The 110289-nt window shown below is 61.4% G+C and carries 118 protein-coding genes and 2 pseudogenes (2 of these 120 running past the window's edge); 51 read left to right on the plus strand and 69 right to left on the minus strand.

Annotated elements, in window-relative coordinates; genetic code table 11:
* Positions 1 to 677, minus strand: partial view of a winged helix-turn-helix domain-containing protein gene (locus tag IOD17_RS17350; protein WP_233686282.1) — the 5' portion only. Its footprint begins 49 nt before the window's first position; the window shows 677 of its 726 coding nt (coding positions 1-677); it begins with the start codon at positions 675 to 677; the stop codon falls past the left edge of the window.
* A gap of 717 nt (positions 678 to 1394) precedes the next feature.
* On the opposite strand from IOD17_RS17350, the gene IOD17_RS17355 reads away from it, so the two are divergent.
* The 3 genes from IOD17_RS17355 (at position 1395) to IOD17_RS17365 (ending at position 7701) form a co-directional block, all read left to right on the plus strand.
* Positions 1395 to 4301, plus strand: a complete 2907-nt coding sequence (locus IOD17_RS17355) for a ribonucleoside-diphosphate reductase subunit alpha (RefSeq protein WP_233686283.1) — start codon at positions 1395 to 1397, stop codon at positions 4299 to 4301.
* A 476-nt stretch (positions 4302 to 4777) separates the two neighbouring features.
* Positions 4778 to 6028 carry a ribonucleotide-diphosphate reductase subunit beta gene (locus tag IOD17_RS17360; protein WP_233686284.1) on the plus strand — a complete coding sequence of 417 codons (1251 nt, stop codon included), beginning with the start codon at positions 4778 to 4780 and terminating at the stop codon, positions 6026 to 6028.
* Between the two features lie 68 nt (positions 6029 to 6096).
* Positions 6097 to 7701, plus strand: a complete 1605-nt coding sequence (locus IOD17_RS17365; RefSeq protein WP_233686285.1) for an ankyrin repeat domain-containing protein — start codon at positions 6097 to 6099, stop codon at positions 7699 to 7701.
* 835 nt (positions 7702 to 8536) lie between these two features.
* Here the strand turns inward: IOD17_RS17365 and IOD17_RS17370 are convergent.
* The 5 genes from IOD17_RS17370 to IOD17_RS17390 all read right to left on the minus strand — a co-directional run bounded on the left by IOD17_RS17370 (position 8537) and on the right by IOD17_RS17390 (position 11183).
* A complete protein-coding gene (locus tag IOD17_RS17370; protein ID WP_233686286.1) occupies positions 8537 to 8734 on the minus strand; it encodes a hypothetical protein in 198 nt (65 codons plus the stop codon).
* A 92-nt stretch (positions 8735 to 8826) separates the two neighbouring features.
* Positions 8827 to 9051: an addiction module protein gene (locus IOD17_RS17375; RefSeq protein WP_233686287.1), complete on the minus strand. Its 225-nt coding sequence runs from the start codon at positions 9049 to 9051 to the stop codon at positions 8827 to 8829.
* 118 nt (positions 9052 to 9169) lie between these two features.
* Entirely contained in the window at positions 9170 to 9598 is a 429-nt protein-coding gene (locus IOD17_RS17380) for a HEPN domain-containing protein (protein WP_233686288.1), read from the minus strand.
* Positions 9595 to 10191, minus strand: coding sequence for a nucleotidyltransferase domain-containing protein (locus tag IOD17_RS17385; protein WP_233686289.1), 597 nt, complete (start codon positions 10189 to 10191; stop codon positions 9595 to 9597). The genes IOD17_RS17380 and IOD17_RS17385 overlap by 4 nt, the downstream gene beginning before the upstream one ends.
* A gap of 92 nt (positions 10192 to 10283) precedes the next feature.
* The gene (locus tag IOD17_RS17390) at positions 10284 to 11183 is read right to left on the minus strand and encodes a LysR substrate-binding domain-containing protein (RefSeq protein WP_233686290.1); all 900 of its coding nucleotides are present in this window, start codon (positions 11181 to 11183) and stop codon (positions 10284 to 10286) included.
* 118 nt (positions 11184 to 11301) lie between these two features.
* Between IOD17_RS17390 and IOD17_RS17395 the strand changes: the two genes are divergently transcribed.
* The 4 genes from IOD17_RS17395 (at position 11302) to eco (ending at position 14892) form a co-directional block, all read left to right on the plus strand.
* A complete protein-coding gene (locus IOD17_RS17395; RefSeq protein ID WP_233686291.1) occupies positions 11302 to 12003 on the plus strand; it encodes an FMN-dependent NADH-azoreductase in 702 nt (233 codons plus the stop codon).
* A 117-nt stretch (positions 12004 to 12120) separates the two neighbouring features.
* Positions 12121 to 12807, plus strand: a complete 687-nt coding sequence (locus IOD17_RS17400; protein WP_233686292.1) for a GNAT family N-acetyltransferase — start codon at positions 12121 to 12123, stop codon at positions 12805 to 12807.
* A gap of 93 nt (positions 12808 to 12900) precedes the next feature.
* Positions 12901 to 14262, plus strand: coding sequence for a bifunctional diguanylate cyclase/phosphodiesterase (locus tag IOD17_RS17405; RefSeq protein ID WP_233686293.1), 1362 nt, complete (start codon positions 12901 to 12903; stop codon positions 14260 to 14262).
* A gap of 153 nt (positions 14263 to 14415) precedes the next feature.
* On the plus strand, positions 14416 to 14892 hold the full coding sequence (gene eco / locus IOD17_RS17410) for a serine protease inhibitor ecotin (protein WP_233686294.1): 477 nt from the start codon (positions 14416 to 14418) through the stop codon (positions 14890 to 14892).
* Positions 14893 to 14939: 47 nt separating this feature from the next.
* Here eco and IOD17_RS17415 read toward each other — a convergent pair whose 3' ends face one another.
* A complete protein-coding gene (locus IOD17_RS17415; RefSeq protein ID WP_233686295.1) occupies positions 14940 to 15245 on the minus strand; it encodes a putative quinol monooxygenase in 306 nt (101 codons plus the stop codon).
* Positions 15246 to 15581: 336 nt separating this feature from the next.
* Here IOD17_RS17415 and IOD17_RS17420 point away from each other — a divergent pair, with 336 nt between their 5' ends.
* Positions 15582 to 16163, plus strand: coding sequence for an NAD(P)H-dependent oxidoreductase (locus IOD17_RS17420; protein ID WP_233686296.1), 582 nt, complete (start codon positions 15582 to 15584; stop codon positions 16161 to 16163).
* A gap of 180 nt (positions 16164 to 16343) precedes the next feature.
* Here IOD17_RS17420 and IOD17_RS17425 read toward each other — a convergent pair whose 3' ends face one another.
* The 8 genes from IOD17_RS17425 to IOD17_RS17460 form a co-directional block, all read right to left on the minus strand.
* Positions 16344 to 17195, minus strand: coding sequence for a CAP domain-containing protein (locus IOD17_RS17425; protein ID WP_233686297.1), 852 nt, complete (start codon positions 17193 to 17195; stop codon positions 16344 to 16346).
* Positions 17196 to 17324: 129 nt separating this feature from the next.
* Positions 17325 to 17798 (minus strand): hypothetical protein, encoded by a 474-nt coding sequence (locus tag IOD17_RS17430; protein ID WP_233686298.1) that lies wholly within the window; start codon positions 17796 to 17798, stop codon positions 17325 to 17327.
* A 251-nt stretch (positions 17799 to 18049) separates the two neighbouring features.
* Positions 18050 to 18460, minus strand: a complete 411-nt coding sequence (locus IOD17_RS17435; protein WP_233686299.1) for an HPF/RaiA family ribosome-associated protein — start codon at positions 18458 to 18460, stop codon at positions 18050 to 18052.
* A gap of 173 nt (positions 18461 to 18633) precedes the next feature.
* Positions 18634 to 19062 (minus strand): YybH family protein, encoded by a 429-nt coding sequence (locus tag IOD17_RS17440; RefSeq protein ID WP_233686300.1) that lies wholly within the window; start codon positions 19060 to 19062, stop codon positions 18634 to 18636.
* Between the two features lie 28 nt (positions 19063 to 19090).
* Positions 19091 to 19435, minus strand: a complete 345-nt coding sequence (locus IOD17_RS17445; RefSeq protein ID WP_233686301.1) for a YciI family protein — start codon at positions 19433 to 19435, stop codon at positions 19091 to 19093.
* Between the two features lie 134 nt (positions 19436 to 19569).
* Positions 19570 to 20805 carry an RNA polymerase sigma factor gene (locus IOD17_RS17450; protein ID WP_233686302.1) on the minus strand — a complete coding sequence of 412 codons (1236 nt, stop codon included), beginning with the start codon at positions 20803 to 20805 and terminating at the stop codon, positions 19570 to 19572.
* Between the two features lie 85 nt (positions 20806 to 20890).
* Positions 20891 to 21652: an ABC transporter permease gene (locus IOD17_RS17455; protein ID WP_233686303.1), complete on the minus strand. Its 762-nt coding sequence runs from the start codon at positions 21650 to 21652 to the stop codon at positions 20891 to 20893.
* Complete coding sequence (locus tag IOD17_RS17460; protein ID WP_233686304.1) at positions 21649 to 22578, minus strand: ABC transporter ATP-binding protein; 930 nt, start codon at positions 22576 to 22578, stop codon at positions 21649 to 21651. The genes IOD17_RS17455 and IOD17_RS17460 overlap by 4 nt, the downstream gene beginning before the upstream one ends.
* Before the next feature lie 160 nt (positions 22579 to 22738).
* On the opposite strand from IOD17_RS17460, the gene IOD17_RS17465 reads away from it, so the two are divergent.
* Together IOD17_RS17465 and IOD17_RS17470 are read left to right on the plus strand one after the other, a co-directional pair.
* Positions 22739 to 23038: an I78 family peptidase inhibitor gene (locus IOD17_RS17465; protein ID WP_233686305.1), complete on the plus strand. Its 300-nt coding sequence runs from the start codon at positions 22739 to 22741 to the stop codon at positions 23036 to 23038.
* A gap of 73 nt (positions 23039 to 23111) precedes the next feature.
* Positions 23112 to 24650 carry a sigma-54-dependent transcriptional regulator gene (locus tag IOD17_RS17470; RefSeq protein ID WP_233686306.1) on the plus strand — a complete coding sequence of 513 codons (1539 nt, stop codon included), beginning with the start codon at positions 23112 to 23114 and terminating at the stop codon, positions 24648 to 24650.
* 9 nt (positions 24651 to 24659) lie between these two features.
* Here the strand turns inward: IOD17_RS17470 and IOD17_RS17475 are convergent, their stop codons facing one another.
* From IOD17_RS17475 to IOD17_RS17505, 7 genes are all read right to left on the minus strand, one after another.
* Complete coding sequence (locus IOD17_RS17475; protein WP_233686307.1) at positions 24660 to 25427, minus strand: crotonase/enoyl-CoA hydratase family protein; 768 nt, start codon at positions 25425 to 25427, stop codon at positions 24660 to 24662.
* Positions 25428 to 25535: 108 nt separating this feature from the next.
* Positions 25536 to 26447 carry an SDR family oxidoreductase gene (locus IOD17_RS17480; protein WP_233686308.1) on the minus strand — a complete coding sequence of 304 codons (912 nt, stop codon included), beginning with the start codon at positions 26445 to 26447 and terminating at the stop codon, positions 25536 to 25538.
* A 107-nt stretch (positions 26448 to 26554) separates the two neighbouring features.
* Positions 26555 to 27085, minus strand: coding sequence for a DUF1569 domain-containing protein (locus tag IOD17_RS17485; protein WP_233686309.1), 531 nt, complete (start codon positions 27083 to 27085; stop codon positions 26555 to 26557).
* Positions 27085 to 27969: an alpha/beta fold hydrolase gene (locus IOD17_RS17490; protein WP_233686310.1), complete on the minus strand. Its 885-nt coding sequence runs from the start codon at positions 27967 to 27969 to the stop codon at positions 27085 to 27087. The genes IOD17_RS17485 and IOD17_RS17490 overlap by 1 nt, the downstream gene beginning before the upstream one ends.
* Positions 27966 to 28748: a class II aldolase/adducin family protein gene (locus IOD17_RS17495; protein WP_233686311.1), complete on the minus strand. Its 783-nt coding sequence runs from the start codon at positions 28746 to 28748 to the stop codon at positions 27966 to 27968. The genes IOD17_RS17490 and IOD17_RS17495 overlap by 4 nt, the downstream gene beginning before the upstream one ends.
* Before the next feature lie 99 nt (positions 28749 to 28847).
* Positions 28848 to 29315, minus strand: a complete 468-nt coding sequence (locus tag IOD17_RS17500; RefSeq protein WP_233686312.1) for a cupin domain-containing protein — start codon at positions 29313 to 29315, stop codon at positions 28848 to 28850.
* Positions 29315 to 29767: a flavodoxin gene (locus tag IOD17_RS17505; protein WP_233686313.1), complete on the minus strand. Its 453-nt coding sequence runs from the start codon at positions 29765 to 29767 to the stop codon at positions 29315 to 29317. Before IOD17_RS17505 ends, IOD17_RS17500 begins: the two co-directional genes overlap by 1 nt.
* Before the next feature lie 112 nt (positions 29768 to 29879).
* Here IOD17_RS17505 and IOD17_RS17510 point away from each other — a divergent pair, with 112 nt between their 5' ends.
* Both IOD17_RS17510 and IOD17_RS17515 read left to right on the plus strand, forming a co-directional pair.
* Positions 29880 to 30341: a PAS domain-containing protein gene (locus IOD17_RS17510; RefSeq protein ID WP_233686314.1), complete on the plus strand. Its 462-nt coding sequence runs from the start codon at positions 29880 to 29882 to the stop codon at positions 30339 to 30341.
* Between the two features lie 51 nt (positions 30342 to 30392).
* Positions 30393 to 31004 carry a hypothetical protein gene (locus IOD17_RS17515; protein ID WP_233686315.1) on the plus strand — a complete coding sequence of 204 codons (612 nt, stop codon included), beginning with the start codon at positions 30393 to 30395 and terminating at the stop codon, positions 31002 to 31004.
* Positions 31005 to 31144: 140 nt separating this feature from the next.
* Here IOD17_RS17515 and IOD17_RS17520 read toward each other — a convergent pair whose 3' ends face one another.
* Complete coding sequence (locus IOD17_RS17520) at positions 31145 to 32923, minus strand: acyl-CoA dehydrogenase C-terminal domain-containing protein (RefSeq protein ID WP_233686316.1); 1779 nt, start codon at positions 32921 to 32923, stop codon at positions 31145 to 31147.
* A gap of 205 nt (positions 32924 to 33128) precedes the next feature.
* Entirely contained in the window at positions 33129 to 34082 is a 954-nt protein-coding gene (locus IOD17_RS17525; RefSeq protein ID WP_233686317.1) for a MerR family transcriptional regulator, read from the minus strand.
* Between the two features lie 97 nt (positions 34083 to 34179).
* Here IOD17_RS17525 and IOD17_RS17530 point away from each other — a divergent pair, with 97 nt between their 5' ends.
* A complete protein-coding gene (locus IOD17_RS17530; RefSeq protein ID WP_418904291.1) occupies positions 34180 to 34596 on the plus strand; it encodes a thiol-disulfide oxidoreductase DCC family protein in 417 nt (138 codons plus the stop codon).
* 4 nt (positions 34597 to 34600) lie between these two features.
* On the opposite strand, the gene IOD17_RS17535 is transcribed toward IOD17_RS17530, so the two are convergent.
* A complete protein-coding gene (locus tag IOD17_RS17535; RefSeq protein WP_233686319.1) occupies positions 34601 to 34897 on the minus strand; it encodes a DUF6482 family protein in 297 nt (98 codons plus the stop codon).
* Between the two features lie 263 nt (positions 34898 to 35160).
* Here IOD17_RS17535 and folM point away from each other — a divergent pair, with 263 nt between their 5' ends.
* The 6 genes from folM to IOD17_RS17565 all read left to right on the plus strand — a co-directional run bounded on the left by folM (position 35161) and on the right by IOD17_RS17565 (position 38330).
* Positions 35161 to 35871 (plus strand): dihydromonapterin reductase, encoded by a 711-nt coding sequence (gene folM, locus IOD17_RS17540; protein ID WP_233686320.1) that lies wholly within the window; start codon positions 35161 to 35163, stop codon positions 35869 to 35871.
* 22 nt (positions 35872 to 35893) lie between these two features.
* The gene (gene folE, locus IOD17_RS17545) at positions 35894 to 36454 is read left to right on the plus strand and encodes a GTP cyclohydrolase I FolE (protein ID WP_233686321.1); all 561 of its coding nucleotides are present in this window, start codon (positions 35894 to 35896) and stop codon (positions 36452 to 36454) included.
* Positions 36454 to 36825: a dihydroneopterin triphosphate 2'-epimerase gene (folX, locus tag IOD17_RS17550; protein ID WP_233686322.1), complete on the plus strand. Its 372-nt coding sequence runs from the start codon at positions 36454 to 36456 to the stop codon at positions 36823 to 36825. The genes folE and folX overlap by 1 nt, the downstream gene beginning before the upstream one ends.
* Before the next feature lie 101 nt (positions 36826 to 36926).
* Complete coding sequence (locus IOD17_RS17555; RefSeq protein ID WP_233686323.1) at positions 36927 to 37220, plus strand: DUF1244 domain-containing protein; 294 nt, start codon at positions 36927 to 36929, stop codon at positions 37218 to 37220.
* Positions 37217 to 37561, plus strand: a complete 345-nt coding sequence (locus IOD17_RS17560) for a HopJ type III effector protein (protein ID WP_233686324.1) — start codon at positions 37217 to 37219, stop codon at positions 37559 to 37561. The genes IOD17_RS17555 and IOD17_RS17560 overlap by 4 nt, the downstream gene beginning before the upstream one ends.
* A gap of 181 nt (positions 37562 to 37742) precedes the next feature.
* Positions 37743 to 38330: a putative glycolipid-binding domain-containing protein gene (locus IOD17_RS17565; RefSeq protein WP_233686325.1), complete on the plus strand. Its 588-nt coding sequence runs from the start codon at positions 37743 to 37745 to the stop codon at positions 38328 to 38330.
* 57 nt (positions 38331 to 38387) lie between these two features.
* Here IOD17_RS17565 and trxB read toward each other — a convergent pair whose 3' ends face one another.
* Positions 38388 to 39338 (minus strand): thioredoxin-disulfide reductase, encoded by a 951-nt coding sequence (gene trxB / locus IOD17_RS17570; RefSeq protein ID WP_233686404.1) that lies wholly within the window; start codon positions 39336 to 39338, stop codon positions 38388 to 38390.
* A gap of 415 nt (positions 39339 to 39753) precedes the next feature.
* Between trxB and cysZ the strand changes: the two genes are divergently transcribed.
* Complete coding sequence (gene cysZ / locus IOD17_RS17575; protein WP_233686326.1) at positions 39754 to 40506, plus strand: sulfate transporter CysZ; 753 nt, start codon at positions 39754 to 39756, stop codon at positions 40504 to 40506.
* A gap of 15 nt (positions 40507 to 40521) precedes the next feature.
* Here cysZ and IOD17_RS17580 read toward each other — a convergent pair whose 3' ends face one another.
* Positions 40522 to 41631, minus strand: coding sequence for an SRPBCC family protein (locus tag IOD17_RS17580; RefSeq protein WP_233686327.1), 1110 nt, complete (start codon positions 41629 to 41631; stop codon positions 40522 to 40524).
* Positions 41632 to 41713: 82 nt separating this feature from the next.
* Between IOD17_RS17580 and IOD17_RS17585 the strand changes: the two genes are divergently transcribed.
* Positions 41714 to 42616, plus strand: coding sequence for a LysR family transcriptional regulator (locus IOD17_RS17585; RefSeq protein ID WP_233686328.1), 903 nt, complete (start codon positions 41714 to 41716; stop codon positions 42614 to 42616).
* A gap of 58 nt (positions 42617 to 42674) precedes the next feature.
* Positions 42675 to 43853, plus strand: a complete 1179-nt coding sequence (locus tag IOD17_RS17590) for a glycosyltransferase family 4 protein (RefSeq protein WP_233686329.1) — start codon at positions 42675 to 42677, stop codon at positions 43851 to 43853.
* A 72-nt stretch (positions 43854 to 43925) separates the two neighbouring features.
* On the opposite strand, the gene sfsA is transcribed toward IOD17_RS17590, so the two are convergent.
* Together sfsA and IOD17_RS17600 are read right to left on the minus strand one after the other, a co-directional pair.
* The gene (gene sfsA, locus IOD17_RS17595) at positions 43926 to 44633 is read right to left on the minus strand and encodes a DNA/RNA nuclease SfsA (RefSeq protein ID WP_233686330.1); all 708 of its coding nucleotides are present in this window, start codon (positions 44631 to 44633) and stop codon (positions 43926 to 43928) included.
* The gene (locus IOD17_RS17600; RefSeq protein ID WP_233686331.1) at positions 44623 to 45804 is read right to left on the minus strand and encodes a pyridoxal phosphate-dependent aminotransferase; all 1182 of its coding nucleotides are present in this window, start codon (positions 45802 to 45804) and stop codon (positions 44623 to 44625) included. Before IOD17_RS17600 ends, sfsA begins: the two co-directional genes overlap by 11 nt.
* A gap of 196 nt (positions 45805 to 46000) precedes the next feature.
* On the opposite strand from IOD17_RS17600, the gene dksA reads away from it, so the two are divergent.
* Positions 46001 to 46444, plus strand: a complete 444-nt coding sequence (gene dksA / locus IOD17_RS17605; protein WP_090251641.1) for an RNA polymerase-binding protein DksA — start codon at positions 46001 to 46003, stop codon at positions 46442 to 46444.
* A 50-nt stretch (positions 46445 to 46494) separates the two neighbouring features.
* Entirely contained in the window at positions 46495 to 47382 is an 888-nt protein-coding gene (gene gluQRS / locus IOD17_RS17610; RefSeq protein WP_233686332.1) for a tRNA glutamyl-Q(34) synthetase GluQRS, read from the plus strand.
* Position 47383: 1 nt separating this feature from the next.
* Here the strand turns inward: gluQRS and IOD17_RS17615 are convergent, their stop codons facing one another.
* Positions 47384 to 47752 (minus strand): winged helix-turn-helix domain-containing protein, encoded by a 369-nt coding sequence (locus IOD17_RS17615; protein WP_233686333.1) that lies wholly within the window; start codon positions 47750 to 47752, stop codon positions 47384 to 47386.
* A 16-nt stretch (positions 47753 to 47768) separates the two neighbouring features.
* Positions 47769 to 49421: a phosphoglucomutase (alpha-D-glucose-1,6-bisphosphate-dependent) gene (pgm, locus tag IOD17_RS17620; protein WP_233686334.1), complete on the minus strand. Its 1653-nt coding sequence runs from the start codon at positions 49419 to 49421 to the stop codon at positions 47769 to 47771.
* Positions 49422 to 49549: 128 nt separating this feature from the next.
* Here pgm and IOD17_RS17625 point away from each other — a divergent pair, with 128 nt between their 5' ends.
* The gene (locus IOD17_RS17625; RefSeq protein ID WP_233686335.1) at positions 49550 to 50083 is read left to right on the plus strand and encodes a hypothetical protein; all 534 of its coding nucleotides are present in this window, start codon (positions 49550 to 49552) and stop codon (positions 50081 to 50083) included.
* A gap of 18 nt (positions 50084 to 50101) precedes the next feature.
* Here the strand turns inward: IOD17_RS17625 and IOD17_RS17630 are convergent, their stop codons facing one another.
* Genes IOD17_RS17630 through IOD17_RS17640 form a run of 3 tightly spaced genes read right to left on the minus strand, consistent with a single transcriptional unit; the run spans position 50102 to position 52061 of the window.
* Complete coding sequence (locus IOD17_RS17630; protein ID WP_233686336.1) at positions 50102 to 50335, minus strand: anti-sigma factor family protein; 234 nt, start codon at positions 50333 to 50335, stop codon at positions 50102 to 50104.
* A complete protein-coding gene (locus tag IOD17_RS17635) occupies positions 50329 to 50940 on the minus strand; it encodes an RNA polymerase sigma factor (RefSeq protein ID WP_233686337.1) in 612 nt (203 codons plus the stop codon). The genes IOD17_RS17630 and IOD17_RS17635 overlap by 7 nt, the downstream gene beginning before the upstream one ends.
* Positions 50940 to 52061 carry a beta-ketoacyl-ACP synthase III gene (locus tag IOD17_RS17640; RefSeq protein ID WP_233686405.1) on the minus strand — a complete coding sequence of 374 codons (1122 nt, stop codon included), beginning with the start codon at positions 52059 to 52061 and terminating at the stop codon, positions 50940 to 50942. The genes IOD17_RS17635 and IOD17_RS17640 overlap by 1 nt, the downstream gene beginning before the upstream one ends.
* 350 nt (positions 52062 to 52411) lie before the next feature.
* Here IOD17_RS17640 and IOD17_RS17645 point away from each other — a divergent pair, with 350 nt between their 5' ends.
* The 3 genes from IOD17_RS17645 to IOD17_RS17655 all read left to right on the plus strand — a co-directional run bounded on the left by IOD17_RS17645 (position 52412) and on the right by IOD17_RS17655 (position 54992).
* Positions 52412 to 53485 (plus strand): hypothetical protein, encoded by a 1074-nt coding sequence (locus tag IOD17_RS17645; protein WP_233686338.1) that lies wholly within the window; start codon positions 52412 to 52414, stop codon positions 53483 to 53485.
* 137 nt (positions 53486 to 53622) lie between these two features.
* Entirely contained in the window at positions 53623 to 54234 is a 612-nt protein-coding gene (locus IOD17_RS17650; protein WP_233686339.1) for a LysE family translocator, read from the plus strand.
* Positions 54235 to 54263: 29 nt separating this feature from the next.
* On the plus strand, positions 54264 to 54992 hold the full coding sequence (locus IOD17_RS17655; protein ID WP_233686340.1) for a substrate-binding periplasmic protein: 729 nt from the start codon (positions 54264 to 54266) through the stop codon (positions 54990 to 54992).
* A gap of 27 nt (positions 54993 to 55019) precedes the next feature.
* Here the strand turns inward: IOD17_RS17655 and IOD17_RS17660 are convergent, their stop codons facing one another.
* Both IOD17_RS17660 and IOD17_RS17665 read right to left on the minus strand, forming a co-directional pair.
* Positions 55020 to 56354, minus strand: a complete 1335-nt coding sequence (locus tag IOD17_RS17660; protein ID WP_233686341.1) for an FAD-dependent oxidoreductase — start codon at positions 56352 to 56354, stop codon at positions 55020 to 55022.
* An 82-nt stretch (positions 56355 to 56436) separates the two neighbouring features.
* Positions 56437 to 57195 (minus strand): SDR family NAD(P)-dependent oxidoreductase, encoded by a 759-nt coding sequence (locus IOD17_RS17665; RefSeq protein WP_233686342.1) that lies wholly within the window; start codon positions 57193 to 57195, stop codon positions 56437 to 56439.
* A gap of 140 nt (positions 57196 to 57335) precedes the next feature.
* On the opposite strand from IOD17_RS17665, the gene IOD17_RS17670 reads away from it, so the two are divergent.
* On the plus strand, positions 57336 to 58238 hold the full coding sequence (locus IOD17_RS17670) for a LysR family transcriptional regulator (RefSeq protein ID WP_233686343.1): 903 nt from the start codon (positions 57336 to 57338) through the stop codon (positions 58236 to 58238).
* 25 nt (positions 58239 to 58263) lie between these two features.
* Here the strand turns inward: IOD17_RS17670 and IOD17_RS17675 are convergent, their stop codons facing one another.
* Complete coding sequence (locus IOD17_RS17675; protein WP_233686344.1) at positions 58264 to 58689, minus strand: 3-isopropylmalate dehydratase; 426 nt, start codon at positions 58687 to 58689, stop codon at positions 58264 to 58266.
* 93 nt (positions 58690 to 58782) lie between these two features.
* Positions 58783 to 59220 (minus strand): HIT family protein, encoded by a 438-nt coding sequence (locus tag IOD17_RS17680; RefSeq protein ID WP_233686345.1) that lies wholly within the window; start codon positions 59218 to 59220, stop codon positions 58783 to 58785.
* A 178-nt stretch (positions 59221 to 59398) separates the two neighbouring features.
* Here IOD17_RS17680 and IOD17_RS17685 point away from each other — a divergent pair, with 178 nt between their 5' ends.
* Positions 59399 to 60103 carry a glutathione binding-like protein gene (locus tag IOD17_RS17685; protein WP_233686346.1) on the plus strand — a complete coding sequence of 235 codons (705 nt, stop codon included), beginning with the start codon at positions 59399 to 59401 and terminating at the stop codon, positions 60101 to 60103.
* Between the two features lie 171 nt (positions 60104 to 60274).
* Positions 60275 to 60601: a hypothetical protein gene (locus IOD17_RS17690; RefSeq protein WP_233686347.1), complete on the plus strand. Its 327-nt coding sequence runs from the start codon at positions 60275 to 60277 to the stop codon at positions 60599 to 60601.
* A gap of 143 nt (positions 60602 to 60744) precedes the next feature.
* On the opposite strand, the pseudogene IOD17_RS17695 reads toward IOD17_RS17690, so the two are convergent.
* A pseudogene (locus IOD17_RS17695) lies at positions 60745 to 60813 on the minus strand (DUF1348 domain-containing protein); the annotation flags it as partial.
* Positions 60814 to 60907: 94 nt separating this feature from the next.
* On the minus strand, positions 60908 to 61825 hold the full coding sequence (locus IOD17_RS17700; protein ID WP_233686348.1) for a LysR family transcriptional regulator: 918 nt from the start codon (positions 61823 to 61825) through the stop codon (positions 60908 to 60910).
* Between the two features lie 118 nt (positions 61826 to 61943).
* On the opposite strand from IOD17_RS17700, the gene IOD17_RS17705 reads away from it, so the two are divergent.
* Complete coding sequence (locus IOD17_RS17705; protein WP_233686349.1) at positions 61944 to 62273, plus strand: nuclear transport factor 2 family protein; 330 nt, start codon at positions 61944 to 61946, stop codon at positions 62271 to 62273.
* Positions 62270 to 63042: pseudogene (locus IOD17_RS17710) on the plus strand (SDR family oxidoreductase). Before IOD17_RS17705 ends, IOD17_RS17710 begins: the two are co-directional and overlap by 4 nt.
* Here IOD17_RS17710 and IOD17_RS17715 read toward each other — a convergent pair.
* The 3 genes from IOD17_RS17715 to IOD17_RS17725 form a co-directional block, all read right to left on the minus strand.
* The gene (locus tag IOD17_RS17715) at positions 63039 to 63542 is read right to left on the minus strand and encodes a hypothetical protein (RefSeq protein WP_233686350.1); all 504 of its coding nucleotides are present in this window, start codon (positions 63540 to 63542) and stop codon (positions 63039 to 63041) included. The pseudogene IOD17_RS17710 and the gene IOD17_RS17715 sit on opposite strands and share 4 nt — an antisense overlap.
* A 135-nt stretch (positions 63543 to 63677) precedes the next feature.
* Positions 63678 to 64373, minus strand: coding sequence for a tRNA (adenine(22)-N(1))-methyltransferase (locus IOD17_RS17720; RefSeq protein WP_325175673.1), 696 nt, complete (start codon positions 64371 to 64373; stop codon positions 63678 to 63680).
* 265 nt (positions 64374 to 64638) lie between these two features.
* Complete coding sequence (locus IOD17_RS17725) at positions 64639 to 66138, minus strand: PLP-dependent aminotransferase family protein (RefSeq protein ID WP_233686351.1); 1500 nt, start codon at positions 66136 to 66138, stop codon at positions 64639 to 64641.
* Positions 66139 to 66262: 124 nt separating this feature from the next.
* Here IOD17_RS17725 and IOD17_RS17730 point away from each other — a divergent pair, with 124 nt between their 5' ends.
* Positions 66263 to 67468 carry an NAD(P)/FAD-dependent oxidoreductase gene (locus IOD17_RS17730; protein ID WP_233686352.1) on the plus strand — a complete coding sequence of 402 codons (1206 nt, stop codon included), beginning with the start codon at positions 66263 to 66265 and terminating at the stop codon, positions 67466 to 67468.
* Positions 67469 to 67564: 96 nt separating this feature from the next.
* Here the strand turns inward: IOD17_RS17730 and IOD17_RS17735 are convergent, their stop codons facing one another.
* The 4 genes from IOD17_RS17735 to IOD17_RS17750 form a co-directional block, all read right to left on the minus strand.
* On the minus strand, positions 67565 to 68260 hold the full coding sequence (locus IOD17_RS17735) for a DNA alkylation repair protein (protein ID WP_233686353.1): 696 nt from the start codon (positions 68258 to 68260) through the stop codon (positions 67565 to 67567).
* Between the two features lie 4 nt (positions 68261 to 68264).
* On the minus strand, positions 68265 to 68660 hold the full coding sequence (locus IOD17_RS17740; RefSeq protein ID WP_233686354.1) for a DUF1398 family protein: 396 nt from the start codon (positions 68658 to 68660) through the stop codon (positions 68265 to 68267).
* A gap of 21 nt (positions 68661 to 68681) precedes the next feature.
* Positions 68682 to 69149, minus strand: coding sequence for a MarR family winged helix-turn-helix transcriptional regulator (locus IOD17_RS17745; protein WP_233686355.1), 468 nt, complete (start codon positions 69147 to 69149; stop codon positions 68682 to 68684).
* A gap of 140 nt (positions 69150 to 69289) precedes the next feature.
* On the minus strand, positions 69290 to 70096 hold the full coding sequence (locus IOD17_RS17750; protein WP_233686356.1) for a substrate-binding periplasmic protein: 807 nt from the start codon (positions 70094 to 70096) through the stop codon (positions 69290 to 69292).
* Positions 70097 to 70318: 222 nt separating this feature from the next.
* Between IOD17_RS17750 and IOD17_RS17755 the strand changes: the two genes are divergently transcribed.
* Positions 70319 to 70663 (plus strand): hypothetical protein, encoded by a 345-nt coding sequence (locus tag IOD17_RS17755; protein WP_233686357.1) that lies wholly within the window; start codon positions 70319 to 70321, stop codon positions 70661 to 70663.
* Between the two features lie 10 nt (positions 70664 to 70673).
* On the opposite strand, the gene hrpA is transcribed toward IOD17_RS17755, so the two are convergent.
* The 9 genes from hrpA to IOD17_RS17800 all read right to left on the minus strand — a co-directional run bounded on the left by hrpA (position 70674) and on the right by IOD17_RS17800 (position 83347).
* On the minus strand, positions 70674 to 74741 hold the full coding sequence (gene hrpA / locus IOD17_RS17760; RefSeq protein ID WP_233686358.1) for an ATP-dependent RNA helicase HrpA: 4068 nt from the start codon (positions 74739 to 74741) through the stop codon (positions 70674 to 70676).
* A 135-nt stretch (positions 74742 to 74876) separates the two neighbouring features.
* Entirely contained in the window at positions 74877 to 75086 is a 210-nt protein-coding gene (locus tag IOD17_RS17765) for a cold-shock protein (protein WP_090251540.1), read from the minus strand.
* A gap of 238 nt (positions 75087 to 75324) precedes the next feature.
* A complete protein-coding gene (locus tag IOD17_RS17770; RefSeq protein ID WP_090251538.1) occupies positions 75325 to 75513 on the minus strand; it encodes a 4-oxalocrotonate tautomerase in 189 nt (62 codons plus the stop codon).
* Positions 75514 to 75660: 147 nt separating this feature from the next.
* A complete protein-coding gene (locus tag IOD17_RS17775) occupies positions 75661 to 77496 on the minus strand; it encodes a GldG family protein (RefSeq protein ID WP_233686359.1) in 1836 nt (611 codons plus the stop codon).
* A gap of 8 nt (positions 77497 to 77504) precedes the next feature.
* The gene (locus tag IOD17_RS17780) at positions 77505 to 78239 is read right to left on the minus strand and encodes an ABC transporter permease subunit (protein WP_233686360.1); all 735 of its coding nucleotides are present in this window, start codon (positions 78237 to 78239) and stop codon (positions 77505 to 77507) included.
* On the minus strand, positions 78236 to 79159 hold the full coding sequence (locus IOD17_RS17785; protein ID WP_233686361.1) for an ABC transporter ATP-binding protein: 924 nt from the start codon (positions 79157 to 79159) through the stop codon (positions 78236 to 78238). The genes IOD17_RS17780 and IOD17_RS17785 overlap by 4 nt, the downstream gene beginning before the upstream one ends.
* 183 nt (positions 79160 to 79342) lie before the next feature.
* On the minus strand, positions 79343 to 80512 hold the full coding sequence (locus IOD17_RS17790) for an iron-containing alcohol dehydrogenase (protein WP_233686362.1): 1170 nt from the start codon (positions 80510 to 80512) through the stop codon (positions 79343 to 79345).
* 8 nt (positions 80513 to 80520) lie between these two features.
* Positions 80521 to 81909 (minus strand): aldehyde dehydrogenase family protein, encoded by a 1389-nt coding sequence (locus IOD17_RS17795; protein WP_233686363.1) that lies wholly within the window; start codon positions 81907 to 81909, stop codon positions 80521 to 80523.
* 64 nt (positions 81910 to 81973) lie between these two features.
* Entirely contained in the window at positions 81974 to 83347 is a 1374-nt protein-coding gene (locus IOD17_RS17800) for a glutamine synthetase family protein (RefSeq protein ID WP_233686364.1), read from the minus strand.
* Positions 83348 to 83665: 318 nt separating this feature from the next.
* Between IOD17_RS17800 and IOD17_RS17805 the strand changes: the two genes are divergently transcribed.
* Positions 83666 to 84472: a substrate-binding periplasmic protein gene (locus IOD17_RS17805; protein WP_418904290.1), complete on the plus strand. Its 807-nt coding sequence runs from the start codon at positions 83666 to 83668 to the stop codon at positions 84470 to 84472.
* 78 nt (positions 84473 to 84550) lie between these two features.
* Here the strand turns inward: IOD17_RS17805 and IOD17_RS17810 are convergent, their stop codons facing one another.
* From IOD17_RS17810 to IOD17_RS17840, 7 genes are all read right to left on the minus strand, one after another.
* A complete protein-coding gene (locus tag IOD17_RS17810; protein WP_233686365.1) occupies positions 84551 to 85603 on the minus strand; it encodes a TRAP transporter substrate-binding protein in 1053 nt (350 codons plus the stop codon).
* A 170-nt stretch (positions 85604 to 85773) separates the two neighbouring features.
* A complete protein-coding gene (locus IOD17_RS17815) occupies positions 85774 to 87099 on the minus strand; it encodes a TRAP transporter large permease (protein WP_233686366.1) in 1326 nt (441 codons plus the stop codon).
* Entirely contained in the window at positions 87099 to 87605 is a 507-nt protein-coding gene (locus IOD17_RS17820) for a TRAP transporter small permease subunit (protein ID WP_233686367.1), read from the minus strand. Before IOD17_RS17820 ends, IOD17_RS17815 begins: the two co-directional genes overlap by 1 nt.
* Positions 87606 to 87773: 168 nt before the next feature.
* Complete coding sequence (locus tag IOD17_RS17825; RefSeq protein ID WP_233686368.1) at positions 87774 to 88721, minus strand: alpha/beta fold hydrolase; 948 nt, start codon at positions 88719 to 88721, stop codon at positions 87774 to 87776.
* A gap of 314 nt (positions 88722 to 89035) precedes the next feature.
* Positions 89036 to 90145 (minus strand): NADH:flavin oxidoreductase, encoded by a 1110-nt coding sequence (locus tag IOD17_RS17830; protein ID WP_233686369.1) that lies wholly within the window; start codon positions 90143 to 90145, stop codon positions 89036 to 89038.
* A gap of 36 nt (positions 90146 to 90181) precedes the next feature.
* Positions 90182 to 90784 (minus strand): TetR/AcrR family transcriptional regulator, encoded by a 603-nt coding sequence (locus IOD17_RS17835; protein ID WP_233686370.1) that lies wholly within the window; start codon positions 90782 to 90784, stop codon positions 90182 to 90184.
* Positions 90785 to 90948: 164 nt separating this feature from the next.
* On the minus strand, positions 90949 to 91236 hold the full coding sequence (locus tag IOD17_RS17840) for a PA4642 family protein (protein ID WP_233686371.1): 288 nt from the start codon (positions 91234 to 91236) through the stop codon (positions 90949 to 90951).
* A 183-nt stretch (positions 91237 to 91419) separates the two neighbouring features.
* On the opposite strand from IOD17_RS17840, the gene dauA reads away from it, so the two are divergent.
* Positions 91420 to 93150, plus strand: a complete 1731-nt coding sequence (gene dauA / locus IOD17_RS17845; RefSeq protein ID WP_233686372.1) for a C4-dicarboxylic acid transporter DauA — start codon at positions 91420 to 91422, stop codon at positions 93148 to 93150.
* A gap of 5 nt (positions 93151 to 93155) precedes the next feature.
* Here dauA and IOD17_RS17850 read toward each other — a convergent pair whose 3' ends face one another.
* Positions 93156 to 93629, minus strand: coding sequence for a WbuC family cupin fold metalloprotein (locus IOD17_RS17850; RefSeq protein ID WP_233686373.1), 474 nt, complete (start codon positions 93627 to 93629; stop codon positions 93156 to 93158).
* A gap of 5 nt (positions 93630 to 93634) precedes the next feature.
* Positions 93635 to 94192: a hypoxanthine-guanine phosphoribosyltransferase gene (locus tag IOD17_RS17855; protein ID WP_233686374.1), complete on the minus strand. Its 558-nt coding sequence runs from the start codon at positions 94190 to 94192 to the stop codon at positions 93635 to 93637.
* Positions 94193 to 94443: 251 nt separating this feature from the next.
* On the opposite strand from IOD17_RS17855, the gene upp reads away from it, so the two are divergent.
* Both upp and IOD17_RS17865 read left to right on the plus strand, forming a co-directional pair.
* On the plus strand, positions 94444 to 95082 hold the full coding sequence (gene upp, locus IOD17_RS17860) for a uracil phosphoribosyltransferase (protein ID WP_233686375.1): 639 nt from the start codon (positions 94444 to 94446) through the stop codon (positions 95080 to 95082).
* A gap of 3 nt (positions 95083 to 95085) precedes the next feature.
* Positions 95086 to 96354, plus strand: a complete 1269-nt coding sequence (locus IOD17_RS17865; RefSeq protein WP_233686376.1) for a uracil-xanthine permease family protein — start codon at positions 95086 to 95088, stop codon at positions 96352 to 96354.
* 55 nt (positions 96355 to 96409) lie between these two features.
* On the opposite strand, the gene IOD17_RS17870 is transcribed toward IOD17_RS17865, so the two are convergent.
* The 3 genes from IOD17_RS17870 to IOD17_RS17880 all read right to left on the minus strand — a co-directional run bounded on the left by IOD17_RS17870 (position 96410) and on the right by IOD17_RS17880 (position 99835).
* Positions 96410 to 97741: a spinster family MFS transporter gene (locus IOD17_RS17870; protein ID WP_233686377.1), complete on the minus strand. Its 1332-nt coding sequence runs from the start codon at positions 97739 to 97741 to the stop codon at positions 96410 to 96412.
* Positions 97742 to 97897: 156 nt separating this feature from the next.
* Complete coding sequence (hemH, locus tag IOD17_RS17875; RefSeq protein WP_233686378.1) at positions 97898 to 98920, minus strand: ferrochelatase; 1023 nt, start codon at positions 98918 to 98920, stop codon at positions 97898 to 97900.
* A 12-nt stretch (positions 98921 to 98932) separates the two neighbouring features.
* Positions 98933 to 99835, minus strand: a complete 903-nt coding sequence (locus IOD17_RS17880) for a TIGR01777 family oxidoreductase (RefSeq protein WP_233686379.1) — start codon at positions 99833 to 99835, stop codon at positions 98933 to 98935.
* Positions 99836 to 100025: 190 nt separating this feature from the next.
* Here IOD17_RS17880 and IOD17_RS17885 point away from each other — a divergent pair, with 190 nt between their 5' ends.
* The 12 genes from IOD17_RS17885 to IOD17_RS17940 all read left to right on the plus strand — a co-directional run bounded on the left by IOD17_RS17885 (position 100026) and on the right by IOD17_RS17940 (position 110190).
* Positions 100026 to 101018 (plus strand): NAD(P)/FAD-dependent oxidoreductase, encoded by a 993-nt coding sequence (locus IOD17_RS17885; protein ID WP_233686380.1) that lies wholly within the window; start codon positions 100026 to 100028, stop codon positions 101016 to 101018.
* Positions 101015 to 101260: a TIGR02450 family Trp-rich protein gene (locus IOD17_RS17890; protein ID WP_233686381.1), complete on the plus strand. Its 246-nt coding sequence runs from the start codon at positions 101015 to 101017 to the stop codon at positions 101258 to 101260. Before IOD17_RS17885 ends, IOD17_RS17890 begins: the two co-directional genes overlap by 4 nt.
* 125 nt (positions 101261 to 101385) lie before the next feature.
* The gene (locus IOD17_RS17895; RefSeq protein WP_233686382.1) at positions 101386 to 102351 is read left to right on the plus strand and encodes a YbgA family protein; all 966 of its coding nucleotides are present in this window, start codon (positions 101386 to 101388) and stop codon (positions 102349 to 102351) included.
* Positions 102348 to 103289: a MerR family transcriptional regulator gene (locus IOD17_RS17900; RefSeq protein WP_233686383.1), complete on the plus strand. Its 942-nt coding sequence runs from the start codon at positions 102348 to 102350 to the stop codon at positions 103287 to 103289. Before IOD17_RS17895 ends, IOD17_RS17900 begins: the two co-directional genes overlap by 4 nt.
* Positions 103290 to 103303: 14 nt before the next feature.
* On the plus strand, positions 103304 to 104743 hold the full coding sequence (gene phrB / locus IOD17_RS17905) for a deoxyribodipyrimidine photo-lyase (RefSeq protein ID WP_233686408.1): 1440 nt from the start codon (positions 103304 to 103306) through the stop codon (positions 104741 to 104743).
* A complete protein-coding gene (locus IOD17_RS17910) occupies positions 104740 to 105162 on the plus strand; it encodes a nuclear transport factor 2 family protein (RefSeq protein WP_233686384.1) in 423 nt (140 codons plus the stop codon). Before phrB ends, IOD17_RS17910 begins: the two co-directional genes overlap by 4 nt.
* Positions 105159 to 105926: an SDR family NAD(P)-dependent oxidoreductase gene (locus IOD17_RS17915; protein ID WP_233686385.1), complete on the plus strand. Its 768-nt coding sequence runs from the start codon at positions 105159 to 105161 to the stop codon at positions 105924 to 105926. Before IOD17_RS17910 ends, IOD17_RS17915 begins: the two co-directional genes overlap by 4 nt.
* A gap of 9 nt (positions 105927 to 105935) precedes the next feature.
* Complete coding sequence (locus IOD17_RS17920; RefSeq protein WP_233686386.1) at positions 105936 to 107183, plus strand: NAD(P)/FAD-dependent oxidoreductase; 1248 nt, start codon at positions 105936 to 105938, stop codon at positions 107181 to 107183.
* Between the two features lie 17 nt (positions 107184 to 107200).
* Positions 107201 to 108001, plus strand: coding sequence for a DUF1365 domain-containing protein (locus tag IOD17_RS17925; protein WP_233686409.1), 801 nt, complete (start codon positions 107201 to 107203; stop codon positions 107999 to 108001).
* Positions 107988 to 109262 carry an SAM-dependent methyltransferase gene (locus IOD17_RS17930; protein ID WP_233686387.1) on the plus strand — a complete coding sequence of 425 codons (1275 nt, stop codon included), beginning with the start codon at positions 107988 to 107990 and terminating at the stop codon, positions 109260 to 109262. Before IOD17_RS17925 ends, IOD17_RS17930 begins: the two co-directional genes overlap by 14 nt.
* Entirely contained in the window at positions 109255 to 109782 is a 528-nt protein-coding gene (locus IOD17_RS17935) for a DUF2878 domain-containing protein (RefSeq protein WP_233686388.1), read from the plus strand. The genes IOD17_RS17930 and IOD17_RS17935 overlap by 8 nt, the downstream gene beginning before the upstream one ends.
* A 96-nt stretch (positions 109783 to 109878) precedes the next feature.
* Positions 109879 to 110190: a YkgJ family cysteine cluster protein gene (locus IOD17_RS17940; RefSeq protein WP_233686389.1), complete on the plus strand. Its 312-nt coding sequence runs from the start codon at positions 109879 to 109881 to the stop codon at positions 110188 to 110190.
* Positions 110191 to 110283: 93 nt separating this feature from the next.
* Here the strand turns inward: IOD17_RS17940 and IOD17_RS17945 are convergent, their stop codons facing one another.
* Positions 110284 to 110289, minus strand: partial view of an acyloxyacyl hydrolase gene (locus IOD17_RS17945; RefSeq protein WP_233686390.1) — the 3' end only. It continues 510 nt past the right edge of the window; the window shows 6 of its 516 coding nt (coding positions 511-516); its start codon lies beyond the right edge, outside the window; its stop codon occupies positions 110284 to 110286.

Here is a 110289-nt window from a genome sequence, read left to right on the forward strand (position 1 = left end):
CGCACAGTCTTGATCAGCCGTGGGTGCATCGGGTCGTCGCCGATCTTCGGGCGGATGCGCGAAATGCGTACGTCGATTGAGCGATCCTGGCCGTCGTACTCGATACCACGCAGGGCGTTGAAGATTTCTTCGCGCGAGAGAATCCGCCCGGCGTTGGAGGTCAGCAGCCACAGCAGGTCGAATTCGGCACTGGTCAGCTCAATGCTCTGCTCGCCCAGCCAGGCCTCACGCATGGAGCTGTCGATCACCAGCTGGCCGAATTGCAGACGGCGACGCTCGCTGGGGGCCTGCGCCTCGCTGCTGCCTTCATGGCGCCGCAGCAGCGCACGGATACGCGCCAGCAGCACGCGCGGGCGCACCGGTTTGCACACGTAGTCATCGGCGCCCATCTCCAGGCCCAGCACCTGGTCCATGTCATCCGTGCGCGCGGTGAGCATCAGAATCGGCCCGTCGTACTGCCCGCGCACTTTGCGGCAGATCGACAGACCGTCTTCGCCGGGCAGCATCAGATCGAGAATCACCAGGTCGGGCTGCTCCTGCAGAATCCGTGCAGCCGCCAGTGCGCCGTCCATCTCGATGGACACATTCAGGCCATTGCCCTGCAGGTACTCACGGGTCAGCTCAGCCAGACGCTGGTCGTCCTCGACAATAAGAATGTGCCACGACTGCTGCTCCACAACGGACTCCCAGACAAGACCAAAACGGTCGGCATTGTAGCAATGCACCGGGCAGTGCATAGCGCATGCCAAAAACTTGCAAAAACACTAGATGTAGTATCCGTCTGTGAGCCAGGCCACGCTTGTGCAACAGGCAGAAAAACCCCGCTCAACACCGACGAACGGTACACCCCAGCCAACACGCGGGCTTGCCGTCATTTGCTCGGTTTAACCCACAAACCACCCACAACTTATCCACAGGTTGTTAGCGCTCGATTGCCTTGCAATACCCCACACAGCGCATTATCTTGTATGCCAATCACGCGACACCCACCACATGTTGGGTTTAGCTTGGCAACCGGACAGAAGAAGAATGACTCGCACACGGCCTGGTCCCAGACCGTCACCGGTGGCCTGAAACGCTTTATGCAGTACGCCTGCGCTACTTCGGCAGGTTTGGCTCCAGCGTCGCGCAGTGCGCACCTGAGCACGAATAACCGGTCAACCGCACACGCGGTTGCACCACTAGATGTAGTAGTTGAGGCGAAAAAACGCCTTGACGTGTGACTTTTGAGCCAGGAAGGCGCTTTAGTCGTTCCTTCCCTGCCCAATTTGCAAGCCCCCGTGTACCCGGCCTCTGGCTGTGCCCACGGTATTGTTGAAATGGAATGAAGGCAGTAGCCGGCAGTGATCGACGGCAAAGCGTCTAACTAATAAATACAGAACATGGAGACTTTCATGCACACCGACACCTCTCGCGAGAACCCGCAGGCCAATGCGCCGCAGGCTACCGATGACAACCAGAGCCTGAGCGCCACCGCGCCAGGTCAACTGCGGGTGATCAAGCGTAACGGCACCGTGGTGCCGTACACCGATGACAAGATCACCGTTGCCATCACCAAAGCCTTTCTCGCGGTAGAAGGCGGCACCGCTGCCGCTTCGTCGCGCATCCATGACACCGTCGCGCGCCTGACCGAGCAGGTCACCGCCACCTTCAAACGCCGCATGCCGTCCGGCGGCACCATCCATATCGAAGAAATCCAGGACCAGGTTGAACTGGCCCTGATGCGCGCCGGCGAGCAGAAAGTCGCCCGCGACTACGTGATCTACCGCGAAGCCCAGGCCAACAAGCGCAAGGCCAGTGCCGGCAGCGAAATTGCTCAGCCGCACCCGAGCATCCGCGTCACCCACACCGACGGCAGCGTTGCGCCGCTGGACATGGGCCGCCTGGACACCATCATCCGCGAAGCCTGCGAAGGCCTGGCCGAAGTCGATGGCGAACTGATCCAGAAAGAAACCCTGAAAAACCTCTACGACGGCGTGGCGCAAAGCGACGTCAGCACCGCCCTGGTGATGACCGCACGCACCCTGGTTGAGCGTGAGCCGAACTACAGCTACGTCACCGCGCGCCTGCTGATGGACAACATCCGCGCCGAAGGCCTGGGTTTCCTCGGTGTCGCCAGCAGCGCCACCCACCACGAGATGAGCGAGCTGTACGCCAAGGCCCTGCCGGCTTACATCGCCAAGGGTATCGAGTTCGAACTGCTGAACCCGGTGCTGGCCAGCTTCGACCTGGAGAAACTCGGCAAGGCGATCAACCACGAGCGCGATCAGCAGTTCACCTACCTGGGCCTGCAGACCCTCTACGACCGCTACTTCATCCACAAGGACGGCACCCGTTTCGAACTGCCGCAAGTGTTCTTCATGCGCGTGGCCATGGGCCTGGCGATTGAAGAGAAACAGAAAGAAGACCGCGCCATCGAGTTCTACAACCTGCTCTCCAGCTTCGACTACATGGCCTCGACGCCGACCCTGTTCAACGCCGGCACCCTGCGTCCACAGCTGTCCAGCTGCTACCTGACCACCGTGCCGGACGACCTGTCGGGCATCTACAACGCCATCCACGACAACGCCATGCTGTCCAAGTTTGCTGGCGGCCTGGGTAACGACTGGACCCCTGTACGTGCGCTGGGCGCCTACATCAAAGGCACCAACGGCAAGTCGCAAGGCGTTGTGCCGTTCCTCAAAGTGGTCAACGACACCGCAGTAGCAGTTAACCAGGGCGGCAAGCGCAAGGGCGCGGTCTGCGCCTACCTGGAAACCTGGCACATGGACATCGAAGAGTTCATCGAGCTGCGCAAGAACACCGGTGACGACCGTCGCCGCACCCACGACATGAACACCGCCAACTGGATCCCGGACCTGTTCATGAAGCGCGTGTTCGACGACGGCAAGTGGACCCTGTTCAGCCCGAGCGAAGTGCCAGACCTGCACGACCTGACCGGTAAAGCCTTCGAAGAGCGCTACGAGTACTACGAAGCCCTCACCGAGTACGGCAAGATCAAGCTGTTCAAAACCATCCAGGCCAAAGACCTGTGGCGCAAAATGCTCTCGATGCTGTTCGAGACCGGCCACCCATGGCTGACCTTCAAGGACCCATGCAACCTGCGCAGCCCGCAGCAGCACGTGGGCGTGGTGCACAGCTCCAACCTCTGCACCGAGATCACCCTGAACACCAACGCCGACGAAATCGCCGTGTGCAACCTGGGTTCCGTGAACCTGCCGAACCACATCGTCGACGGCAAGCTGGACACCGCCAAGCTGGAAAAGACCATCAAGGTCGCCGTGCGCATGCTCGATAACGTTATCGACATCAACTACTACTCGGTGCCGCAGGCGCGTAACTCCAACTTCAAACACCGCCCGGTCGGCCTCGGCATCATGGGCTTCCAGGACGCTCTGTACCTGCAGCACATCCCGTACGGCTCTGACGCCGCCGTGGAATTTGCCGACAAGTCGATGGAAGCCGTCAGCTACTACGCCATCCAGGCCTCCTGTGACCTGGCCGACGAGCGCGGCAGCTACGAAACCTTCCAGGGTTCGCTGTGGAGCAAAGGCATTCTGCCGCTCGACTCCCAGCAGATCCTCATCGAAGCCCGTGGCCAGAAGTACATCGACGTTGACCTCAACGAAACCCTGGACTGGGCACCGATCCGTGCCCGCGTGCAGAAAGGCATCCGCAACTCGAACATCATGGCCATCGCACCGACCGCCACCATCGCCAACATCACCGGCGTATCGCAGTCGATCGAACCGACCTACCAGAACCTCTATGTGAAATCGAACCTGTCCGGCGAATTCACCGTGATCAACCCCTACCTGGTACGCGACCTCAAAGCTCGCGGCCTGTGGGACTCGGTAATGATCAACGACCTGAAGTACTACGACGGTTCCGTGCAGCAGATCGAGCGCATCCCGCAAGAGCTGAAAGACCTCTACGCCACCGCGTTTGAAGTCGACACCAAGTGGATCGTTGACGCCGCCAGCCGTCGCCAGAAGTGGATCGACCAGGCGCAGTCGCTGAACCTCTACATCGCCGGCGCTTCGGGCAAGAAACTCGACGTGACCTACCGCATGGCTTGGTACCGTGGCCTGAAAACCACCTACTACCTCCGTGCCCTGGCCGCGACCAGCACCGAGAAGTCCACCATCAACACAGGCAAGCTGAATGCCGTGTCCAGTGGTGGCAACGATGGCCTGAGCGCAGCACCGGCCAAGGCCCCGGAAGTGGAGATGAGCGCAGTCCCGGCTCCAGTACCAAAGGCCTGTGCCATCGACGAACCCGACTGCGAGGCTTGCCAGTAAGGCTTTCGCGTGGATCTGAGCGGCATTCGCGGCGTTACCTGCTAGAGCGGCCCCCATCACGTACATGCGTACGCTCAGGGGCTCCACTCCAGCAGGTGCCTAGCGACTACTCGCTCAGCTACACGCTTGAACGTCGGGCGAAGAGCAAAGCAACACCTGTAGGAGCCAGCTTGCTGGCGATGCTTCAGCTGAACCAGCAGCCCTACAAAACGTGCGGCACGAAACACGGTCAGTCCCCTCTCCTGCTTGCGGGAGAGGGTTAGGGAGAGGGGCAAAAGCAACACCGCCCTTCCCACTTATTACCAACCCCCGCCCTTACCGGCGTGGGTTTCGGGGCAACGGCCAGCCACTAGAGCCACCCCGACCAGCGGTACCCGTTTCACCCTTGCGCGCGATACGCAACGGAACATAATCAGAACTATCTGTATATCCATACAGGCCGGCACTTTCACCGGCCCGCAAGCAGGAGCCAAGCCATGCTGAGCTGGGATGAATTAGACAAGGAAGACGGCGCCGACGCCGTAGTAGCCAACAAAGCCACTGCCCAACTGGCAGACATGAACATCGACAAGCTCGACCAGGCCGGCGGTGCCGCCGCCGTCGAAGCCCGCGCCGTTGCCGCTGACGACAGCGCCGCCGTGGCCCGCGCCAAAGCCGCCCTCGACCAGCTCGACATCCAGGAAGGCCTGGACGAACTGGAAGGCTCCGCTGCCCGCGTACAGGTCGGCGACAAGCAGATGATCAACGCCCGTGCCGACCTCAACCAGCTCGTACCCTTCAAGTACGACTGGGCCTGGCAGAAGTATCTGGATGGTTGCGCCAACCACTGGATGCCGCAGGAAGTGAACATGAACGCGGACATCGCGTTGTGGAAAAGCGCCGACGGCCTGACCGACGACGAACGCCGCATCGTCATGCGCAACCTCGGCTTCTTCTCCACCGCCGACAGCCTGGTCGCCAACAACCTGGCCCTGGCCGTGTACCGCCTGATCACCAACCCCGAGTGCCGCCAGTACATCCTGCGCCAGGCCTTCGAAGAGGCGATCCACACCCACGCCTACCAGTACTGCATCGAATCGCTGGGCATGGATGAAGGCGAAATCTTCAACATGTACCACGAGATCCCGAGCGTCGCGAAAAAGGCCTCCTGGGGCCTGAAATACACCCGCGCCATCTCCGATCCGCAGTTCAACACCGGCACCGTCGAAACCGACAAAGAACTGCTGCGCAACCTGATCGCCTACTACTGCGTACTGGAAGGCATCTTCTTCTATTGCGGCTTCACCCAGATCCTCTCCATGGGTCGCCGCAACAAGATGACCGGCGTCGCCGAGCAGTTCCAGTACATCCTGCGTGACGAGTCCATGCACCTGAACTTCGGCATCGATGTGATCAACCAGATCAAGATCGAAAACCCGCACCTGTGGGATGCCCAGCTCAAAGACGAAGCCACCCAGATGATCCTGCAGGGCACTCAGCTGGAAATCGAATACGCACGCGACACCATGCCGCGCGGCGTACTGGGCATGAACGCGGCGATGATGGAGGACTACCTGAAATTTATCGCCAACCGTCGTTTGACCCAGATTGGTTTGAAGGAAGAGTACCCAGGTACCACTAACCCGTTCCCATGGATGTCGGAAATCATGGACCTGAAGAAAGAGAAGAACTTCTTCGAGACGCGGGTTATTGAGTATCAGACTGGTGGGGCGTTGAGCTGGGATTGATCAAACCCTAAAGTTAAACTGATAGAAAGCCTTGGTCTCCAAGGCTTTCTTTTTTAGGTGAAGGACAATTGAACACAGACAAAGATCTTTCCGACAGATACTACACTGCAGAAAAGTTTTTGTGGTTCATCAGCTTAATAACAATCTTGTCTACATTCTATGGAGACCAAGAAACCCCCATAAAGCTTATCGAATTTGAGTTTAAAAACTATCAAGACTCCACCCGCGCAGCAATAATCTTACTAATCGCAGCAGCCGTATATCAACTCATAGAATTTAACTTATCACATATCAAAAATAAGACCGCAAGCCAACACATAAGAATATCCCTATCGGCAGCACTCTTCTGTATCGCACTCACTACTGCCTACCCAATAGCAACGCAGAATACTGCATACGCAGAAATCTCATTGCTTTGGTATCTGGCATTCTTAGTAACAAGCCTGTTAACAGGAATTTCAGTTTCAATGCTGGCATTCTCAGCAATCATGATTCGAACCAAAGAAGAAGCCAAACAGCTTAAACTTCCACGCATACCTTTTGCTGTTAAATCACAACTACTTCTACAAGCATCAGTACTGCCATTACTTATTACAGCCAACATCACAATATTTCACTACACACCAGAGCCAGCAAGACCAATTGGGCTTTTCATACTTTTAATATCCGTAATTTATTTTACCCTATCGACTACATACCAATTTTTACTAAAGGACAAAGACTCAAACAAGCTGCAAAAGCTTCGCGAGGCTTTCAACTCCCATGATCACGGATATCTATTAGCAGACCAAGACTCCGAGCACCCTGAACATTTAAACGAACTACCACCACATGAATTACAGAAAAAAATAAGTGCTCATTATTCACTACCAGAAACCCCAAAAAACATTGAATTCCAAGTTAAAACTTTAGAGCCAATAGGCATTAATTTTACACCAAAGAAAAACACTCCCCAAGCCGACCCCACATTCAAACTAAAAAAATCTACAGAAAAACAATCACACCTAAAAGTTAAAATAATATCAAATTCAAAAATAATTTCTAATAGAGTTCTAGAACTACCAATATCCGCCTTAGAGAGGAACGCCACAGAATTCCTTAAAAACCATAAGAAAGGACAAGATCAATCACATCAAAAAGCTTTCAATTACGCGCTAAAGCAGGCAGCAAAAATCGCACTAATGCAACCAGTATCAGAAAGCCAATCAATCGATTTTATAACAACTGGAAATAGATCATTAATATCGAATTACATTGATAAAAAAACAGATCTAAACGAGAGAGCAGCATACGGATGGACCCCTCTAATGATGGCAATTGCCCAAGGAGATCTAGAAACGGCCAAAACTCTTTTAGATCTAGGCGCTGACCCAGACATTACAAATTTACAAAAAAGAAGTGCTCTTCATTTTGCAGCAAGGTACGCAAACCTAGAAAGCTGCCTCCTACTAATAGAATACGGTGCTAATCTCAACATCCAGGATACCCGAGGAAACACACCACTTATTATAGCCACTAGCTACGGAAGCCTTGAAATTGTTGAAGCCCTAGTAAGTGCTGGAGCCGATACTGGAATCCAAAACGCCTTGAAAGAATCCGCATTAAACCTGTCTCAAAAACTAAGACACGGAAAAATCGCCAAAATACTTAGAAAGAAAACCAATAAATCTTGATCACCCCCATGATAAAGGGGACTAATTTATTTTCTGTGTTGCCTTTGTCTACTGGTTTCGGCTTTACGCCGAGTTACTTTCTCTTTGCGCGCGCAAAGAGAAAGTAACCAAAGAGAAAGCGCGCCCGGCATCCGGGTTTCGCTGCGCTCAACTTCCCTCGCTCCGGTGCTGTTCCGAGGGTCGTCACGGTGGGCCATCCCTGGCCCATCGTTCCTCGTTTGGCATCCATGCCAAACGCCCCTCTCCACAGCACCTACGCTCGGCCTACTGACGGGATTCAGGGACCGCGTTGTTTGGGCGATTTGTGGAAGGCAGAGCGAAATGCAAAAGCAGAGCGTAAAAGCCGAAGCAAAAGCATCGCGGGCAAGCCCGCTCCTATAGGTACGGTTGGCATTCGTAGGATGGGTTGAGCAGAGCGATACCCATCCTACAAATCAAAAGCCAACTCGCTGCCCCGCCGAACCAATCCGCTCGGGCCAGGACAAACGCCCCATCAGAAGGCCGAGTGGAATCGTTGCGTAAGGGGTTGAGCGGCATGGATGCCGCGAGAGCCGCGATGGGCCAGGGATGGCCCTTCGCGGCGGGCCCCTGGAGCAATGATGGAATGAGGGAAGTCGAGCGCAGCGAGACCCGGATGCAAGGGGCAAGACCTTTTGCTTACTTTTGGGGCGTTTGCCAAAAGTGAGCCGCCGTAAGGGCGGAACCGGTAGTCCAGACTACACAAAAGCGGCGCATACAAAGACCAATCCCAGAAGCAACAAAGCTCGCGGCTAAAGCCCCTCCCACGCGTTCGATAAAAATTCACGGGATGTGGCAAGCAGTGCTAATCGATGCGTTAAAACCTGCCAAGCCAGTACTGCGGGCGGCGGCGGTGATGGGCAACAGCCAGCACCTGAAAACCGTCAGACGTTTCCCGGTAAACGATGGATAACGGAAAGCGCTGCAAGGGAACGCTGCGAATATCTGGCTCAAGTTCAACACGCCAGGCTTTCGGTGACTCGCCAATCAATGCGGCCAGAGTTTCGAACTCCATGATGAAAGCCCCACCCAATCCAGAAACCTTCGATTCGTACTAACCGACTGATTCCAGAAGCTCGGCTTCCGCTGCCGGGTGAAAAGAGTAATTCATCGAATCAGGGCTCTGGCCTTCTTCATCACCTCATCACCGGACACAGCCTGAACCGCGCCACTATCCAGCTCTTCTGCTCGCCGCCGCGCCTCAAGCAACCAGTCTGCTCGCAGCTCTTCTTCTGAGGGCGCATCCAAACTCAGGATCAACCGCTGAATCAGCTGTGCCCGCTCCTTCTTGGGAAGGTGCAGGGCTTCATCCTCAATTTTCTGCAGATCCATGACAAAACCTCTCGCTTATCTACCGACAAAACTTGGCACGGATGGCTAGCAGGTGCCACGACCAGGTGCCTGCACGCTAATAGAGAAGCGGTAGATAACAACCAACCCGGCACTCTAATTAGTTCTTATGCTCGCGCAGCCATTGCTCCACCTGTTCGAGCAATTCGCTCGCCCGAGTCACAGCCTCTTGCGCCATGGCGGCGCTGACCGGCTCGCCAGAATAGTCCGCGACATTGCGCTGCTTACGCAGGCCGTCGAGTACCACCATGGTCTTGCTATCCAAACCGATGGTACGCGGCAAGCTCTGGATCATGGTCTGGTGGTGGCCCGGCGTACTGGTCAGCGTCCGGAAGCCATTGGCCTGGAGCGCCGCATTCGCCGCTTGCATGATGCATTTATAGGCCATGTCGAAACGGCCTTCGCTACTCATATCGGTCAGTTGGGCGTCCGCCAAACTACGCCTGGCCGCCTCAAGCAGGCGCGCAACATTTGCGTCATCCGGCTCGATGCGCTCCAGCAAACGACCCAGCAAATTTTCCAGTGTCATTCCCGCTCCTTGGGTTCGATCAAGTCATGCTCCGTGCCAATCACAAATAGTTTGGGCCTTTCCAGTACCTGCCGAGCAAACGCCCCGCCCTCGGCCACCAGTCGCAGCCACTCGGATTTGGGGTACACCTTGGGGTTGATCTCACGGCCCAGGGTTTCCTGCAGCGGGTAAAGCTCGGTCACCAGTTCGCTAAAGCCGACGTCACCGATGACCAGCAAATCAACATCGCTCGCGGCGTTCGCCTTGCCACTGGCCATCGAACCGAATACGAAAGCGACTTCGATCCGCTCCGCGAGAGGTTCTAAACCATCCGCCAATACATCTGCCAAACCACTGGTTTTGCGCAGGATGCTAGCGAGCTCCTCAAAAATGGGGCAATCACGATTGGCGCGGTAATGCATTTGGTTGCCGACCGGCACTTTCAACAACAGGCCTGTTTCGACCATCTTGGCCAGCTCGCGACTCAGCGTGCCGGAGAGCGTACCAGTAAGCCGGGCGATTTCCCTCTGGTGGTATTGCCGGTCCGCATGCAAGAGCAGAAGCGTCAGCACCTTTCGCCGATATTCGCTGAAGAGCAGTGTGGCTAACGACATAAGAACACCAATACGCTGCTTTAAAGGCAGCAATTGAAGCCTAAAAAGCAGCAATACGCCAGTCCCGTCGAGTGGCAGTTAGCCGCCCAACGCTACAACGTACACAGCCCGCCCGGCACGGCCATCACCCAATCGCGCACGGCCTGAATGGTCGGATCACTCTTGCGGTTTTCCGGGTACACCAGAAAGAACGGTTTGCCTTCCAGTTCCGGGCCGAAGGGTTGTACCAGGCGTCCTTCACGCAGTTCATCCTCGATCAGCTGACGGCTCATCAGCGCCACGCCCTGCCCGCCGATGGCGGCCGAAACGGCATGGGTCTCGTCGGAGAACACCAGCCCGGCGCTGACGTCCAGCCCCGGCACCTGCGCGTGCTTCTGCCACAGCGCCCAATCCAGCGGTGAAGACACTGCAGCCTGATTGCGGAAGTGAATCAGCGAATGCTTGGGCAGCTCGGCGGCATCGTGCAGACCGAGGTGCGGGCTGCAGGCTGGGATAAAGCTGTTGTCGAACAGCTTCTCCGCCACCAGCCCCGGCCAGCGGCCGTCGCCATAACGGATGGCGATATCTGCGGTCACGCCATCCAGCGCCACCGGCTCATGGGAGGCGTGGATGCGCAGGTCAATATTCGGATGGGCGTCGCGCAACATGCACACCCAGGACAGCAACCAGCGCACCGCCACCGCAGGTGTGGTGCTGAGCGTTATGGCCTGGCGACAGGGCACCGCGCTGAGGCGTACCGCCGTGGCGCTGATGCTGTCGAAGGCGCTTTCCAGCACCTGCTGCAACTCGCGCCCCTGGGCGGTCAGTTCCAGCTGGCGCGGCTTGCGCAGAAATAAGGCGACCCCGAGCGACTCTTCCAGGGCGCGAATCTGGTGGCTGATCGCCGTGGCGGTCACCGAGAGTTCTTCGGCAGCCTGCTTGGCGCTCTGGTGGCGCGCAGCCGCTTCAAAGGCGCGCAAGGCAGAAAGCGAAGGTAACCAGCGCTGCGCCATAGATGAATCTCCCTCATCCATACCTGAAAACAATCGTCGTTTGTCGCCCGCTTTAGCTGGGCTTAGCCTGAGTCTGCTGCGAATAACAGATGAATTCAAATTCGAAAGGAGACTCGACATGCCACATATCCTGCACCTGGACGCCAGCGCCCGCCCCGGCCTCGCCGGCAAGGATCAACACGGCTCGCACAGCCGCAACCTTACTCAGCGCTTTGTCAGCCAGTGGCTGGCCAGGCGTGGGCAGGACAGCCTCACTTACCGCGACATCGGCCAGACGCCGCCGTCGATCATCAACCACGACTGGATCGCCTCCTCTTTTACCCCCAAGGCGCATCGCGAACCATGGATGCACGCCACACTGATCGAGAGCGACCAGCTGGTGGATGAGTTGATTGCCGCAGATGTGCTGGTGATCGGCGCGCCGCTCTACAACTTCGGCATGCCGGCGGCGCTCAAGGCGTGGATCGACCAGATCGTGCGCCCTGGCAGAACCATGGGTATCAATGAGAGCAACCCGCTCGACCCTTACGTGCCGCTGCTGGCCGATCGGCCAAGGCATGCGGTTATCCTCAGCGCCCGTGGCGGTGTCGGCTTTGGCCTCGGTGGCGAGCTGGCGCATATGAACCATCTGGAACCGAGCCTGATCACCAGCCTCGGCTTTATCGGCATTACCCAGGTGCACCAGATTGCCATCGAGGGTCAGGAAGTCGGCGGGGAACTGCTGGCCGAGTCGGTGGCTCAAGCCCTGAGCCAGGTCGATGCCTTGGTGCTGCAGCTGCAACGAGCGTTGCAGGTAAACCGCACCCCAGAGTCAGCCTGAAAACCTGCCGCGCAGCGGCTGCGATACCAGGTGAACCGCTCATGGTTTGTCCACCCAGCACGTCAGCCGAGGGCGGTACACTAGCGCCCTCGCGCACGCCCCGGAGCCAGACTGACGATGTTCACCCTTGTACACTTGGATAGCCCGCCACCCGAATCGCTTAACAGCCAGGTGCTGCAGATGGTGGTGGACTACCTCAGCGACATCAGCCCGGTGTCGCTGACGCCGAGCAACCCGCTGTATCAGCTGTACCAGTACGTGATCGGCTACGAGATGCACCTGTACCTGCGCGCCATGGACAGTGCGCAGCCAAGCAGCGCACGGCTGATCCTCGCCCTGAGCGATCAGGACCCATCACAGGTGCTGGGCTTTGCCCTGTACCTGCCAGCCCAGGACGCACCCGACGCCTGCACCCTGGCCTATATGGCCGTGCAGGCCAGCCAGCGCCGTCACGGAATTGCCCGCGCCATGCTGCAGCAGATGGTCGATCGCCACCCGCACGCCGAACTGGCCTGCGTGGCGGGCAAGGTCGCCACCTTCGAAACCATGGGCTTTCAGGTGCTGGCCGCGCGTGGGCCGCAGGTGTTGATGAGCACCCGCGACCACAGCGCCAACGGCATGCTGGCGGTGCAGGACCTGGCGCCGATCTTCCAGTCCACGGAAGTCCGGCAGATTCACGCCTACCTGCTCAAGCAGCACGGCAAGCGGGCCATGAGCGATGCGGAGAAGCAGCGCGACCGCCTGCTCGACCAGATGGCCCAGCAGGCACAGGCACTGGTGCGCGAGCGGCTGACCGTGCATTGACCTGGCCATACCAGGGCGAGCACAGAGAAAACGCGGGCAGAAAGCCACCATAGCGCTGGCGAACCGCGCAGACAGGGCAGTATATTCACTGCCATGACGTCAAACCCGCACCTGCCTCACGACAAACTACTGGATCTGCTGCTGGACGTTGTCTGCGTAGTGGATATAGAGGGCCGCTTTCTGTCCGTCAGCGCGGCCAGCGAACGGGTTTTCGGCTACCGCCCCGAAGAGATGATCGGTCGCACCGCCTTTGAACTGATGCACCCCGACGACCGCGCCGCCACCCGCACGCTGGTCAAGCAGATCAACTCAGGCAAGCCCTCGCACGATCACGAGAACCGCTACATCCACAAAGACGGCCATATCGTGCACATCATGTGGTCCGCCCAGTGGCTGGAGGCCGAGCAGGTGCGCGTTGGTGTGGCGCGCGATATCACCCGACGCAAGCGGGCCGAGGCAGTTCAGGCGGCGTTGTATGCCGTCTCCGAAGCAGCCCACGCGGCGGGTGATCTGCACATGCTCTATGGCCGCGTGCATGAGGTGATGGCGCAGCTGCTGCCCGCCCGGCATTTCTGCGTGGCGCTGTATGACGCGGCGAGTGATCAGCTGAGCCTGACCTATCAGGTCGAACAATGCGCCACGCCCACCGCCACCAGCCGCTTCTGTGCCGAGGTGATCCGCACCGGCAACGCCCTGCTGCTGACGCCGGACACCGCCAGCCAATGGCTGGCCCAGCATGAACCCGAGGCCGCAGCACCTGCTCTGGACTGGCTTGGCGTGCCGCTGATCTCGGGCACCCAGACCATCGGCGCACTGGTGCTGCAGAACCACAGCGCCAAGGTGCGCTACAGCGAACAAGACCAGGAGCTGCTGCAATTTGTCTCCAACCAGGTGGCCACGGCAATTGAGCGCAAGCGCACGCAGTCGCGCCTGGAGTTTCTTGCCCAGTACGATCAACTGACTGAACTGTCCAACCGCACGCTGTTTCTCGACCGTTTGCGCAGCGCCCTGCAACGGGCCAAACGCGACGCCCTGCAGCTGGCGGTGCTGTACCTCGACATGGATAACTTCAAGCAGATCAACGACAGCTTCGGCCACGGCACCGGCGATCTGCTGTTGCAGGAAGTGGCGCGGCGTTTGCGCCAGTGCGTGCGTGAGTCGGACACGGTGGGCCGCCTGGGTGGCGACGAGTTTGCGGTGATTCTGGACAACATCGGCCGCCAGGAGGATGCCACCCTGGTGGCCGAGAAGATCATCACCGCCCTCAGCGCGCCCTACCTGCTCGATGGCCATCATTTGCTCAGCGCGCCAAGCCTGGGCATTGCGCTGTACCCCCAGCACTGCCAGAACGAGTTGCAGTTGGTGCAGTACGCGGATGAGGCCATGTACGTAGCCAAACGCAGTGGCGGCAAACGCTACGTGCTCGCACAGCAGCCGCTGACGGACGCCGGCTGACTGCGGCTGGCGATACCCGAATGGCCTCCCTGGCCAGCTGCGGTTTGCCAAGCCGAGGAACTTCACCTATGCACAAGAGTCAGTTGACTGCGCTGCCAACCCGGCACGTTTGTTCCACGGACGGCCCACAAGGCCCCTTACTCAGGACTGCTTATGACCTCGCCAAAACTGCCCCTGTTCGTTCTCGCCTGCGCCCTGCCGCTGGCCGCTTGCGCCGCCACACCGGAGGCGCTCAAGCCTTACCCGGCAGCCGCCGCAGGCTATCAACGCCATGTGATCGAGCTGCCGGCCCAGGCCAATGAGGCCGAGCACAAGGTTGAACTGATTGCCGGCAAAACCCTAGAAGTGGACTGCAACTCCCAGCGTTTGGGTGGCCAGTGGCAGGAGAAGACCGTCGAAGGCTGGGGCTACAACTACTACGAGATGGGTCAGGTCGGCCCGGCGATGAGCACCCTGATGGCCTGCCCCGACAACAGCCGCAAGCAGGCATTTGTCCCGGTGGGCGGCGAACCCTTGCTGGTGCGCTACAACAGCAAACTGCCACTGGTGATCTACGCCCCGGCGGATGTGCAGGTGCGCTACCGCATCTGGTCCGCTGCCGCCGACAGCGCAGCAGCACCACAGCAGTAAGCGCCCCCGGATCAACAGGCCGCACAACGCCGGCCTGTTAACCACAATCAGCCCGCCGGGCTGAGCATCTCGATCTCGCGAATCTCGAAATCACGGCGCAAGTACTCCATGCGCCGCTCATAAAACTCGCGCATATGCGGCAAGGCGCTGTGAATGGCCAGGTGCTCCCGTGACTGCCAGACCTCATAGAAGATAAACAGCGTCGGGTCCTGACGATCACGCAGCATGTGGTAGGCCATGCAGCCGGCCTCGGCACGGCTGGGTTCGACATAGGTGCGGAACAACGCCTCAAACGCGGCGGCCTGCTCCGGGCGGGTGTGGGCGTGCAGGATAAATCCGTAGTGATCAGCCATCTGGGCTCCTGGGACAACGTATGTTTGCTTAGGCCACGTACCCAATTACGCGTTGCATGCAATCGGTAGGTTGGTTGGTGTTGAGCGCAGCGAAGCCCAACAGTCATTGGTATCGCTTGTTGAAATGGCTCGTTGGGCTTCGTCGCTACGCGCCTCAACGCCAACCTACGGTTTATCGCCTCGCAACACCTGCCTGGGGCCTAGCCTTTACCTACCCTACAACAGCTAAACCCAGCGTATTCATGCCTTTTAGTCACAGGTCATTTGCCCGCCAGCGGCTGTTTCGAGCCGCCTGCACGCCCTAGCATGCGGCCATCATTTACCGAGGCCCCTGCCATGAAGAAGATCCTGCTGCTCAACGGCGGTAAACAGTTCGCCCATTCCGACGGCCGCTACAACACCACCCTGCACGACACCGCGCTGGCCTTTCTCGACCGCGCCGGTTTCGACCTCAAGCACACCCATATCGACAGCGGCTACGACATTGCCGAAGAAGTGCAGAAGTTTCTCTGGGCCGATGTGATCATCTATCAGATGCCCGGCTGGTGGATGGGCGCGCCCTGGACGGTGAAGAAGTACATCGATGAGGTGTTTACCGCCGGCCACGGCAGCCTCTACGCCAGCGACGGCCGCACCCGCTCGGACGCCTCGCAAAAGTACGGCAGCGGCGGCCTGATCCAGGGCAAGCAGTACATGCTGTCACTGACCTGGAACGCGCCGCAGCAAGCCTTCGACGACCCAACGGACTTCTTCGAAGGTAAAGGTGTGGACGCCGTCTACCTGCCCTTCCACAAGGCCAATCAGTTTCTCGGCATGCGCGCCCTGCCGACCTTCCTCTGCGTCGACGTGATGAAGCGCCCCGCCATCGAGGCCGATATCGCCCGCTACGAACAGCACCTGGCGCAGGTGTTGGGCTAACCACGCTGTTGTTGTGGTGGTAGGCAACGCAGGGCGGGAGCTTGAACAGCAAACACACGAAGCTCGCCAACCCACGCGGTCGTCAGTCTGTCTCGCCTAACGGGTCACACAAAAGGCTCTGTAGGCACGCTCCTGCGCAGCCAAGGCCGCGCCTACAGACAGGCCAGGGCAACAGCCTGCTTACGGCGCGCCAAACAGCGCCGTCCAATAAATCCCCGCGTCGCTCTTGGGATCGTTGGCGTAGGCGGCGCCCAGTTCACTGAAGTGCGGGTTCATCAGATTGGCACAGTGGCCAGGGCTGGCCAGCCAGCCGGCGAGCACCTTGCTGCTGCCATCCAGCCCGGCAGCAATGTTTTCACCGACACGCTGGCCACTGTAACCGGCCAGCTCTGCGCGATCGCCGGGGGTGCGCCCGTCAGGGTCTTGGTGATCGAAGAAGTTGCCGTTGGCCATGGCCCGGCTGTGGGCTTCGGCAGTGCTGCCCAGGGTGGCATTCCATACCAGCGGCGCGGCGGCGGCAAAGGCTTGGCTGCCGCACTGACGCGCTGTGCCGCGGGCAAGGTTGAGTTGTTCGAGCAACTTCTGCCCTTCCGTCTGCCAGTCGCCCAGGCGCGCCGCCAACAGCGGTCGGGCCAGCAGAATGCGCCACTCACGATCCTGCTGCTTGACGCCGATATCGACAAACTGCGGGTCCAGCACGATCTTGCAGAAGCTCTCCTGCAGCACCTTCAGCGCCGCCGCCGCATCACGCGGGCCGGACAGGCTGATGGCCTGCACATTGACCATCGGGTAGCCCGCCGCACTCATCGCCTGCTGCAAATCCCCCGAGCGCCCCACCGGTTGCACCAAGCGCGGATCAGCGGTCAACGGCGGCAACTCGGCGGAAGCCTGATCGCCACAGCGCTGCACTTCGCTGCGGTAGCTGTTGATCAAGCCGACCAGTTGCGCATCCTCGGCAGCCTGCGCACCTGCGGTGCACGCCAGCGCCAACCCCAGGGCAGCGAACGCCCGAACAAACCCCTTGCTAGCCATAAATCCCCCGACCTGAGCATGCCGATGCGGCGTACCCACAACTGTGATCGGCTGATCTTGGCGCACCTCGCGCGCTGAAACCAGCCCAATGCGCAGGCAGCCCGGCTGGAGAAATCGACGGCAGAACGCTTAAACGTAAATGCTGACGCCGCCCCTGGCCTGCAGCCAGTCGCGGTAAGTCACCAGCGAGTCGGTCTGCTTGTCGCCGTTGTAACCGACAAAGGTGCCGGTTTTATCCATACCGGACTCAACCAGTTTGTTGATCTGTGCCAGCAGCTTGGCTGCATCATCGCGATCCATCGTCGCAACATCAGGCAGGGTAATCATCGAGTTGCCGCTGTCCTGCTCGGCGGCCGGGCGGAAGCGGTCACTGGCAATCGCGCTGCTGGCACCGCTGCTCTCGGCATGCATCGCGCGCAGCAGGCCGCCGCGGCTGTGAGCCACTATGCCGCTGGCAAAGCGGCGGATTTCCGCAAGCGGGTCCGCGGCGCTGGCGCTCGGTTTATCCGTACTGCTGCCACTGCCCGCTGCACCAGTCGTGCTGGGTTTGGCGGTGTTGCTGAAGTAGCTCGCCAGCGGCGAGTTGTTGGAAATACTGGTCATGGCGAATCCCTGCAACTGTCAGTTGGCCAGGGCAGTGCAGGATATGGGCCAGCGCTCTACAGCCCAGTAAAACCGGGATTCTGGCCCGCTTAACCGGCAGCAAGCGGAATCATCTTGCCGCCTCGGGCAGGCGATTGCCGCCGCTGGCTACAGCATTCCAGCGCCCTGAAACGACAGCGCCCCCGCAGAAACCTGCGGGGGCGCGAGCAAGGGGTGGATGGGCCGCCGGTCAACCGCCGGCCCGTAAATTGTCAGACCGCGCGCAGGCGTTCCTCGGCGAGGAAGTCCTCTTCCAGCAGTGCATCCTGGCCCAGATCAGCGGCCTGATTGGTATGCAGCGGCGTGGCGCGTTTGCTGCGCAGTTTGCCGAACTGATGGTCAAGGGCGTGGTGCAGTTTTTCGATGGAGCCGTCGATGGCCTGCTCCAGTGACTCGGCCTTGTGGGTGACGGAAATAGGTTGCAGGCCTTTTGGCCGTGCTTCGATCTGGCAGCGTTTGTCGTGCGCACCGGCTTTGGCGCCGTTGTCGTCATGCAGGTGGACGACGATACGGGTCAGTTCGTCGTCGAAGCGTTCCAGCTTGCTGGCAACACTGGCACTCACCCACTCCACCAGCCGTGCGCTGCCTTCGATGTGGTTATCGCTGTGAACTTGGATTTGCATAAAGCTTTCCTTCTTCAACTGTTCGCGAATAGCGTCGCCAGGTAAGGCGACGGCTCCAGCCTACGCCACTAAGCCCCCCTTTAGGCAAGCCCTAAGACGTTGGTCGTAGCCACAAATCTACAGCGCGGCAGCCGCTAATCGGCTGCAGCCCTTGTGCCCCGTGCGTTGGCGAACTACGGCTGCAAATCAAACAAAATCTTTCCACTTTCCATGTCACCGGGCATGGAAAAATGCTCGTGAGCGATCAGCCACTGCCCGCCTTGCTGGCGAAAACACTGGGTTACACGCATCCAGCTGCTGTGCATTTCGCCCTTGTCATCGGTGCCGCCGCAATGGAACAGGTAGTGCACCACGGCCAGCTCACCACCGAGCAGAAAGCTCGGCTGATGCACCTCGAACAGGGCATGCCCAGGGCACATGTCCATGCAGGCCTGCCAGTGCGCCTGATAGGCCGCACGGCCAACAAAACGCAGCGGGCCAATGGCATCGTAAGCCACCACATCCTCGGCGTAGTGACGCATGATCTGGCTGACATCCTTGCTGCGGCAGGCGGCAGCCCAGGAGTCCAGTTGCTGTTGAATCTGTGCTTGTGTGCTGCTCATTTCGACACTCCTTGCTCTCGTGGTGGGGTCAAACCTGTAGCTCGCGCACCGGGCGCACTTCCACGCAGCCAACCCGCGCCGCTGGAATATGCCCAGCCAGCTGGATGGCCTCGTTGAGGTCGCGGGCTTCCACCAGATAGAAGCCCGCCAGCTGCTCCTTGGTTTCGGCAAACGGGCCGTCGGTGATCGACAGCTTGCCGCCGCGCATGCGCACGGTGGTGGCGGTCTGCACCGATTCCAGCGCCTCGGCAACCAGCATGCGGCCGCTCTGCGCCACCGACTCGGCGTAGGCAAAACATTCCTCGTCACGTGGGCTGTCGGGCGAGTGATGCAGCGCATGCTCGTTGCTGTAGACCAGGCACAGGTATTTCATGGCGTTCTCCGGTGGTGTGACGCGGTTACTGACTAATCGAATGGCGCGGCGCGGAATCGACAGCGCTGGTAAAAAATATTTCAGGCCCGACCAACGGTAGCCAAGCAGCGGGGATCTGCCAGGCGGATAACGGCTCAGTCAGCCGGCAGTTCATCCAGGCGCATCTGCAGAAACTGCCTATCCGCGCCCTGCTGGACCAGGTTGAGCGCCCGCTGATAAGCCTCGCGTGCAGGCTGCACACGACCCAGGCGGCGATTGAGATCGGCGCGGGCGGCATGGGCCAGGTGGTAGTCGGCCAGTTCACCGCTGGCCAGCAGCGCGTCGATCAGCGCTAGACCGGCCTCGGGGCCTTGCTGCATGGCCACCGCCACGGCACGGTTGAGTTCGATTACCGGCGAGGGATTCATGCGCAGCAAGGCATCGTAGAGCCCGACAATCTGTGCCCAGTCGGTCTGCTCGGCACTGGCAGCTTCGGCATGCACGGCGGCGATCGCCGCTTGCAAGGTGTAGGCACCGAAGCGCCGCGAATGCAGTGCCTGCAGCACCAAAGCGTCGCCTTCGGCGATCAGCGCACGGTCCCACTGGCGGCGATCCTGCTGCTCCAGTAGCACCACTGTGCCGCTGGCCGAACTGCGCGCACTGCGCCGCGACTCGTGCAGCAACATCAGCGCCAGCAGGCCCTGCACTTCCGGTTCAGGCAGCAGTTCCAGCAGCAGACGCGCCAGGCGAATGGCCTCATCGGACAGGTGCGCGCGAGTCAGCGAGTCGCCAGAACTGGCGAAATAGCCTTCGTTGAACACCAGGTAAATCACCCGCAACACATCATCCAGCCGCTCGGGCAGCTCGCTGCGGCCAGGCACTTCATAGGGGATGCGTGCATCGCGAATCTTCGCCTTGGCGCGCACGATGCGCTGCGCCAGGGTGGCGGGCGTGGTGAGAAAGGCGCGGGCGATGTCCTCGGTGCCCAGATCACAGACTTCACGCAGGGTCAGGGCCACCTGGGCATCGCTGGCCAGCGCCGGATGGCAACAGGTGAAGATCAGGCGTAGGCGGTCGTCTTCAAGCAACTCGCCCTCATCCAGCGACGCGTCATCAGCCAGGTCGACGTGTTCATCCAGCGGCTGGAAACGCCGCTGCCGGCGCAAGGTATCGATAGCCTTGAAGCGCCCCGCCGACACCAACCAGGCCCGTGGATTAGCCGGCACGCCGCTCTGCGGCCATTGCTCCAGGGCCGCGCGAAAGGCTTCGTGCAGCGCCTCCTCGGCCAGGTCAAAATCGCCCAGCAGGCGAATCAGGGTGGCCAGTACGCGGCGCGATTCGTCGCGGTAGAGCTGCGCGAGCTGGGCCGGCAAAGCGGCAGAATGGTCCATGGCATTGCACTCCATAACGGCAGTGGCTGCGCGCTACCCCTGCCGCGCAACCAGAACCGTTTCACCCTAACGCATTAGTTGCACTTCAGCTCTTCAGCCGATAACCGGTTTTGAAGACAAAGCCCACCGTCAGGATGCACAGCAGCAGAAAGCCGAGAATCATTGCCAGGCTCAGGCCGACATTGACGTCGGACACGCCGTAGAAGCTCCAGCGGAACGCGCTGATCAGGTACACCACCGGGTTGAACAGGGTCACCGTCTGCCAGGCTGGCGGCAGCATGCTGATCGAGTAAAAGGCCCCGCCGAGGAAGGTCAGCGGCGTGACGATCAAGGCCGGCACCACCTGCAACTTCTCCCAGCCATCGGCCCACACGCCGATGATGAAACCGAACAGGCTGAAGGTCAGCGCGGTAAGCACCAGAAACGCCAGCATCCACAGCGGATGGAGAATCTCGAAGTCCACGAACAGCCGCGCGGTAATCAGGATCACCAGGCCGAGAATGATCGACTTGGTGGCTGCTGCGCCGACATAGCCGATAAGGATTTCCAGATAGGACACCGGTGCCGACAGCAGCTCGTAGATGCTCCCCGAATACTTGGGCATGTAGATGCCGAACGAGGCGTTGGAAATACTCTCGGTGAGCAGCGCCAGCATGATCAGCCCCGGCACGATAAACGCACCATAACTGACGCCCTGCACCTGGGTCATGCTCGAACCGATGGCCGAACCAAACACCACGAAATACAGCGAAGTGCTGATCACCGGGGTGGCGATGCTCTGCAACAGAGTGCGCCAGGTGCGCGCCAGTTCGAACAGGTAGATGGCCTTGATGGCATACAGATTCATGCACGTGTCCCTTTTACCAATTCGACAAAAATCTCTTCCAACGAACTCTGGCTGGACTGCAAATCCTTGAAGTCGATGCCGTGCTGGGCCAGGTCCTTGAGCAGCTCGGCGATGCCGGTGTGCTCGCTCTGGGTGTCGAAGGTAAACACCAGCGCGCGGCCCTCGTCGTTCAGCTCCAGCGGGTAACGCGCCAGCTCGGCGGGGATGCTCGCCAGGGGCTGTTGCAGCTGCAAAGTCAGCTGTTTCTTGCCGAGCTTGTGCATCAGCGCCTGCTTGTCTTCCACCAGAATGATCCGGCCCTTGCTGATCACCCCGATGCGGTCGGCCATTTCCTCGGCCTCTTCGATGTAGTGGGTGGTGAGGATGATGGTCACGCCGCGCTCACGCAGACGGCGCACCATGTTCCACATATCGCGACGCAGCTCGACGTCAACGCCGGCAGTGGGCTCGTCGAGGAACAGAATCTGTGGCTCGTGGCTCAGCGCCTTGGCGATCATCACCCGGCGCTTCATGCCGCCGGACAGCTCGAAAATCTTCGCGTCGCGCTTTTCCCACAGCGACAGGTCTTTGAGCAGTTGCTCCAGATAGACCGGATCGGGCTTCTTGCCGAACAGGCCACGGCTGAATTTCACCGTCGCCCAGACGGTTTCGAACACATCGCTGACCAGCTCCTGGGGCACCAGGCCGATCTGCGAGCGCGAGGCGCGGTAGTCCTTGATGATGTCCTTGCCGCCCACCAGCACCCGCCCGCCGCCTGGATTGACGATGCCGCAGATAATGCTGATCAGCGTGGTCTTGCCCGCGCCGTTGGGGCCGAGCAAGGCAAAGATTTCGCCGGGGCGAATATCCAGGTTGATGTCCTGCAGGGCCGGGTGGCCACTGGCGTAGGTCTTGCTCAGCTGTTGAATCGAGATCACCGCTTGCACAGAACCTCCTGCTCTGGGGAAAAGCGCAATTGTAGGGAAGTTGGCCGGACTTGCGGAAATGCTGATGCAGTAACCTGACTGATTGACCAGCCCGACGTTGAGCTACAACGGATGCGGCTGCTAGGCTGACCCGAGTTTTATGCAGACAAGGAAATCGATCATGGCTCTTCGTCACGCCCTCACCAGCCTCAGCCTGCTGGCCCTGCTGGCCGGTTGCAGCTCACCGCCGCCCGCCCATCAAGCAGCCGAAATCAGCGGCGACTGCAATGTCGAGCAGGTTCACGGTGTACTTGGCCAGACCGCCAGCAGCGAGCTGATCGAGCAGGTGCAACAGCAGGCCAACGCCAAAACCCTGCGCGTACTCGCCCCCGGCGACGCCGCGACCATGGACTACAACCCGCAGCGCCTGAATATCGATATCGATGAAAGCGAAGTGATCATCCGCCTGACCTGCGGTTGAATGCCCCTCGGTTAACTAAGCCCCACAGACCGGGCATACTGGCGCACCTGTAAATCAGTCGGCCACCCGTTCCATGCGTATTCACGTCAGCTTTATCGACCGCGTTGGCATCACCCAGGAAGTGCTGGCGCTGCTCGGTGGACGCAATCTCAACCTGGATGCGGTGGAGATGGTGCCGCCGAACGTCTATATCGACGCACCGACCCTGAGCCCCGAGGTGCTCGACGAGCTGCGCGAGGCGCTGTTCAAGGTGCGTGGCGTGCAGGCGGTGACCATCGTCGACATCCTCCCCGGCCAGCGCCGCCATCTGCAACTCGATGCCCTGCTCGCCGCCATGACCGACCCGGTGTTGGCGCTCGACAGCCAGGGCCGCGTATTGCTGGCCAACCCGGCGCTGATCGAGCTGTGCGGTCAACAGCCGGATGGCCTGAGCATTGGCGAGCTGTTCGCCGACCCGCAATTACAAGTCGAGCTGTTGCAGCAGGGTTTCCGCCTGCCAATGCGCGAGGTCACGCTCAAGGGCCAGGCCCTGCTGCTGGACGCCCAGCCGATCACCGAAGGCGTCGACGGCGGTGCGCGGCAGCTGGCCGGCGGCCTGCTCAGCCTGTATGCACCGAACCGCATCGGCGAGCGCCTCGCGGCGCTGCACCACGATCACGCCGAAGGCTTTGATTCGCTGCTGGGTGATTCCGCGCCGATCCGCAACCTGAAAAGCCGCGCCCAGCGCGTGGCCACTCTGGATGCGCCGCTGCTGATCCAGGGCGAAACCGGCACCGGCAAGGAGCTGGTGGCGCGCGCCTGTCATGCCATCAGCACGCGACGCACCGCGCCGTTTCTCGCACTGAACTGCGCGGCATTGCCGGAGAACCTCGCCGAAAGCGAGCTGTTCGGCTACGCCCCCGGCGCCTTTACCGGCGCCCAGCGTGGCGGCAAGCCGGGACTGCTGGAGCTGGCCAACCAGGGCACGGTGTTTCTCGATGAAATCGGCGAGATGTCGCCGTATCTCCAAGCCAAGCTGCTGCGCTTTCTGAGCGACGGCAGCTTCCGCCGGGTTGGCGGGCAGAGCGAGGTACGGGTCAATGTGCGCATCCTCAGCGCCACCCACCGTGACCTGGAGCAGATGGTGGCCGAGGGTGCATTCCGCGAGGACCTGTTCTACCGCCTGAATGTGCTCAACCTGGAAGTACCGCCGCTGCGCGAGCGCGGCCAGGACATCCTGCTGCTGGCGCGGCACTTTATGCAGCAGGCCTGTGCACAGATCCAGCGCCTGCCCTGCCGCCTGACGCCGGACACCTACCCGGCGCTGCTTGGCAACCGCTGGCCGGGCAATGTGCGCCAGTTGCAGAACGTGATCTTTCGCGCCGCCGCCATCTGCGAAAGCAATCAGGTGCAGATCGGTGATCTGGACATTGCCGGCACTGCCGTAGCCGCGCAGCAGGCTGAGGGCGAAGTCAACAGCCTGGAAGCCGCCGTGGCCGAGTTCGAAAAGAATCTGCTGGAAAAGCTCTACCCCAGCCACCCTTCAACCCGGCAACTGGCAACTCGCCTGAGCACCTCGCACAGCGCAATTGCCATGCGCCTGCGCAAATACGGGATTCCGGGCAAGCCGTAAACACGCGGCTCAGAATGTGCCGTGCCGCCCCGTACCCGCCTTGAAGCGCTGCGCGCCGGCCAGGGTTTCGCCACTGGCGATCACCGCCATACCGCCGGCAAACTCATTGGCCATGGCCTGGGCAAACGGCAGGTTCCACTGCGCGTAGGCACTGGCGCGATCGGCGAGCATGCAGCGCTGCGGAAAGCCGGCAATCTCCAGCGCCAGTTGCTGGGCGGCGGCCAACGCGCTGCCGGCAGCGACGACCCGATTGACCAGGCCCATGCTCAACGCCTCTTCAGCCAACACCGGACGACCGGTGAGAATCAGATCCAGCGCGCGACCCTGGCCGATAATTCGTGGCAAACGCACGGTGCCGCCATCAATCAGCGGCACGCCAAAGCGTCGGCAGAACACCCCAAGCACGGCGTTATCGGCCATCACCCGCAGGTCAGCAAGCAGCGCCAGCTCCAGCCCGCCGGCTACCGCGTGACCTTCAATAGCGGCGATCAGTGGTTTGCTCAGCTGCATGCGGCTCGGGCCCATCGGCCCGTCACCTTCGGTTTCCAGGCGATTGGTGCGCTCAACACCTTCGGCAAACGCGCCCAGATCAGCACCGGCGCAGAAGGTATCGCCCGCCCCCGCCAGGATTGCCACCCGCGCCTGCTCATCCGCTTCAAAGGCCCGTAAGGCGCTGGCCAGCGCCTCAGCCGTCGGCCGATCAACCGCGTTGCGCACCTCGGCGCGGTTGATGATCAGGGTGGTGACCGGGCCGTTCTTTTCGATGATGACGTGCATGACCTGCTCCCTAAAAAGCCGAAGGCCGGCATTTAGCCGGCCTTCACCTTAAAGCTCTGGGCGGTGGAAATCAGCCTGCTGACCGATCTCCCCGCCAGAGTGGCGCAATCAGAGGGCGAACTTCTGCAGGTTGGCCATCATCTCTTTCATTGCTTCGATATTGTCCTTCGGATGAGCCGCGCCCTCAAAGTCGCAGATCTGCGCAAAGTTGGCTGCCACATCTTCCGGGCTGAAGCCTTCGCGCGGGTCGAAGCCGGCACCCAGGCTGCGTTCCCAACGCACTTTGCCCATCCAGCCGCCGCCCACTTCGAACAGGCCGGAGGTTTCTTCGCAGGCATTGCTCGCCAGGTACACCACCAGCGGGCTGACCAGCTCAGGCTTGAGCTGCTCGAACACCTGCGGCGGAATCAGGCCTTCGGTCATGCGCGTGCCGCCAGTCGGCGCGATGGCGTTGACCAGGATGTTGCTCTTGCGCCCTTCGAGGGCCAGGGTGCGGGTCAGGCCGTACAAGCCGAGCTTGGCCATGCCGTAGTTGGACTGGCCGAAGTTGCCGTAGATGCCCGAGGTGGATGCGGTGAAGATCACCCGACCATAACCCTGCTCACGCATATGCGGCCAGGCGGCGCGGGTAACCTTGTAAGCGCCTTCAACGTGGACTTTGTAAACCAGGTCCCAGTCGGCGTCTTCCATCTTGTGGAAGGTCTTGTCGCGCAGGATGCCGGCGTTGTTCACCACCACATCGATACGGCCAAAGTTATCGAGGGCGCACTGCACGATCTTTTCGCCGTCGGTCACCGAGTCATGGTTGGCCACGGCGGTGCCGCCTGCGGCGCGGATTTCCTCGACTACCTTGTCTGCCGCCGAGGCGTTGGCGCCCTCACCGTGAGTGCTGCCGCCCAGATCGTTGACCACCACCTTGGCGCCGTGTTTGGCAAACAGCAGTGCATGGGCGCGGCCCAGGCCGCCGCCAGCCCCGGTGACGATTACAACCTGATCTTGAAAACGGATGGCGTCGCTCATGCAGCATTCCTCGGCAGATTAACAATACGCCGAGTGTCCAGCAGGTGCGCTCCGGTCACAATAGATACAAGTTGCGCTGAATGGTGCGCAATAAAGCAGCGGGATAGTTAGGCCGGACGGATCAGGCTCAAGTGGTTATACAGATGCAACACATGGGCCTGGGCGTAATCGGCATGGCTTAACGCGCCGTAGGCAAAATGCGGCTGTAACTCCCCCTGATACGCGGCGAAGTCGGCAAACGCCTGCTGCAAACGCTGCAGCGCCTGAGCCTGGGTGGCTGGCACATTCAGCGCAGCGGCACCGGGAATGGCCTCATCCAGCGGATGGCGCATGGCCCCACGCGCGGCAAAGACGCTGAACGCCAAGGGGCCGACGCTGCTGCGAAACCAACCTGGCTTGAGTTCGGGGTAACCGCTGATGGAATACTCGATGCTCTGCGCGCAGTGGTTAAACACTTCTGCCGGGCTCCAACCCTTGAGGCTACGCAACGGCTGATCAACCAGCCCAGCCAACACCTGCTGCGCGCCCTCCAGGCTCAGGGCAGCGGGTGCCTTGCCGCTGGGCAACGCCCAGAACCCGGCACCGAGAACGGCCACACCGCCGAGGGCGGCACCTTTCAGGACTGTACGTCGTTGCATCATTTGGCCTCCAGCCGTTGACGAAATTGCAGGTAATGCGCCAGCACCTGATCCGGCGCTTCGGTCTGCGGATAATGACCAATGCCCTCCAACAGCACAGTGTCCGGTTTGGCAATCAGCTCACGGTAACGCGCCACCATATGCGCCCCGGAGATCGGATCGACAGCGCCGTCGATCACCCGCAGCGGCACCGCGGTGGCCTGCATCGCCGTCACCCAACGCTCGCGATTGACCCGACGCTCGGGCATATAGCGGATCAAACGGTGCATCACCGCCGGGCCATTATTGGCAGCAATCAGGCTCCAGAAGTCATCCAGCTCACGGGCACTCGGCTGGGTGTGCGGGCCGAACACCTTGGCAAAACTCTGCGCCAGCTTCTGCCGGCTGAACAGCCGGCCAACCAGCGGGCCGATGGGGCTGAGCAGCAGCTTCTGTACCAGCACCGGATGGTGCGTTTCCGGAAACAACCCACCATTGAGAAACACGCAACTGGCGAGCTGCACACGTCCGTCCTGATGCCGCGCCAGCAGCTCCTGCGCCACGCTGTCGCCGTAGTCATGGGCCAGCACATGCAGCGGTTTGTCCACGCCCAGGTGCGCCACCAGCGCCTGTTGCAGATCAGCCTGCTCCAGCAGGCTGTAGGCATGCCCACGGGGCTTGGCCGAGTCGCCAAAGCCGAGCATGTCGCAGGCAATCACCTGGTAGCGCTCCGCCAGCGCGGACCACAGGTAATGCCAGTCCCAGCTGGCAGTGGGAAAGCCGTGAATCAGCAACAACGGTTCGCCCTGCCCGGCCGTCCAGTAGCGGATGCCATGACCGTTAAAGCTGAAGTCCTGGCCCGCGCTGCGCCAATCCGCCAGGGCAATCCCTGGCAACGCCGTCATGCTGCGTAACCCGGCATCTGTTGATCCAGCTTGCGCAGCAGCGCCGGCCACGGCAGTGCGCCGCCCATGCCCTGCGGGCTTTTCATCACGCCGGCAATCATCGCCCGTGCGCCATCGAGAATCTGTTGTGGGATATGGATCAGCTCGGTGCCGCCGCTCTGCGCCATCACCTGAATCTCGCAGGCACGCTGCAGGGTGAACATGCCGAGGAAGGCATCGGCGATGCTGCCGAAAGCGGTGAGCAGGCCATGGTTGGGCAGGATCATGAAATTCTTGTCACCGAGATCCGCCTGCAGGCGCGCCTTCTCGTCATGGTTCAGCGCTACGCCTTCATAGCCGTGGTAGGCCAGGCTGGCGAGGACGAACAGCGACTGCTGCGACAACGGCAACAGACCCTGCTTTTGCGCCGACACGGCGATACCGGCGGCGGTATGGATGTGCAGCACACAGGCCACGTCGTGGCGCACCTCGTGCACGGCACTGTGGATGGTGTAGCCGGCAGGGTTGATGTCGAACGGGCTGTCCATCAGCTTTTTGCCAGTCAGGTCGATCTTCACCAGGCTGGAGGCAGTGATCTCATGGAACATCAGGCCGTAGGGGTTGATCAGAAATTCTTCGGTGCCGGGAATCTTCGCCGAGATGTGGGTGAAGATCAGATCATCCCAGCCATACAGGGCGATCAATCGGTAGCAGGCGGCCAGGTCCACCCGGGTCTGCCATTCGGCAGCGGACACCTGATCCTTGAGGCTGACAACAGGCAGTGCGTGGGCAACGGTCATGATGAGTTCCTCGGCTTTTGTTATTGAAGTGCCCAGGAGTCTAGCGAGGGATGCCGCAAAGGTGAGTCGCTCTGGCGGCCAGCGTGGTGGCCTTGCAGGTCAAACCAGCTCGGGATGCAGCTGCGCGAGCATGGGCCAGTCGCGCTGAGCCTCAAGGTCATCACTGAGTAGCTGGAAGCCGGCAAAGTCGAAACCCGGCGTCACCGTGCAGCCCACCAGGGTAAACGCCCCGGTGCTGCGCGCCGCCTGCCAGGCATGTGCCGGTACCAAGCGCTGCGGCAGTTGACCAATGGCCACCGGGCCTAGGCGCGCGCAGCGCACCGCATCAGGCTGCTCGGCCAGCAGCAGCTCCAGCGGCGCACCTTCATAGAAGTGCCAGAGCTCATCGGCATCCACCCGGTGCCAGCGGCTTACCGCGCCGGCGGGAAGCAGAAAGATGATCGCCGTACCGCACAGACGGCCACCGTCCAGCTGCGCAGACGACTCATACAGACGGCGGTAATAACCGCCTTCCGGGTGCGCCTGCAGTTGCAGCGTGCTGATCAGCTCTTGGGCGCGCGGGTGCATCAGCCGTGCAACGCCGCAATAAAGTCCGTCAGCCAGGGCTCGGCGTCGGTTTCCGGGGTCACGCTTTCGCTGCTGTCCAGGCGCAGCATCGGCTGCACTTCGCGGATGCCCAACTCGGCATACAGCTCGCGCACCAGCTCGCCGCCGCCGCAGAAGGTATCGCCATAGCTGGAGTCGCCGAGGGCAATCACCCCGCCCGGCAAGCCACTCCAGGCCGGCAGATGATCACGGATGGCGTAGTACAGCGGCTGCAGGTTATCCGGCAATTCACCCATGCCGGTGGTCGAGGTCACCGCCAGAAAGGCTTCAGGAGCAAATGCCTGAATATCCGCCAGGCTGGCGCGCGGGTTGTGCCAGGCCTCATGGCCGGCGGCCTTGAGCAGACGCTCGGCGTGGCGGGCAACTTCCTCGGCGGTGCCATACACCGAGCCGGAAAGAATGGCGATTTTCATGCAGAACTCCGAAACAGTCAGAACCAAATCGATAAGCCCGGCATTATGCCGCAAGTAGACAGCCCGCCCGGATGTTTTAGAATGCAGCCGACATAGACTGGGAAATCGCCTCATGATCAACGCCAAACTGCTGCAACTGGTGATCAACGCCTCCAATGACGGCATCGTGGTGGCCGAACAGGAAGGTGATGACAACATCCTGATCTATGCCAACCCCGCCTTCGAAAAGCTCACCGGCTATACCAGCGAAGACATCCTCTATCAGGATTGCCGTTTCCTGCAGGCCGGTGACCGTGATCAGGCCGGGTTAGCCGCAATCCGTGAAGCGGTGAAAGCGCAGCGCCCTTGCCGGCAGATCATCCGCAACTACCGCAAGGACGGCAGCCCATTCTGGAATGAGCTGTCGATCACCCCGGTGGTCAACGACGCCGACCAGTTGACCTATTACATCGGTATCCAGAAGAACGTCACCGAACAGGTCGAAGCACAGGAGCGGGTCAAGCAACTGGAGGCCGAGCTGGCTGCCCTCAAGGCTGAACTCGCACGTTTGCAGGCGACGACCGGCAGTAACTAATCCCCCACGCAGCGGTCACAACAGCTCCAGAGCTTGATACAGACCGCGCCCATGCAAGAACAGGCACTCCTGACCCAGGCAGAATTGGCGTTTATCCGCCAACTGCATCAGCCCGCCCCCACCGAGCAGCGCAACCAACCGCGCCTGCCGGTGGATCTCGGCAAACAACTCAGCGAACTGCTGTCGCACTGCGCGGCCAATGAACAGCTGAGCCTGCATGCGCACATCGCCAACCAGCACCTGACCTTTGACCTGCACCTCAGCCAGGACGAGCAAAACGCACCCTGTCTGCAACTCAGCGCCCCGCAGATTTTCGACGAAGGTGAAATCAACCGTGCCTGGCGCTCGCCTCTGGCTGAGCCGCTACCGCTGCACAACCGACGGGCACAGCCTGGCGACTTGTGGATTCACCAACTGTCGATGAATGGCGCACTGGTTGAATACCGAGGCAGCGGCCAGCCGCCCAGACGTTTTCAGCGCCTCCTGCCGGTAGGCGAAGAGCGACCGATTGCCGTGAGTGGCACCTTGGTGCGCACCACCGCAGATGGCCTTTTGGCCTACCAGCTGCACACCCTTGACCGGTATAGAGACGAGCAATTGCGCCAGTTCATCTACCAGCAACACCTGCAGCAGGAAAAACGCCGGCAGGCCCGGCGCGGCTGAGTGAGCGCAGCAGAATGGCAGGCAAAAAAAGACCCGCACTCAGTGCGGGCCTAAGATGCAGGAGAGACTCCTGCAGCAGGGATAAAAAAATCCGATAACCGAAAAGGGCGGAAAAATGGCTATCGGATTGCGCAGTCGTTTCAGGCAGCAAACTCCTCATCACTGAAGGCCATCAAGGTGGCTTTGCCGGCTTTGACCTCAGCCAGCAGGCTGTCGGTTTCAGTGAGGATGCGCGCCATAAAGAAGTCGGCAGATTTGAGCTTGGCGCCGTAGAACAGAGTTTCCGTGCTACCGGCAGCCAGCTTGGCCTTAGCCACCGCCGCCATGCGCGCCCACATCCAGGCCAGGCTGGTCAGGGCAAACAGACGCAAGTACGGAGTTGCTGCTGCACCGGCCTGCTCAGGGTCTTTCATGCCTTCGCTGGCAATCCACAATGTGGCTTGCTGCAATTGTTTAAGCGCAGCACCGACTGCAGACACATGCTCTGCCTCGGCATTGGCCTTCAGCCAGCCTTCAATCAGGGCGAAGTAATTACGCACGGCACGGCCGCCACCCAAGCCCAGCTTGCGACCAACCAGGTCAAGCGCCTGAATGCCGTTGGTGCCTTCATAGATGCGGGTAATCCGCGAATCACGCACCAGCTGCTCAATGCCCCAGTCTTCGGTGAAGCCGGAACCGCCGAGCACCTGCAAACCGTCGTTGGCACAGCTAAACCCTTCATCGGTGAGGAAGGCCTTGACCACCGGGGTCAGCAGCTGCACCAGATCATCCGCTTGCTCACGAACCGCAGGGTCTTCATGGTCGTGGGCAACGTCTTCATGCAGGCCGGTGAAATACGCCAGGGCACGGCAGCCTTCGATCATCACCTTCTGCCGTAGCAACATGCGTCGTACATCCGGGTGAACAATGATCGGATCAGCCGGCTTGTCCGCCGCTTTCGGACCGGACAACGAGCGGCTTTGCAGGCGTTCCTTGGCGAAGCCGAGGCTGACCTGATAAGCACTTTCGGCAATACCAAGGCCCTGCATGCCGACCATCAGGCGCGCCGAGTTCATCATGGTGAACATGCACTTGAGGCCTTTGTTTGGCTCACCAATCAGCCAGCCCTGGGCGCCTTCGAAATTCATCACACAGGTGGCCGATCCCTTGATGCCCATCTTGTGTTCCAGGCCACCACAGAACGCCGGGTTACGACTGCCGTCTGCGAGGAATTTGGGCACCAGGAACAGTGAAATACCTTTCACGCTGTCCGGTGCATCCGGCAGCTTGGCCAGTACCAGATGCAGGATATTGTCAGCCAGATCGTGCTCACCACCGGTGATCCAGATCTTGGTGCCACTGATGGCATAGCTGCCGTCTGCCTGCGGTACAGCACGGGTGCGAATCAAGCCCAGGTCGGTGCCGCACTGCGGTTCGGTCAGGCACATGGTACCGGTCCACTCGCCGCTGATCAGTTTCGGCAGGTAGCGCTCCTGCAAGTCACGCGTGCCGTGGGCAGTCAGCGCGTTGATCGCGCCGTGGGTCAGGCCCGGATACATGCCCAACGACAGGTTGGCCGAGCAGACCATCTCTTCGACCATCATGTTCAGCACATGAGGCAAACCTTGGCCGCCGAATTCCGGGGTACAGGCCAGCGCCGTCCAGCCGCCTTCGGCGAATTGCTGGTAGGCCGCCCGGAAACCGTCCGGAGTTTTAACCGTCTTGCTCTGCGGATCGTAGTGACAGCCCTGCTTGTCGCCTGAGCTGTTCAACGGAGCGAGCACGTTTTCCGCCAGCTTGGCGGCTTCTTCCAAAATGGCGCCACCGAGGTCGTCTCCGAACTCGCGCTGCGTAGGCAGCGACTGCAAGGTGGCATAAGCGTCGAGCACCTCGTCAAAAACGAAACGCATGTCACGAAGGGGTGCGCGGTATTGGGTCATGTTGCTGAGTCCTCAAGCTGTACAAGTGGAGACAAGCTATACACAAACAAACAATGTATAGCTTTTGTACAGTAAAAAATCACAGACAGCAAGCATTTCTTGTACAACACGTACAAGTAATCGAAATCGGCGACAAAATTCGGGCGCAGACAAGCAGCGCCATGCAGGCAACAAACGAGGGTGTCAGATCAATTCAGCGGCGGACTCAGGTGTCCAGGTGACCGGCAAGAAACTGCTGCAGACGGCGCTGCATCAGGCGACCTTCATTGCCCAGGCAGGCAATCGGCGAGCCACTGAGGCTTTCCTCGGCGAGATCGGCGCCATCACCCGCCATCACCAGCGGGCAATCCAGCGCCAGCGCCAGGCGCGACAATACCTTGGGCAGGTCATCGCTGGGCGGCTGGTTGGAGAACAGCACCAGGGCCTGGGGCTGCATTTTTTCGCAGATCAGCGTCAGCTCTTCCAACGGCTGGCCCAACCCGAGCACGCTGACAGCGGTGTCGGCGCTGCTCAGCAGCAAACCGGCCACCAACAACTCCAGCTCACGGCAATGGCCTGGCAACGCCGCCAGCAGCACCCGCTCCTCAACCTGGGCTCGCAGCACCTGCAGGCGTTGTAGAGTTCGGGCTCGCAGGAAGGTATCGAAGAACAGCCACTCGCTGGCCTGGCCGTATTCGTCCTGGCGCAGCAGCAGTTCCTGCCACAGCGGCATAAGGATGTCCTGAAACACCACGGGCAGCGGGTAGCTGGAGAAAATCTGGCCGTACAGACGATCCAGGCGCAGCTCATCGAAAGCACTGATGGCGCGGCGCAGCTGGGCTTGCCACTCGCCCCACTCGCTGGCACTGACCTCTTCATAGACTGGCGAACTGGCGGACTTGATCGAACCGCTCTTGGCCAGAATCTTGCCGACCTTGCTCACTGCCACGCCGCGCTCGATCCACGCCAGAATGCTGCGCACTGCCTCAATGTCCGCCTGGGAATACAGACGATGACCGCTATCAGTGCGCGTCGGCTGGATCAAACCATAGCGCCGCTCCCAAGCCCGAAGGGTCACCGGATTGACGCCCGTCAGGCGCGCCACTTCGCGGATGGGAAACAGCTCCTCCTGCTTGAGGGCACTCGAAACGAGGGACGACGCACCAACGAGATCGGACATGGGCGGAGGTTTCACAGAAAAAATGTTGCACGCATTGTAACTCAGCTATTTTGCGCATACTTTGTACAAAACCTATACAAAGACTTAGACCATGAACATGCAACCTGTCTGGCCCCTGACGCTCTACTACGACGGTGACTGCCCGCTCTGCGCGCGCGAGATACATACGCTGCGTCGGCATGCCAGCATGCAGCGCCTGTGCCTGGCCGATATCAGCCTGAGCGACTTCCACCCCGAATCCATCGGGCATACCCGGCAGACCCTGCAGAACCGTCTGCATGCTCGCTTTGCGGACGGCCAGTGGGTTACCGGCCTGGATGCCACCCTGTGGAGCTGGCGCGCTGCCGGCCTGGGTCACTGGGTAGCGCCGCTGACCTGGCCGGCATTGCGCCCTCTACTGGAACTGGCCTACCGCGTATTTTGCCGCTTGCGCCCACATCTCGACTGGCTGCCGCACCCCGATGGCAGCCAACGCTGCCGCAAACAGCAGTGCGACAGCACATCTGCCCACTGAGCGGCTAGCGCAGACGCAACCAGAGCCCAGGTTCGCTCTCGAGCAAGGCCGGACGCCCGATGATTTCATCGTGGCTTTCCGACTGCAGCAACAGCACCTGACGCACGCCACAGCAGCGCAAACGCATCTTCAGTAGCGCCAGGTTCGGCCAAAGTGCCCGACCTGCTGTGTAGTCCAGCGTGCGCACCCGCCCGGCCTGACTGACTACCCGCACCTGATAGCCACAGCAGCGCAGCGTCAGCACCTCAACCTGCCGCACTCGCCCACATGCCAGCGCCACACTCAACTGCCAAGGCTTCATGATCGCCATACCTGTACAAGAAAACCATTTCTGTACACGATAAAAACAATTTTATTGAGCCGCAATCCGTAAATAAAATTGATTAAACTCAATGAAATAGGGCCTGAAGCGTTAAATACAGCAGTAGCTGCACACCGAGCATGGTTGTACAAACAACATTGCTGGTATAACTTTAATTCCGGTTCAGTCGAGGCCGCGCCTTACTGGTCAGGTAACCCGGCACAGCGTCGCTGAACCCACCCTTTTCTTTCTGCGAGTCGAGCATGAGCGCCAGTGCCGCCCCCATCCTGATTACCGGAGCCAGCCAGCGCATTGGTCTGTACTGCGCCGAACGTCTGCTGGATGACGGTCACTCAGTGATCGTTACCTACCGCCGCGAACGCGACGGCATTGCCACACTCCGGCAACGCGGGGCCCTGGCCTTGCAAGCCGATTTTGCCAACGAAGCCGGCACCCTGGCTTTTATCGAACAACTCAAGAGCCACACCGATAGCCTGCGCGCCATCGTGCACAACGCCTCCGACTGGTTGGTGGAAACACCGGGCGAAGAAGCGGCGGCCTTCCAGCAGCTGTTCAGTGTGCACATGCTCGCGCCCTACCTGATCAATCTGCACTGCCAACCTTTGCTGGCACGTTCCACGCCGGCCGATATCGTGCATATCAGTGATGATGTCGCGCGCAAGGGCAGCGCCAACCGACCCGCCTACTGCGCCAGCAAGGCCGGGCTGGATAGCCTGACCCTGTCGTTCGCCGCGCGCTTCGCGCCACAGATCAAGGTCAACGGCATCGCTCCGGCATTGATCATGTTCAACCCGGACGACGATGCCGACTACCGCAGCAAAACTCTGAACAAATCGGCACTGGGCATCGAACCCGGGCCTCATGTGATCTACCAAAGCCTGCGCTACCTGCTGGATAACCCCTACGTCACCGGTACCACACTGACTGTCAACGGCGGTCGCCATCTCAAATGAGGCTGGCCGCGAGGACCCTGCAATGACCCCAGAACTGCCTAACCACTACCGCGAGATTCTCCTTGGCGTTGGTGAAAACCCTGAACGTGAAGGCCTGCTGGATACGCCCAAACGCGCCGCCAAGGCCATGCAGTACCTGTGCAACGGCTACCACAAGAGCCTGGAAGAAGTGGTCAACGGTGCACTGTTCGAGTCGGATAACGACGAGATGGTGATCGTCCGGGATATCGAGCTGTACTCGCTGTGCGAGCACCATATGCTGCCCTTTATCGGCAAGGCTCACGTCGCCTACATCCCCACCGGCAAGGTGCTCGGCCTGTCGAAGGTGGCACGCATCGTCGATATGTATGCACGGCGCCTGCAGATTCAGGAAAACCTCACCAAGCAGATCGCTGATGCGGTCCAACAGGTGACCAACGCCGCTGGCGTGGCCGTGGTGATCGAAGCCAAGCACATGTGCATGATGATGCGCGGCGTGGAGAAGCAGAACTCGGTGATGACCTCCTCGGTGATGCTTGGAGCCTTCCGTGAATCCTGCAACACTCGCCACGAATTCCTGCAATTGATCGGACGGAGCAAGTAATGCCGCGACTGGAACCCGGGATGGCGCGCATCCGCGTCAAGGACCTGCGCCTGCGCACCTACATCGGTATCAAGGAAGAGGAGATCAACAACAAGCAAGACGTGTTGATCAACCTGACTATCCTCTACCCCGCTGCCGACGCCGTGCGTGACAACGATATCGATCACGCCCTGAACTACCGCACCATCACCAAGGCGGTCATCAGGCATGTCGAGGAAAACCGTTTCGCCCTGCTCGAGCGCATGACCCAGGAAATTCTCGACCTGGTCATGACCAACCCCGACGTACGCTACGCCGAGGTGGAAGTCGACAAGCTGCACGCCCTGCGCTTCGCCGAGTCGGTGTCGATCACCCTCGCCGCTCACCGCTAACTGCTGCCCGGCGCGTCCTGCGCCGGGGCCGTTGCCGCCAGGCGGGCATGCTTCTATCATCGCCGCCAACGTCTCCTCGCCTGCCATCAGAGAGCATCGCCATGACCGAGCAAGAACGTCTCGAACTTGAAGCCGCCGCCTTTCGCAGCCTGGTGCAACACCTGCGTTCGCGCCCCGATGTACAGAACATCGACATGATGAACCTCGCCGGTTTCTGCCGGAACTGCTTGTCCAAGTGGTTCAAGGCGGCGGCCGACGACATCGGCGTGGCCATCACCCCGGACGAAGCCCGCGAAGAGGTCTACGGCATGCCGTATGCCGAGTGGAAAGCCAAATACCAGAAGGAAGCCAGTGCCGAACAGCAGGCCGCCTTCAATAAAGGAAAAGATGCATGAGTGTCCTGAACGAATTTCGCGCCAAGCTGCACAGTGACCATTTCACCTTCGCCGAAACCCTGGCGTTTATCGCCGAGCACTACCAGTACCAGCCCAGCGCCTTCAGCAATGGCGATGTGGCCAACGCGGCCGGGCAGAACGAAGGTTCGTGCAAGACCCTTGGCCTGGCCCTGCTCGAAGGCTTGAGCCTGGAAGAAACCCTGCGCTGCTTCGGCGAGCATTACCGCAGCGTGCTGGCCACCCCGAGCGGCAGCGACCACGGCAATATCCGCGCCCTGATGAATAGCGGTCTGGCGGGCGTGCGTTTCGAGCAACCATCGCTGCAGCGTATCAGTCACTAGTCACTCGCCACGCCCACTGCGCAGATTTCTGCGCAACTGTAGGCAAAGGCTGACAGACATCAGTGTGCGGCCGCTCTAAACTGCGCGCCATCAGTCGAACGAGAACACCAGGGACGGTGCTCCGTGCAGCGTCGTTGCAGCTCTTCCCGGTTTACCCCTTACCCGGCTTGGAGTCGCTTCAATGCAGCAGACCCTGGTATGGAAACCATGGCACAACCCCGGCGTGGAAAACCTGCGCCTGAACATCGATGAGCATGGCATCAACGCCACCAGCCATCTGATGCAAAGCCTGCGGGGCAACAGCATCGCCGCCACCTATGTACTCAACTGCGACCCGCGCTGGCGCTTTCGCCGCCTGTGGCTGAAGGTCGACAACCACGGCCAGCGCAGCCTCAACCTGAAACGCGATATTCGTGGCAACTGGTTTCACAACGGCGAACCGCGCCCGGACCTCAGTGAATGCCAACAGGTGATGCTCTCTGACTCGCCCTTCACCCACACCCCAGCCCTGCAACGCTGCGCCCTGGAAACCGGGCAGAGCGAGTCGCTGCAAGTGGCCTATGTCGACCTGCTGACCCTCAAGGTAGAAGCCCGCAGCCAACGTTACCAGCGTCTGCGCGAAGAAGGCGGGAAAACTCTGTACCGCAGCGAATCACAAGGCAGCAAAAGCCGCGAGCTGACCGTTGACCAACATGCCCTACTGGTCAAAGCCAGCGACCAGTTTTTGCGCATGAGTTCGCGGGACTTGAAGCTCAATACCTGGGTCTAGGCAGGCCGCAGACAACAAAAAGCCTCGATAAAATCGAGGCTTTTTGCATTCTCAGGCTCACTGCCCGTCGAGATAACGTTCCACATCCAGGGCCGCCATGCAGCCGGCACCGGCCGAGGTGATCGCCTGGCGATAGACATGGTCAGCTACATCGCCCGCCGCAAACACGCCGGGCACGCTGGTGGCAGTCGCATTACCCTCACGGCCGCCGTTGACCACCAGATAACCATCCTTGAGCGCCAGCTGGCCTTCGAACAACGAGGTATTCGGCGTATGGCCGATGGCGACGAACAGGCCATCGACACTCAGCTCATCGAAGCTGCCATCGTTGTTCTTCACCCGCACAGCGGTCACGCCCATGTTGTCGCCGAGCACTTCATCCACCTCGGCATTCAGCTTGAGCACGATCTTGCCCTCGGCGACCCGCGCCTGCAGCTTGTCCTGCAGAATCTTCTCAGCGCGGAAGGTTTCCCGGCGGTGCACCAAGGCCACCTTGCTGGCGATATTGGCCAGGTACAGCGCCTCCTCTACTGCGGTGTTGCCGCCACCGACCACCGCCACCTCACGGTTGCGGTAGAAGAAGCCATCGCAGGTGGCACAGGCGGAAACACCCTTGCCCATAAAGCTTTCCTCGCTGGGCAAGCCCAGATAACGGGCACTGGCACCGGTGGCGATGATCAACGCATCGCAACTGTAGGTGCCGCTGTCACCGACCAGGGTGAACGGCTTGCCGGCCAGGTCCACGGCATTGATATGGTCGTAGACAATTTCCGTTTCGAAGCGCTCGGCATGCTCCTGCATGCGCTGCATCAGCGCCGGCCCGGTCAGGCCATGTACATCGCCCGGCCAGTTATCCACCTCGGTGGTGGTGGTCAGTTGGCCACCGGCCTGCAGGCCGGTAATCAGCAGGGGCTTGAGGTTGGCCCGCGCGGCGTAAACCGCGGCGCTATAACCGGCGGGGCCGGAGCCCAGAATGATCACGCGGGCATGACGATTGGTAGACATCAGCAACTCCACCCGGCTAAGCCGGCAGCAATAAAAAGGGACTTCCACAATCACCAGGGGAAGGCAACAGAACCTGCTTATGACCTGCTGCGCGTCGGTCCTGCTGCGTTAAAAACAGCCTCGGAATGCTCATGTACAAAAGTACACTCCGCTTCCTTGCCTGTTTTTGCCTTGCAGGCTCCTAGCTCGCGAAGTCGTAAGCAGGTTCTTTAGTCGGAAGCCCCGCAAAGGGATAAACCATCAGTGCCGCGCAGCCTATGCTCGCTAGCCGCACGGCGGAAATATGCTTTGCCAATGCCCCATATAGGCAGGCCCTATAACGCGCCCCAGGCAATCGTTAGCGTCCGTTACCGAGGCTTTCACCTGCCTCGCAAAGCCGGTAAGGTCGGCGCGACTTCCACCTCATGGAGACTTCCCCATGCCCGCTCCCGTGCTGACCGGCCCGCAATACCTTAGCGAAGGCCTGAAACTGGTCTTGAGCCCCGGCTTGCGGCTGTTCGTACTGTTACCGCTGACGATCAACCTGATCCTGTTTACCGCGCTGATCGTGGTTTCCATGCAGCAGTTTGCCGGCTGGGTCGACACCTTTATGCCCAGCCTGCCAAGTTGGCTGAGCTTTCTCGAATACGTGCTGTGGCCGCTGTTTGTGGTGCTGGTGCTGCTGATGGTGTTTTTCACCTTCACCTTGCTGGCCAATATCATTGCTGCACCGTTTAACGGCTTTCTCGCAGAAAAGGTCGAGGTGGTGGTGCGCGGCCAGGACGACTTTCCACCGTTCAGCTGGGCCGAGCTGATGGCCATGGTGCCACGCACATTGGGCCGTGAAATGCGCAAGCTCGGCTACTTTCTGCCACGCGCCATTGGCCTGCTGATCCTCAGCTTTATCCCGGTGGTCAACCTGATCGCCGCGCCGCTGTGGCTGCTGTTTGGTGTGTGGATGATGGCCGTGCAGTACATCGACTACCCGGCGGACAACAACAAGCTGAGCTGGCAGGACATGCTCGCCTGGCTGCGCGAGAAGCGCTGGCAGAGCCTGGGTTTTGGTGGCATCACCTACGCCGCGCTACTGGTGCCGGGGCTGAATATCCTGATGATGCCGGCGGCGGTGGCCGGCGCCACGGTGTTCTGGGTACGTGAACGCCAGGAGCAGGCGCTGACGACCACTCCCTGAGCTTTACTCCGCAGGCTAGCTGCGCTCAAGCACCGCGCGCAGCGCCTGCATCGAGGCCTGGGATTCGCGCTCGATACGCCGCCCCAGCAGCAGGCGGTTGGCCAGGCGCATCAGCAGATTGTCAAAACCGTACTCCAGGGTGCGAACAAACTCGCAACCGCCTTCCACGTCCTGGCACTCGTAGGTCAGCAGCAGCGCCAGACCGTGATCGCCACGGGCGCTGGCTTGCCAGCGGCGTGCCGGTTGATAGTCGAGCACATCCCAGCACAGATGGCCGGCGCGGCCGCCCGCGTGAATGTCTTCCTCGAAGCGCTCGCCTGCGAGAAACGCCCCTTCGCGGCCGTAGATGCGCAACGAAGACGGATGCCATTCGGGCCAATGCGCCGGAGCGGCGGCATAACTCAGCACCTCATCCGCCGGACGGGTGAGACGGATACGATGCTGCTGACGGTTCTGCTGATAGGTCTGCTCCGGCTCCCAGTGCAGGGTGCCGTACAGCCAGTCCATGAGTGGATGAACGATGCCGAAGTTGCGCGCATGCATCAGCTCACGACGGTGATGCAGGGTGTGCAAGCGGCGCATCTGACGAATCCACGGTAGGCGCGAAACCGGGTGTTCGTCTGGCAGATGCTCGCAGGCGTGCACCACCTCATAACTCATATACCCCAGCAGCATGCTGCCGGCGAACAGCGCGGCAAGGTTGCTGTCGAGGTGCGCCAACAGCCACCAGATGCCCAGCAGCGGCAGGCTATAGAGCACGATCAGCCAGGCGGGAAAGAGGATCACCCGCCAGTCACGCGAAGTTTCATAGCGCATCTGGCCTTCGATGAAAAAGCTGTGGTGATCACCCGTGTGGCGCTTGTAGAACAGCTGACCGAAGCGCGTCTTGTGGTGCCCCAGGCGCTTGTGCACCTGGTACTCGCCCCAACTGAAGAACACCAGAGTCAACGGCACCAGCAGCCACTGCCAGGACGCTACCGCATCCAGCGTGCGCCACAACAGGGTCAGGCAGGTCAGGCCGTAGGCCAGCACAAAGCCGGCATGCAGCCAGGGGTTGTACAGCGGGTGGATGGCATCCCGATAACGCGTGCGGAAAGCCTGGGCATTGTCATTGTTGTAGGCCACGGCATAACTCCTGTGCAGATTGACAGCAGTCTAGGCGCGGCCAGATCATTCCGATAATGGATATTCAGAAAGAGCATTATTCTTGATAACGAATTTGCGCCAGCTCGATCTCAACCTGCTGCTGGTCTTCGATGCACTGATGCAGGAAGGCAACCTGACCCGCGCCGCCGAACGCCTGCACCTGAGCCAGTCAACCGTGAGCAACGCCCTGGCCCGCCTGCGCCAGCAACTCGGTGAAGAGCTGTTTCTGCGCACCGCCCGGGGCCTGACGCCCACCGCCCGCGCCCAGGCGTTGTATCTGCCGGTACGTCAGGCTTTGCGCCTGCTGCAGACCGGCCTGGGCCCGGCCGAGCCGTTTGATCCACAAACGCCACACGCCTTCAGCCTATCCCTGAATGACTACGCACAAGCTGCGCTGCTGCCCATGCTGCAAGCACACCTGGCGCGCAACGCTGCGCAGGTCGAGTTACTGGTGCAAGCCGATGATGCCGATAGCCTGGTGCAACGCCTGGAAAGCGGCGCGCTAGACCTGGCCATCGACTACCTGCATTTCGATTCGCCTGACCTGCACTACAGGCCGCTGCGCGAAGAGCCGCTGGTGGCCATCGGCCGCGCCGGCCACCCGGCCTTTAGCGGCGGGCTGAGCCTGGAGGATTACCAGCAGGCGCGGCATATCACGGTCACCCCGCGCGCCGGGCGCGGCTCGCCACTGGAGATCGTCCTCGGCTCGGCCAGAGTGCGCCGGCAGGCAGCGCTGCATCTGCCCAACTACCTGCCAATTCCGGCCATCGTCGCCCAGACCGATCTGCTCGGCACCGTGCCTGCCCGCCTGGCCGAAGCGTTCGCCCCGGTGCATGCGCTGGAAATCGCGCCACTGCCCTTCGATATGCCGCCGGTGCAGGTCAGCCTGATCTGGCACCAGCAACTGCACCACGACCCGGCACACGCCTGGCTGCGCCAACAGCTGATCGAACTGCTCGACTGACATACAAACGCAAGCAAAACGTCACAGTCATTACACAGCGGCAGCGGACACTGCTGCCATGAGCACAGCTTCCCTGCATATCGCGCTGATCAGCGAAACCTTCGCGCCGGAAATCAATGGCGTGGCCAACACCCTCGGGCGCCTGGTCGAGGGCCTGCGTGGCCGTGGCCATCGCGTGCAACTGGTGCGTCCGCGACAGAACGTCGACCCACGCGGCGCAGCCGATGAGGATTTACTGCTGACCCGTGGCTGGCCCTTGCCTGGCTACCCCGGCTTGCAGTGGGGGCAGTCGTCGCTGCACAAGCTGCTGCGTAGCTGGCAACGCCAGCGTCCGGATGTGCTGTATATCGCCACCGAAGGGCCGCTGGGTTTGTCCGCCCTGCGCGCCGCGCGGCGTTTGCAGATCCCCGTGGTCAGCGGTTTTCACACCAATTTCCAGCAGTACACCGGGCATTACGGCTTTGGCCTGTTAACCCGCCTGCTGACCCATTACCTGCGCTGGTTCCACAACCGCTCGCAGGCGACCCTGGTGCCCAGCGTCAGCCAGCAGATCGAGTTGCAACGCCGCGGTTTCGACAACCTGGCGTTGCTTTCGCGCGGCGTCGACAGTCAGCTGTTTCACCCGGCCAAGCGTTGTGCGGCGTTGCGCGCGAGCTGGGGGCTGGACGACGGCGATATCGCCATCCTGCATGTCGGCCGTTTGGCGGTGGAAAAGAACCTGGCCTTGCTCAGCAAAAGCTTTCAGGCGCTGCAACAGGCGCACCCGCAGCGGCGACTGAAACTGATTCTGGTCGGCGACGGCCCGCAGCGCGCCAGCCTGCAGCAGCAACTGCCGGATGCGGTGTTCTGCGGCCTGCAGCGCGGCGAAGCGCTGGCTGCGCATTACGCCTCGGGCGATCTGTTTGTCTTTCCCAGCCTGTCGGAAACCTTCGGCAATGTGGTGCTCGAAGCCCTGGCTTCCGGGCTTGGCGTGGTGGCGTTTGATCAGGCGGCAGCGGCGCAGCATATCCGCCACGGGCATAACGGCGCGCTGGCGGTGGCCGAGGACGAACAGGGCTTTATCGACGCCGCCAGTTGGCTGTTGACCGACCGCGAAGGCCTGCGCAGGGTGCGCCTGAATGCGCGGCTACATGCCTCACGCCAGGGCTGGCCAGCGATTGTCGAGCTATTCGAGCAGCATCTGCGCAGCGCCATGCAGCCCGCAGCGGAGTTACCCGCGGGCAGCACGCAGCATTGAGCAAACCGTTGTGGGAAGCGGCGAGCTTTACCGCTCGTGTCGCGGCAAAAGCGGAACGCCGCCCGGCCCCTCCTACAACTGCACATCCAGACGCTTGACCAGCTGCACGCCCTGCGCGCTGATGGCTGCGCCATAGGCCAACACTTCAACACCCGCGCTCACCGCTTCACGCAAGGCAGCGGCGTAGACCGGGTCGATTTCTTCGGCCGGGCGCACGGCATCAATGTCCGTCAGGTTCACGCAATACAGCTGCACCGCGCGAATGCCCTCAAGGGCCAGTGCCGCCAGTTCACGCAAGTGTTTGCTGCCGCGCTCGGTGCGCGCATCGGGAAAGGCGGCGACGCGGCTATCGGCAAAGCCCAGCGTCACGCTCTTGACCTCAACAAACGCCACGCCTGTGGGGTAGTCCAGGCGAAAATCAATGCGGCTGCGCTCCTGGCCATAAGGCACTTCGCGCTTGAGGCTGGTAAAGCCGCTGAGCTCGGCAATCAACCCGGCGCGTAACGTCTCTTCGACCAGGGCATTGGCGCGCCCGGTATTGATGACCGCCAGACGACCATGCGGTGTTTCACCAATCTCCCAGCTGCCCGGCAGCTTGCGTTTGGGATCGTTGCTGCGACTGAACCAGATGCGCGCGCCCTCGCTCATACAGTTGAGCATCGAGCCGGTATTGGCACAGTGAATGGTCAACAGCTCGCCGCTGGCCGTTTCGATATCGGCGAGAAAACGCTTGTAGCGACGCAGCAGGCGCCCTTCTTCCAGTGGCGGCTCAAACTGCATGGGGCTGCCAACTGATCAGGCCACGCTTGATCCGCTCCACCGCCTGCTGCAAACGCGGCAAGTCCTGGGTGTAGGCAAAACGCACATGCTGCGTCGCCAGGTGGCGACCGAAATCCAGGCCAGGGGTGAAGGCCACATGTTCGGTTTCCAGAAAGTGTTGGCAGAAGGCAAAAGCATCACCGCCAAAGGCGCTGATATCGGCATACAGATAAAAGGCCCCTTCCGGCTCCACGGCAATCTTGAAGCCCAGCTCGCGCAACGCCGGCAGCAGGAAATCTCGGCGGCGCTGAAACGCATGGCGGCGCTGTTCAAGGATCTCCAGGGTCTGCGGCGCAAAACAGGCCAGCGCAGCATGCTGAGCCATGCTCGGCGCGCTGATATAGAGGTTCTGCGCCAGTTTCTCCAGTTCCGGCACGGCAGCCGGTGGCGCCACCAGCCAGCCCAGGCGCCAGCCGGTCATGCCGAAATACTTGGAAAAACTGTTGAGCACAAAGGCTTCGTCGTCCACTTCCAGCACGCTGGCGGCGTCTGTGCCGTAGGTCAGGCCGTGATAGATCTCATCCACCACCAGATGGCCGCCGCGCGCTTTCAGCGCCTGGGACAGCCCGCCCAGCTCATCACGGCTGAGCAAGGTGCCGGTCGGGTTAGCAGGGGAAGCCACCAGCGCACCGACGCTATCCTGATCCCAATAACGCTCGATCAGCTCGGGCGTCAGCTGATAACGCACATCCGGGCCAACTGGCACCAGCTGCGCCGCGCCTTCGACCAAGCGCAGAAAGTGGCGGTTGCAGGGGTAACCGGGGTCGGCCAGCAACCAGTGCTTGCCCGGATCGACCAGCAGACTGCTGGCCAGCAGCAGCGCGCCAGAGCCTCCGGGGGTGATCAGAATGCGCTGCGGGTCGATGTCCAGACCGTAACGTTGGCCATAGAAACTGGAAATCGCCTCGCGCAGGGCCGGCAGGCCGCGTGCGGCGGTGTAACGGGTGTGGCCATCGGCCAGGGCCGCCTGCCCGGCGGCGACAATCGGCGCGGCGGTGGTAAAGTCCGGCTCGCCGATTTCCAGGTGGATCACATCATGACCATCGGCCTGCAACTGATTGGCACGGGCCAGCAGCGCCATCACGTGAAAAGGTTCTATGGCGCGGCTGCGCGCACTGTAGGACTGAGCCATGGGACTGCCTGCCTGGGAGATAAGGCGCGGATTCTAAAGCATACCCGGCGCAGCTTCGACAACCGGGAGTGGCGCAGGCCGAGTTGTTCTGGTAAGTTCGCCCGCTTGCAGCCGCAGGGCCAGCTCTACGTGAGGTGGAGTTGGCAAGGGACACCGTCCTGCGCAGGTGATTAGAGAGAGTGAGAGGCGGTCATCCATGCCCACCAAAGCAAAAGCAAAAAGCAGCCAACTGACTCGCGGTTTCGAGCCCTATAAAGAAACAAAGGGCGAGGAATACATGGGTGAGCCGATGCGCGCCCACTTCACCGGCATCCTTAATAAATGGAAGCTGGAGCTGATGCAGGAAGTTGATCGTACTGTGCACCACATGCAGGACGAAGCAGCCAACTTTCCCGATCCAGCGGACCGTGCCAGCCAGGAAGAAGAGTTCAGCCTGGAACTGCGCGCCCGTGATCGCGAGCGCAAACTGATCAAGAAGATCGACGAAACCCTGCAGCTGATCGAAGACAACGACTACGGCTGGTGCGATTCCTGCGGCGTGGAAATCGGCATCCGCCGCCTCGAAGCCCGCCCCACCGCCACTCTGTGCATCGATTGCAAGACGCTGGCGGAAATCAAGGAAAAGCAGATCGGTTCCTGATCTGACCCAGAGGGTGCTTCGGCACCCTCTGTTGTTTCTGGCCTCCTCAGATGAACACGCCCGCCTATATCGGCCGCTTCGCCCCCACCCCGAGCGGTTACCTGCACTTCGGCTCACTGGTCGCCGCCCTGGCGTCGTACCTGGACGCGCGCGCGGTAAACGGCCGCTGGCTGCTGCGCATGGAAGACCTCGACCCGCCACGTGAAGTCGCCGGGGCCCAGGCCGGGATTCTCAGTACCCTGGAAAGCTACGGTTTTGAATGGGATGGCGAGCTGGTGCGCCAGAGTGAACGCCACGGCGAGTACGCCGCATTGGTCGAACGCCTGCTCAGTCAGGGCCTGGCCTATGCCTGCACCTGCTCACGCAAGCAACTGGAAGGCACTCAGGGCATCTACCCCGGCACCTGCCGCAATGCCGGGCATGGCTTTGCTGATGCGGCGATTCGCTTGCGCGTACCGGAACTGAGCTACCACTTTGTCGATCGCGTACAGGGCGATTACCGCCAGCACCTGGGCCGCGAGGTGGGCGATTTCGTGATTCGTCGCCGCGATGGCCTGTATGCCTACCAGCTGGCGGTAGTGCTCGACGATGCCTGGCAGGGTGTGACCGATGTGGTGCGCGGTGCCGACCTGCTCGACTCCACCCCGCGCCAGCTGTACCTGCAGGAGCTGCTCGGCTTCTCGCAACTGCGCTATCTGCATGTACCGCTGATTATCCAGCCCGATGGCCACAAACTCGGCAAATCCTATCGCTCGCCACCGCTGCCGGCTGACCAGGCTACGCCACTGCTGATCCGTGCCCTGCGTGCCTTGGGCCAGCAGTTGCCGGAGGCCGCCAGCTACGGCCAGCCTGCTGAGCTGCTGCGCTGGGCCAGCATGCACTGGGATGCCACGCGCATTCCACGCAGCCTGACCCTGGCCGAAGCGCAGCTGCGTTAAGTCAATCGACGCAATCCCCGACAGGGGCTTCGGCCAATAACCCGGCCAGCTCATCGCAACCCGCCTGCACCGCTGCCAACGCCTGGGCGCACAGCGCTCGGTAACGTTGCAACACCTGCACACCGGTTTCTGTCAGTTGCGTACCACCGCCGTGCTTGCCGCCGGCCAGGGTGCTGACCAGCGGCTGCTTGAAGCTGCGGTTCATGGTTTCCACCAAGAGCCAGGCACGTCGATAGGACATGCCCAACGCACGCGCCGCCGCGCTGATCGAGCCGTACTGGGCAATGGCATCGAGCAGATCGGCCTTGCCCGGGCCGAGTGCAATATCACTGCCGTTATGCAGGCGGATTTTCAGGTCGAGGCGATACATAGGCGTACCCAATGACTTATGCAGTGATCAAGGCCGCATCGACGATCTGCTGCGCCTCGCTGAAGATGCGCTGCAGGTGTGCCGCATCGCGGAAGCTCTCAGCGTAGATCTTGTAGATGTCCTCGGTGCCGGACGGCCGCGCGGCAAACCAGCCGCCCTCGCTGACCACCTTGATCCCGCCAATCGCCGCGCCGTTGCCCGGGGCCTTGTCGAGCACCTGGGTGATGGCATCGCCTGCCAATTCACGGCTGCTGATCTGCGCGGGCGAGAGTTTGCCCAGAGTTTTCTTTTGTGCGGGGGTTGCCGGCGCGTCTACGCGGTCGGCGTAAATGGCACCAAACTCATCGCTCAGGCCCTGATACAGCTCGCCGGGGTCACGCCCACAGACGGCGGTCATCTCAGCGGCCAGCAGGGCCAGGGCGATGCCGTCCTTGTCAGTGGTCCAGACCCGGCCATCACGGCGCAGGAAGGTCGCGCCAGCGCTTTCTTCGCCGCCAAAACCCAGCGAGCCGTCGAACAGGCCGCCGGCAAACCATTTGAAGCCTACCGGCACTTCCTGCATGGGCCGGCCCAGGCGCGCGCTAACGCGATCGATCATCGCGCTGCTGACCAGGGTTTTACCCACCGCCGCGCTGGCGCTCCATTGCGGCCGGTGCTGGAACAGGTAATCGATGGCCACACTGAGAAAGTGGTTGGCCGGCAGCAGGCCGACGCTCGGCGCGACGATGCCGTGGCGGTCGTAGTCGGTGTCGCAGGCAAACGCGATGTCGTAGCCGTTTTTCAGGCCAATCAGGCGCTGCATGGCGTGGCTTGAGGATGGGTCCATGCGGATCTGCCCGTCCCAGTCCAGGCTCATAAAGGCGAACTGCGGATCGATGACCTGACTCACCACATCCAGATTCAAGCCGTATTGTTCGGCGATGCGCCCCCAGTAATGCACGCCCGCACCGCCCAACGGATCGACACCCAGGCGCAGGCCTGCCGCGCGAATCGGCGCGAAGTCGATGACATTGCCCAGATCATTCACATAGCCGGCGAGGTAATCGTATGCCTGCACATTGGCCGCCTGCCGCGCCTGCGCCAGGGGCATGCGCTTGACCTCACGCAGGCCGCTTTCAAGCAGGGCATTGGCACGGTTCTGCACCCAGGTGGTGATATCGCTGTCGGCCGGGCCGCCGTTGCTGGGGTTGTACTTGAAGCCGCCGCAGTCCGGCGGGTTGTGCGACGGGGTGATGACGATACCGTCAGCCAGGCCCGAGCTACGGCCCTGGTTGTGCACCAGGATGGCCTGGCTGATGGCTGGTGTTGGGGTGAACTCGCCACCAGCGGAGATCATGGTCTGCACGCCATTGGCTGCCAGCACTTCAATCGCGCTTTCCAGCGCCGGGTGCGACAGCGCATGGGTGTCCGCGCCGATAAACAGAGGGCCACTGATGCCCTGAGCTGTGCGGTAATCGCAGATAGCCTGGCTGATCGCCAGCACATGAGTCTGGTTGAAGCTGTGCGCCAGGGAACTGCCACGGTGCCCGGAGGTGCCGAAGGCCACGCGCTGGCTGGCCACGCTGGGGTCCGGCTGCAGGTCGTAATAGGCCGCCAGCAACGCGGTTATGTCGGTCAACAAGGAAGCAGGAGCCGGCTGACCGGCCAGGGGATGAATACGCGCGCTCACAAAGACTCCGGAGAGGATAGGACCCAGCAAAGGTGCGCAGCTTAACAGGCCAAAGTGCCTAAACGCAGCGCCCCACACCGGGATTAGGCTATCCTTGCGCCCTTTTCCTTGACTGCAGGATGACCGCGATGAAAGCCCAGCTTGAAGAACTGATCAGCAAAATAAGCTCGGGCTGCATGCTGGCCGAAGAAGTCACGCGCATCGCCGATGAGGCCGCCCAGGCCTACGCCGACCCGCAGGCGTTTCTCGCCGCCAACCCGGACATCAATTACGACGACAGCTTCCCCATCCCGCTGGGCGAATGGGTGGTGGTCGGTAGCCTGCCGGAAACCGTGCTGTTCCAGGCCGACAGCTATGACGCGCTGTTCCAGCAGATCACCGAGTCCTTTGGCCCGCAAGTGAGCTTTGTGCTCAAACCCAAGCAACTGGTGAAGGTTGAACCGCTGAAAGCGCTGAACCGCATTCAGGTGCAACTGTCCAGCCTGTCGCCAGAAACCAAGGGCTATGTGTTGCTGGATTTCAGCGAACCGCTGGATGACGAGCTGCAAGCCGTACTGGTGTACAGCACAGACCTGGCTCGGGTGATGGAACTGGCAGTGGAGGTCGGCATCTACGCCGCACCAGCCTACGAGGCGCTAAAAGCTGCGCACGAAGCCGAATAAGACGCGAAGTCAGGTCAGTCAGGAATTATTGCGGCGCCACTCGGCCAGCTTGGCGGCCAACTGATCGAGTTCGGCGCTTTGCCCCGGCGGCAGTTGCCGCAGCACCGCCTGGCTCAGGCGCATCTGCTTGATAAACCGTCGGCAATGCTGACACATGGCCAGATGCAGACGCACCGACATGCGTTTACGCAGGCCTAGCTGGCCATCGAGAAAATCGCTGGAGTGGGCAACCAACTCCTTACAGCTCAACATTGGCCAGTCTCCTCAAAATGCTCCAGGGTGGCGAATACCTTGAGACGCGCTCGGTGCAACAGCACCCGCACATTGGAGAGTGAGACGTCTAAAACATTACAGATTTCTTCCAGCTCCAAGCCTTCACGTTCACGCAAGTGCAACACACTGCCTTGCAGCTCGGACAAACTGGCTAAGGTTTTCTCCAGGCACTCACGCAACTCGTCCTCAGTGAGCAACGCATCCGGGGAGTCGTGGTGCCAGGCATGCGGTGCCAACAACCAGTGGCCGTCACCGCTGAAGCGTTCATCCCCGACAGTACCGTGGGGTGAAGGGATGTCATCCAGCAACACTTCACGCCGGTTGTGCTTCAGTCGGGTTTTTGCGGTATTGGCGGTGATGGTCAGCAGCCAGGTCTTCAAGCTGGAGCGTGCCTGAAAACCATCGAGGTTGCGCACCACGGCCAGCCAGGCGTCTTGCACCACTTCATCGGCATTGCGGCTGCCGACAATGGCAAAGGCCACCGCGCGCATCGCCCCCTGATAGGTGGCGACCAGCTCGCGGTAGGCCTTTTGCTCACCGGCGCGTAAACGCGTGAGCAGCGCCTGATCGGCCGGGTAATCCATCAATGTTTGCGCAGGATCACGCTACCAATCGAGTAACCCGCACCGAACGAGCTGAGCACACCCAGAGCGCCGCTCGGCAAGTCTTCCTGGTATTTGTGCAGGGCAATCACCGAACCGGCCGAACTGGTGTTGGCGTAGGTGTCGAGAATCACCGGCGCTTCGCCTGGCTCAGCATCACGGCCGAGCAGCTTGCGCGCGATCAGCAGGTTCATATTGAGGTTGGCCTGGTGCAGCCAGAAGCGCTTCACATCGCCGACGTTCAGCTTGTTCTCGGCCAGGTGCGCGGCAATCAGCTCGGCAACCATCGGGCAGACATCCTTGAATACCTTGCGGCCTTCCTGGACGAACAGCTTGTCACGGGCGCCAACGCCCTCTTCCGCACAGCGGTTGAGGAAGCCGAAGTTGTTGCGGATGTTATTGCTGAACTGGGTGATCAGCTTGGTGCCGACGATATCGAACTGATAATTCGAGGTGGCTTGGTCGGCACGCTCGATAATCACCGCCGTGGCGGCGTCACCGAAGATAAAGTGGCTGTCGCGGTCACGGAAGTTCAGGTGGCCGGTGCAGATTTCCGGGTTGACCATCAGGATCGCGCGGGCCTGGCCCAGCTGCACACTGTTGGCCGCAGCCTGGATGCCGAAGGTGGCCGAGGAACAGGCCACGTTCATGTCATAGCCGAAACCTTGGATGCCCAGCGCGGCCTGCACTTCAATCGCCACTGCCGGGTAGGCGCGTTGCAGGTTGGAGCAGGCGACGATCACGCCGTCGATATCCGCCGCCGTTTTGCCGGCACGCGCCAGGGCGTCCTTGGCAGCGCCTACGGCCATTTCGCAGAGGATGCCCCAATCTTCGTTACTGCGTTCCGGGATGCGTGGCGCCATGCGTTTGGGGTCGAGGATACCGGCCTTGTCCATGACAAAGCGGCTCTTGATGCCGGAGGCTTTTTCAATAAAACCGCTGCTCGACTCGCTCAGCGCTTCGACTTCACCGCTGGCGATGGCCGCCGCGTTTTCGGCATTGAACTGCTGTACATAGGTGTTGAACGACTCGACCAACTCATCGTTGGAAATACTGTTAACCGGGGTATAGAGGCCGGTACCACTGATCACGACGTTATGCACAGTCATTCCTCTTGTTCTTCGCCGCAGGCAGCGGCCAGTTATGCAATGCGCCCAGGGCTATGCGGCCATGGGCAAAAATGGGCTGACAGGCTCAGCAAACTCGATCCATGAAACGTCCTGTTACGGGCTTCGGAGTTTGCCACAGCCAGGGGGCGTTCGTCCGCTCAGCACGTCAGGCCGATTGCAACAAGCGGTCGGCTATTGAGGCAAAGATGCTCGCAACGTCGCGCAAGACACATCCCGCCAACGCCCTCGCACTGGCGCTTGAACCGCCTCACCCATCCGGGCGATAGAGGATTGTCGGACAATCTATATGCTCGCCTTTCCCAATAACAAGAAAGGGTTTCGCCATGCGCAAGCTGCTGCTATTGCTGATGCTGAGTTTTACCTCCCTGAGCCATGCCGCCGTGGGTGTGTTCCCCGACAGCACCTTCCAGAACCTCGACCATGGCCTGTACTGGTTCGGTTATGGCGACAGCTGGCAGAAGGCCGTGCCCGGGCAGAGCAATGCCTATTACGTGGCCAGCAAGCCGACGCTGATCTATATCCACGGTTGGCAGAATGGCTCGACGCAGAAGAAGAACCGCGAAACTTTCAACCGCAAGGATGCTGGCGGACCCGACCTGGACCTGGCCAACGCCTGGCTGGCGGCGGGCTACAACGTCGGCGTGTTGTACTGGAACCAGTTCGCCGATGAAGGTGAAGTGAAGGACGCCGAAGCCAAGATCTGGACCGCCAGCGGCCCACGCGCCATGCGCTGGCGCAACAGCAGCGGGGTTTACAGCACAGGCCCAACTCAATCGGCCAGCGACCTGTTGTTCAACAGCTACAAAGCCAACCTGGCTGGCTACAGCGGCAGCAATATCCGCATTGCCGGACATTCGCTGGGCAACCAGATGGCCATCGTGCTGACCAAGAAAATCAGCGATGCGGTCAGCGCCGGTACGGTTAACAGCAAACTGCTGCCCAAGCGCGTTGCCCTGCTCGATCCCTTCTACTCCAACAACGCGAAAAGCTATCTGGGTAACAAATGGGTCGGCGAAGTCTGCCGCACCTATGTCAGCGAGCTGAAAACCAAAGGCGTGATCTTCGAGACCTACCGCACCTCCGGAGCCAGCAGCACCGGTTTTATCGGCGACAGCAACACCGGGCTGATGAACATGACCGCCTTCAGCGAACTCAAGCCCTGGTACTTCAACGCCACACAGCTGACCGAGAAACACAATGCAGCAGTCTGGCACTACCTGTGGTCGTTCAGCAGCAACCCGCCACTGATCAGCGGCACCAGCAACCAGGCCGCCTCGGCGAAAACCAGCGACAGCCGCATCACTACTCTGATGAACGGCAGCAAGAAACTGGTGCAGGACCAGGGCGCCTACAGCAAGGAGCCGTCCGACGACAACTTCAAGGAGGCCAATCGCTGATTACCATGCGCCGCCCAGGTTGATCGTGATGGCCGTGCGACTCAAGTCGGCTTGACTATCCGGGCACAGCATGAAAAAACAGAGGCACGCAGGGCCGCGCAAGGCCCTGCACTCCCCCGCCTCTGGATACCTGTCTTATGGCCCTGCATACCTGGCTGCTCTTTGTTACAGCGGTGTTCGGCCTGGCGTTGACGCCCGGCCCCAACGGCCTGCTCGCCCTCAGCCATGGCGCACTGTATGGCCATCGCAAAACCCTGTTCACAGTCAGTGGCGGCGTGCTCGGTTTTACCCTGCTGATGGCCTTGTCGATGCTCGGCATCGGCACCTTGCTGCAAGCCTCGGCACAGGCACTGACCATTCTCAAATGGCTCGGCGGCGCCTACCTGATCTGGCTGGGCATTCAACTCTGGCGCGCGCCACCTCTGCACCTGAGCATGGCCGAGAAAGCCGAGGCGCAAAGAGACCTCAAACTGTTCCGTCAGGGTCTGCTGTCGGCACTGTCCAACCCCAAGGTAATCCTGTTCTTCGGCGCGTTTCTGCCGCAATTTCTCGACCCACGCGGTGACCTCTGGCTGCAGTTCGCCATCATGGCGCTGACCTTTGCCGTGGTCGAAGGCAGTGTCGAATACCTGCTGGCACGCATGGCCCATCGCGTTCGGCCCTGGCTGCAACGCAGTGGCAAAGGCTTCAACCGTTGCTGCGGCGGGTTGTTTGCACTGATGGGCGCCGCCCTGCCGATGACCCGCTGAACCGTCTCGGCCAGACAGGACCCGCCCCGGTGCTCAAGCTGTTGCCCGCACTGCTGTTGCTCGTCTTGAGCCACAACGCATACGCCGAAGAACGGGCGCTGCGTTTCTCGATCAACGACAGTTGGGCCATGCCCATGGTGCACATCGAAAACGGCCAGGCCGTGGCTGGCATTCTCGTTGACCTGCAACAGCGTCTGGCAGCCAAGGTGGGGCGCGATGCTGAACTGTTGGTGATGCCACGCCTGCGCGTACAACATGCACTGGATAACGGCGAAATCGATGTGCGCTGCTACGTCAGCCCGAACTGGGTCAACGGTGGCCACTACCGCTATATCTGGAGCCTGCCCTTTATGACCCAGCGCGATGTGCTCGTCGGCACCCGCGAAGCAAATCTGCAAGCCGAACAACTGTATGGCGAGCGCCTAGGCACCGTACTCGGCTTCGCCTATCCACGCCTGGAGCCGCTGTTCGCCAGCGGCCAGTTGCAGCGCGAAGACGCCCGCACCCAGGACCTGGCGCTGCTCAAACTGAGCGCTCACCGTTACCAGTACGCCATCAGCAATGAACTCTCGCTGCACTGGTTCAACCGCCAGCAACCCACAGGACAGAAGCTACACATCCTCAGTGAAATAGCCTCAGACCCGATTGCTTGCATTATCCGCGACGCCCCCGACGTCCCCACCACAGCCCTGCTGCGTGCCATGGTGCAGATGAAACAGGCTGGCGAGTTCGACGAGCTGCTGGCGCGCTACCGCTGAGCCAGTAACAAGCGCCACGCCAATGGCTCAAGCCACCGGCAGTGGCGCAACATCCGGAGAAGTCGCAACGTCATCCAAGCCCTGCTCCTCAGGTTGGCCATTCCAGACCTGCAACGGCCGTTCGGCATCGCTCAGCAGCCAACCACTGCGCCCACCTACCAGGGTGCTGACTGCATGGGCGCGGCCTAGCGGGTTGTGCCGCGCCAGCAGCAACACACTGTCACGCAACCAGGCCAGGCTGCGGCTGTGGGATTGGAACAGCGGAGTCAGCAAGCGGCTGGCTTGGCGGTAATAACGCAGGTGATCACGCCGGCTGCTGGCGTAGGCGGCGAATACCGCTGACCAGTCGCAGTCGCTTGGCGTGCGTTGTGTGGTGACGGCTGCGGATAAAGCTGCCGCATCCACCAGGGCCATATTCGCGCCCTGGCCGAGCTGCGGGCTCATGGCATGGGCGCAGTCGCCGATGGCGATTACCCGGCCATCGTGCCACTGCTGCATGCGCACATCGGCATACACCGCCTGGCTCAGTTGCTCGGGACGTTCGATCAGCTCAACAAAGGGTTCAGCAGCGCTGCCGGCCAGTTGCAGCACCTGGGCTTTCCAGGCAGCCAGGCCGGCTTCACGCCAGGCGTCGAACTGCGCCACCGGCAGGCTCCAGAATAGGCTGCTCAGAGGCTGCTCGCGATTATCGTGAGTACGCCCGGTGGGCATGATGCCGAACATCTGCGCGCAGTCCCGATACCACTGGCGTAGGTCCGTGGCATCCGGTGCGGTTGGTGACAAAGCCGGGGTCGGCACAATGCTCCACAGCGCGCCCCAGGGATAAGGCTGCAGCCACTGCTTGACCTGCATCTGCCCGCGCAGGGCCGAACGCACGCCGTCAGCCAGCACCAGCGCGGCAAACTCGCCGAATGGCTGCTCGACGCCCTGTTCGTCCTGGCGATACAGCTGCACATGGTTGCCGTGTTGGCTGAAGCGGCTGATATGCACGCCGGTTTCAATCTGCACACCCGCCTGCCGCGCCGCGTTGAGCAAGGCTGTGAGCAATACGCTGCGGTGAATGCCCATGCCGAAACTGCCGGGCTGCCAATGCGCGTAACGGGTATCGAGAATCACCCGGCCAGTAGCCGAAGTACCGTACAAACGACTGACAGGAGCGCCCAGGCCGCTGCACTCGGCAAACAGTCCCAGCTGCTGCAAAACCGCCAGCCCCGAAGGTTGCAACAACACCCCGGCACCGACCGGCTGCAGCTGCGGCACCCGCTCCAGCAGGCGCACGCTGAACCCCTGGCGGGCGAGGAACAACGCTGTGGCCAACCCCGCCGTACCAGCCCCGACAATGGCAATCGGCAATCCCTTCACGACCCGTCTCCGTTAGTAAACCGAGCGGATTCTACGCCTCTAGCCGATAAACACAGCCAGCCCGATCACAGGATGAACAGCGTCAAAGGAACATGCCACCCGAAGCCTCTATTCGCTGCCCGGTAATCCAGCGTCCGCCATCGCTTAGCAGCATGGCAATCGCACCACCAATATCGTCTGGCAGGCCGACTCGGCCCAGGGCCGTATTGGCCGCAATAAAGGCATTGACCTGGCTGTTGTCGCGCACCACGCCGCCGCCAAAGTCAGTCTCGATAGCGCCGGGAGCCAGTACGTTGACGCTGATCCCGCGCGGGCCCAGCTCCTTGGCCAGGTAGCGTGTCCACACTTCGATACCACCTTTCATCGCTGCATAGGCTGCATAACCCGGCAGACTGAAACGCGCCAGACCGGTAGAAATATTGACGATGCGCCCCTGCTCGGCGAGCAGCGGCAGCAATTGCTGAGTCAGGAAGAACGGCCCCTTGAGCTGGATATTCACCAGCTGATCGAACTGCGCCTCAGTGGTTTCGGCAAAGCTGGCGTGAATACCGATACCGGCGTTGTTGATCAGAAAGTCGAAATCGCTGCGGCCGAAGGTGCTCTGCAGCCCCGCCGTCACTGCTGCGGCAAACCCGGAAAAGCTGCTGCTCTGGCTGACATCCAGTTGCAGCATCAGCGCACGCGCGCCGAGTTGTTCGATCTCAACCGCTAGGCTCTGCGCATCCGCCGCCTGGCTGTGATAGGTGCCGATGATGTCGATGCCCTGGGTCGCCAGATGCAGGGCGGTGTTGCGCCCCAGGCCGCGGCTGGCGCCAGTAATCAGTGCGAGTTTACGAGTCATATGCGTGCTCCTTCAGTTGACTAGCAGTGCCGTGGTTGAAATCAGTGAGCACAGGTTATTGCTCGCTTTAAGCTGGATAAACTCAGCAAAATTGAAAACACTGATCATCATTCACGAACAATCCAGCGGAGCGCCTGCCCATGAATACCCTGGAACTGCTGCGCACCTTTGTCCGCGTCAACGAGCTGGCCAGTTTTACCCAGGCCGCCGACAGCCTTGGGTTGCCCAGGTCGAGCGTGTCGCAGCAGGTGCAAAGCCTGGAAGCCTTGCTCGGTACGCGCCTGCTGCACCGCACCACACGCAAGGTACAAGCGACTCAGGACGGCCTGGTGTTGTATGAGCGCAGCAAGGACATGCTGGCCAATATGGATGAGCTGGAAAGTCTGTTCCGCCAGGACGGCGCGCAGCTCAGCGGCCGCCTGCGTATCGATATGCCCACCGGCCTGGCGCGGCGCCTGGTAGCACCGCGGCTGGGAGAATTTACCGCGCAGCACCCTGGCATCGAACTGGAGATCAGCAGCAGCGATCGGCGCGTCGATCTGGTGCGTGAAGGCTTCGATTGCGTACTGCGCATCGGCGTGATCAATGAGCCCAGTCTGATCGTCCGACCGCTCGGCCAGTTGCCCATGGTCAACTGCGCCAGCAGCGCCTACCTGGCACGCTACGGCACACCACAGAGCCTTGATGACCTGGCCCAGCATCAACTGATCCACTACGTGCCGGTGCTCGGCAGTCGCTCAGACGGTTTCGAATACCTGGCAGGCAGCGTGCTGCAGCGGCTGTCGATGGCGGGGAATGTCACGGTGAATAACGTTGATGCCTATGAAGGCGCGTGCCTGGGCGGGCTGGGAATTATTCAGGCGCCGCTGCTTGGCGTCAGCGAGCTGTTGGCCAGTGGGCAGCTGCACAGCCTGTTGCCGGATTACCTGCCGCCGCCCATGCCGATCAGCCTGCTCTACGCCCAGCGCCGTCATCAGCCACAGCGGGTGCGGGTATTTATGCAATGGCTGGAGGGATTGCTGAGCGAACACACCGGCACCTGACGGGCAGGCACCGGCGCATCAGGCGTTACTGAGTCACCGGCAGAATGTCGAAACCCTTGCGGTTGTCGCTGACGATGCGGAAGTCCTGCTGCGTGCCTGGCTGAACCTTCACCGCTAGCTCGCGGCGCAGGCGGCCCATACCGCACAGGGTGTCGTCCATCTCGTCGATACCAATGCTCAGCACGCGGGTGCCGGCCGGCACCTGGAAACGAACCAGTTCCCCCACGCCAATACGCGCAGCCACTTTGCGATCCACCAGAACGGCCACATAGCAGCCCGCGCCCATACCGCCAAAATCGCGGTTCACCGATAACTGCCCGCCCTGCTCCAGCGGCTGCTGATAGCCCAACAGACGATCCGCTGGCACAGGCTTGATATGTTCGGGCGCAGCCTTCCAGGACGAACAGCCGGCCAACAGCAACAGCGGTAAAACGGCACCAATCAATCGCATGGGAGCCCTCCATGGGCGCAAGGAACAGCAAAGGAAACGCGCTTGAGTATTGCCGCAGCCGCAGCCGACCTCAAGTCGCGTTGTGCACGGTTTTCAGCCTGCGATACGTTTCAGCAGACGCGCCTGCAAGGCCGCCAACTCTTCCGGTTCAGCCTTGCCACCGGCGTGTACGCTGAGCTTCTCACCGGCATAGCGCGGCACGATATGCATATGGATGTGAAACACCGTCTGCCCGGCTGGTGCGCCATTGAACTGCGCCACCTGCACCCCGGCTGGCTCCAACTCGTCGACGATCACTCCCGTCAGCTTCTGCACCACGGCCATCACCTTGCTCAGGCTGTCGGCATCAATTTCCAGAATATTGCGCGCCGCCGAGCGCTTGGGTATCACCAGGGTATGGCCGAAGGACTGCGGGAAAACATCGAGGAAGGCCAGCACATCCTCATCTTCGTAGAGTTTGTAGCAAGGGGCCTCACCGCGGATGATCTGGGCAAAGATATTCTGACTGTCGTATTCGCCGTGCAGGCTCATATCGAGAAACTCCGTACAAGGTGGCGGAAAACTCGCACCATACCGGACTCGCTCGCACCCAGGGAACTGCTCACCATTGCCCAGAGCAATGGGCATTAACGAAACAATCGATTTTGTTCAGGCTGCCGGGCATGGTCTGATGCCTCGCATCCCTTTCTCGTCCAGATACGGAGCACGCATGACCGACCTTTCACGCTTCCCCATCACCCATAAATGGCCCGCTCAGCACCCCGAACGCCTGCAGTTGTACTCACTGCCCACGCCCAACGGCGTCAAGGCCTCGATCATGCTGGAAGAAATCGCTCTGCCCTATGAAGCGCACCTGGTCAGCTTCGACAGCAATGACCAGCTCAGCAGCGAATTCCTCTCGCTCAACCCCAACAACAAGATCCCGGCGATCCTCGACCCCAATGGCCCAGGCGGCAAACCGCTGGCGCTGTTCGAGTCCGGCGCGATTCTGATCTACCTGGCCGAGAAAAGCGGCCAACTGCTGGCCGAGGATGCCGCCACACGTTATGAAACCCTGCAGTGGCTGATGTGGCAGATGGGTGGTGTTGGCCCGATGTTCGGCCAGCTGGGCTTCTTCCATAAGTTCGCCGGCAAGGACTACCCGGACAAACGCCCGCGCGACCGTTACGTGGCGGAATCCCAGCGCCTGCTGAGCGTGCTGGAGCAGCGCCTGCAAGGCCGCAGCTGGATCATGGGCGAGGACTACAGCATCGCCGATATCGCCGTGTTCCCCTGGGTGAGAAACCTGGTGGGTTTCTACGAGGCTGGCGAGCTGGTGGAGTTCGAACGGTTCAGCAATGTGCAGCGCGTGCTGCAGGCCTTTATTGCCCGCCCGGCGGTGATCAAGGGGCTGGCCACGCCGGCGCGTGGCTAAGTCGCCCGTCAATCGCCTGTAAGCCAGGCTGCTTTGCACACGCGCAAGCAGCCTGGCAGAGCGCCATAAGCAGTTATGCGGGCAGGCGCACTCATGTATTCACCCAAGCCGCGTGACCTGGCCAGCGAACCGTGTAGAATCCCGCGCCCCAAAAATGCAGGAGACAACACGTTGGCCATTCACTACTCCGCTGCCCCAGACAATATCGCATGCGGACGCACAGGTTCGAACCTGAGCAGCACCCAGGATGTAACGCAAGTTTCCTGCAAACTCTGTCTGCGCAGCGTGGAAAAGGGCAGCGCTGAGCCTATCCGTAAAACCCCCAGCCTGGCTGAACTGAGAGCCGCCGCGAAGGCCGCCAAAGCGAGCCAGGCCGCAGCTGAAACAGCCCAAGCCAACACCGCCCTGAGCCCTCGCGCCGAATGGCAGAAACGCCTGGAGCAACTGCCTGGCAAACAGCGCTTGCCACGCGGAGTGGCTCGCCAAACCCTGGTATAAACAACCCCCTGCGGATGCTTCTGGCATCCGCTTTGGCCGCCTGCTGCTCACCAGCAGGCGGTCTCTCGCTGCACTAACCACCCTCTTCAGCTGCCACGCAGCGCTCTGGCTGTTGCTCTTCAAACCACACAACCTGACTGACGTTAAAGCCCCAGCTGCGAAAGCCCCGGATGGTCGTCAGGGCGGCGACCCAGTGGCCAGTGAAATTTGCGCCAGCAAGACTGACTGAAAGAATGACCGAACTGGTCCCAGCGTAGCGTTTGCGTACAGCCGCCTACCAGCGGGTAGCTGCAGCCAAGCGGGGAATTATGCCGATGGGTCTTTGCTGGGTAAGTTGCCTCGCGCCAACGCAGTGAATGCCTTGAGCGCGGCGGAGGGGTTGCGCCGGTTCGGGTAGTACAGGCACAGGTTGTCACGGGGCGGTGTCCACTCTTCCAGCACCCGTTCGAACTGTCCGGCGTCGAGTTCAGCCTGCACGTCCTGCTGCATAAAAAAGCCCAGCCCCACGCCTGCCTGCACCACCGCCTTGGCGACACTCGACTCATCCAGGGTGAGCTGGCCGTTCACATCAAGCCGGATCACCTCCCCCGCGCGTTCAAAATGCCAGGGGTAGATCGCCCCATTGGGTAGGCGGATGCGCATGCACTGATGCGTGAGCAGGTCCGCCGGGCTAAGCGGCCGGCCGTGCTGGGCGAAATACGCGGGCGAGCCGACCACGGCGTAGCGTTGTGGCTCGCCGATTGGGATCACGATCATGTCGCTGGGCACCAGACTCTCAGCGCGCACGCCAAGATCGAAACCGTCGGCGACGATGTCCACCAGGCGGCCTTCGGTCACCAGGTCGATATGCACCTTCGGGTAACGCTGCAGAAACGCCAACACCAGCGGCAGCAGCGTGGCGCGGGCGGCACTGGCGAACGCATTGATGCGCAGCACACCCGACGGCCCGGCATTGTGCGAACGCACCGCTTCCAGCGCTGCACGTACGTCCTGCAGCGCCGGGCCGACCTGCTCCAGGTACATCGCCCCCGCCTCGGTCAGCGACACGCTGCGGGTGGTGCGATTGAACAGCCGCGTTTCGAGGCTCGCCTCCAGCTTGGCAATGGTGTTGCTCAATGCTGTGGTCGACACATCCAGGTCGATGGCTGCTTGCCGGAACGACGCCCGGCGTGCCACGGCCAGCACCGCTTCCAGCTCATTGAGACCAAGGCGCGAATCTGCCATGCAATTGTCCTGATATTCGGGATAGGTCGTTAACCTCTATCCCAGTTGAGCAAACTATCAAGCGAGCGGCAAGATCACTGTCGTAAACCCCCAACCCACTGTGAGAGGAGATCAGGCCATGAACCTGCACCTGCCTGACGCCGTTCAGACCTACTTTGATGTGAGCAATGGCGGCAACATCTCGCGCCTTGCTGCCTGTTTCTGCGCGGACGCCAGCGTGACCGACGAGAACCGCACGCACCAGGGCATTGCCGCCACCGCAGCCTGGCAACAGGACGCCCGCCAGACCTTCACCTACAGCGTCGAGCCGCTGACGGCGACGCAGAATGACGATTCGCTAAGTGTCACGGCGCGGTTGGTCGGCAACTTCCCTGGTAGCCCGCTGCAACTGAATCATCTGTTTCTGCTGCAGGACAGCCAGATCCGCTCACTGGAGATCGCACCATGAACCTCGACCTGAGCGGTAAACGCGTGCTGATTACCGGCGGCACCAAAGGCGTCGGTCGCGCACTGGTCGAACTGTTGCTTGCAGAGGGGGCACAGGTGCTGACTTCCGCCCGGCAGGCCAGCAGCGACCTACCGGCTGAGCTGTTCGTGCAGGCCGACCTCTCTACCGCTGAAGGTTGCGCAACACTGGTAGCCGCAGCCAAGCAACGGCTGGGCGATGTGGACATCATCGTCCACGTCCTGGGCGGCTCATCGGCACCCAGCGGTGGCTTTGCGGTACTGGACGACGCGCAGTGGCAACGCGAACTCAACCTTAACCTGCTGCCGGCCGTGCGCCTGGACCGTGCCCTGCTCCCGGCGATGCTGCAGCGCCAGAGCGGGGTGATCATCCATGTGACCTCGATTCAGAACCGCCTGCCCTTGCCCGAAGCCACCACGGCTTACGCAGCGGCCAAGGCGGCGCTTTCAACCTACAGCAAAGCCTGTCGAAAGAAGTCTCACCACAAGGTGTACGTGTTGTACGGGTGTCACCGGGCTGGATCGAGACCGAAGCATCGGTGGCCCTGGCTGAGCGCCTGGCGCAGGAAGCCGGTACCGACTACGCCGGCGGCAAACGCATCATCATGGATGCCCTCGGCGGTATTCCGCTGGGCCGGCCGGCCAAACCGGCTGAGGTTGCGGAGCTGATTGCCTTCCTGGCCTCGCCTCGCGCGGCCGCCATCACTGGCAGTGAATTTGTGATCGATGGCGGAACAGTGCCAACCACCTAACGGTTGTACTCTGGACGGGTGCCGCTGCGCGCGTTCTTTTTCTGCAGGATCAGCGAGGCTTCGTTGTAGGCATTCTGGAACGCGTCACTGCCGATCCAGACCACCGCAGCGTCCTCGTCTTCATCGTGGAACATCCCGCGATAAACGATCAGCAGGCCCATCATAAAGTCGGTCGCCGCATCTTCTGCCTCTTCGGCAACCACCAGTTCCAGTACCGGGTATTGCAGAAACACCAGGCACATCGCCAGCAGGCTGATGCCTTCAGCCATCTTCATCGCCTGGAACAGGTCATCGAAATGTGCGGGGTCGAAGCCGTTTTCCTCGATATCTTTGAAATCGAAGGTACTCAGGTCGATTTCAACATCATCGAATGGCTCATTGATCAGCGGATTAGCCAGCACCGGGTGCAGCACATTGGCCTTGGACTTGCCCATGCGGTTCTGCTTGGCCTTGGCTTTCGCCCGTTGGGCGCGTTTTTGCTGTTTGTCTGAGGAAGCCATGCTGGCGAGATCCTTGTTCGGTGCAGCCATATTCATGGCCTGGTGTGATGATGGGCAGATTGTATTCAGTGTTGGCCGCATGCGCCTGCCAAGGGACAACTTCTTTGTGGCGGCGCGCTGCGGCGTTAATCCGGCTTACGCCAGCAACGCCATAATCCACTGCGTCTGCTGAGTGAGTTGCTGCACTTTCGCCTCAGGCACCGCCTGCCGAGCCCGGGCAAAGTCAGCCAGGGTCTGCTGCTTCAGACGCAACAAGCGTTGCCATTTGGCCAGGAATGCGGGGCTGCGCACCTGCATCTGCAACGGGCCAAAGTACAGTTCCTCGGCGCTGTAACTCACCGGGCCAGAGCGTTCGGCGACGATGATTTCGTAGGCAAAGCGGTTTTCCCGCAGCACCTCCTCACAGAGGATGCGGTAGCCATTGTCCATCAGCCATTGGCGCAGCGGCTGTTCACCGCCGTTGGGTTGCAGGATCAACCGCTCTTGGCCCGTCAGGCGCGCCTTGCCGCTGTCGAGGATGTCACGAATCCGCTCGCCGCCCATCCCGCAGATGCTGATCGCCGTGATGGCGTCGCCTGGCTCGATTGCCGCCAGACCATCGGCCAGACGCACGCTGATCTGTTGGGCAAAGTCATTCTCGCGCACGCTGCGCTCAGCGGCATAAAACGGCGTCACGGCCACCTCTCCCGCCACCGCAGCCTCGATGTGCCCACGGCGCATCAAGGCTACCGGCAGATAGGCGTGATCCGAGCCAATATCAGCCAAGCGCGCCCCAGCCGGCACATGCGCCGCTACACGCTCCAGGCGCATCGACAATGTCTGCTCGTTCAACTCCCGCCCCCTTTTCAGCATCGGCATTCGACCCGCTGGCCGAATTGGGGCGCGATTCTGTCGAGCCACGCTGTGTATGGCAAATTCTGGCGACCAGCGCTAAGTGCACGATCCGAGTCTGGGGTTCATGGTGCATCAGGCGTGAAACTTAGTGATCGGTAGCTCTCTGCAATAAGCGATCAGAAAACGATGTTCGAAAAACATATAGCTCCAGGTTTCCAAGTTTTTTGGTTGAAGCCCAGTTCTGCGTCAGGGTCGAACGACGCTATTGCAACAAGGCCACAGCAACTGCCTTGGCTGCATCTTCAATAGCGCGCTCATCATAAGGCGCAAACCCCAGCACCAGCCCCGGAGTGCGCGGCGCGACGCAATAGCGCGCCAGGGGCATGACGTCGATACCGGCGGTCTGCAGACGGGTAAACACCTCCTGTTCGTTATCCAGTTGTAGGCTGCAGGTGATATCCAGACCCGCGCGGATTTCCGGCACATCAATCAGCCCTTGCCAATGCCGCTGCGCCGATTCGGCGAAGGCCTCGGCGCGTGAGGCGTAGATTTTGCGCATGCGCCGTACATGGCGGTCGAAATGCCCCTCATGGATAAAGTCGGCCAGTACCGCTTGCGACAGGCTGTTGGCGTGGCGGGACATCAATGCGGCGGCGCGGGTAAAGCTGCCCAGCAGGTGCGCAGGCAACACCAGGTAGGCCAGGCGGATGGAGGGAAACAGCAGCTTGCTGAAAGTGCCAGCGAGGATCACCGACTGCTCCGCCGCCGGCATCGAGCGCAGTGCCGGAATCGGCTTGGCGATAAAACGGTACTCGCTGTCGTAGTCATCCTCGAAGATGTAGCTGCCATGCTGCGCCGCCCATTGCAACAACGCCAGACGCCGCGCGGGCGACAACTCACTGCCCAGCGGCGCCTGCCGTGACGGCGTGACATAGGCCAGCCGGGCATCGGGGGCCAGACGCACGCCCTCCTCCACTTGAATACCGAAGGCGTCCACCGGCACATTCACACGCTGCACGCCGGATACATCGATCAGCTGACGTGCGCCGGGATAGCCGGGATCTTCCATCCACACCTTGGAGTTGCCCGGTGCCAGCAAGCGCAGGCACAGGTCGAGCCCTTGCTGCACGCTATTGAGCACCAGAATTCGCTCGGCAGGCACCTGCACACCACGAGCGATGGCCAGGTAGCCGGCGATGGCTTCACGCAATGCCGGCAAACCACCGGGGTCCGAATCGAGCAGGATGGACAGCCGTGAGGCGCGCAGCTGCTGGATATGCAGTTTGCGCCACAGGTCGACCGGAAACGCTTGAACATCGCCCCGATGCGGAAAGAACGGGCGCAACCCCGGCGTCACCGAACGCCGCGCAAAGATTGGCGTAATCGCGTCCAGGCGTTCGATCCAGGGCGTGGCCGGCGGCGTGCGCGGCGCTTCTTGCGTGGCCACGACCTTGCGTCGCACATAGCCGGCGTTAAGCGTGGCATCCGGCAACACGGCACACACCCGCGTTCCACTGCCGGTCTGCGCCTCCAGATAACCTTCGGACAACAACTGCTGATACGCCGCCTGGGCCGTACCCCGCGCCAGCTTGTAGTGCTCGGCCAGTGCGCGCGTACTGGGCAGTTTGCTGCCAGCGGGCAGACGGCCGCCGAGGATGGCGCCGCGCAGCGCCTCATATAACCAGCGCTGCAGGCTGACACCCGGCTCGGGAGTGCCCAGCGGCAGGAAGAGCACCTGCGGGGGTGATTTTTCGGCAGGCATGGCCACTCCAAAGTGGACTAATCAGTTCAAGCAAGAATGGATCAATACCCTGATCCAAGCCAGAGGCAGAATCACTCCCGTCGTCAGCCAACAGCCTTTCTCTTCACTGCGGGAACCTACCCATATGAAACAGCAAATCCTGATCATCGGTGCCGGCTTTGCCGGTATGTGGAGTGCACTCAGCGCCGTGCGCCTGCTCGATCAACAACAGCGTCTGGACGTCAACGTCACCCTGCTGGCGCCCCAGGCGGAACTGCGTGTGCGGCCACGCTTTTATGAGCCCGAGCTGGCCAGCACCGTCGCCCCGCTCGGCCCGCTGTTCGACGCTGTGGGTGTGCACTTCGTCCAGGGCAGCGCCACGCAGATTGATGCCGCCAACAAGCGTGTCAGCTACCGCGACGCATCGGGTACCGAGGCCGAACTGAACTATGACCGCCTGATTCTTGCCTCTGGCAGTCAGGTGGCGCGTCCACCCCTGGAGGGCATTGAGCGCTTTACCTTCGATGTCGACAGCCTGGAGTCGGCGCAGCGTCTCGACGTTCATCTGCAGGGACTGGCGCAGCAGCCGGAGAGCGCAGCACGCAACACCGTGGTGGTGGTCGGCGGCGGCTTTACCGGTATCGAAACCGCCAGCGAAATGCCAGCTCGCCTGCGCGCCATCCTTGGTGAACAGACCGACATTCGCGTCATCGTGGTGGACACGGCCAAGCAGATTGGCGCGGCCATGGGCGAGGCAATCGCCGCAGTCGTCGCCGAAGCCAGCGCCAGCCTGGGCGTCACCTGGCGGCTCGGCAGCCCGGTGTCCAAGATCACTGAGCACGGTGTGCAACTGGGTAACGGCGAACGCATTGCCGCCAGTACGGTGATCTTTGCCGTGGGCGTGAAAGCCTCGCCGCTGACCCAGCAGATCAACGGCGAACGCGACGCACATGGCCGCCTGCACGTGGACCGCAACCTCAAGGTACTCGGCCAGGATGCCATCTACGCAACCGGCGACACTGCCTACGCCGCCGTGGATGACCTCGGTAATCACGCCCTGATGACCTGCCAGCATGCGATTGCCCTGGGCCGCTCGGCCGGCAACAACGCGGCGGCGGATCTGCTCGGTGTCGAGCCGATTGCCTACAGCCAGCCCAAATACGTCACCTGCCTGGACCTGGGTGCCTGGGGCGCGGTGTTTACCGAGGGCTGGGAGCGCAAGGTGCTGTTGACCGGCCAGGAAGGCAAGGCGCTGAAAACCCAGATCAACACCCAGTGGATCTACCCACCGGCAGCGGATCGGGCAGTTGCCCTGGCCGCAGCAGACCCGCTGATCCCGGTGGTGGCGTAACGCCAGGCAGCACGCTGAGCAACCCCGCCTGGCGCGTTGCTTCAGGCAATCACAACGGGATTAGCCTGCGCTAATCCCGTTTTTTGATGGGCCCGCTTATTGGCTGGCAGCAAGGTGCTTCTGCGCCTCACGCAGCGTCAGCGCGGAGAATTGCTCAGCGTTGTGCCGTAGAAAGTGACTCACCGCCTGCGGGTTCCAGCGGGCGTAGTCGCGTAACGCCCAACCGATCGCTTTGCGGATAAATACGTTCTTCTCGCCGGCCAGCTGTTGCGCATAGGTAAACAGGCGCTCGGCGTCGGTATCCAGTCGCCAGCCGAGCTGATGCAGCATGGCGGCACGACGAACCCACAGATCGGCGTCAGTAATCCACTGGTCCATCGTTGCCTGTGCAATCTCTGTTGTTGCCCGTTCCGCACGGACAATCAGGCCGATAACCGCACTGAGCCCATCGACGGTTTCCCACCAGGCATCACGTTGCAGAAGCTGACGAATCGCCGGTAAATCTGCGCTGCGCAAAAGCCGGTGCTGCTGCCTGAGCAGGTCAATCGCGGTGTAGCGGTACTCACGCTCTGGCTGGCACCACAACAGCTGTGCAGCGGCCAGCACCTCGGCGCTGCAATCCCAGCGCACCTTGTCCAGCCGTTTGACAGCCGCTCTGCGCACAGGCGCAGGCAAGCCGAGAAAGGCGAACTGATCCAGCAGGTAGGCGCGCATCTTCACCGCGCTGGCGGCATTGGCCAGCGGCCGCAGTGCCTGCTCGATGGCGGCCAGATAAAGGTCGGGGCTGGTCATGCACTCAGTCCGGAAAGCGCTCGATATGCGCCTCGCCATTGCGGCCGTAGTAGTTCACATGGCGACCCTGCAACCAGACCATATAGCCAATGCAGCCGGCGGCTTGCGAACGGCGCTTGAATTCCGGGTAGAGCAGTTCGCCCTGCTGCGCTGCGCGGATCGCGGCCTGGATATCCGGGGCGGAAAACGCCCGGGCAATCCCCGCCTGCGGTGCAACCATATCCAGGCTGTAGGTTTGCCCATTAGGCAGGTAGTAGGTGGTGCGGCAGGCGCGGTAATCCACCCAGTAGGACTCCACGCCAGCACTGAGCAAGGCCTCCACAACCTGACCAAAATGGATGCTGCCCTCGTTCGAACGGCTGAAGGTGATCTGGATGATGGACTCAATCGCACTGTTCATCGCGGCTCCGGCATTACAGGCTCAGTTGATCGGGACTTGCGTGAGGTTCTGGCGCAGCACAATGTCCTGCATCAGAGACATCATCTCTGCACGCTGAGCGTCGCTCAGGTGGCCAAAGAACAGCTGGTCATTCTCATCCGCCAACGCCGCCAGTTTGGGCACCAGGCTATTGCCGGCGGCGGTCAGCAACAGGCGCTGCTCCCTGGCGCGGTCTTCGGCCAGCGGGCGTTCGGCCAGGCCTTTACCCTGCAGCTTGGTGACGACCTTGGAGGCGGCCCCTTTGGTCATGCCCAGGGCAGTAATCAACTCGGCATGGGTGGTGTGCGCGCGCTCATACAAGGTGCGCAGGGCAACCCATTCGGACAGGGTGATGTCGTGCTGCTCCAGTTGCTTTTCAAATCGAGCAGAGACCTGGTTGGAAACAAAACGCAGCCAGAAGCCAAGGTGGGCATCCAGCGGGCTGACAGTCAGTGGGGGCGACTTCTTCATATTGGTTTCCTTGGAAACAATCTGACAAGAGTTTGTTTCCAAGGAAACCTAATGTCAAGCGAGGTAAACATCCAATCAGGGTGCGACTGACGCATGCAGCATCCCGACCGTGGGTCGTATCCACAGGAGAAGCACAGCGCTTAGGGTTTTATATAGCGCTGCACAATCCGCGCATAACGGCCATCCACCACCAGTTCACGCAGCGCATCGGCATAGGCCTGGGCAAAGTCAGGCTCGGTTGAGCGCTTACTGAAAGCAATCTCTGCAGCGTCACTGGACACCACTACAGCCGTGGGCTTGATCCGCTCGCTGAGGCCCAGTTGCTGGATTTCGTAGGCACCGGTGTTTTCGTCGGCAATCACCCCATCGATACGGCCCTTGCCGACCATGCGCCAGAGGTTGTTGCGATTGGCCACCTGCACCACGCGCGCAGCAAACGCAGGATCACGCATCAGTTGTTCGTAATCTGCGCCATAGGCCACGTTGATCTGCGCGCCCAGGCGAAATTCACTGTGCTGCAGCTCCAGCAGTTGCGTGATCGGCCAGCGCTGCATGGCCTGCGTGTACATAAACAGAATATTGCGCGAGGGCGGCAGCACCGGGCCGGAGAAATGCGCATAGGCCTCGCGCTCTGGCCGGCGGAAGGCACCGGGCAGGATATCCAGGCGGCCCAGCTCCAGCTCCTTGAGCGCCCGTGCCCAGGGCAGTTTGCGCAGTTTGATCTGGCAGCCCAGACGGGCCAGTGCCGCGCGGTTGATTTCAACGTCGATACCCACCACCGCGCCATCCGCCGTTTGCATGCTGAACGGCGGGTCATCGTCCCAGCGCAGGGTTTTCTCACAGGCAGCCACTGCCAGACCCGGCCAACAGATCAGCAGCAACAGAACAAGCAATAAGCGGAGAGGCAACAAGGGCGAGTGGCGGATATCGACGGCAATCAAGATCATCACTCACGCGGGGTCGATGGGATGTCGCCTGAGTCTAGCAGCAGAGTCCCGCGTGCCAGCAAGCCATAGACCCGCATAAATACGGCACTGTCGTGGAACGGCCAGGGTTTGCATAAAGCGTCGCAAGATCGAGCGACATTGATGATGTCTCCCACGATTTGACCCCACGGCAGTCAGCAACCATGGTTGTTAGGCCATGACCTGAATGCGGAGAATCATCCCATGCAAACCCTACCCAGCGCGCTTGCCGCTCTAGTCCTGCTGTTTAGCCTGCCCACCCATGCGGCGGACATTGATGTAGAGAACCAGTCGTCCTGGGAGATCCACGAGATTTATTTCTCACCCAGCGACGAAGAGAACTGGGGCGAAGATCACCTCGGCGAACACGTACTGGAGTCTGGCATGACCCTGTCGCTGACAGGTGTCACACCTGGTGAATGGGACATCCGCCTGGTCGATGAGGACGAAGATGTGTGCGTACTGCAGGGCGTTACGGTGAGCGCTTCGGAAACCTGGCTGATCGAAGACGACGACCTGGTGGACTGCCAGGCAGCGACCGAAGAATAGCCGCGGCCTGTTAGCCTTCGACCACGCTCCACTGCTTGCTCAGACGCTTGTCGGAGACTGGCAGCTTGGTGCCCAACTGCTGGGCAAACAGCGACACGCGGTATTCCTCCAGTAGCCAGCGGTACAGCACCAGCTGCGGGTCGCGTTTACCTTCCTGGCCGTGCTTGCCTAGGCGCGCCTGGTATTGCTCCCAGTAACCCGCCAGCTCGCCGCTCCACACGCGGTCGCGCTGCACCTGGCCGCCGATCTTGTCCATACGCTGCTCGATGGCCTTCAAATATCTGGGGATTTCCTTAAGCCACTGCGCCGGGGTTTCGCGGACAAAACCGGGATAGACCAGGTTGCTTAGCTGCAGCTTGATGTCGTTAAGCGCCATGGCCTGGGCCAGGTCGATTTTGCCTTTGAAGCGCTTCTGCAGGCCGTGCCAGAGTTTGAGAATCTCCAGGGTCAGCTTGGCCAGGCGTTCGGCGTAACCAGTCAAGTCGCCACGCTTGCGCTCAGCCAGAGCCGCCAGACCGGCACCGTCGCGCGGTAGCGGCTCGCTGCCTTCAAGAATGCAGCTGTCGAGGCTGGCCAGCAGAATATCTTCAACCAGCGCATCGACTCGGCCCATGTCGCGGTAGAGCAGCGCCAGTTCGGTCAGCCCCGGCAACTTGCCGCGCAGAAACTTGGCCTGCTCGCTCAACTGCTGCAACAGCAAGCGCTGCAAGGCGCGTCGATGCTGGAACTCGGCTTCGGCCAGGGTCGGGAAGCGTCCTTCCTTGACCACGCCTGCCTCCTCCACCAGCGCCGGGTAGACGGTCATGGACAGGCCGGCGACCTGTTGCTGGGTCTTCGCCGCCACTTCACTAAAGGCCTTGGCCTCCACCGGTTGCTGGCTCTTGGCGGTTTGTGGCAGGGCCAGGCCGGCCTGGGTCGCCTCGCTAAAGCGCGCGGTCAGTTCACTCAGATCGCGGCCTTCGCCCAGGGGTTTACCCTGGTTGTCGACCACTTCGATATTCATCCGTAGATGGCCTTCGAGCTGCGCGGCAGATTCAGCCCAGGCCTCGTCGCTGACCCGCGTGCCGGTCATGCGCGTCAGCTCGCGGCCGAGTGCTTCCGGCAGGCTGCCGTCGGCAAAGCTGATCTTGCTCAGCGCCGCACCGACAAAGTCCGGCACCGGCACAAAATTCTTGCGCAGCGCCTTGGGCAGGCCGCGTACCAGGGCCATGCACTTGGTTTCCAACAGGCCTGGCACCAGCCACTCCAGCCGTTCGGGCGGCAGTTGCGGCAACAACGGTGCGGGCACGCGCAGGGTCACGCCGTCACGCGGGTGGTTGGGCTCGAAGTGATAGGTAAGCGGCAGGGTCAGCTCGCCCAGGCGCAGGGTGTCCGGGTACTGCGCTGCAGTGACTTCGGAGGCCGAGCGGGCGAGCACATCTTCTTCGCGCATCAGCAACAGCTGCGGATTCTTCGCGCTCTCCGTCTTGTACCAATTGTCGAAGGTGGCGCTCTGGTAGATGTTCGCCGGCAGGCGGGCCTCGTAGTAGGCGAACAGGGTTTCCTCGTCGGCGAGGATGTCACGACGACGTGCCTTGGCTTCCAGCTCGTCGAGTTTTTCCAGCAGCTGGCGGTTGGCCGCCAGGCACTTGGCGCGCGAGTTGATCTCGCCACCCACCAGGCCCTCGCGGATAAACAGCTCGCGCGAGGCCACAGGGTCAATCGGCCCGAAGTGCACCGCACGGCGGCCGATCACGATCAGGCCGTACAGGCTGATTTGTTCATAGGCCACCACCTGGCCACGCTTCTTCTCCCAGTGCGGTTCCAGGTGGTTTTTCTTGATCAGATGGCCGGCCAGCGGCTCGATCCAGTCCGGCTCGATCTTGGCCACCATGCGCGCAAACAGCTTGGTGGTTTCCACCAGCTCGGCGGTCATCAGCCAAACCGGTTTCTTGCGGCCGATCACCGAGGACGGGTGCACCCAGAAGCGCCGCTGACGCGCGCCCTGGTAGTCGCCGTCTTCGGTTTTCTGACCGATCTGGCTGAGCAGGCCAGCGAGGATGGCCTTGTGCACCGCGGCGTAGCCTTTGGCACGTTGGGCGGCCTGATCTTTTTCGGCCAGCTCTTTTTCTTTCTGTGCAGCGGAGAGCTGTGGTGTGGCATTGCGGCGATCATTTTCTGGGCTCGAAGGCTTAGTTGCCTGAGCGCCCGGATCGCCAGCAAGCTGGCTCCTACCCTTCCCTTTGTCACCTGAAGACAGCTGCAAATCACGGGTAATCAGCACCAGCTGGCGATGCGCATCGCGCCACTCGCGCAGCCTGAGGTAGTTAAGGAAGTTCTTCCGGCACCAGCTGCGCAATGCGCTGGAACCCAAAGTCTGACGCTGCTCTTCAAAGCCGCGCCAGAGGTTGATCAGCGCGGCGAAGTCGGAATCCACATCCTTCCACTGCGCATGGGCCTGATCGGCGGCCTGTTGACGGTCGGACGGCCGCTCGCGCACATCCTGCACAGACAGTGCACTGGCGATAATCAGGATTTCTTCCAGACTGCCCTGCTTGGCACCTTCCAGCACCATCCGGCCTAACCGGGGATCAACAGGCAGGCGCGCCAACTGGCGGCCCAGCGGCGTCAGTTGACCTTCGCGGCTGACCGCCGAGAGCTCCTGCAGCAGGTTGAAGCCGTCGCTGATGGCCTTGCCATCTGGCGGTTCGATAAAGGGGAAAGCGTCAATCTCACCGAGGCGCAGGTGGAGCATCTGCAAAATCACCGCCGCGAGGTTGGTGCGCAGGATTTCCGGATCGGTAAAGGCCGGGCGGCCGTTGAAGTCTTCCTCGCTGTACAGGCGAATGCAGATACCGGGTTCGACACGCCCGCAGCGGCCCTTGCGCTGGTTGGCGCTGGCCTGGCTGATGGCCTCGACCGGCAAGCGCTGCACCTTGGCGCGGTAGCTGTAACGGCTGATGCGCGCCGTACCGGAGTCGATCACATAACGGATGCCCGGCACGGTCAGCGAAGTCTCGGCGACGTTGGTGGCGAGCACGATCTTGCGTGCGCCCATGGGCGCGAAAATCTTCTGCTGCTCGGCCGGGGTCAGCCGCGCATACAACGGCAGCACTTCGGTCAGGCGCAGGTTGGCCTTGCGCAGCACCTCGGCGGCGTCGCGAATTTCGCGCTCGCCGGGCAGGAACACCAGAATGTCACCAGGACGCTTGCCTTCGGCTTTTTCAAAGGCGCTGATTTCATCCAGGGCGGCGAGAATCGCCTGATCGACCGAGAGGTCTTCTTCGACGCGGTTGCCATCTTCGTCCTGCTCGGCGGCCAGCGGCCGATACCAGGTCTCTACCGGGAAGGTGCGCCCGGAGACCTCGACAATCGGCGCACCGCCAAAGTGCTCGGAAAAACGCTGCAGATCGATGGTCGCAGAAGTGATGATCAGCTTCAGGTCAGGGCGACGCACCAGCAGGGTTTTCAGAAAGCCCAGCAGGAAGTCGATGTTCAGGCTGCGTTCGTGGGCTTCGTCGACGATGATGGTGTCGTACTTTTCCAGATAGCGGTCGTGCTGGGTCTCGGCCAGCAGGATGCCGTCGGTCATCAGCTTGATCAGGCTGCGCTCGTTGCTCTGGTCCTCGAAACGCACCTGATAGCCGACCAGCTCGCCCAGCGGCGTACCGATTTCCTCGGCAACCCGTGTCGCCACGCTGCGTGCCGCCAAGCGGCGCGGTTGGGTGTGGCCGATCAGCCCGTGCACGCCACGGCCCAGTTCCAGGCAGATTTTCGGCAGCTGAGTAGTCTTGCCCGAACCGGTTTCGCCAGCGATTACCACCACCTGGTGCTGGCTGATGGCCGCCTTGATCTCGTCGCGCTTGGCGGCAATCGGCAAAGAGTCGTCGTAACGCATCGGCGGCACGCTACGCCTGCGCGCCTCAACCTTGGCCCGGGACGCCTCGAAGCGCTGCAACCACTGGGCCAGCTTGGCTTCGTCCACCGGCGTCTGTTTGCGCAGCTCATGCAACTGGCGGCGCAGGCGATGACGGTCGCCCAGCAGGGTCTGGTAAAGGTTTTTCAGCAGTTGGTCAACGGCGGGCGTGGCGTCGGTCATCGGGTAATCGCGGGGTGGGATCAAGGGGAAGAGCAGGAAGGCGGCGATTGTCGCATTTTTACCTGGGGGAAAACGACTGAAGGGCAGAAAGCAAAAAGCCCATCGATGATGGGCTTTTCTATTGCGGGAGTGGGCTTAAACGGCGGACACGTCGTCAGCCTGCAAGCCCTTCTGCCCCTGGGTCACGGCGAACTCGACCTTCTGCCCTTCGAGCAGGGTGCGATGGCCTTCGCCACGGATCGCACGGAAATGCACGAACACGTCCGCGCCGCTCTCGCGCTGAATAAAGCCATAACCCTTGGAATCATTGAACCACTTGACGGTGCCTGTCTCGCGCTCAGCCATTACCTGTATCTCCAGCGTGCAGTTTTTATTGTGTGGCGCGGCCTGCAGGCGAGTGCCCGGCCATCACCGAAGGCCGAGTATAAAACAGCGTTTATGACTGAAAAGCACTTTTTGCAGGAAGGCTGCAGGCCATACAAGACAAGCTATGCAGCGATATTCGCGGAGTAGAACAATCAACCTAGGATGGGTTAGCCGCACAGCGGCGTAACCCATCACCACTGGCCGAGGCGAAAGCCGGTTAGTCGCGCTCAGACCACATCACGCCACCGGTGGCCCAGTCGCCTTTTTTCACTTCCTCGAAGATCACATCCACCGCGCTGGCATCGCAGCCAAGCACCTTGGTCGAGGCGTCGGTCAGGGCTTTGGCGTACTCGCGTTTGATCTCATCACTGCGGCCTTCGAATATTTTGACCAGGAGGGTAGGCATCTAATTAATCCTCAAGACTGAGATAACAGGACTGTTTAGATCGGTCACGGCGATCCGCTTGGCGCATTGGCGCGTACGCATTATCTGACCGGCAGGACAGAAACACAAAGGGCCGCGTCAAGCGGCCCTTTGTAGGTACAGGCGGGATCAGCCGTGACGGCGCCGACGCCACAACCACAGCGCCAGCACGCCGAGGGTCAGCAGCAGCGGCACCAGAGCGATATTGAGGAACTTGAGCGTGCTGCCCAGGGCCTCGATATCGGCATTCAGCTGGTAACGCACGTCGCGCAGCTCCTTGCGGATCGCCAGCTTCTGCTGCACAAACTGCTGCACCGCGGCTTGCTGCTCGGGCGTCAGCTCCAGGGCTTTGCTGGGGTCATCGCTCTGCTGCAGCGCGGCGAGCTTCTGCTCGGTATCGGCCAGTTGATTTTGCAGGGCCTGCTCCTTCTCACGGAACTTGACCTCAGCCTCACGCTGAATCGCGTCCACCACCTCGAACGGCCGGGTGAAGCGACCGCGCGAACGTACGCTGATCAGCGCTTCGGAGCCAGCCAGGTTGTCCAGGGCGTTGATCGCGAAACCGGCGTTATCCGCCCACGGCTGCGGGATGCGCTGGCCGAAGAAGTCCTGCACCTGCACCCACATGCGGTCAGTGAGCATGTCGGTGTCGGCGACAACGATCACGTTGATGTTGTCGGCCTGCTTGAGGCCATCCTTCTGCCCTTCGATCCCTTCCGGGAAAGCCGTTTGCGCCGGGCCGCTGATACGCGCGGCCAAGGTGTAACGCTCACCGGTGGGCTTGAGTTCGCGGATCAGCTCTTCCGGGTTGGCCAGCATGCCGAAGCGTTTGACATCAAACGGCATGGCGTACTGCGAGCTGCGAATCAGCGGGATGAACTGGGTTTTTGCACCGTCCAGCGGCTCCAGCATGCCGGCGGTGGCCACCGTGATGGTTTCCAGCGAGGCGGTGCTGATGTCGTCCTTGTCCAGGGCGTTCTTCGGCAGGCTCAGCCAGGCGGCGTGACGCACAGGGCGCTGGCCCTGCCCCATGCTCACCGACATGGCGTAGGAGCCGTCGCCCAGCACCTGATCCGGCACCATGCGCAGGCCCCAGGCCTTGAACAGTGCGGGCAGGTCGGAGGCTTTGTCGATAACCATCTCGCCAGGCATTTCGGCCTGGGTATCGGCCTCACTGAACGGGTCGACGAAGGTCAGCAGCTTGCCGCCGCGCAGGACAAACTGGTCAATCGCATACAAGGTCTGCTCAGGCAGCTGCTTGGGGTGAATCAGCAGCAGCACCGAAACCTTTTCCGGGATCAGGTCGATATCGCGCTTGAGGCTTTCGATCTGGAACAGCTGACGGATTTCCTCGATCAGCATCCAGGCCGGTGTCGGCTGGCGTGCGGCCATGTCGAAACCGCCGTTGACCTGCAAGCCAGACAGCACGCCGACCACCGGCCGCTCGGGCTTGGCCAGGCTTTGCACCAGACGGCTGAGTTCGTATTCAAGGAACTCTTCCTGATCCAGGGCAAAGAACGGGATCACCTGGGTCTGGCCTTCGGCATTTTTGCCGGCCAGGCCGAAGTAGATCGAGTCGCCGCCCTGCTGCAGCGGAATGCCTTGCAGGCCGAACTCGGCGGCTTTGTCTTCGTCCTCGGAGAACGGTGCGGGGTCGATGATCGTCAGCTTGAGTTTGCCATCCGCCTCACGCTGGTAGGCCTTGAGCATTTCCTCAACACGCTTGGCGTAAGTACGCAGCGCAGGCAGGTCCTTGGTGGCGGTGTCGGAGTAGAAGAAGTTCAGCTCCACCGGTTCATCCAGCTCGGCAAGAATCTGCTCGGTGCCGCTGGAGAGGGTGTAGAGCTTCTGCTCGGTCAGATCCAAGCGCACGCCGCTAAGGCTGATGCTGGAGAACAGGTTGAAGGCGAGAAACGCCAGGGCAATGAGTGCAAGCCCGGCGCTGGAAACCATCAGCTTTTTCATGGGCGGCCTCAGTCAGCTTTCTTCAGGTCGATTACCACCGCCGTCGCTGCCAACCAGGCGGCAATCAGGGTGAGGAAATACAGCAGGTCGCGCAGGTCGATCACGCCCTTGCTGATCGCATCGAAACGGGTCAGGAAGCTCAGCGAAGCCACGGCATCCACCAGCCATTGCGGCGCCCAGCCACTGAAACCGTCGAGCACCATGGGGAAGCCACTGACGATAAACAGGAAGCACACGCTGACGGCCAGGATAAAGGCGATCACCTGGTTCTTCGCCAGTGCCGACATGCACGAGCCAATCGCCAGGTAGGCGCCGGCCAGCAGCCAGCTGCCGATGTAACCGGTGATGATCGCGCCATTATCCGGTTCACCGAGGTAATTGACGGTGATCACCATCGGGAAGGTCAGCAGCAGCGCCAGACCGGCAAAGGCCCAGGCGGCGAGGAACTTGCCGGTTACCGCATCGAAACGGGTGATCGGCAGGGTCATCAGCAGCTCGATGGTGCCGCTCTTACGCTCTTCGGCCCACAGGCGCATGGCAATCGCCGGCACCAGAAAGAGATACAGCCAGGGGTGGAAGTTGAAGAACGGCGCCAGGTTGGCCTGGCCGCTCTCGAAGAAACCACCCAGGTAGAAGGTGAACACCCCGGACAGCACCAGGAAGATCAGGATAAATACATAGGCCAGCGGCGTGGCGAAGTAGCTCGCCAGCTCGCGCTTGAAGACCACCGACAGCTGACTCATACCACCTCCCCACGGGTCAGGCTGCGGAACACTTCGTCCAGCCGCCCGCGTTCAACATTCAATTCCTTGACCTGCCAACCGCGCTCGGCGATCAGCGCGTTGACCTGCGGGAAGATCACTTCACCCGGTTTGGCCAGGATACTCAGGCTGTGCTCCAGGGCATTTTCTTCCACCCCGGCCACGCCCGGCAACGCAGCCAGTGCGGCCTGGTCCAGCGGCTCGGCAGCCACCAGGGTGACGGCCTGGTGATAGCGCGAGCGGCTTTCCAGCTCCAGCGGCGTGCCATCGGCTAGTAGCTTGCCGTGGGCGATCACCACCGCGCGGGTGCAGACAGCGGAGACTTCTTCAAGGATATGGGTAGAGATGATCACGATCTTGTCGTGGGCCAGGCTCTGGATAAGCTTGCGTACCTGATGCTTCTGATTCGGGTCGAGGCCATCGGTGGGCTCATCGAGGATCAGCACCTTGGGGTCATGCAGAATCGCCTGGGCCAGACCGACGCGGCGCTTGAAGCCTTTCGACAGGGTTTCGATCGACTGTTCCAGCACGGCGTCCAACTCGACCTGAGCCACCGCTTTGGCCACCCGCTCACGTTTCTCGGCACCCTTGAAACCGCGCACCTCGGCGATAAATTCGAGGAAGCTGCGCACCGTCATATCGCCGTAGCACGGCGCACCTTCAGGCAGATAACCGATCTGCTGCTGAGCCTTGAGAGTGTCTTTCTGGATATCGAAACCGAGGATGCTGGCACTGCCTGAGGTCGGCGCAAGAAAGCCGGTGAGCATCTTCATGGTGGTGGATTTGCCGGCGCCGTTGGGGCCGAGAAAGCCCAGCACTTCACCGGGCTGAACGCTGAAGGACAGGTTGTCCACCGCGGTGTGCTGCGCAAAACGCTTGGTTAGGTTTTTTATTTCGATCATGGCCTCTCACCGTTGCGGTAACAGGCCCTGCTTACAGCCGGGCAGGCGCAAGCCGGGCGCGCTTAAATGCCGGGGGAATATAAGGAGTCACGCGCAGGCAGCGCAAGCGAAGAACCGGCGGGTCATGTATCTGTTCGCTACAGCGCTGCTCGCCCACGCGAGCAGCGCTGGAAGAGCTAGAGATTAGAGGGTGCCGCGCAGGGCTTTCTCGAACAGCTGGCTGTATTGCTGCGCGGTAAAGGCAATCGGGTTGGTGCCAGCGGACGGGTCAACCTCGGCCATCTGCCCAACCTGCTCGATGCGCGTGTCATCAATGCCGATCTCGCCCAGACTATGCGGGATGCCGACCTGCTCACGCAGCGCCATCACCCACTCAAGTACGCCCGTAAAACCGGGCTTGGCCAGGTTCAGGTAGCGCGCCATTTTCTCCATCTGCGGCTCGATGCGCTCACGGTTGGCCACCAGCACATAGGGCATCAGCACCGCGTTGAGCAGGCCGTGGTGGGCGTCGTACAGCGCGCCCAGCGGATGGGCCAGAGCGTGCATGGCACCCAGGCCGCGCTGGAAAGCGGTGGCGCCCATGCTCGACGCCACCAGCATCTGCAAGCGCGCTTCCACATCGCTGCCCTGCGCCACTGCGCGCGGCAGATACTCCTGCACCAGGCGCATGCCTTCCAGGGCAATGCCTTCGGCCATGGGGTGAAACAGCGGCGAGCAGAAGGCCTCCAGGTTATGTGACAGCGCATCCATACCAGTGGCGGCAGTGATCTTGGCCGGCAGGCCGAGGGTCAGTTCCGGATCGAGGATCACCAGCGCCGGCAACATGCGCGCGTGGAAGATGATGCGTTTGATATGCGCATCATCATCGGTGATCACCGAGGCACGGCCGACTTCCGAGCCGGTACCGGCAGTAGTCGGCACCGCCACCACCGGGGCCATGCCGGCAACATTGACGCGATTGCAGTTGTCGCCGATGTCTTCGAAATCCCACAACGGCCGATCCTGGCCGACCATCAGGGCGATGGCCTTGCCGGCATCCAGCGCCGAGCCGCCGCCAAAGGCGATCACCCCGTCATGCTTGCCGGCCTTGAATGCGGCCACCCCGTCCATCACGTTCTGCCCGGTGGGGTTGCCCTTGATGCCATGGAACAACCCGGCCTTGAGGCCATCATCGCGGCAGTGCAACAGCGCGCGGTCGATCATCGGCAAGGCGGCCAGGCCAGGGTCGGTGACCAGCAGCGGCGCGCTCATGCCCAGTTGCCGGCAGGCCGCCGCCAGCTCGTTGATGCGACCCACGCCGACACGCACCGAGGTCGGGTAATTCCAGTTCATGCGGTAATGATTCAGGTCCATGGCTCGCCTCACAGCTGGGTCTTGAAATGGAAGGATTTCGGCCGTGTGACGTGCTCGAAGCCGACGCTGGACAGGGTGCAGCCGCGCCCGGAGTTCTTCACCCCGGTCCAGGCCAGTGCCGGGTCGAGGTAGTCACAGCGATTGAGAAAAACCGTGCCCGCCTCTACCCGTTCGGCCAGGGCCATGGCGGCATCCACGTCACGGCTGAAGATCGCGGCGGTAAGGCCAAACTCGCTGTCGTTCATCAGCGCCAGGGCCTCCTCGTCATCCTTGACCTTCTGGATGCCCACCACTGGGCCAAAGGATTCCTCGGTCATCACCCGCATACCGTGGTGCACATTGGTCAGCACCTGCGGCGCGAGGTACTGCGAGCCGGGGTGGTCCAGGGCAAAGTCGGCCGGCACCAGATGGGCGGTGGCGCCCTGTGCGATGGCATCGTGAATCTGCCCTCGGACGAAATCCGCCGCCTCGGCGCGTACCAACGGGCCGAGGGTGGTATCGGGGTCATCAGAGCGGCCGAGTTTGTACTGCTTGACCAGCGCCACCGCCTGTTCGACGAAGGCGTCATACAGCGATTCGTGCACATAGATGCGCTCGATGCCGCAGCAGGATTGCCCGGAGTTGAAGAACGCCCCATCAATCGTGGTTTCCACCGCATGGGCCAGGTGAGCGTCGGCGCGCACATAGGCCGGGTCCTTGCCGCCCAACTCCAGGCCGATGCTGAGAAAGCGCCCCACCGCCACCCGTTCGACCATGGTGCCGCCGGGTACCGAACCGGTGAAGGCCACATGGGCAATGGTCGGCGCCTGGATCAGCGCCTCGGTTTCACCGTGGCTCAGGTGCAGGTACTGGAATACTCCGTCGGGCAAGCCGGCCTCGCTGAAGGCTTCGACCATGCGCTCGGCGCACAGAGGGGTTTGCGCGGAGTGCTTGAGTAGCACCGCATTGCCGGCCAGCAGCGCCGGCATCACCGCGTTTACCGCCGTCAGGTAGGGGTAGTTCCAGGGTGCGATCACCAGCGCCACGCCCAGCGGTTCACGGCGGATAAAGCGGATAAACCCGGGCTTCTCCGGCACTTGAATATCCGCCAGGGCCTGCTCGGCGATATCCGCCATATAGCTGGCACGTTCGACAAAGCCGCGCACCTCGCCTGCGGCATAGCGGATCGGCCGGCCCATCATCCAGCACAGCTCTTCAGCCAGCTGGGTTTCCTTGGCGGCGAACGCAGCAATCGCCTTACGGCCGATGGCGATACGCTCAGCCAGCGGGGTGGTCTTCCAGACCTGCTGCGCCAACTCAGCCTTGGCCAGAGCCGCCTGAATTTCAGGGTTAGAAGCCAGATGGCGCTCGACATACACCGAGCCGTCGATGGGAGAAATGCATTGCAGTTTGCTCATAACAGGCTCCATAACTGGACGCATACATTTGGCCCCCTCGCCCGCAAGCGGTAGAGGGGAGCGATCAGATAATTTCGAAGTAGCGATCCAGTTCCCAGTCGCTGACATGCCGGCGGTATTCGCGCTCTTCCCATTCGCGGCTGGCGGCGAAATGCTCAACAAACTCATCGCCAAACAGCTCCCGCGCCGCTGTCGACCCCTTCAGCCGTTGCGCCGCATCCCACAGGGTGCGCGGCAGGGCCAGCTCTTCCGGGTGCTTCATGGCGTAGGCGTTACCCACCACCGGCTCGGTCGGTTCCCACTGCTGCATCACGCCATACAGACCGGAGCCAAGCGCCACCGACAGGGCCAGAAACGGATTGCCGTCGGCCGCACCGAGGCGATATTCCTGACGCTGGGATTTGTCGCTGCCGGGAATGACGCGCAGCGCAGCGGTGCGGTTCTCCACACCCCAGGTGGCATCGGTGGGTGCCCAGAAGCCGGGAATCAGCCGACGATAGCTGTTCAACGTGGGCGCCACCATGCAGAGGAACTCCGGCATCAGGCGCTGCTGGCCAGCAAGGAAGTGGCGCTGAATCTTGCTCATGTTGTGCGCCTGGCTCGGGTCATAGAACGCCGACTTGCCGCTGGCCAGATCACGCAACGACACATGGATATGCCCGCTCTGCCCCGGGTATTTGCCCGACCACTTGGCCATAAAGGTGGCCATCAGGCCGTTACGCTGGGCCAACACCTTCATAAAGGTCTTGAACAGCGCGCCCTTGTCGGCTGCGGCTTCGGCGCGGTCATAGGCGATGGCTGCTTCCAGTACGCCGGGGCCGGTTTCGGTGTGCAGGCCTTCGATGGGGAAGTCCATGCGCTCGGCCATTTCCAGAATCTCGTGGTACAGCTCGGCGTGCACCGAGTTGCGAATCATCGAGTAGCCGAACCAGTCCGGGGTAAACGGCTTGAGGTTGCGAAAGCCCTTCTCGCGGGCCGACTCTGGGGTTTCATCGAACATGAAGAACTCATATTCCAGCGCCGCGAAGGCATCAAAACCCATGGCCTTGCTGCGCTCGACCACCCGCCGCAAGGTTCCGCGTGGGCAGACTTTTTCCGCCGCCTCGGCAAACTCGCAGATAAACAGCAGCATGCCGTTCTCGAAGGGCAACTCACGGCAGGTATGCGGCAGCACGCGCACCGGAGCATCGGGGTAACCGGTGTGCCAACCGGTGTATTGGGCGTTGTCGTAGAGCTGGTCCTTCACGTCCCAGCCAAGCACCACATCGCAGAAGGCAAAGCCGCTGTCGAGGGCGGAGAAGAATTTGCTGCGGCTGAGGTATTTGCCACGCATCACGCCATCGTTATCGAACACCCCGACCTTGATGTGGCTAAGGCCGCGCTCTTCGACAATACGCTTGGCATCCTGAACGGTTTTCACGTCTCGCGGATTGAGCATAAATGCACCTGTCTATTGTTGTTATGGCCGACATCCGGTGTCAGTCCTGCAGGCAACAACAGCGTCTCAAGCGCATCCCCACAACCACCACACAACGCGCTCTGACTACTAACCAACACCTGTTAGAACACCCGGCAAAAAGCTCCATCAGTGTGGTACAGGTTTGCCAAGTTGGCTGGGCAATTAGGTAAAACAACTGGCAAGCGTTGCAGCACAGGTGACGGCAGACACTGCTCTGCTGTAAAAGCACAGATCACCGCCCGCCGAACACCTGGCTGCATGTGCCAAGTGGCCGCCAGAAGCCATACCGGAGATTGTTTGAAGCCGATGCCCCGCACCCTGCCAGCGTCCTGCCAGACTCGGCGTCGCACAACAGTTGCCGCCGCACTGGTACTGACTCTCGCTACCTGGCTTGCGCCTACAGCCTGTTTGGCACGTGACTGGCTGATCTACACCCACAGCCTGGATAGCCAGGCCGAGCTGATCGACGGCCAGTTACGCGGCCGCGAACATGCCGGCAAGCGGGCGTTCTTTCTGGAGCTGGTGCGCGAGCTGCTGACTGATATGGCAAAGCCGCTGGCAATCCAGGAAGTGCCCTTGGCGCGAGGGCTGGCGCAACTGCAACAACGTGACGATGTGGTGCTCTTCAACCTTGGCAAAACTCCGGAGCGCTTGCCACTGGCGCACTGGGTCGGGCCCATCTGGGAAGAGACCGACTGGCTCTACGAGAACAGCCAACGGCCCACCGGTATCCACAGCCTGGAGGATGCCAAAAACCTGCCGGTGTGCGTGCTCAACGGCAGCTCCCATGACGAACGCCTGACGACCATGGCGTTCACCCAGCTAAAGCGCAACAACGCCTACAGCACCTGTTTCAGCATGCTCGCAGCCGGCCGGGTTGCGCTGGTTGCCTCGGCCGACTCCGGGCTCGCCCAGAGGCTTCGCGAGGCTGGCGTCGTGGCCGATAAGGTACGCCCAAGCGCCGTGCAACTGGGCCGCGACGAAGGCTATATCGCCCTGTCACGCAGCATGCCGGAGCAGGACATCGCGCGCTGGCGCGCTGCCTTGCTGCGCGTGCAGCAGGATGGTCGCTTCCAGGCCTTGCGCAATCGCTACGCGCACTGACTGAGCCACCTGCCTGCCGCGCAAAAAAATACGCCCGCATTTTGCAATGCGAGCGTGAGGTGTAGCGAACCCAGGCAGCTAGCCGCGATAGGGCGCGCCGGCCTTGGCCATCAGGGCGTTGTACTTCTTGAATATTTCCACCACACGAGCACAGCGTGGGCTGGTCTTGGCGATCTCATCCCAGAACACCTGGGCTTCGGCCTCAACGGTGGCCCACTCCTCGGCCGGAATCGAGGTCAACTGTAGCTTGCCGCCCTCAACCCGCAGTTGCGCCTCCCCGCCCCAGTACCAGTGCTGGCGGTAGTAGTTGGAGCTGTCCATGCACAGCTTGAATAGGGTTTTCAGATGTTCCGGCACTTCGGCCCATTTATCCGAGTTGGCAAAGTAGGAACCGCACCAGGCGCCGGAGATGTTGTTGGTGAGGAAGTACTTGGTCACGTTGGCCCAACCGACGGTGTAATCCTCGGTGATGCCGGACCAGGCGATACCGTCCAGCTCGCCAGTCTGGATCGCCACTTCGACGTCCTCCCAGGGCAGGGTCACCGGAATCACGCCAAAGCGGGTGAGGAACTTACCCGCCGTGGGGAAGGTAAAAATGCGCTTACCCTTGAGGTCAGCCAGCTTGGTGATTGGCTCCACCGTGGCAAAATGGCAAGGGTCCCAGGCTCCCGCACCGAGCCAGGTCACGCCTTTGACCTCACCATAGGCTTCGGCCCAGATTTCATTGAGCCCGTACTGGTTGAACAGCACGGGGACATCCAGGCTGTAGCGCGTGGCAAACGGGAAGTAGCCACCGAACACCGAGATATCCACCGGCGCGGCAATGGAGTCGTCGTCACTCTGCACCGCATCGATGGTGCCCTTCTGCATGGCGCGGAACAGCTCGCCGGTGGGCACCAGCTGGTCGGCGTAATACAGCTGGATTTCCATCTCGCCGTTGGCTGCCTTGTTGAAGGCGTCAATGGACGGTTTGATCACATGCTCGCCCAACGCCGGGCCGGCATAGGTTTGCAGGCGCCAGGTAATTTTCTTTGGTTCGGCCGCGTAGATATGCGCCGAGCCAAGCGCCGTTGCCCCGACGGCCCCGGTGGCCACTGCGGCGGTTTTCAGAAAACTGCGTCTCGTACTCATGCTGTTATCTCCAGACGTGTCGATTCAGATGGCATACAACCGCTCTGCGTGGCCCGGGAGGGTTCGCAGGGTTTTCAGACCGGCAACCTGTACCTGGTATTACCTGAGCCCCTGGTTAATCGGCGGCTACAACCGGCACAACTGCGCTTACCTACTGCTGAATGGGTTTTTCAACTGCCGTAGTGCCACTGCGGTAGCCACAGGGCGATCTGCGGGAAAATCATGACCAGCGTCAGGGCCAGAATCATGATCAGTACGAATGGGGTGACCGAAACGTAGATATCGCGCAGCGAGACTTCCGGCGGAGCCATGGCGCGCATCAGGAACAGGTTGTAGCCGAAGGGCGGCGTCATATAAGCGATTTGGCAGGTGATGGTGTAGAGCACGCCGTACCACACCAGGTCGAAGCCCAGCGCACCGACCAGGGGAATATAGAGCGGTGCAACTATCACCAGCATGGCCGTGTCATCCAGAAACATGCCCATCAGGATGAACGACACTTGCATCAGAATCAGCACTTCCCAGGGTCCCAGGCCCAGGCTTTCGAGGAAGAACGCCTCGATCGCCTTGACCGCGCCCAGGCCGTCGAACACCGCGCCGAAGCACAGTGCGGCGAGAATGATCCACATAAACATGCAGCTGATTGCCAGCGTCTTGCGCAGGGTTTCTTCCATCACGCTGCGGGTCAGACGGCCTTTGACCCAGGCCGTCAGGGTCGCGGCCGCGGCACCAACAGCCGAACTTTCCACCAGGCTGGTAATGCCCATGAGAAACAGCCCGGTCATGCAAAAAAAGATAAACAGTGGCGCGATCCCGGCCTTGAGCAGCAAGAGTTTCTCGCGGCGGCTGATCTGCCCGCGCTCCTCCTCGGACAAGGCCGGCCCCAGCTCGGGTTGCAGGCGGCAGCGAATGGCAATGTAGAGGATAAACAGCCCGGCCATCAGCAAACCGGGAAACACCCCGGCCAACCACAGCTGGCCGACGGGCTGGCGGGCGATCATGCCGTACAGCACCAGCACCACGCTTGGCGGAATCAGAATACCGAGGGAACTGCCGGCCTGAATCACCCCGGTGACCATGATCTTGTCGTAACCACGACGTAACAGCTCCGGCAGGGCGATGCTCGCGCCAATCGCCATGCCGGCGACGCTCAGCCCGTTCATCGCCGAGATTGCCACCATCAAGCCGATAGTGCCGATGGCCAAGCCGCCGTTGAGCGGTCCCATCCAGACGTGGAACATCTTGTAGAGGTCTTCGGCCAGCCCCGACTCGGAGAGCATATAGCCCATAAAGACGAACAACGGCAGAGTCAGCAGCGGGTACCACTTCATCAGTTTCATGGCCGCACTGAAGGCCATTTCCGACCCGCCATCGCCCCACAGCAACAGGGCAGCGGCGGCGGCCACAAAACCGATGGCGCCGAACACCCGCTTACCGGTGAGCAGCAACAACATCATCGAGGAGAACATCAGCAGGGCAATCAGCTGGTAATCCATTACAGGGTTTCCCCCAGGGCAGCGGCAATGTCCTTGCACAGTGTGGCAACGGCCTGCAGCAACATCAGGGCAATGCCGATGCACATGATGATCTTGATTGGCGCCATAGGCGGCGACCAGGCCGAGTAGCTGGTTTCGTTGTACTCAAGGGCGTACTGGGTCGAGGAGATACCGCCGTAAAGCAGCAGCACCAGGTAGAAGAGCAGAAAGCCCACTGTCAGCAGATCCATGATTGCGCGGGTGCGCGGCGACCAGTTGCTGTAGAACAGGTCCATGCGCACATGGGCATCCAGTTGCATGGAATAGGCGCCGCCGAGCAGGAAGTAAGCAACCATCAGAAACTGCGCCGACTCCAACGTCCAGGCGGCCGGGGTAAAGAAGGTCTTGCCGATCGAGGAGTAGAGCAACACCCCGAGGATGGCGAAAATCAGGTACATGGCGAAGCGCCCTACAACGCGGTTCATCGCTTCCACTGCGTGCACAAACCACCTGATGGCCCTGAGCATGAGCGCTACCTGCCGAATAATTGTTATTCCGAGAGCCTAGACCAAGATGGCGTAAAGCCAACCCGTGCAGACAGCGTTAGCACAAAGCACGCCAGCACTCTGGCCCAGATAATCTCTCTCGAAATATCAGCAGCTTAGTGTTCAGCTGAACGCCGCAGCAAAGGCGTCCTAGGGCGCTAGAAAGGCCTTCAGCACCGCCACGGTGCGCAGCGGATCCTCTTCTTGGGGCACATGTCCCAGCTCGTCGAACAGCACCAGGCGGCTGCCTTTGATATCGCGTTTGAAGCGTTCGGCGTTGACCGGAGGAATCAACTCATCACGGCCACCCCAGATAATCAGCGTCGGCACCTTGAGTTCGGCGATACGGGTGTAGCTCTGCCCCGCTTCGGCCTGGATAAAACGCTGGCGTAAGGCATCACGGTTGCCAGCGCGCAGGGTCAGTTCGTAATAGCGATCGATCAGCTCATCACTGACCTTGCTCGGGTCGCCATAGACGTTACGGATGCTCGCCTCAATCATTGAGCGCGGCAGCAGGTTAGCCATCAACGGCGCCAGTGCAGGAATCTGCGCCAGACGAAACCCGATGGGGATGGAGGTGGCGTTGCGCGGGTAACCGGCGGCATCCACCAGCACCAGCCGCTCGACACGCTGCGGCTGATCCAGAGCAAACTGCCAGGCCAATTGCCCGCCAAAGCTGTTGCCGGCCAGTACCACGCGTGACACCTGCAACTGATCCAGTACATGGCCAAGGAAGGCGCTGTAATGCGCCATGCGGTAATCACCATCGGGGAATGGTCCGGTCAGGCCGAAGCCCGGCAGATCGAGGCTGATCACCCGCCTCTGACTCTGCAAGTCCGCCACCCAGCCCTCCCAGGTGTGCAGGCTGGCCGAGGTGCCATGCAGCAGCACAATCGGCGTGGGGTCATCGCGCGGGCCCTGGTCGCGCAGGTGTACAAGCATACCGTCGATAGCCAGAAATGATGATGGTGGCAAGGCCCAGCGCGGCTTGAGCTGCGCCACGGGGCGATCCGGTGCCCAGTTCCAGGCGACCGCAGCGGCTAGGCTGATAAGTATCAGCAACACAACGGATACGGCGATCTGTACGGCACGTTTCATGGTCGACACCTGAGGACGGGGCACTGGCAATACTAGCCAACGAGACGCAGCTTGCCTGTGACCGTCGTGCAGTAACCTTTTGTAGGAGCGGTCCATGGCCGCGATAAGGACTTCGCAGGCATGACCCGTTCCTACAGGTTGCTCATTTAAAAGACGAAAAAAAGCCCCGATGTGCCGGGGCTTGAGGAGTGTTGCGCCGTTTTGCGGCGCACACGATAAAGCGGGTATTTAGAACCTGTTTGGGATCTTGCGAGCTAGAGCGAGCCTGTTTTTAACGCCGTATCGCCGACGCGCAGCAGATTCGAGATAGGTTCTTAGACCAGGCTGGTCAGCGCATCACGGCTAAACGGCAGAATGTCCTGCTCGCGGCCATCGCGTACTTTTACCGCCCAATCCGGATCGACCAGCAGCGCGCGCCCTACGGCAACCAAATCGAACTCCTGCTTGTTCAGACGCTCCAGCAGGTTTTCCAGGCTAGCCGGCTGGGCCACTTTGTCGGTGTTGACCATAAATTGCAGGAACTCGCCGTCCAGGCCGACGCTGCCGACGGTGATGGTCGGCTTGCCGGTGAGCTGGCGGGTCCAGCCGGCCAGGTTGAGGTCCGAGCCTTCGAACTCTGGCTCCCAGAAGCGGCGGGTCGAGCAATGGAAGATATCCACGCCGGCGTCGCTCAGCGGCTTGAGGAATGCTCCCAGCTCTTCCGGGGTTTGCACCAGACGTGCGGTGTAGTCCTGCTGCTTCCACTGCGAGAAGCGGAAGATGATCGGGAAATCCGGCCCTACAGCAGCACGCACGGCCTGGATCAGCTCGATGGCAAAGCGCGAGCGCTGCGCCAGGTCACCGCCGTATTCATCGGTGCGCTGGTTGCTGCCAGCCCAGAAGAACTGGTCGATCAGGTAACCGTGGGCGCCGTGGATTTCCACGCCGTCCATGCCAATGGCTTTAGCATCCTTGGCGGCTTGGGCGAAGGCGGCGATCACGTCCTTGATATCGTCCTGGGTCATGCCGTGCACAACCACATTGCCCTCTTTGATCTTTTCGCTCGGGCCGTAGCCTGGAACGCTGGCATCCGGCTCGGTACCCAGCTTGCGCACGTTGCCCACGTGCCACAGTTGCGGAACGATCTTGCCGCCTTCGGCGTGCACCGCTTCGACCACTTTCTTCCAGCCGGCCAGGGCGTCTTCGCCGTAGAAACGCGGCACATTCGGGTAACCGTTAGCGGCCTTGTGACCGACGGTGGTGCCTTCGGTGACGATCAGGCCAACACCGGCAGCGGCGCGACGGCGGTAATACTCGATAACCTTGCTGTTCGGCACGCCACCAGGAGAGAAGGAACGGGTCATCGGCGCCATGACCACACGGGTCGGCAGCGCCAGGTTGCCCAGGCTGAAGGGTTGGAACAGCGCTTTAACTGAATCGGTCATCATCATTCCTCGGGGCGCTTGGAGCAGCGCAACTGGTTAAACGGGGGAAGCCTGCAACAACAGCTGCAAACGGTGGATAAAGTCAGTCAGGGCGCGGGTGTTGTTGGCCACCTTGAGCCGGGTCAGCGCACCTTGCCAGGCATTGGCGATAAAGCTCGCCAGGTTGCGGCAATCTTCGTCAGCAGGGAGTTCACCCGCGGCTTGCGCCTGCTCCAGGCAGGCCTGCAGGATGTCCGCCGAGGCTTGCAGAATCGCATCGACCTGCGCACCCAGCGTCGGCGACAGCTCGGCCATTTCGAAGCTCAGGCTGCCGATAAAGCAGTGGTATTCCAGACGTTCCTGGCGCGCAAAGTGCTCCACCAGCTCACTGTAATAACCCAGGATGCGCTCACGCGGGCTCAGCGCCGCGTTGCTGAGGGCTTCGGCATAACGCGCCAGACGCGGCTGATAGACCTGCTGCAAGGCCTGCAGGGCAAAGTCTTCCTTGCTGGCGAAGTAGTGGTAGAAGGAGCCTTTCGGCACCCCCGCCGCCTGGACGATTTCCTGCACGCCGGCACCGTGATAACCGCGACGGGTCATCACCTCGGCACCTTTGGCGAGGATCAGGTCACGCTTGTCGAGTCGGATGCTGGAGTTCATGCCGGCAAGAATATGACCGGTCGTCTCGCCTCGCCCAGCACTATTGATTTGCGTGATTATCAGCAAGAAGCACAGCGGTTTTTAGAAACGACAAAGCCGCGAACAGGTCGCGGCTTTGTCGTCAGGCATGAGCCTTGGTCAGCGCTGTTCGCGCTGACTCGATGTCAGCCGCGCGCAGCCTTGATCACCTCGATATAAGGCTCGGCAAAGCGTTGATCCTGGATCAGCGCGATAAAGTCATTGCCCTGGGCATCCTTGGCGTTCAGGTCATAGCCGGCAGCGACAAAGAAGCCAACAAAGCGCTCGAAGTCATCGATACGCAGGCCGCGGTAGGCCTTGACCAGTTTGTGCAGCGACGGCGGTGTGGCATCAGCCGGCTCCACAGTCAGGAACAGCTTGATCGGCTCGTCACCAATCTCTTCGCCAATCACCTGTTTCTTGTCTTTACGCATCATTCACTCCAGCTCACCAAGCCACACGGGGCCGGCAGTGTACCCCCGGCGCGGGCCATGGCTCAACGGATGCCAGGCAGCTGCGCGAATTAGCATACGGCGAAACAGCTGCACAGCCGACTTAGGTCAATACAGCGCAGCATGCCTTGCCCCTATACTGCGCATGGACACTTGGGAGTCGTTATGTCGCTGCCCTTACCGCCGCTGTTCTCCGCCTGGCGCCAGACCCTGCGCGCCGGTTACGGCTGGAAAAACCTGCGCAGCGACTTGAGCGCCGGGTTAACGGTAGGCGTTATCGCCATTCCGCTGGCCATGGCCCTGGCGATTGCCGTGGGTGTGGCGCCGCAACACGGCCTCTATACCGTACTGGTGGCCGGTACGCTGATCGCTCTGTTTGGCGGCTCGCGTTTCAATGTCTCCGGGCCGACTGCCGCCTTTGTGGTGATTCTGCTGCCGGTGACGCAGCAATTCGGCCTCGGTGGCCTGCTGCTGTGCACCCTCCTGGCCGGCCTGATTCTGATTGCGCTCGGCCTGATGCGCGCCGGCCGGCTGATCGAATTTATCCCCTACCCGGTCACCCTGGGTTTCACCGCCGGTATCGGCATCGTAATCGCCACCTTGCAGATCAAGGACCTGCTTGGCCTGCACCTGAGCAGCCAGCCCAATCACTATCTGGACCAGCTCAACGGCCTGCTGCACGCCCTGCCCAGCCTGCAACTGGGCGACAGTCTGGTGGCACTGGTGTGCCTGGCGGTGCTGCTGGTCTGGCCACGCTGGGTGCCGAAGATCCCCGGCCATCTGGTTGCGCTAACGGTCGGTGCGCTGCTTGGGCTGCTGCTGGAAAACCTGCAGATTCCGGTGGCCACTCTGGGTGAGCGCTTCAGTTACAGCCTCAATGGACTCGAACACCCGGGTATTCCGCCGTTTCTGCCGAGCCTGGTTTGGCCCTGGCAGCTGCCCGGTGCCGATGGTCAACCACTGATGGTGAGTTTCGAGCTGCTGCGCCAGTTGCTGGCACCGGCCTTTGCCATCGCCATGCTCGGGGCCATCGAATCACTGCTCTGCGCGGTGGTTGCCGATGGCATGACCGGCAGCAAGCACGACCCCAATGGCGAGCTGATTGGTCAGGGCATCGGCAATCTGGTCGCGCCCTTCTTTGGCGGCATCACCGCCACTGCGGCGATTGCCCGCAGCGCAGCCAACGTACGCGCCGGAGCCTACTCGCCACTGGCGGCGATTACCCACGCGGCGGTGGTGCTGATTGCCATCCTGTTTCTTGCGCCCTTGTTCAGCTACCTGCCGATGGCCGCGCTGGCGGCTTTGCTGCTGGTGGTGGCGTGGAACATGAGCGAGCCGCGGCACGTGCGCCACACCCTGCGCATCGCCCCGCGCAGCGATGTACTGGTGTTGCTGACCTGCCTGATCCTCACCGTGCTGTTCGATATGGTGCTGGCGGTGGGCGTTGGCCTGCTGCTGGCTGCTGGGCTGTTTATCAAGCGCATGAGCGACCTGACCGATACCGCGCCACTGCCCAAACACTTTCACCAGGCGCTTAATGACCTGCCCGAACACGTGCTGGCCTACGCCATTCGCGGGCCACTGTTCTTCGGCGCAGCGGAAAAGGCCCTGAGTGTACTCAGGCGTTTTACCCCAGGGGTGAAGGTGGTGATCGTCGACATCAGCGCCGTACCGCTGCTGGACATGACCGCGATTGCCGCGCTGGACAATGTACTGCGCGACTACCGCGAGCAGCAGGTCGCTCTGGTGCTCAGCGGGCCCACGCCCCAGGTGCGCCTGCAATTACGCCATGCCGGCATCGTGCGCGTCGAGGGTGAGCTGGCGTATGTACGCGATCTGGCCCAAGCCAAAGAGAAAGCGTTGCGCTTGTTAGCGCCCAAGAACGATGGGGAATAAACGAACTAAGTGAATTGTGCGCGCATCCAGGCCTGATACTCGGCAACACCAGGCTCGCCCTCACGCGGTGCCCAACTGGCTTGCTCGCCTTCTCCTACAGGTTTGTAGGGCCCGGCTTTGCATTCAAACAGAATGCTGTCGGCTTCCAGCACCACCAGAGCGTGAAATACACCAGGCGGCAGATCAACGCCGACACACTCGCCAGCGGCCTGCAGTACGCGCTTATCCAGCACTTCACCGGCGTCATTGAAAATCAGCAGCCCCAGGCGGCCTTTGAGCACCAGCAGCGCTTCGGCCTTGTCCACCGCAAGATGGCGATGCGGCGGGATATAGGTGTCCGGCTGCAGCCCCACCGCCATACGATGACAGGGCTCTTCCATCTGGTGAAAGTTATGGTGCTGGCGTTGCCGTGGGCTGGCCGCCGCTTGCTCGGCCAGTGCACCGAACAGGGTCTGATCAAGAAAGCGCGGCCCAGTCATACGTCTTACAACCCTTTAACTGCGTAGATACCCGGCGCATTGCGCCAGTAGCCTTTGTAATCCATGCCATAGCCAAACACATAGCGATCAACACAGGACATGCCGACGTAATCGGCTTTGAGGTCCGGGCGAGCCTTGCGGTCGTGGGTTTTATCTACCAGCACGGCGATGCGCACGTTCTTGGCGCCGGCGTGACGGCAGAAGTCGATGATTGCCCCGAGGGTGTGCCCTTCATCGAGGATGTCGTCGATGATCAGCACGTCGCGGTCAATAAAGGAGATTTCCGGCTTGGCTTTCCAGAACAGCTCGCCGCCACTGGTTTCATTACGGTAGCGGGTGGCGTGCAGATAGGACAATTCCAGCGGGAAGTTGAGCTTGGGCAGCAGCTTGCCGGAGAAGATCAGCCCACCGTTCATCACACAGAACACCACAGGGTTGCTGTCGGCCATATCGCTGTTGATGGCGGCCGCCATGCTGTCGATGGCCACCTCAACCTCGGCATTGCTGTGCAGGCAATCGGCTTCGGCCATGACTTGGCGGATATGCGCGAGATCGACGGACATGCTGTTTCCTCTTGGGAGCGGGACGCAGGCGCAGCCAAAAGCTGATCGAAGCGTCAAAATAAAAGCCGGCAAAGGTACGCATCTGCGCCCAACAGAGCAAGCCCCGACAGACCAACTGCGGCAATTGCCCGCAAGCAGCGACACGTTAGCTGCTTTTTAGCGACTTTAGACCATCCAGGCCCAGCACTTGGCATAGCCAATGCTTTAATCTAACGCGAATTTTTCGCCCGTCCTGCCGGAGATCCCTGCCCATGCCCATCCTCGAGATCCGCCACCCGCTGATCCGCCACAAACTCGGCCTGATGCGCCGCGCCGATATCAGCACGAAGAACTTTCGCGAGCTGGCGCAGGAAGTCGGCGCGCTGCTGACTTACGAGGCAACCAAGGATCTGCCCCTGGAGAACTATGAGATCGAGGGCTGGTGCGGCACCGTGCAGGTGGAAAAAATCTCCGGCAAAAAAATCACCGTGGTACCGATTCTGCGTGCCGGCATCGGCATGCTCGAAGGTGTGCTCAGTCTGATTCCGGGGGCCAAGGTCAGCGCCGTCGGCGTAGCACGCAACGAGGAGACGCTGGAGGCGCACACCTACCTGGAAAAACTGGTACCGGAAATCGACGAGCGCCTGGCGATAATCATCGACCCGATGCTGGCTACCGGTGGCTCGATGGTCGCCACCATCGACCTGTTGAAAAAAGCTGGCTGCAAGGAAATCCGCGCCATGGTGCTGGTGGCAGCGCCGGAAGGCATCAAGGTGGTCAACGATGCACACCCGGACGTGACCATTTACACCGCGTCCATCGACCAGCGCTTGAACGAACACGGCTACATCATTCCCGGCCTTGGCGATGCCGGCGACAAAATTTTCGGCACCAAACAGAAGGATGCCTGATCCATGACCAACGAATACAACGATCCACTCTGGCGCCAGGGCATTTCCGGCGCGCAGATGCTGTTTGTGGCCTTCGGAGCCCTGGTGCTGATGCCGCTGATCACCGGTATGGATCCCAACGTCGCGCTGTTCACCGCCGGTATCGGCACCCTGCTGTTCCAACTGGTGACCGGACGCCAGGTGCCGGTTTTTCTGGCCTCCAGCTTTGCCTTTATCGCACCGATTCTCGCCGCCAAAGGCGAGTTTGGCCTGCCGGCCGTGCTCGGCGGCATCGTCGCCTCGGGCCTGGTGTATATCCTGCTCAGCGCCGTGGTACGGGTTAAGGGCGCGGGCTTTATCGACCGCCTGTTGCCGCCGGTAGTCATCGCGCCGGTGATCATTTCCATCGGCCTGGCGCTGTCGCCAGTAGCCGTGAACATGGCCATGGGCAAAGCCGGTGACGGCAGCGCGCAGTTGGTGCCGTATGAAACCGCCATGCTGATTTCCATGTCAGCGCTGATCACCACCGTGCTGGTCGCGGCCATGGGCCGTGGCTTGCTGCGCCTGGTGCCGATCCTTGCAGGGATCAGCGTCGGCTGCATCGTCGCGGCGTTCTGTGGAGTCATCGACACCAGCAATATCGCCGCCGCACCTTGGCTGGCGATTCCGGCGTTCGTAGCGCCGGAGCTGCATTGGGGCGCGATCCTGTACATCGTCCCGGTCGCTTTGGCGCCAGCCATTGAGCACATCGGCGGCGTGGTGGCGATCGGCAGCGTGACCGGCAAGAACTTTATCAAGAAGCCTGGCCTGCACCGCACCCTGCTCGGCGACGGCCTGGCCACCTCGGCGGCCGGCCTGTTCGGCGGCCCGCCCAACACCACCTATGCAGAAGTCACCGGCGCGGTGATGCTGACCAAGAACTACAACCCGAAAATCATGACCTGGGCAGCCTGCTTCGCCATCGTCCTGGCCTTTGTCGGTAAGTTCGGCACCGCGCTGCAAAGCATTCCGGTGCCGGTGATGGGCGGCATTCTCTGTCTACTGTTCGGTTCGATTGCGGTAGTCGGCCTGAACACCCTGATCCGCCACCAAGTCGACCTGTCCGAGGCGCGTAACCTGATCATCGTTTCGGTGACCCTGGTGTTCGGCATCGGCGGCATGGTCATCGGTGGCAACGAGTTTGCCCTGTCCGGCATCTCGCTGTGCGCTATCAGCGCCCTGGCGCTCAATCTGCTGCTGCCCGGCGGCCAGGGCTGGCGCAGCAAGACCGTGCTGGAAGAGCCGGACCTGTAAATCGCGCCCAGTAAAAAGCCCCGCATCTGCGGGGCTTTTTTATTCTTGTGTTGCTTCAGGCCGGATTGGCTGACCACTGCTGCAACCGCACCACACTCTCACGATAGGGTTTGAGGCTCATGCTCAGCAGCACAATCGAGCTGAACACGGCGATGCTGGTGACGATCAGCAGCGAGTAACGCAGCGCCATGTCATCAGCAAACACATAGTCGGTCACCAGCGCCACCGCCGTCGGGCCGATGCCCAAGCCAATCAGGGTGATCACGAACAGGTAGATGGCCGACGCCTGGCCACGCATCGAGTTGGGCATGATTTCCTGAATCGCCGCCGGCGCCACACCGAACGGCATGCTCAGGAAGAACACCGTCGGTGCCATCAGCACGGCGGCCCATACCGCGCTATCCATCAACGGAAAGGCCAGCACGCACGGCACGGCGCCGAAAGCGGCATACAGGCCGACAAGCATATTGGCGTCGCTGCTGCCGCGCTTGGCCATCCAGTCGGCCAGACGGCCACCGAAGACAATGCCCAAACAGCCGAACACCGCCACGATGCTGCCGTAAACAATACCGACCTGGCCGGCATCCCAGCCGTAGGTGCGGATAAAGAAGGTCGGAATCCAGGCTGCGCTGCCATAACCGGCAAACGCCAGGCCGGCAAAGCCAAAGTTATGGCACAGCACAGTGCGCCGGTTGGCGCGGATATATCGCCCGACATCCGCCAGCGGTACCGCGACACCAGCCCCCACGCCGCGACGTGCAGGCTCCTTGACTGCCAGCAGGAGCAGGGTGAACAGAATCCCCGCGCCGCCAAGAATCAGAAAGATCAATTGCCAGGGGCGCACTTCACCGAATACCGGTAGGACCACATCGCCCTGGGCCGAGGCGAACTGAATCACCAGGCCACCGAGCAGAAAGGCCAGCCCGGAACCGAGGTAAACCCCCATGGAATACACGCTGATGGCGGTAGCGCGGCGCTCGGCTGGAAAGCTGTCGGCAATCAGCGAGTAGGCCGCTGGCGACAACGCCGCCTCGCCGACGCCCACGCCAATGCGGCAGAGCAGAAATTGCCAGTACAGCTTGGCCATACCGCAGGCGGCGGTGGCGGCACTCCAGAACAGTACGCCAAAGGCGATCAGGCCACGGCGGCTTTTGGTATCGGCCAAACGACCCAGGGGAATCCCACACACGGTGTAGAACAACGCAAAGGACAGGCCCATCAGCAGGCTCATCTGCGTGTCGCTGATCATCAGGTCACGGCGGATTGGGCCAACCAGCAGATTGAGAATCTGCCGGTCGATAAACGACAGCACGTACGCCACCATCAGGATGGCGACAGTCACCCAGGCACGGGTGGAAGAGGGATAGCCGTTATTGTTGTTTAGCACTGGCAGTCTCCTCGGCACCGTTGGTGCGGTGCACGACGGTTGAAAGAGCTGCCAGCTTAGGCCGAGTTGCTGGGCGCTGAGTATCGCCCGTAGGTGTTATCAGTCAGGCGAATGCGCGGCATCCTTTTGGGCGAATAACCGTCACAGCATATTTCCCTAGAGTTGTAACGGCGCACGTTCGCTGAGAACTTTCAGTGCCGCGACCCAGCTGGGATGATCATTCAGACACGGCACCAGCTGCAGGCTTTCGCCGCCGGCTTCGACAAACTGCTCGCGGCCACGGTCGCCGATTTCCTCCAGGGTTTCGATGCAGTCGGCGACAAAGGCCGGGCACATTACCAGGAGTTTCTTCACGCCCTGCTTGGCCAGCTCATCCAGCCGCGTTTCGGTGTAGGGCTCGATCCACTTGGCGCGGCCCAGGCGTGATTGGAACGACACCGACCACTGCGCAGGCTTGAGCCCCATACGTTCGGCAAATAGCTCGGCGCTGCGCAGGCATTGAGCGCGGTAACAGCTGGCGAGCACTTCGGGCGAGGCCGTACGGCAGCAATCCGCACCTTTCAGGCAATGGCCAGTGGCGTCCAGCTTGTGCAGGTGACGCTCCGGCAGGCCGTGGAAACTCAGCAGCAAGTGGTCGAACTCCTGCTCCAGATAAGGCTTGGCGCTGTCGACCAAGGCATCCAGGTACTCCGGCTGATCGTAGAACGGCGGCAGGATGGAAAAACGTATGGGAAGCTGTTGCTCACGCACCACACGCTTGGCCTCTTCAATCACCGTGGTGGTGGTGCTGTCGGCAAACTGCGGATACAGCGGCGCCAACGTGACCTGCTTGATGCCCTGTTCAGCCAGGCGGGTCAGTACGGTTTGCAGTGACGGCTCGCCATAGCGCATCGCCAGTTCCACCGGGCCGTGGGTCCAGGACGCCTGCATCGCCTTGTGCAGGCGCTTGCTCAATACCACCAGCGGCGAGCCGTCTTCCCACCAGATCGAGGCATAGGCATGCGCCGACGCCGCCGGGCGTTTGATCAGAATCAGCGAAACCAGCAGACGCCGCAGCGGCCAGGGTAAGTCGATGACGTAGGGGTCCATCAGAAACTGATTGAGATAACGGCGCACATCGGCGACTTCAGTAGAGGCTGGCGAACCCAGGTTAACCAGCAGCAATGCGTGATCGGTCATGCAAAGTCCTAATCAGTGATGGCCCAGCAGGTCTGCCAGGGCCACATCCAAATGAGTAAAACGAAAACTGAAGCCTGCCTCCTGCAAGCGCGTCGGCATCGCCCGCTGGCCACCAAGCAGCAGCACCGACAGCTCACCCAGCAGCACGCGCAGGGCAAACGCCGGGGCCGGCATAAAGGCCGGACGGTGCAGCTCGCGGCCCAGAGCCTGGCTGAAGGCGCGGTTACGCTCAGGCGTCGGCGCGCAGGCATTATAAGGACCGCGCGCCGAGTCCTGCTGCAGGAGAAAATCAATCAGGGCGATTTGGTCAGCCAGATGAATCCATGGCATCCATTGACGGCCATCGCCCAGCGGCCCGCCCAGGCCAAGCTTGAACGGCAGCAGCAGACGCTTGAGCAACCCGCCGTCACTTGCCAGCACCAGCCCGGTACGCAGCAGCACCACACGGATGCCCAGCTCCTCGACGCGCAGAGCGGTTTCTTCCCAGGCGCCGCACAGCTGCGCGGCGAAATCCTCACTCACCGGCGGCGAATCTTCATGCAACTCGCGCTCGCCACCGTCGCCATACCAGCCTACCGCCGAGCCGGACAAAAGCACCTGCGGCTTATCCGCGCGGCGCTCCAGCCAGGCCAACAATTGTTCAGTCAGACCGATCCGGCTGGCCCACAGTAGCGCCTTGCGTTTGCGCGTCCAGGGGCGGTCGGCAATTGGCGCGCCGGCCAGGTTGACCACAGCATCCAGCGGCTCTTCAGCCAGATCATCGAGCCGGCCAATGCCGCGCACCGCCTCGCCACAGAGGGCCGCGACCTGCTCAGGCCGACGGCTCCACACTGTCAGCTGATGGCCTTGCTGCAGCCAGTGCCGACACAGTGCGCGCCCGATCAAACCCGTTCCACCGGTCAGAAGAATGTGCATGCGCCTGTCCTCATATGTGCCCTGGTTAAATCGCCGCCCATTGATTTGTGCCTGTGTGGCTTCAATCCGGCTGCAGGTTGTCTTAACTATAGAAAGGCAGGATCGACTCCGGCATAGCTTATACACAAAAACAATATTGTATAGCTTTTGTCTAAAGCGTAGCCTAACGCTTGAAAACACGAGGTAGACCATGACCACTCTTCACCCCATTGCCATCATCGGCACCGGCATCGCCGGGCTGGCTGCCGCCCAGGCACTGCATGCCGCCGGCCACCCTGTGCAGCTGTTCGACAAGAGCCGCGGCAGCGGTGGCCGCATGGCCAGCAAACGCAGTGATGCCGGTGCGCTGGACCTTGGTGCGCAGTACTTCACCGCCCGCGACCGCCGCTTTGTCGAGGTGGTGCAGCAGTGGCAAGCGCGTGGCTGGGTCGCCGAATGGACCCCCAGCCTCTACAACTTCAATAACGGCCAGCTCAGTGCCTCGCCGGATGAACAGGTGCGCTGGGTCGGCAGCCCGCGCATGAGTGCGATCACCCGCGCCATGCTCGGCGCACTGCCGGTTACCTTCTCCTGCCGCATCACCGAAGTGTTTCGCGGCGAGCAGCACTGGCACCTGCAGGACGCCGAAGGCAACAGCCACGGTCCGTTCAGCCATGTGATCGTCGCCACCCCGGCGCCGCAAGCCACAGCACTGCTCTCCAGCGCCCCCAAGCTGGCCGGCGCGGCTGCAAGCGTGGCCATGGACCCGACCTGGGCCGTCGCCCTGGCCTTCAACAACCCACTGGAAACCCGTGTCGAAGGTTGCTTCGTGCAGGACAGCCCGCTCGACTGGCTGGCGCGTAACCGCAGCAAACCCGGACGCGACACCCAACTCGACACCTGGGTGCTGCATGCCAGCAGCCAGTGGACCAAGCAACACCTGGATCTGCCCAAGGAAGCGGTGATCGAGCATCTACTCGGTGCCTTCGCCGAGTTGATCGGCTGCGCCGTGCCGGCCCCGGCTTTCAGCCTGGCGCACCGCTGGCTCTACGCCCGGCCTGCCAGCGCGCACCAGTGGGGCGTGTTGGCCGATGCTGACCTGGGTATCTATGCCTGCGGCGACTGGTGCCTGTCAGGCCGGGTTGAAGGTGCCTGGCTCAGCGGCCAGGAAGCCGCCCGCCGCCTGCTTGAACACCTGCAATGAGCGTGCATGCGCACAAAGCGCCAGGCAAGCATCGGCTTAATCCGCGCAAGCTGCTGCTGTCAAAGTGGACGGCAACAAAGCCGCAGAATCGCGAGAAGCACTTTCTCGTCACCGAATTGTTCTGCGATGAAGAAGGCACGGTACTGCAGGTCGAACTGCAGGCCGTGCTCAGTCAACGCTGCCAGCGCCTGGACTGGCGCGCACTGGAAAACCCCGAGCAGTGGCGCATGGGCTGGACGTAACACCCTCATACACAAAGCCATACAGTAGTTGTACAAAAATATTGACTTGTACAATTACAAACCTATGATGAACTCAAGTTGTACATCCACCAGGATCTGTACAAGTCGTACATCAGAGGTTATCCATGAGCCCATCCGCCAACGCCGTCGCTAAACCCAAACTGGGTATCAGTGCCTGCCTGCTGGGCAATGAGGTGCGTTACAACGGCGGGCACAAGGAATCGCGCCTGTGCAGCCGTATCCTCAGCGAGCATTTCGACTTCGCCCCGGTGTGCCCGGAAGTGGCCATTGGCATGGGCACGCCGCGTGAGCCGATCCGCCTGGTTGGTGATCCGCAAGCGCCGCGCGCCGTCGGCACGGTTAACCGTGCCGTGGATGTGACCGCGCCGCTGGCTGCATATGGCGAGCAGATGGCCGCTGAACTGACCGATATCTGCGGCTACATCTTTATGCAGCAGTCGCCGTCCTGCGGCCTGCATCGGGTCAAGGTCTACCAGGACAACGGCCGCCCCAGCGAGCCGGGCCGCGGCCTCTTTGCTCAGGCCTTCTGCGCCCGCCACCCGAACCTGCCGGTAGAAGAAGACGGCCGCCTGAACGACCCGATCCTGCGCGAAAATTTCATTACCCGCGTATTCGCCTATTCCCAGTGGCAACAGCTGCTGCGTGATGGCCTGACACGCAAAAGCCTGATCGACTTCCACTCGCGCTACAAATATCTGCTAATGGCAACCAACCCCATGCAGTACAAGCTGCTCGGGCGCATGCTCGGCAACCTCGGCCAGCACGACATCAACGAACTGGCGCCGCGCTACTTCAGCGAGCTGATGAGTGCACTGAAAAGCTGCGCCACACGCCGCACCCACAGCAACGTGTTGCAGCACCTCAGCGGTTACCTCAAACAATCGCTGAGCAGCGAAGAGAAACAGGAAATGCAGCAACTGATCGGCCAGTACCGCCATGGCGTGGTGCCGCTGGTGGTGCCCATGACCCTGCTCAAACACCACTTCCGCCGTCATCCCGACCGTTACATCGCGCAGCAGGTCTACCTGCAGCCGCACCCGGAAAACCTCAGCCTGCGAAATGCCCTATGAGCCTTGAACCGATCAGTGACAGCCAGGCCGCCGACGACTATCAAGCCGCGATCGCCCAGGGCTTTATGCCGATTCGCGATGTGGCGCGCATCACCGGGGTCAACGCCGTCACCCTGCGTGCCTGGGAACGCCGCTATGGGCTGATCGTGCCGCACCGCACGCCCAAAGGTCATCGTCTGTATTCCGAGGAACATGTCACGCGCATCCAGGCGATTCTGACCTGGCTGGACCGTGGCGTGTCGGTCAGCCAGGTCAAGGGCCTGCTGCGCTCCAATCAACCAGCCTTTGCCGAAGCCAGCTCGCAGTGGGAGAGCAAACGTCAGCAGTTGCAGGAAGCCATCTGCAACCTCAACGAGCGGCGTCTGGACGATTGCTTCAACAGCGAGCTGGCACTCTACCCGCCGCATACTCTGTGCCAGCAACTGCTGCTGCCACTGCTCAGCGAGCTTGATCTGCGCTGGCGCAACCAGTTCGGCGCGCAGGCCGAGCGGGTGTTCTTCTACTCCTGGCTGCGCAGCAAACTCGGTGCCCGCCTGTACCACAACAATCGCCAGTACAACGGCGCGCCGCTGCTGCTGATCAACGTGTCCGACCTGCCGATGGCCCCCGGTCTGTGGCTCACGGCCTGGCTGGCGAGCAGTGCCGGCAGCCCGGTGGACGTCTTCGACTGGCCACTGCCGCCCACCGAACTGGCCCTGGCGGTTGAACATATCCAGCCGCGCGCGGTACTGCTGTATTCCAGTCAGGCATTGAACAGCAACCACCTGCAACGCCTGCTTGGCGGTTACGACTGCCCCTGCCTGCTAGTCGGGCAAGTAGTGCAGATCCACGCCAACGAGCTGCAGAACATCACCGCACAGAATGCCGAACTGAGCCTGGCCGCCGACCCACTGGCCGCCCTGCACAGCCTCACCGATCTCAACCTGCTGCACAGCTAACAGGATTCAACATGCTGCAATTGATGTGGTTCCGCACCGACCTGCGGGTACAGGACAACAGCGCCCTGGCAGCCGCCATGCGCAGTGGTCCGACCGTGGCGTTGTTCCTGCTCAGCCCCGGCCAGTGGTTGGCCCATGATGACGCGCCGAGCAAGGTCGACTTCTGGCTGCGCAACCTCAAAGAACTGGCCACTGAACTGGGCAAGCTCAACGTACCGCTGCTGGTGCGCGAGGCCGACGACTGGAGCGCCGCACCGCAGGTGATCGCTGAGCTGTGCCAGCAACTGCAGATCGGCAGCGTGCAGGTCAATGAAGAATACGGCGTGCATGAAAGCCGCCGCGATCAGGCCGTGGCGCGAACCCTTGATGGTCTGGGAGTGAATTTTCACAGCCACCTGGATCAACTGTTCTTCAAGCCCGGCAGCGTGCTGACCAAATCCGGCGGTTACTTTCAGGTCTACAGCCAGTTCCGCAAGGTCTGCTACCAGCGCCTGCACAGTGCCCTGCCCGCACTGATCGCCACACCCAAGGCGCAGGTGCCGCTGGCGATCCAAGGCGATGCTATTCCCGAGCAGGTTGCCGGTTTTGCCCTTCCCCCAGCAGCCCTGCGTGAGTTGTGGCCGGCCGGTGAGGCCGAAGCCGCACGGCGTCTGGGTGATTTCGCCGCGCAACAGATCGACTTCTACCAAAGCGCCCGCGACTTCCCCGCACAGCCCGGCACCAGCCAGCTGTCCGCCTACCTGGCCGCAGGAGTGATCTCGCCACGCCAGTGCCTGCATGCAGCGCTGACGGTCAATCAGGGCGAATTCGACAGCGGCAATATCGGCGTCATCACCTGGATCAACGAGCTGCTCTGGCGTGAGTTCTACAAGCACATCCTGGTCGGCTACCCGCGTGTATCCATGCACCGCGCCTTCCGCCCGGAAACCGAAGCCGTGGCCTGGCGTGATGCGCCGCTGGAGCTGAAAGCCTGGCAACAAGGCCGTACCGGCTTCCCGATTGTCGATGCAGCGATGCGCCAGCTGCTGGCCACCGGCTGGATGCACAATCGCCTGCGCATGATCGTGGCGATGTTTCTGACCAAGAATCTGCTGATCGACTGGCGTGAAGGCGAGCGCTTCTTTATGCGCCACCTGATCGACGGTGACCTGGCGGCGAACAACGGCGGCTGGCAGTGGAGTTCGTCTACCGGCACCGATTCGGCGCCGTATTTCCGCATCTTCAACCCGCTGAGCCAGTCGCAGAAATTCGACCCGGACGGGCGTTTTATCCGCCAGTGGCTGCCCGAACTGGTCGGTTTGAACAAAACCAATATTCATAACCCTGCGGCCATGGGCGGCCTGTTCGGCATCGCCGACTACCCCGCACCGATTGTCGACCTGAGTAAAAGCCGTACGCGTGCCCTCGCCGCATTCAAAAGCCTGCCGCACTTTGCCGGGGAGGAGGTGCTGTGAGCGACTTTCTGCGCCAGTTCGCCCAGGACTTTGCCGGGCTGAACAAGGACAACCTCGACCGCCTCGGCCAGCTCTACAGCGACGATGCGCTGTTCTGTGACCCGCTGCATGAGGTGCGTGGGCTGGCCAATATGCAGCGTTACTTCGGCGAGATGTACGCCAACGTCAGCGAGCTGCGCTTCGACTTCTACGGCTTCGATCAGGTACGCGACGGCGAAGGCTACCTGCGCTGGACCATGAGCTACCGCCATCCGCGCCTGGCCGGCGGCCAACTGATCCGCGTGGAAGGCTGCTCGCACCTGTTGTGGCACGACAAAGTCTATCGTCACCGTGACTATTTCGACGCCGGCAGCCTGCTCTACGAGCACCTGCCCTTACTCGGCGCAGCAATCCACTGGCTGAAACGGAGGTTGGCATGAACGCGAACGCACGGCGTATCTGGCTCACCGGTGCCAGCAGCGGTATTGGCGCGGCACTGGCCGAACAGCTGCTCGAGCAAGGCCATCGCCTGGCCCTCAGTGCGCGCAGCGTCGAACCGCTGCAAGCCCTGGCCAAACGCTACCCGCTGCAAGTGCTGGTGGTGGCCGGCGACCTCAGTGATGCCACGCAAGTGCGCAGCATCGGTGAGCACATCGCTCAGGTTTGGGGTGCGCTGGACTGCGCCATCCTCAATGCCGGCACCTGCGAATACGTGGAAGTGCGCAGCTTCGAGGCGGCCATGGTCGAACGGGTGATGCGCGCCAACCTGTTCTCGGCCAGCTACTGCATCGAAGCCGCCCTGCCCCTGCTGCGTCTGGGTAATCGCCCGCACCTGGTGGGCGTCGGCAGCTCGGTGACCTTTATGCCATTGCCGCGCGCCGAAGCCTACGGTGCCTCCAAGGCCGCCATGCGCTACCTGCTGGAAGCCCTGCGCATCGACCTGCACGCGGAAAACATTGCCGTCACCCTGGTCAGCCCCGGGTTTGTCGACACTCCGCTGACACAGAAAAACGACTTCTCCATGCCCATGCGCTGGCCGGTGGACAAAGCCGCCGCTTACATCGCTCAGCGGCTGGAAAAGCAGCCCTTTGAAATCGCTTTCCCTGGCCCCTTTATTGCCATTCTCAAACTACTCGGGCGCCTGCCCAAAGGCCTGCAGGTTGCCCTCGGCGCCCGTATGGCCCGCACCGAAGCCAAGACCTAAGGACAGTCCATGAAAATTGCCATTATCGGCAGCGGCATTGCCGGCCTCACCAGCGCTTATCTGCTCAACCGCCGTCACGACATCACGGTGTTTGAGGCCAGCGACTGGATCGGCGGTCACACCCACACCGTTGATGTTGAGGTGAAGGGGCAGCGGTACGCTGTGGACACCGGTTTTATCGTGTTCAACGACTGGACCTACCCGAACTTTATCCGCCTGCTCAGCCAGCTGGGGGTGGGGTTCAAGGACACCGAGATGAGCTTCTCGGTCAGCGACCCGCTAAGCGGCGTGGAATACAACGGGCACAACATCAATACCCTGTTCGCCCAACGCAGCAATCTGGTGTCGCCCAAATTCATCGGCATGGTGCGCGACATTCTGCGTTTCAACCGCGAGGCGCTGAACGACCTCAACAACCAGCGCATCGACGCCGACATGACCCTGGGCGATTACCTCAAGGCCAATGGTTACAGCGAGCGGTTTATCCAGCACTACATCGTGCCCATGGGCGCGGCGATCTGGTCGATGTCGCTGAATGACATGCTCGGCTTCCCGCTGCAGTTCTTTGTGCGCTTCTTCAAGAACCACGGCCTGCTGTCAGTCAGTGATCGCCCACAGTGGTGCGTGATCGAAGGCGGCTCCAGCAGCTATGTAGCGCCGCTGACTGAATCGTTCAAACAACACATCCGCCTCAACTGCGCGGTGAACCGGGTTGAGCGCGATGGCGACAGCGTGACTGTGCACAGCGCTGCCGGTAGCGAGCGTTTCGACAAGGTGGTGTTTGCCTGCCACAGCGACCAGGCTCTGGCACTGCTGGCTGCACCGACACAGACCGAACAGGCCATCCTCGGTGCGCTGCCCTATGCCGACAATGACGTGGTGCTGCACACCGACACCCGTCTGCTGCCAAAACGTCCACTGGCCTGGGCCAGCTGGAACTACCGCCTCGGCGGCCCGGTGGATCAACCGGCAGCCGTCACCTACGACATGAACATCCTGCAAGGCATCCAGAGCGACACCACCTTCTGCGTCAGCCTGAACCAGACCGCCGCCATCGACCCAAGCAAGATCCTGGCGCGCTACACCTATGCCCACCCGCAATACAGCCTGGCCGGCATGGCTGCGCAGGCGCGCTGGGAAGAATTGCTGGGGGCCAACCACAGCTACTTCTGCGGCGCCTACTGGGCCAATGGCTTCCATGAAGATGGCGTGGTCAGCGCGCTGCGCGTGGCCCGTGAATTCGGCGAGGCGCTTTAGTGGACAGCCCAACGGCATTGAACAGCGCCCTGTATAGCGGCTGGGTGCAGCACCGGCGCTTTGCCCCGCGGCTGCACAACTTCCGCTACCGCATGGGCCTGCTCTACCTCGACCTGAGCGAGCAGGACGCCGTGCTCGCACTGTCGCCCCTGGCCGGGCGGGGCCGCTTTGCACCTTTTGCCTTTCGTGAAACCGATTACCTGCCACAGTTCACCGGGGCCGGTACCCACTTGATCGATGCCGTACGCCAGCGCGTGACGGAAGCGCTGGGCCGCACGCCACTGGGCCGCATCTGCCTGCTGACCCAGCCGCGCAGCTGGGGGCTGAGCTTCAACCCGGCGAGCTTCTTTTACTGCCATGAGGCCGATGGCCGTCTGGCGGCGATTCTCTGCGAAGTGAGCAATACACCCTGGCGTGAACGCTATCACTACGTATTACCCGCCGAGGGCGAGGGACACCTGCACGTCGCAGTGGCCAAGGCCTTTCACGTCTCACCCTTTCTGCCGCGCGAGCTGGAATACCGCATGAGTTTCAGCCCAGCCGGCGAGCGCCTGGGTATTCACATGGCCGACTGGCAGGGCGAGGACAAACTCTTCGATGCCAGCCTCAGCCTGCAACGCACCGAGCTCAACCGCGCCAGCCTGCATCGCTATTTGCTGCAATTTCCCTGGATGACCGGCAAGACCGTGGCCGCCATTTACTGGCAAGCCCTGCGTCTGCTGCTCAAACGTATTCCCCTGTTCACCCATCGGGCCGCTGAAGGTGATTTCCGCGTCGCCCGCCCCGCATCAAAGGACGCCATCCATGAAAAGCTCTAGCCTGACCTCCGCCAAACATGTGGTGCGCGCCGGCAGCGGCATTGGTGCCAGCCTGCTGCGCCGTGCGGTACTGCGCCAGCTGAAACAGCTGCGCCACGGCCAACTGGTGATCATTGAAGGTGACGAGCGCATGGAGTTCGGCGATGTCCACTCCAGCCTGAGTGCCGAGATCCGGGTGCAGGATGGTGCCGTCTGGGGGCTGGTGGCCGGCAACGGCTCAATCGGCTCGGGCGAAGCCTATATCCACGGTTACTGGACCACCCCGGACCTGACGGCGGTGATTCGCGTCTTCGTCAGCAACCTCGACGTACTCGACGCCATGGAAAGCGGCCTGGCCCAGCTGGGCCGCCCACTGATCCAGGGCCTGCACTGGCTCAACCGCAACACCCGCAAAGGCTCGCGCAAGAACATCTCTGCCCACTATGACCTGGGCAACGAGCTGTTCGAGCAGTTCCTCGACCCGACCATGATGTACTCGGCGGCGATGTTCCGCAGTGCCGATGACAGCCTGGAACAGGCGCAGCTGAACAAGCTCGAACGTATCTGCCAGAAGCTTGCCCTCAAGCCCAGCGACCACCTGCTGGAGATCGGCACCGGCTGGGGCAGCATGGCGATTTACGCCGCCACCCACTACGGCTGCAAGGTGACCACCACCACCCTGTCGCGCGAGCAGTTCGCCTACACCGAACGACGCATTCAGGAGCAAGGCCTGCAAGGGCAAATCACCCTGCTGCTGGAGGACTACCGCGACCTGGCCGGCCAGTACGACAAGCTGGTGTCGATCGAGATGATCGAGGCAGTGGGTCATCGTTTCCTGCCCACCTACTTCCAGCAATGCGCCAACCTGCTCAAGCCCGACGGCCTGATGCTGCTGCAAGCCATTACCATCCGTGACCAGCGCTACGAGCAGGCGAAAAACGCCGTGGACTTTATCCAGCGCTACATTTTTCCCGGCGGCGCCCTGCCTTCGGTGAACAAGATGCTGGAAATCATCAGCGCCAAGACCGATATGAACCTGCACCATATGGAAGACTTCGGCCTGCACTACGCCCGCACCCTGCGCATCTGGCACGACAACCTGCGTCTGGCGCTGCACAAGCTGGAACAGCAAGGCTACGACGATTACTTCTTCCGCCTGTGGGAGTTCTACCTGTGCTATTGCGAGGGCGGCTTTATCGAGCGCACCATCGGCACCGCGCAATTGCTGCTGGCCAAACCGGCCGCCCGTCCGGCACCACTTCTAGGAAATTTCGATGGCTAAGCTGCTCGTCAACACCCTGCTATTTCAGCTCGGCTGGTTCGCCTGCGTCTTCGGTGGTGACAGCCTGTGGCTGCTGATTGTCGCAGCGGTGCTAGCGGTGCATCTGCTGTGGACCAGCAGTTGGGCGGAGGAAGGCAAACTGCTGATCAGCGTGTTTCTTGCCGGCAGTGCGCTGGACAGTTTTCTGCTCAACCTCGGCGTGTTCGACTTCGGCGAGCCACGCACGCTGATCCCGCTGTGGCTGGCCAGCCTGTGGCTGCTGATGGCCACCACACTCAACCACTGCCTGGCCTGGACCGCGCAACCCTGGTGGCGCGGCAGCCTGCTCGGCGCGATTGGCGCACCACTGTCCTATTACGGCGGCGCACAGATCGCCGGCGTCGGCCTGCCCTACGGCACCTGGCAAAGCCTGCTGCTGATCGGCGCTATCTGGGCGCTGGTAATGCCCGTTTTGCACGGCTTCGCCAAGCTCTATCGCAGCCAGTACGAACAGCGCCTGCGCGCACGCCAATCGGCTTAACCGGCAGGCTCAGCGCGGGGCCGGACGGATATAGCGCCCGCCACCCTGCGTCGGCCATCGCCTCCGGCCTAATGCCGATGGCGTACACTGCAGCGCATGAGCCAACGCATCCCCCACACCCAACTCGCCGACGAACCTGCCATCAGTTGCAGCAACTGCGCCGCCTGCTGCTGTCAGCTGGAAGTCATGCTGATCACCGACACCGGCGTGCCACCGCGCTATATCGACACCGATGACTGGGGCGGCGAAGTCATGCTGCGCCTGGACGACGGCTGGTGCGCCGCACTGGACCGCGACAGCATGCGCTGCACCATCTACGAAGTGCGCCCACTGATCTGCCGCGAATTCGAAACCGCCTCACCGGAATGCCTGGATGAGCGCAAAGGCATGAGCAGCATCTACCGCTGAGAGCGCGGGTTACTGCCGAACAATCTCTGACGTTGCCCAGCGATGACCATAAAAAAGCCGGATCGCAATCCGGCTTTTTTACCGCACAAACTGCTAGAA

Origin of the sequence: Pseudomonas anguilliseptica (genome assembly GCF_021375795.1) — a bacterium.
GTDB lineage: Bacteria > Pseudomonadota > Gammaproteobacteria > Pseudomonadales > Pseudomonadaceae > Aquipseudomonas > Aquipseudomonas anguilliseptica_A.

What these genes read in the sequence shown, in the direction of transcription:
- IOD17_RS17675 (WP_233686344.1), bottom strand. Translation starts at nt 58,689, where the DNA reads ATGCGATTGATTGGTGCCGTTTTACCGCTGTTGCTGTTGGCCGGCTGT.
- IOD17_RS17750 (WP_233686356.1), bottom strand. Translation starts at nt 70,096, where the DNA reads ATGATCTTGATTGCCGTCGATATCCGCCACTCGCCCTTGTTGCCTCTC.
- IOD17_RS17830 (WP_233686369.1), bottom strand. Translation starts at nt 90,145, where the DNA reads ATGACCGATTCAGTTAAAGCGCTGTTCCAACCCTTCAGCCTGGGCAAC.
- IOD17_RS17785 (WP_233686361.1), bottom strand. Translation starts at nt 79,159, where the DNA reads ATGATCGAAATAAAAAACCTAACCAAGCGTTTTGCGCAGCACACCGCG.
- IOD17_RS17430 (WP_233686298.1), bottom strand. Translation starts at nt 17,798, where the DNA reads ATGACCAGTATTTCCAACAACTCGCCGCTGGCGAGCTACTTCAGCAAC.
- IOD17_RS17820 (WP_233686367.1), bottom strand. Translation starts at nt 87,605, where the DNA reads ATGCTCAGGGCCATCAGGTGGTTTGTGCACGCAGTGGAAGCGATGAAC.
- IOD17_RS17475 (WP_233686307.1), bottom strand. Translation starts at nt 25,427, where the DNA reads ATGCACGTCATCATCGAAAAGAACGGCCCGGTCACCACCCTGATCATC.
- IOD17_RS17395 (WP_233686291.1), top strand. Translation starts at nt 11,302, where the DNA reads ATGCCACATATCCTGCACCTGGACGCCAGCGCCCGCCCCGGCCTCGCC.
- IOD17_RS17385 (WP_233686289.1), bottom strand. Translation starts at nt 10,191, where the DNA reads ATGTCGTTAGCCACACTGCTCTTCAGCGAATATCGGCGAAAGGTGCTG.
- IOD17_RS17680 (WP_233686345.1), bottom strand. Translation starts at nt 59,220, where the DNA reads ATGAGCCTGCACGGCGAATACGACAGTCAGAATATCTTTGCCCAGATC.
- IOD17_RS17745 (WP_233686355.1), bottom strand. Translation starts at nt 69,149, where the DNA reads ATGAAGAAGTCGCCCCCACTGACTGTCAGCCCGCTGGATGCCCACCTT.
- IOD17_RS17400 (WP_233686292.1), top strand. Translation starts at nt 12,121, where the DNA reads ATGTTCACCCTTGTACACTTGGATAGCCCGCCACCCGAATCGCTTAAC.
- IOD17_RS17450 (WP_233686302.1), bottom strand. Translation starts at nt 20,805, where the DNA reads ATGGACCATTCTGCCGCTTTGCCGGCCCAGCTCGCGCAGCTCTACCGC.
- dauA (WP_233686372.1), top strand. Translation starts at nt 91,420, where the DNA reads ATGTCGCTGCCCTTACCGCCGCTGTTCTCCGCCTGGCGCCAGACCCTG.
- IOD17_RS17560 (WP_233686324.1), top strand. Translation starts at nt 37,217, where the DNA reads ATGAGTGTCCTGAACGAATTTCGCGCCAAGCTGCACAGTGACCATTTC.
- IOD17_RS17445 (WP_233686301.1), bottom strand. Translation starts at nt 19,435, where the DNA reads ATGAAATACCTGTGCCTGGTCTACAGCAACGAGCATGCGCTGCATCAC.
- IOD17_RS17505 (WP_233686313.1), bottom strand. Translation starts at nt 29,767, where the DNA reads ATGAAAATCGCCATTCTTTCCGGCTCGGTGTATGGCACCGCCGAGGAA.
- IOD17_RS17885 (WP_233686380.1), top strand. Translation starts at nt 100,026, where the DNA reads ATGACCACTCTTCACCCCATTGCCATCATCGGCACCGGCATCGCCGGG.
- IOD17_RS17770 (WP_090251538.1), bottom strand. Translation starts at nt 75,513, where the DNA reads ATGCCTACCCTCCTGGTCAAAATATTCGAAGGCCGCAGTGATGAGATC.
- IOD17_RS17725 (WP_233686351.1), bottom strand. Translation starts at nt 66,138, where the DNA reads ATGCCTGCCGAAAAATCACCCCCGCAGGTGCTCTTCCTGCCGCTGGGC.
- IOD17_RS17535 (WP_233686319.1), bottom strand. Translation starts at nt 34,897, where the DNA reads ATGAAGCCTTGGCAGTTGAGTGTGGCGCTGGCATGTGGGCGAGTGCGG.
- IOD17_RS17705 (WP_233686349.1), top strand. Translation starts at nt 61,944, where the DNA reads ATGAACCTGCACCTGCCTGACGCCGTTCAGACCTACTTTGATGTGAGC.
- IOD17_RS17495 (WP_233686311.1), bottom strand. Translation starts at nt 28,748, where the DNA reads ATGACCGTTGCCCACGCACTGCCTGTTGTCAGCCTCAAGGATCAGGTG.
- IOD17_RS17895 (WP_233686382.1), top strand. Translation starts at nt 101,386, where the DNA reads ATGAGCCCATCCGCCAACGCCGTCGCTAAACCCAAACTGGGTATCAGT.
- IOD17_RS17900 (WP_233686383.1), top strand. Translation starts at nt 102,348, where the DNA reads ATGAGCCTTGAACCGATCAGTGACAGCCAGGCCGCCGACGACTATCAA.
- IOD17_RS17425 (WP_233686297.1), bottom strand. Translation starts at nt 17,195, where the DNA reads ATGGCTAGCAAGGGGTTTGTTCGGGCGTTCGCTGCCCTGGGGTTGGCG.
- dksA (WP_090251641.1), top strand. Translation starts at nt 46,001, where the DNA reads ATGCCCACCAAAGCAAAAGCAAAAAGCAGCCAACTGACTCGCGGTTTC.
- IOD17_RS17405 (WP_233686293.1), top strand. Translation starts at nt 12,901, where the DNA reads ATGACGTCAAACCCGCACCTGCCTCACGACAAACTACTGGATCTGCTG.
- IOD17_RS17625 (WP_233686335.1), top strand. Translation starts at nt 49,550, where the DNA reads ATGAAAGCCCAGCTTGAAGAACTGATCAGCAAAATAAGCTCGGGCTGC.
- IOD17_RS17935 (WP_233686388.1), top strand. Translation starts at nt 109,255, where the DNA reads ATGGCTAAGCTGCTCGTCAACACCCTGCTATTTCAGCTCGGCTGGTTC.
- IOD17_RS17355 (WP_233686283.1), top strand. Translation starts at nt 1,395, where the DNA reads ATGCACACCGACACCTCTCGCGAGAACCCGCAGGCCAATGCGCCGCAG.
- IOD17_RS17390 (WP_233686290.1), bottom strand. Translation starts at nt 11,183, where the DNA reads ATGGCGCAGCGCTGGTTACCTTCGCTTTCTGCCTTGCGCGCCTTTGAA.
- IOD17_RS17360 (WP_233686284.1), top strand. Translation starts at nt 4,778, where the DNA reads ATGCTGAGCTGGGATGAATTAGACAAGGAAGACGGCGCCGACGCCGTA.
- IOD17_RS17740 (WP_233686354.1), bottom strand. Translation starts at nt 68,660, where the DNA reads ATGAACAGTGCGATTGAGTCCATCATCCAGATCACCTTCAGCCGTTCG.
- IOD17_RS17715 (WP_233686350.1), bottom strand. Translation starts at nt 63,542, where the DNA reads ATGGCTTCCTCAGACAAACAGCAAAAACGCGCCCAACGGGCGAAAGCC.
- IOD17_RS17380 (WP_233686288.1), bottom strand. Translation starts at nt 9,598, where the DNA reads ATGACACTGGAAAATTTGCTGGGTCGTTTGCTGGAGCGCATCGAGCCG.
- IOD17_RS17855 (WP_233686374.1), bottom strand. Translation starts at nt 94,192, where the DNA reads ATGTCCGTCGATCTCGCGCATATCCGCCAAGTCATGGCCGAAGCCGAT.
- IOD17_RS17790 (WP_233686362.1), bottom strand. Translation starts at nt 80,512, where the DNA reads ATGGACCTGAATCATTACCGCATGAACTGGAATTACCCGACCTCGGTG.
- IOD17_RS17455 (WP_233686303.1), bottom strand. Translation starts at nt 21,652, where the DNA reads ATGAATCTGTATGCCATCAAGGCCATCTACCTGTTCGAACTGGCGCGC.
- IOD17_RS17530 (WP_418904291.1), top strand. Translation starts at nt 34,180, where the DNA reads ATGCAACCTGTCTGGCCCCTGACGCTCTACTACGACGGTGACTGCCCG.
- IOD17_RS17485 (WP_233686309.1), bottom strand. Translation starts at nt 27,085, where the DNA reads ATGCAACGACGTACAGTCCTGAAAGGTGCCGCCCTCGGCGGTGTGGCC.
- IOD17_RS17465 (WP_233686305.1), top strand. Translation starts at nt 22,739, where the DNA reads ATGGCTCTTCGTCACGCCCTCACCAGCCTCAGCCTGCTGGCCCTGCTG.
- IOD17_RS17665 (WP_233686342.1), bottom strand. Translation starts at nt 57,195, where the DNA reads ATGACTCGTAAACTCGCACTGATTACTGGCGCCAGCCGCGGCCTGGGG.
- IOD17_RS17480 (WP_233686308.1), bottom strand. Translation starts at nt 26,447, where the DNA reads ATGAGCGACGCCATCCGTTTTCAAGATCAGGTTGTAATCGTCACCGGG.
- IOD17_RS17525 (WP_233686317.1), bottom strand. Translation starts at nt 34,082, where the DNA reads ATGTCCGATCTCGTTGGTGCGTCGTCCCTCGTTTCGAGTGCCCTCAAG.
- hrpA (WP_233686358.1), bottom strand. Translation starts at nt 74,741, where the DNA reads ATGACCGACGCCACGCCCGCCGTTGACCAACTGCTGAAAAACCTTTAC.
- IOD17_RS17515 (WP_233686315.1), top strand. Translation starts at nt 30,393, where the DNA reads ATGCAAGAACAGGCACTCCTGACCCAGGCAGAATTGGCGTTTATCCGC.
- folE (WP_233686321.1), top strand. Translation starts at nt 35,894, where the DNA reads ATGACCCCAGAACTGCCTAACCACTACCGCGAGATTCTCCTTGGCGTT.
- hemH (WP_233686378.1), bottom strand. Translation starts at nt 98,920, where the DNA reads ATGACCGATCACGCATTGCTGCTGGTTAACCTGGGTTCGCCAGCCTCT.
- IOD17_RS17775 (WP_233686359.1), bottom strand. Translation starts at nt 77,496, where the DNA reads ATGAAAAAGCTGATGGTTTCCAGCGCCGGGCTTGCACTCATTGCCCTG.
- IOD17_RS17880 (WP_233686379.1), bottom strand. Translation starts at nt 99,835, where the DNA reads ATGCACATTCTTCTGACCGGTGGAACGGGTTTGATCGGGCGCGCACTG.
- IOD17_RS17915 (WP_233686385.1), top strand. Translation starts at nt 105,159, where the DNA reads ATGAACGCGAACGCACGGCGTATCTGGCTCACCGGTGCCAGCAGCGGT.
- IOD17_RS17600 (WP_233686331.1), bottom strand. Translation starts at nt 45,804, where the DNA reads ATGGCTCAGTCCTACAGTGCGCGCAGCCGCGCCATAGAACCTTTTCAC.
- IOD17_RS17700 (WP_233686348.1), bottom strand. Translation starts at nt 61,825, where the DNA reads ATGGCAGATTCGCGCCTTGGTCTCAATGAGCTGGAAGCGGTGCTGGCC.
- IOD17_RS17645 (WP_233686338.1), top strand. Translation starts at nt 52,412, where the DNA reads ATGCGCAAGCTGCTGCTATTGCTGATGCTGAGTTTTACCTCCCTGAGC.
- IOD17_RS17420 (WP_233686296.1), top strand. Translation starts at nt 15,582, where the DNA reads ATGAAGAAGATCCTGCTGCTCAACGGCGGTAAACAGTTCGCCCATTCC.
- cysZ (WP_233686326.1), top strand. Translation starts at nt 39,754, where the DNA reads ATGCCCGCTCCCGTGCTGACCGGCCCGCAATACCTTAGCGAAGGCCTG.
- IOD17_RS17630 (WP_233686336.1), bottom strand. Translation starts at nt 50,335, where the DNA reads ATGTTGAGCTGTAAGGAGTTGGTTGCCCACTCCAGCGATTTTCTCGAT.
- IOD17_RS17795 (WP_233686363.1), bottom strand. Translation starts at nt 81,909, where the DNA reads ATGAGCAAACTGCAATGCATTTCTCCCATCGACGGCTCGGTGTATGTC.
- IOD17_RS17555 (WP_233686323.1), top strand. Translation starts at nt 36,927, where the DNA reads ATGACCGAGCAAGAACGTCTCGAACTTGAAGCCGCCGCCTTTCGCAGC.
- IOD17_RS17520 (WP_233686316.1), bottom strand. Translation starts at nt 32,923, where the DNA reads ATGACCCAATACCGCGCACCCCTTCGTGACATGCGTTTCGTTTTTGAC.
- IOD17_RS17490 (WP_233686310.1), bottom strand. Translation starts at nt 27,969, where the DNA reads ATGACGGCGTTGCCAGGGATTGCCCTGGCGGATTGGCGCAGCGCGGGC.
- IOD17_RS17510 (WP_233686314.1), top strand. Translation starts at nt 29,880, where the DNA reads ATGATCAACGCCAAACTGCTGCAACTGGTGATCAACGCCTCCAATGAC.
- IOD17_RS17835 (WP_233686370.1), bottom strand. Translation starts at nt 90,784, where the DNA reads ATGAACTCCAGCATCCGACTCGACAAGCGTGACCTGATCCTCGCCAAA.
- IOD17_RS17940 (WP_233686389.1), top strand. Translation starts at nt 109,879, where the DNA reads ATGAGCCAACGCATCCCCCACACCCAACTCGCCGACGAACCTGCCATC.
- IOD17_RS17470 (WP_233686306.1), top strand. Translation starts at nt 23,112, where the DNA reads ATGCGTATTCACGTCAGCTTTATCGACCGCGTTGGCATCACCCAGGAA.
- IOD17_RS17500 (WP_233686312.1), bottom strand. Translation starts at nt 29,315, where the DNA reads ATGCACCCGCGCGCCCAAGAGCTGATCAGCACGCTGCAACTGCAGGCG.
- IOD17_RS17920 (WP_233686386.1), top strand. Translation starts at nt 105,936, where the DNA reads ATGAAAATTGCCATTATCGGCAGCGGCATTGCCGGCCTCACCAGCGCT.
- upp (WP_233686375.1), top strand. Translation starts at nt 94,444, where the DNA reads ATGCCCATCCTCGAGATCCGCCACCCGCTGATCCGCCACAAACTCGGC.
- IOD17_RS17755 (WP_233686357.1), top strand. Translation starts at nt 70,319, where the DNA reads ATGCAAACCCTACCCAGCGCGCTTGCCGCTCTAGTCCTGCTGTTTAGC.
- IOD17_RS17815 (WP_233686366.1), bottom strand. Translation starts at nt 87,099, where the DNA reads ATGGATTACCAGCTGATTGCCCTGCTGATGTTCTCCTCGATGATGTTG.
- sfsA (WP_233686330.1), bottom strand. Translation starts at nt 44,633, where the DNA reads ATGCAGTTTGAGCCGCCACTGGAAGAAGGGCGCCTGCTGCGTCGCTAC.
- IOD17_RS17730 (WP_233686352.1), top strand. Translation starts at nt 66,263, where the DNA reads ATGAAACAGCAAATCCTGATCATCGGTGCCGGCTTTGCCGGTATGTGG.
- IOD17_RS17850 (WP_233686373.1), bottom strand. Translation starts at nt 93,629, where the DNA reads ATGACTGGGCCGCGCTTTCTTGATCAGACCCTGTTCGGTGCACTGGCC.
- IOD17_RS17865 (WP_233686376.1), top strand. Translation starts at nt 95,086, where the DNA reads ATGACCAACGAATACAACGATCCACTCTGGCGCCAGGGCATTTCCGGC.
- gluQRS (WP_233686332.1), top strand. Translation starts at nt 46,495, where the DNA reads ATGAACACGCCCGCCTATATCGGCCGCTTCGCCCCCACCCCGAGCGGT.
- IOD17_RS17615 (WP_233686333.1), bottom strand. Translation starts at nt 47,752, where the DNA reads ATGTATCGCCTCGACCTGAAAATCCGCCTGCATAACGGCAGTGATATT.
- IOD17_RS17780 (WP_233686360.1), bottom strand. Translation starts at nt 78,239, where the DNA reads ATGAGTCAGCTGTCGGTGGTCTTCAAGCGCGAGCTGGCGAGCTACTTC.
- IOD17_RS17370 (WP_233686286.1), bottom strand. Translation starts at nt 8,734, where the DNA reads ATGGAGTTCGAAACTCTGGCCGCATTGATTGGCGAGTCACCGAAAGCC.
- IOD17_RS17435 (WP_233686299.1), bottom strand. Translation starts at nt 18,460, where the DNA reads ATGCAAATCCAAGTTCACAGCGATAACCACATCGAAGGCAGCGCACGG.
- IOD17_RS17890 (WP_233686381.1), top strand. Translation starts at nt 101,015, where the DNA reads ATGAGCGTGCATGCGCACAAAGCGCCAGGCAAGCATCGGCTTAATCCG.
- IOD17_RS17670 (WP_233686343.1), top strand. Translation starts at nt 57,336, where the DNA reads ATGAATACCCTGGAACTGCTGCGCACCTTTGTCCGCGTCAACGAGCTG.
- IOD17_RS17840 (WP_233686371.1), bottom strand. Translation starts at nt 91,236, where the DNA reads ATGCGTAAAGACAAGAAACAGGTGATTGGCGAAGAGATTGGTGACGAG.
- IOD17_RS17825 (WP_233686368.1), bottom strand. Translation starts at nt 88,721, where the DNA reads ATGAAACGTGCCGTACAGATCGCCGTATCCGTTGTGTTGCTGATACTT.
- IOD17_RS17930 (WP_233686387.1), top strand. Translation starts at nt 107,988, where the DNA reads ATGAAAAGCTCTAGCCTGACCTCCGCCAAACATGTGGTGCGCGCCGGC.
- eco (WP_233686294.1), top strand. Translation starts at nt 14,416, where the DNA reads ATGACCTCGCCAAAACTGCCCCTGTTCGTTCTCGCCTGCGCCCTGCCG.
- IOD17_RS17440 (WP_233686300.1), bottom strand. Translation starts at nt 19,062, where the DNA reads ATGAGCAGCACACAAGCACAGATTCAACAGCAACTGGACTCCTGGGCT.
- folM (WP_233686320.1), top strand. Translation starts at nt 35,161, where the DNA reads ATGAGCGCCAGTGCCGCCCCCATCCTGATTACCGGAGCCAGCCAGCGC.
- IOD17_RS17565 (WP_233686325.1), top strand. Translation starts at nt 37,743, where the DNA reads ATGCAGCAGACCCTGGTATGGAAACCATGGCACAACCCCGGCGTGGAA.
- IOD17_RS17590 (WP_233686329.1), top strand. Translation starts at nt 42,675, where the DNA reads ATGAGCACAGCTTCCCTGCATATCGCGCTGATCAGCGAAACCTTCGCG.
- IOD17_RS17800 (WP_233686364.1), bottom strand. Translation starts at nt 83,347, where the DNA reads ATGCTCAATCCGCGAGACGTGAAAACCGTTCAGGATGCCAAGCGTATT.
- IOD17_RS17735 (WP_233686353.1), bottom strand. Translation starts at nt 68,260, where the DNA reads ATGACCAGCCCCGACCTTTATCTGGCCGCCATCGAGCAGGCACTGCGG.
- folX (WP_233686322.1), top strand. Translation starts at nt 36,454, where the DNA reads ATGCCGCGACTGGAACCCGGGATGGCGCGCATCCGCGTCAAGGACCTG.
- IOD17_RS17415 (WP_233686295.1), bottom strand. Translation starts at nt 15,245, where the DNA reads ATGGCTGATCACTACGGATTTATCCTGCACGCCCACACCCGCCCGGAG.
- IOD17_RS17685 (WP_233686346.1), top strand. Translation starts at nt 59,399, where the DNA reads ATGACCGACCTTTCACGCTTCCCCATCACCCATAAATGGCCCGCTCAG.
- IOD17_RS17765 (WP_090251540.1), bottom strand. Translation starts at nt 75,086, where the DNA reads ATGGCTGAGCGCGAGACAGGCACCGTCAAGTGGTTCAATGATTCCAAG.
- IOD17_RS17375 (WP_233686287.1), bottom strand. Translation starts at nt 9,051, where the DNA reads ATGGATCTGCAGAAAATTGAGGATGAAGCCCTGCACCTTCCCAAGAAG.
- IOD17_RS17650 (WP_233686339.1), top strand. Translation starts at nt 53,623, where the DNA reads ATGGCCCTGCATACCTGGCTGCTCTTTGTTACAGCGGTGTTCGGCCTG.
- IOD17_RS17635 (WP_233686337.1), bottom strand. Translation starts at nt 50,940, where the DNA reads ATGGATTACCCGGCCGATCAGGCGCTGCTCACGCGTTTACGCGCCGGT.
- IOD17_RS17810 (WP_233686365.1), bottom strand. Translation starts at nt 85,603, where the DNA reads ATGAGTACGAGACGCAGTTTTCTGAAAACCGCCGCAGTGGCCACCGGG.